The organism is Synechococcus sp. N26, from assembly GCF_900473975.1.
In the GTDB taxonomy this organism is placed as follows: Bacteria; Cyanobacteriota; Cyanobacteriia; order PCC-6307; family Cyanobiaceae; genus Parasynechococcus.
On record NZ_UCNM01000006.1, the window covers coordinates 109014 to 216696 of the forward strand.

At 63.6% G+C, this 107683-nt stretch carries 124 protein-coding genes, 3 tRNA genes and 1 pseudogene (1 of these 128 running past the window's edge); 70 read left to right on the forward strand and 58 right to left on the reverse strand.

The genetic code is table 11. The features are described 5' to 3' along the window. Positions 1–196: the 3' portion of a bifunctional pyr operon transcriptional regulator/uracil phosphoribosyltransferase PyrR gene (gene pyrR, locus DXY33_RS03820; RefSeq protein ID WP_115131912.1), read on the forward strand. It extends 356 nt beyond the left edge of the window; 196 of the gene's 552 nt are visible here — the last part of the coding sequence; the start codon falls outside the window, past its left edge; it ends in the stop codon at positions 194–196. On the opposite strand, the gene DXY33_RS03825 is transcribed toward pyrR, so the two are convergent. From DXY33_RS03825 to DXY33_RS03835, 3 genes are all read right to left on the reverse strand, one after another. Next, the gene (locus DXY33_RS03825; RefSeq protein ID WP_115010087.1) at positions 180–401 is read right to left on the reverse strand and encodes a ferredoxin-thioredoxin reductase variable chain; all 222 of its coding nucleotides are present in this window, start codon (positions 399–401) and stop codon (positions 180–182) included. The two genes, pyrR and DXY33_RS03825, sit on opposite strands and share 17 nt — an antisense overlap. A 30-nt stretch (positions 402–431) precedes the next feature. Beyond that, a complete protein-coding gene (locus tag DXY33_RS03830) occupies positions 432–1277 on the reverse strand; it encodes a hypothetical protein (RefSeq protein WP_115131813.1) in 846 nt (281 codons plus the stop codon). A 101-nt stretch (positions 1278–1378) separates the two neighbouring features. Then, a complete protein-coding gene (locus tag DXY33_RS03835) occupies positions 1379–2953 on the reverse strand; it encodes an Hsp70 family protein (protein WP_115131814.1) in 1575 nt (524 codons plus the stop codon). 62 nt (positions 2954–3015) lie between these two features. Here DXY33_RS03835 and DXY33_RS03840 point away from each other — a divergent pair, with 62 nt between their 5' ends. The 4 genes from DXY33_RS03840 (at position 3016) to DXY33_RS03855 (ending at position 4511) form a co-directional block, all read left to right on the forward strand. Beyond that, the gene (locus DXY33_RS03840) at positions 3016–3300 is read left to right on the forward strand and encodes a hypothetical protein (protein ID WP_114989486.1); all 285 of its coding nucleotides are present in this window, start codon (positions 3016–3018) and stop codon (positions 3298–3300) included. A gap of 42 nt (positions 3301–3342) precedes the next feature. Then, the gene (locus DXY33_RS03845) at positions 3343–3570 is read left to right on the forward strand and encodes a DNA-directed RNA polymerase subunit omega (RefSeq protein WP_025362489.1); all 228 of its coding nucleotides are present in this window, start codon (positions 3343–3345) and stop codon (positions 3568–3570) included. Positions 3571–3580: 10 nt separating this feature from the next. Next, positions 3581–3952 carry a DUF1818 family protein gene (locus tag DXY33_RS03850; RefSeq protein ID WP_115131815.1) on the forward strand — a complete coding sequence of 124 codons (372 nt, stop codon included), beginning with the start codon at positions 3581–3583 and terminating at the stop codon, positions 3950–3952. 313 nt (positions 3953–4265) lie between these two features. Next, positions 4266–4511, forward strand: a complete 246-nt coding sequence (locus DXY33_RS03855; protein ID WP_006851681.1) for a DUF2811 domain-containing protein — start codon at positions 4266–4268, stop codon at positions 4509–4511. On the opposite strand, the gene DXY33_RS03860 is transcribed toward DXY33_RS03855, so the two are convergent. The 6 genes from DXY33_RS03860 to DXY33_RS03885 form a co-directional block, all read right to left on the reverse strand. After that, positions 4463–5191: a hypothetical protein gene (locus DXY33_RS03860; protein WP_170950933.1), complete on the reverse strand. Its 729-nt coding sequence runs from the start codon at positions 5189–5191 to the stop codon at positions 4463–4465. The genes DXY33_RS03855 and DXY33_RS03860 overlap by 49 nt on opposite strands. Beyond that, positions 5175–5621: an EVE domain-containing protein gene (locus DXY33_RS03865; protein ID WP_115131913.1), complete on the reverse strand. Its 447-nt coding sequence runs from the start codon at positions 5619–5621 to the stop codon at positions 5175–5177. The genes DXY33_RS03860 and DXY33_RS03865 overlap by 17 nt, the downstream gene beginning before the upstream one ends. 85 nt (positions 5622–5706) lie before the next feature. After that, complete coding sequence (gene murD / locus DXY33_RS03870) at positions 5707–7092, reverse strand: UDP-N-acetylmuramoyl-L-alanine--D-glutamate ligase (protein ID WP_115131817.1); 1386 nt, start codon at positions 7090–7092, stop codon at positions 5707–5709. A gap of 42 nt (positions 7093–7134) precedes the next feature. Continuing rightward, a tRNA-Val gene (locus DXY33_RS03875) sits at positions 7135–7206 on the reverse strand. A 72-nt stretch (positions 7207–7278) separates the two neighbouring features. Beyond that, positions 7279–8055 (reverse strand): photosystem II S4 domain protein, encoded by a 777-nt coding sequence (locus tag DXY33_RS03880; RefSeq protein WP_170950934.1) that lies wholly within the window; start codon positions 8053–8055, stop codon positions 7279–7281. Beyond that, positions 8055–8555: a hypothetical protein gene (locus DXY33_RS03885; RefSeq protein WP_114989480.1), complete on the reverse strand. Its 501-nt coding sequence runs from the start codon at positions 8553–8555 to the stop codon at positions 8055–8057. Before DXY33_RS03885 ends, DXY33_RS03880 begins: the two co-directional genes overlap by 1 nt. A gap of 106 nt (positions 8556–8661) precedes the next feature. Here DXY33_RS03885 and serA point away from each other — a divergent pair, with 106 nt between their 5' ends. From serA to DXY33_RS03905, 4 genes are all read left to right on the forward strand, one after another. Further along, entirely contained in the window at positions 8662–10248 is a 1587-nt protein-coding gene (gene serA, locus DXY33_RS03890; protein ID WP_115131819.1) for a phosphoglycerate dehydrogenase, read from the forward strand. Beyond that, positions 10248–11135, forward strand: coding sequence for a 50S ribosomal protein L11 methyltransferase (gene prmA / locus DXY33_RS03895; protein WP_115131820.1), 888 nt, complete (start codon positions 10248–10250; stop codon positions 11133–11135). The genes serA and prmA overlap by 1 nt, the downstream gene beginning before the upstream one ends. 155 nt (positions 11136–11290) lie before the next feature. After that, a complete protein-coding gene (locus tag DXY33_RS03900; protein WP_006043345.1) occupies positions 11291–11590 on the forward strand; it encodes a ferredoxin in 300 nt (99 codons plus the stop codon). A gap of 99 nt (positions 11591–11689) precedes the next feature. Then, a complete protein-coding gene (locus tag DXY33_RS03905; protein ID WP_115131821.1) occupies positions 11690–12076 on the forward strand; it encodes a hypothetical protein in 387 nt (128 codons plus the stop codon). Between the two features lie 49 nt (positions 12077–12125). On the opposite strand, the gene psbV is transcribed toward DXY33_RS03905, so the two are convergent. Beyond that, positions 12126–12638, reverse strand: a complete 513-nt coding sequence (gene psbV, locus DXY33_RS03910) for a photosystem II cytochrome c-550 (RefSeq protein WP_222929014.1) — start codon at positions 12636–12638, stop codon at positions 12126–12128. A 73-nt stretch (positions 12639–12711) separates the two neighbouring features. After that, entirely contained in the window at positions 12712–13671 is a 960-nt protein-coding gene (gene rnz, locus DXY33_RS03915; RefSeq protein WP_115131822.1) for a ribonuclease Z, read from the reverse strand. A gap of 5 nt (positions 13672–13676) precedes the next feature. Between rnz and DXY33_RS03920 the strand changes: the two genes are divergently transcribed. Genes DXY33_RS03920 through DXY33_RS03930 form a run of 3 tightly spaced genes read left to right on the forward strand, consistent with a single transcriptional unit; the run spans position 13677 to position 16165 of the window. Further along, positions 13677–15164 carry a SpoIID/LytB domain-containing protein gene (locus tag DXY33_RS03920; RefSeq protein WP_115131823.1) on the forward strand — a complete coding sequence of 496 codons (1488 nt, stop codon included), beginning with the start codon at positions 13677–13679 and terminating at the stop codon, positions 15162–15164. Continuing rightward, positions 15124–15891, forward strand: a complete 768-nt coding sequence (locus DXY33_RS03925) for a glucosamine-6-phosphate deaminase (protein WP_256377189.1) — start codon at positions 15124–15126, stop codon at positions 15889–15891. Before DXY33_RS03920 ends, DXY33_RS03925 begins: the two co-directional genes overlap by 41 nt. Positions 15892–15910: 19 nt before the next feature. Further along, complete coding sequence (locus tag DXY33_RS03930; protein WP_115131825.1) at positions 15911–16165, forward strand: hypothetical protein; 255 nt, start codon at positions 15911–15913, stop codon at positions 16163–16165. Positions 16166–16203: 38 nt separating this feature from the next. On the opposite strand, the gene DXY33_RS03935 is transcribed toward DXY33_RS03930, so the two are convergent. From DXY33_RS03935 to truB, 3 genes are all read right to left on the reverse strand, one after another. Further along, positions 16204–16374, reverse strand: coding sequence for a Nif11 family protein (locus DXY33_RS03935; protein ID WP_071823080.1), 171 nt, complete (start codon positions 16372–16374; stop codon positions 16204–16206). A gap of 105 nt (positions 16375–16479) precedes the next feature. After that, positions 16480–17223, reverse strand: coding sequence for a YebC/PmpR family DNA-binding transcriptional regulator (locus tag DXY33_RS03940; protein ID WP_115131826.1), 744 nt, complete (start codon positions 17221–17223; stop codon positions 16480–16482). Between the two features lie 53 nt (positions 17224–17276). Then, positions 17277–18185 (reverse strand): tRNA pseudouridine(55) synthase TruB, encoded by a 909-nt coding sequence (gene truB / locus DXY33_RS03945; protein ID WP_115131914.1) that lies wholly within the window; start codon positions 18183–18185, stop codon positions 17277–17279. Between the two features lie 41 nt (positions 18186–18226). Between truB and DXY33_RS03950 the strand changes: the two genes are divergently transcribed. Next, the gene (locus DXY33_RS03950) at positions 18227–18979 is read left to right on the forward strand and encodes a bifunctional 2-polyprenyl-6-hydroxyphenol methylase/3-demethylubiquinol 3-O-methyltransferase UbiG (protein WP_115131827.1); all 753 of its coding nucleotides are present in this window, start codon (positions 18227–18229) and stop codon (positions 18977–18979) included. Between the two features lie 82 nt (positions 18980–19061). Here DXY33_RS03950 and rpmA read toward each other — a convergent pair whose 3' ends face one another. Together rpmA and rplU are read right to left on the reverse strand one after the other, a co-directional pair. Next, on the reverse strand, positions 19062–19328 hold the full coding sequence (gene rpmA, locus DXY33_RS03955) for a 50S ribosomal protein L27 (RefSeq protein ID WP_115131828.1): 267 nt from the start codon (positions 19326–19328) through the stop codon (positions 19062–19064). A 45-nt stretch (positions 19329–19373) separates the two neighbouring features. Beyond that, on the reverse strand, positions 19374–19739 hold the full coding sequence (gene rplU / locus DXY33_RS03960) for a 50S ribosomal protein L21 (RefSeq protein WP_011365073.1): 366 nt from the start codon (positions 19737–19739) through the stop codon (positions 19374–19376). Positions 19740–19871: 132 nt separating this feature from the next. Here rplU and DXY33_RS03965 point away from each other — a divergent pair, with 132 nt between their 5' ends. From DXY33_RS03965 to kaiC, 3 genes are all read left to right on the forward strand, one after another. Further along, a complete protein-coding gene (locus DXY33_RS03965; protein ID WP_115131829.1) occupies positions 19872–20756 on the forward strand; it encodes a circadian clock protein KaiA in 885 nt (294 codons plus the stop codon). Continuing rightward, positions 20753–21118, forward strand: a complete 366-nt coding sequence (gene kaiB / locus DXY33_RS03970; RefSeq protein ID WP_114989467.1) for a circadian clock protein KaiB — start codon at positions 20753–20755, stop codon at positions 21116–21118. The genes DXY33_RS03965 and kaiB overlap by 4 nt, the downstream gene beginning before the upstream one ends. Positions 21119–21183: 65 nt before the next feature. Further along, a complete protein-coding gene (gene kaiC / locus DXY33_RS03975; protein ID WP_115131915.1) occupies positions 21184–22722 on the forward strand; it encodes a circadian clock protein KaiC in 1539 nt (512 codons plus the stop codon). Position 22723: 1 nt separating this feature from the next. Here the strand turns inward: kaiC and DXY33_RS03980 are convergent, their stop codons facing one another. Both DXY33_RS03980 and purD read right to left on the reverse strand, forming a co-directional pair. Continuing rightward, positions 22724–24790: an ATP-binding protein gene (locus DXY33_RS03980; RefSeq protein WP_115131830.1), complete on the reverse strand. Its 2067-nt coding sequence runs from the start codon at positions 24788–24790 to the stop codon at positions 22724–22726. After that, complete coding sequence (gene purD / locus DXY33_RS03985) at positions 24787–26094, reverse strand: phosphoribosylamine--glycine ligase (protein WP_115131831.1); 1308 nt, start codon at positions 26092–26094, stop codon at positions 24787–24789. Before purD ends, DXY33_RS03980 begins: the two co-directional genes overlap by 4 nt. 58 nt (positions 26095–26152) lie before the next feature. On the opposite strand from purD, the gene DXY33_RS03990 reads away from it, so the two are divergent. From DXY33_RS03990 to msrA, 8 genes are read left to right on the forward strand one after another with little or no spacing between them, the layout of a single operon-like run. Continuing rightward, complete coding sequence (locus DXY33_RS03990) at positions 26153–27061, forward strand: hypothetical protein (RefSeq protein WP_115131832.1); 909 nt, start codon at positions 26153–26155, stop codon at positions 27059–27061. Continuing rightward, entirely contained in the window at positions 27058–27810 is a 753-nt protein-coding gene (gene purC, locus DXY33_RS03995; protein ID WP_115131833.1) for a phosphoribosylaminoimidazolesuccinocarboxamide synthase, read from the forward strand. Before DXY33_RS03990 ends, purC begins: the two co-directional genes overlap by 4 nt. Positions 27811–27843: 33 nt before the next feature. After that, complete coding sequence (locus DXY33_RS04000) at positions 27844–30018, forward strand: outer membrane protein assembly factor (protein ID WP_115131834.1); 2175 nt, start codon at positions 27844–27846, stop codon at positions 30016–30018. Then, on the forward strand, positions 30018–30845 hold the full coding sequence (gene lpxC / locus DXY33_RS04005) for a UDP-3-O-acyl-N-acetylglucosamine deacetylase (RefSeq protein ID WP_115131835.1): 828 nt from the start codon (positions 30018–30020) through the stop codon (positions 30843–30845). The genes DXY33_RS04000 and lpxC overlap by 1 nt, the downstream gene beginning before the upstream one ends. Then, the gene (gene fabZ, locus DXY33_RS04010) at positions 30842–31297 is read left to right on the forward strand and encodes a 3-hydroxyacyl-ACP dehydratase FabZ (RefSeq protein WP_115131836.1); all 456 of its coding nucleotides are present in this window, start codon (positions 30842–30844) and stop codon (positions 31295–31297) included. Before lpxC ends, fabZ begins: the two co-directional genes overlap by 4 nt. 5 nt (positions 31298–31302) lie before the next feature. Further along, the gene (gene lpxA, locus DXY33_RS04015; RefSeq protein WP_115131837.1) at positions 31303–32127 is read left to right on the forward strand and encodes an acyl-ACP--UDP-N-acetylglucosamine O-acyltransferase; all 825 of its coding nucleotides are present in this window, start codon (positions 31303–31305) and stop codon (positions 32125–32127) included. Continuing rightward, complete coding sequence (lpxB, locus tag DXY33_RS04020; protein WP_115131838.1) at positions 32127–33308, forward strand: lipid-A-disaccharide synthase; 1182 nt, start codon at positions 32127–32129, stop codon at positions 33306–33308. Before lpxA ends, lpxB begins: the two co-directional genes overlap by 1 nt. After that, positions 33305–33928: a peptide-methionine (S)-S-oxide reductase MsrA gene (msrA, locus tag DXY33_RS04025; RefSeq protein WP_115131839.1), complete on the forward strand. Its 624-nt coding sequence runs from the start codon at positions 33305–33307 to the stop codon at positions 33926–33928. Before lpxB ends, msrA begins: the two co-directional genes overlap by 4 nt. 211 nt (positions 33929–34139) lie before the next feature. Here the strand turns inward: msrA and DXY33_RS12205 are convergent, their stop codons facing one another. Then, positions 34140–34292, reverse strand: a complete 153-nt coding sequence (locus DXY33_RS12205) for a hypothetical protein (RefSeq protein WP_170950935.1) — start codon at positions 34290–34292, stop codon at positions 34140–34142. 231 nt (positions 34293–34523) lie between these two features. Between DXY33_RS12205 and DXY33_RS04030 the strand changes: the two genes are divergently transcribed. From DXY33_RS04030 to DXY33_RS04040, 5 genes are all read left to right on the forward strand, one after another. Beyond that, positions 34524–34814: a DUF3104 domain-containing protein gene (locus tag DXY33_RS04030; RefSeq protein ID WP_115131840.1), complete on the forward strand. Its 291-nt coding sequence runs from the start codon at positions 34524–34526 to the stop codon at positions 34812–34814. 172 nt (positions 34815–34986) lie between these two features. Next, the gene (locus DXY33_RS04035) at positions 34987–35154 is read left to right on the forward strand and encodes a DUF4278 domain-containing protein (RefSeq protein ID WP_244275849.1); all 168 of its coding nucleotides are present in this window, start codon (positions 34987–34989) and stop codon (positions 35152–35154) included. Positions 35155–35287: 133 nt separating this feature from the next. Beyond that, positions 35288–35440: a hypothetical protein gene (locus DXY33_RS12210; protein WP_170950490.1), complete on the forward strand. Its 153-nt coding sequence runs from the start codon at positions 35288–35290 to the stop codon at positions 35438–35440. Positions 35441–35635: 195 nt separating this feature from the next. Then, positions 35636–35803: a hypothetical protein gene (locus DXY33_RS12215; RefSeq protein WP_170950489.1), complete on the forward strand. Its 168-nt coding sequence runs from the start codon at positions 35636–35638 to the stop codon at positions 35801–35803. 223 nt (positions 35804–36026) lie between these two features. Further along, positions 36027–36209 carry a hypothetical protein gene (locus DXY33_RS04040; protein WP_114989454.1) on the forward strand — a complete coding sequence of 61 codons (183 nt, stop codon included), beginning with the start codon at positions 36027–36029 and terminating at the stop codon, positions 36207–36209. A gap of 49 nt (positions 36210–36258) precedes the next feature. Here DXY33_RS04040 and DXY33_RS04045 read toward each other — a convergent pair whose 3' ends face one another. The 5 genes from DXY33_RS04045 to DXY33_RS04065 form a co-directional block, all read right to left on the reverse strand. Next, positions 36259–36495 (reverse strand): hypothetical protein, encoded by a 237-nt coding sequence (locus DXY33_RS04045; RefSeq protein ID WP_011365057.1) that lies wholly within the window; start codon positions 36493–36495, stop codon positions 36259–36261. Further along, positions 36492–37961 (reverse strand): leucyl aminopeptidase, encoded by a 1470-nt coding sequence (locus tag DXY33_RS04050; protein ID WP_115131842.1) that lies wholly within the window; start codon positions 37959–37961, stop codon positions 36492–36494. Before DXY33_RS04050 ends, DXY33_RS04045 begins: the two co-directional genes overlap by 4 nt. 56 nt (positions 37962–38017) lie before the next feature. Next, positions 38018–38590: a GIY-YIG nuclease family protein gene (locus DXY33_RS04055; protein WP_115131843.1), complete on the reverse strand. Its 573-nt coding sequence runs from the start codon at positions 38588–38590 to the stop codon at positions 38018–38020. Beyond that, positions 38590–39159 carry a hypothetical protein gene (locus DXY33_RS04060; protein WP_115131844.1) on the reverse strand — a complete coding sequence of 190 codons (570 nt, stop codon included), beginning with the start codon at positions 39157–39159 and terminating at the stop codon, positions 38590–38592. The genes DXY33_RS04055 and DXY33_RS04060 overlap by 1 nt, the downstream gene beginning before the upstream one ends. A gap of 95 nt (positions 39160–39254) precedes the next feature. Further along, entirely contained in the window at positions 39255–39962 is a 708-nt protein-coding gene (locus tag DXY33_RS04065) for a response regulator transcription factor (RefSeq protein ID WP_115131916.1), read from the reverse strand. 202 nt (positions 39963–40164) lie between these two features. Between DXY33_RS04065 and DXY33_RS04070 the strand changes: the two genes are divergently transcribed. The 3 genes from DXY33_RS04070 (at position 40165) to pyrF (ending at position 42545) form a co-directional block, all read left to right on the forward strand. Then, the gene (locus tag DXY33_RS04070) at positions 40165–40494 is read left to right on the forward strand and encodes a DUF1825 family protein (RefSeq protein ID WP_115131845.1); all 330 of its coding nucleotides are present in this window, start codon (positions 40165–40167) and stop codon (positions 40492–40494) included. Positions 40495–40569: 75 nt separating this feature from the next. Then, complete coding sequence (gene tyrS, locus DXY33_RS04075; RefSeq protein WP_115131917.1) at positions 40570–41817, forward strand: tyrosine--tRNA ligase; 1248 nt, start codon at positions 40570–40572, stop codon at positions 41815–41817. After that, positions 41817–42545 carry an orotidine-5'-phosphate decarboxylase gene (pyrF, locus tag DXY33_RS04080; protein WP_115131846.1) on the forward strand — a complete coding sequence of 243 codons (729 nt, stop codon included), beginning with the start codon at positions 41817–41819 and terminating at the stop codon, positions 42543–42545. The genes tyrS and pyrF overlap by 1 nt, the downstream gene beginning before the upstream one ends. 19 nt (positions 42546–42564) lie before the next feature. Here the strand turns inward: pyrF and plsY are convergent, their stop codons facing one another. The 5 genes from plsY to DXY33_RS04105 all read right to left on the reverse strand — a co-directional run bounded on the left by plsY (position 42565) and on the right by DXY33_RS04105 (position 46770). Then, on the reverse strand, positions 42565–43161 hold the full coding sequence (gene plsY, locus DXY33_RS04085; RefSeq protein WP_115131847.1) for a glycerol-3-phosphate 1-O-acyltransferase PlsY: 597 nt from the start codon (positions 43159–43161) through the stop codon (positions 42565–42567). Then, the gene (locus tag DXY33_RS04090) at positions 43158–44177 is read right to left on the reverse strand and encodes a DUF3086 domain-containing protein (protein WP_115131848.1); all 1020 of its coding nucleotides are present in this window, start codon (positions 44175–44177) and stop codon (positions 43158–43160) included. The genes plsY and DXY33_RS04090 overlap by 4 nt, the downstream gene beginning before the upstream one ends. A 96-nt stretch (positions 44178–44273) precedes the next feature. Next, positions 44274–44699: a DUF3119 family protein gene (locus tag DXY33_RS04095; protein ID WP_115131849.1), complete on the reverse strand. Its 426-nt coding sequence runs from the start codon at positions 44697–44699 to the stop codon at positions 44274–44276. Continuing rightward, positions 44696–45445 (reverse strand): ABC transporter permease, encoded by a 750-nt coding sequence (locus DXY33_RS04100; protein WP_006850673.1) that lies wholly within the window; start codon positions 45443–45445, stop codon positions 44696–44698. Before DXY33_RS04100 ends, DXY33_RS04095 begins: the two co-directional genes overlap by 4 nt. Beyond that, entirely contained in the window at positions 45442–46770 is a 1329-nt protein-coding gene (locus DXY33_RS04105) for an MFS transporter (RefSeq protein WP_115131918.1), read from the reverse strand. Before DXY33_RS04105 ends, DXY33_RS04100 begins: the two co-directional genes overlap by 4 nt. Positions 46771–46901: 131 nt before the next feature. Between DXY33_RS04105 and DXY33_RS04110 the strand changes: the two genes are divergently transcribed. Then, a tRNA-Gly gene (locus tag DXY33_RS04110) sits at positions 46902–46972 on the forward strand. A gap of 4 nt (positions 46973–46976) precedes the next feature. Here DXY33_RS04110 and DXY33_RS04115 read toward each other — a convergent pair. Next, complete coding sequence (locus tag DXY33_RS04115) at positions 46977–49082, reverse strand: glycogen-debranching protein (protein WP_115131850.1); 2106 nt, start codon at positions 49080–49082, stop codon at positions 46977–46979. Between the two features lie 41 nt (positions 49083–49123). Here DXY33_RS04115 and DXY33_RS04120 point away from each other — a divergent pair, with 41 nt between their 5' ends. From DXY33_RS04120 to DXY33_RS04135, 5 genes are all read left to right on the forward strand, one after another. Then, positions 49124–49783, forward strand: a complete 660-nt coding sequence (locus DXY33_RS04120; RefSeq protein WP_115131851.1) for an MBL fold metallo-hydrolase — start codon at positions 49124–49126, stop codon at positions 49781–49783. 133 nt (positions 49784–49916) lie between these two features. Continuing rightward, positions 49917–50192 (forward strand): HU family DNA-binding protein, encoded by a 276-nt coding sequence (locus DXY33_RS04125; RefSeq protein WP_006850925.1) that lies wholly within the window; start codon positions 49917–49919, stop codon positions 50190–50192. Positions 50193–50254: 62 nt separating this feature from the next. Further along, complete coding sequence (gluQRS, locus tag DXY33_RS04130; RefSeq protein WP_115131919.1) at positions 50255–51139, forward strand: tRNA glutamyl-Q(34) synthetase GluQRS; 885 nt, start codon at positions 50255–50257, stop codon at positions 51137–51139. A 66-nt stretch (positions 51140–51205) separates the two neighbouring features. Further along, positions 51206–51394, forward strand: a complete 189-nt coding sequence (locus DXY33_RS11970) for a hypothetical protein (protein ID WP_115080922.1) — start codon at positions 51206–51208, stop codon at positions 51392–51394. Positions 51395–51612: 218 nt separating this feature from the next. Further along, complete coding sequence (locus DXY33_RS04135) at positions 51613–51885, forward strand: hypothetical protein (protein WP_244275850.1); 273 nt, start codon at positions 51613–51615, stop codon at positions 51883–51885. Positions 51886–51904: 19 nt separating this feature from the next. Here the strand turns inward: DXY33_RS04135 and DXY33_RS04140 are convergent, their stop codons facing one another. Together DXY33_RS04140 and DXY33_RS04145 are read right to left on the reverse strand one after the other, a co-directional pair. After that, entirely contained in the window at positions 51905–52684 is a 780-nt protein-coding gene (locus DXY33_RS04140) for a prohibitin family protein (protein WP_115131852.1), read from the reverse strand. Positions 52685–52797: 113 nt separating this feature from the next. Further along, complete coding sequence (locus tag DXY33_RS04145; protein WP_115131853.1) at positions 52798–53526, reverse strand: succinate dehydrogenase/fumarate reductase iron-sulfur subunit; 729 nt, start codon at positions 53524–53526, stop codon at positions 52798–52800. A 20-nt stretch (positions 53527–53546) separates the two neighbouring features. Between DXY33_RS04145 and DXY33_RS04150 the strand changes: the two genes are divergently transcribed. Continuing rightward, positions 53547–54029, forward strand: a complete 483-nt coding sequence (locus DXY33_RS04150) for a hypothetical protein (RefSeq protein ID WP_115131854.1) — start codon at positions 53547–53549, stop codon at positions 54027–54029. A gap of 41 nt (positions 54030–54070) precedes the next feature. Here DXY33_RS04150 and DXY33_RS04155 read toward each other — a convergent pair. After that, positions 54071–54143: transfer RNA gene (locus DXY33_RS04155), tRNA-Thr, on the reverse strand. A gap of 97 nt (positions 54144–54240) precedes the next feature. On the opposite strand from DXY33_RS04155, the gene DXY33_RS04160 reads away from it, so the two are divergent. Then, the gene (locus DXY33_RS04160; RefSeq protein WP_371634568.1) at positions 54241–54462 is read left to right on the forward strand and encodes a DUF3493 domain-containing protein; all 222 of its coding nucleotides are present in this window, start codon (positions 54241–54243) and stop codon (positions 54460–54462) included. Between the two features lie 606 nt (positions 54463–55068). On the opposite strand, the pseudogene DXY33_RS12655 reads toward DXY33_RS04160, so the two are convergent. The 8 genes and pseudogenes from DXY33_RS12655 to DXY33_RS04205 all read right to left on the reverse strand — a co-directional run. Then, positions 55069–55629, reverse strand: a pseudogene (locus DXY33_RS12655) (low-complexity tail membrane protein); the annotation flags it as partial. 14 nt (positions 55630–55643) lie between these two features. Continuing rightward, the gene (gene infB, locus DXY33_RS04175) at positions 55644–58964 is read right to left on the reverse strand and encodes a translation initiation factor IF-2 (protein ID WP_115131856.1); all 3321 of its coding nucleotides are present in this window, start codon (positions 58962–58964) and stop codon (positions 55644–55646) included. A gap of 69 nt (positions 58965–59033) precedes the next feature. Then, positions 59034–59312: a YlxR family protein gene (locus tag DXY33_RS04180; protein WP_115131857.1), complete on the reverse strand. Its 279-nt coding sequence runs from the start codon at positions 59310–59312 to the stop codon at positions 59034–59036. Further along, positions 59309–60760, reverse strand: coding sequence for a transcription termination factor NusA (nusA, locus tag DXY33_RS04185; protein WP_115131858.1), 1452 nt, complete (start codon positions 60758–60760; stop codon positions 59309–59311). Before nusA ends, DXY33_RS04180 begins: the two co-directional genes overlap by 4 nt. A gap of 54 nt (positions 60761–60814) precedes the next feature. Continuing rightward, the gene (gene rimP, locus DXY33_RS04190) at positions 60815–61282 is read right to left on the reverse strand and encodes a ribosome maturation factor RimP (RefSeq protein ID WP_115131859.1); all 468 of its coding nucleotides are present in this window, start codon (positions 61280–61282) and stop codon (positions 60815–60817) included. A 110-nt stretch (positions 61283–61392) separates the two neighbouring features. Beyond that, positions 61393–61650 (reverse strand): hypothetical protein, encoded by a 258-nt coding sequence (locus DXY33_RS04195; protein ID WP_115131921.1) that lies wholly within the window; start codon positions 61648–61650, stop codon positions 61393–61395. A gap of 58 nt (positions 61651–61708) precedes the next feature. After that, positions 61709–62167: a hypothetical protein gene (locus DXY33_RS04200; RefSeq protein WP_115131922.1), complete on the reverse strand. Its 459-nt coding sequence runs from the start codon at positions 62165–62167 to the stop codon at positions 61709–61711. Between the two features lie 11 nt (positions 62168–62178). After that, positions 62179–62640: a hypothetical protein gene (locus DXY33_RS04205; protein ID WP_371634553.1), complete on the reverse strand. Its 462-nt coding sequence runs from the start codon at positions 62638–62640 to the stop codon at positions 62179–62181. A gap of 390 nt (positions 62641–63030) precedes the next feature. Between DXY33_RS04205 and DXY33_RS04210 the strand changes: the two genes are divergently transcribed. Next, positions 63031–64095: a trypsin-like peptidase domain-containing protein gene (locus DXY33_RS04210; protein WP_115131923.1), complete on the forward strand. Its 1065-nt coding sequence runs from the start codon at positions 63031–63033 to the stop codon at positions 64093–64095. Positions 64096–64133: 38 nt separating this feature from the next. Continuing rightward, positions 64134–64853 (forward strand): ribose-5-phosphate isomerase RpiA, encoded by a 720-nt coding sequence (gene rpiA, locus DXY33_RS04215; RefSeq protein ID WP_115131861.1) that lies wholly within the window; start codon positions 64134–64136, stop codon positions 64851–64853. On the opposite strand, the gene hisD is transcribed toward rpiA, so the two are convergent. Further along, a complete protein-coding gene (hisD, locus tag DXY33_RS04220; RefSeq protein ID WP_115131862.1) occupies positions 64846–66153 on the reverse strand; it encodes a histidinol dehydrogenase in 1308 nt (435 codons plus the stop codon). The two genes, rpiA and hisD, sit on opposite strands and share 8 nt — an antisense overlap. Before the next feature lie 108 nt (positions 66154–66261). Here hisD and rpsT point away from each other — a divergent pair, with 108 nt between their 5' ends. From rpsT to DXY33_RS04285, 14 genes are all read left to right on the forward strand, one after another. Further along, positions 66262–66558, forward strand: a complete 297-nt coding sequence (gene rpsT / locus DXY33_RS04225) for a 30S ribosomal protein S20 (RefSeq protein ID WP_011365018.1) — start codon at positions 66262–66264, stop codon at positions 66556–66558. Between the two features lie 48 nt (positions 66559–66606). Further along, entirely contained in the window at positions 66607–67395 is a 789-nt protein-coding gene (locus DXY33_RS04230) for a TatD family hydrolase (protein WP_115131863.1), read from the forward strand. Positions 67396–67676: 281 nt separating this feature from the next. Further along, complete coding sequence (gene rpoB / locus DXY33_RS04235) at positions 67677–70970, forward strand: DNA-directed RNA polymerase subunit beta (RefSeq protein ID WP_038553495.1); 3294 nt, start codon at positions 67677–67679, stop codon at positions 70968–70970. A gap of 48 nt (positions 70971–71018) precedes the next feature. Further along, complete coding sequence (locus tag DXY33_RS04240) at positions 71019–72923, forward strand: DNA-directed RNA polymerase subunit gamma (RefSeq protein ID WP_115131864.1); 1905 nt, start codon at positions 71019–71021, stop codon at positions 72921–72923. A gap of 47 nt (positions 72924–72970) precedes the next feature. After that, on the forward strand, positions 72971–77059 hold the full coding sequence (locus DXY33_RS04245; protein WP_115131865.1) for a DNA-directed RNA polymerase subunit beta': 4089 nt from the start codon (positions 72971–72973) through the stop codon (positions 77057–77059). A gap of 35 nt (positions 77060–77094) precedes the next feature. Next, complete coding sequence (locus DXY33_RS04250; protein ID WP_006850847.1) at positions 77095–77247, forward strand: hypothetical protein; 153 nt, start codon at positions 77095–77097, stop codon at positions 77245–77247. Then, on the forward strand, positions 77244–78302 hold the full coding sequence (rlmN, locus tag DXY33_RS04255) for a 23S rRNA (adenine(2503)-C(2))-methyltransferase RlmN (RefSeq protein ID WP_115131866.1): 1059 nt from the start codon (positions 77244–77246) through the stop codon (positions 78300–78302). The genes DXY33_RS04250 and rlmN overlap by 4 nt, the downstream gene beginning before the upstream one ends. 54 nt (positions 78303–78356) lie before the next feature. Continuing rightward, the gene (locus DXY33_RS04260; protein ID WP_115131867.1) at positions 78357–80111 is read left to right on the forward strand and encodes a sodium:solute symporter family protein; all 1755 of its coding nucleotides are present in this window, start codon (positions 78357–78359) and stop codon (positions 80109–80111) included. A 30-nt stretch (positions 80112–80141) separates the two neighbouring features. Then, positions 80142–80267 (forward strand): hypothetical protein, encoded by a 126-nt coding sequence (locus DXY33_RS12815; protein WP_011365010.1) that lies wholly within the window; start codon positions 80142–80144, stop codon positions 80265–80267. A gap of 30 nt (positions 80268–80297) precedes the next feature. After that, on the forward strand, positions 80298–81110 hold the full coding sequence (locus DXY33_RS04265; protein ID WP_114989424.1) for a HEAT repeat domain-containing protein: 813 nt from the start codon (positions 80298–80300) through the stop codon (positions 81108–81110). A gap of 75 nt (positions 81111–81185) precedes the next feature. Next, entirely contained in the window at positions 81186–81389 is a 204-nt protein-coding gene (locus DXY33_RS04270) for a DUF2997 domain-containing protein (RefSeq protein ID WP_115131868.1), read from the forward strand. Then, entirely contained in the window at positions 81389–81781 is a 393-nt protein-coding gene (locus tag DXY33_RS04275) for a DUF1257 domain-containing protein (RefSeq protein ID WP_115131869.1), read from the forward strand. Before DXY33_RS04270 ends, DXY33_RS04275 begins: the two co-directional genes overlap by 1 nt. Positions 81782–81784: 3 nt before the next feature. After that, a complete protein-coding gene (locus tag DXY33_RS04280; RefSeq protein WP_244275861.1) occupies positions 81785–82135 on the forward strand; it encodes a ferredoxin in 351 nt (116 codons plus the stop codon). Beyond that, the gene (locus DXY33_RS04285) at positions 82135–83334 is read left to right on the forward strand and encodes an aldo/keto reductase (protein WP_115131870.1); all 1200 of its coding nucleotides are present in this window, start codon (positions 82135–82137) and stop codon (positions 83332–83334) included. Before DXY33_RS04280 ends, DXY33_RS04285 begins: the two co-directional genes overlap by 1 nt. 9 nt (positions 83335–83343) lie before the next feature. On the opposite strand, the gene rsmG is transcribed toward DXY33_RS04285, so the two are convergent. Beyond that, on the reverse strand, positions 83344–84075 hold the full coding sequence (gene rsmG / locus DXY33_RS04290; RefSeq protein WP_115131871.1) for a 16S rRNA (guanine(527)-N(7))-methyltransferase RsmG: 732 nt from the start codon (positions 84073–84075) through the stop codon (positions 83344–83346). 25 nt (positions 84076–84100) lie between these two features. On the opposite strand from rsmG, the gene DXY33_RS04295 reads away from it, so the two are divergent. Both DXY33_RS04295 and DXY33_RS04300 read left to right on the forward strand, forming a co-directional pair. Beyond that, positions 84101–84640, forward strand: coding sequence for a J domain-containing protein (locus DXY33_RS04295; RefSeq protein ID WP_115131872.1), 540 nt, complete (start codon positions 84101–84103; stop codon positions 84638–84640). Continuing rightward, complete coding sequence (locus tag DXY33_RS04300) at positions 84582–84854, forward strand: DUF3143 domain-containing protein (RefSeq protein ID WP_244275852.1); 273 nt, start codon at positions 84582–84584, stop codon at positions 84852–84854. Before DXY33_RS04295 ends, DXY33_RS04300 begins: the two co-directional genes overlap by 59 nt. 11 nt (positions 84855–84865) lie before the next feature. Here DXY33_RS04300 and bioA read toward each other — a convergent pair whose 3' ends face one another. Then, positions 84866–86164 carry an adenosylmethionine--8-amino-7-oxononanoate transaminase gene (gene bioA, locus DXY33_RS04305; RefSeq protein ID WP_115131873.1) on the reverse strand — a complete coding sequence of 433 codons (1299 nt, stop codon included), beginning with the start codon at positions 86162–86164 and terminating at the stop codon, positions 84866–84868. Between the two features lie 31 nt (positions 86165–86195). Between bioA and DXY33_RS04310 the strand changes: the two genes are divergently transcribed. Then, positions 86196–86456 carry a hypothetical protein gene (locus DXY33_RS04310; RefSeq protein WP_244275853.1) on the forward strand — a complete coding sequence of 87 codons (261 nt, stop codon included), beginning with the start codon at positions 86196–86198 and terminating at the stop codon, positions 86454–86456. Between the two features lie 4 nt (positions 86457–86460). Here DXY33_RS04310 and DXY33_RS12220 read toward each other — a convergent pair whose 3' ends face one another. Genes DXY33_RS12220 through DXY33_RS04330 form a run of 5 tightly spaced genes read right to left on the reverse strand, consistent with a single transcriptional unit; the run spans position 86461 to position 89840 of the window. Further along, positions 86461–86616 (reverse strand): hypothetical protein, encoded by a 156-nt coding sequence (locus tag DXY33_RS12220; protein WP_170950936.1) that lies wholly within the window; start codon positions 86614–86616, stop codon positions 86461–86463. Further along, entirely contained in the window at positions 86613–87272 is a 660-nt protein-coding gene (gene bioD, locus DXY33_RS04315; protein ID WP_115131924.1) for a dethiobiotin synthase, read from the reverse strand. The genes DXY33_RS12220 and bioD overlap by 4 nt, the downstream gene beginning before the upstream one ends. Then, entirely contained in the window at positions 87269–88033 is a 765-nt protein-coding gene (locus tag DXY33_RS04320; protein WP_115131874.1) for a methyltransferase, read from the reverse strand. Before DXY33_RS04320 ends, bioD begins: the two co-directional genes overlap by 4 nt. Further along, entirely contained in the window at positions 88015–88704 is a 690-nt protein-coding gene (locus DXY33_RS04325) for a S9 family peptidase (protein WP_115131875.1), read from the reverse strand. Before DXY33_RS04325 ends, DXY33_RS04320 begins: the two co-directional genes overlap by 19 nt. Continuing rightward, complete coding sequence (locus DXY33_RS04330) at positions 88701–89840, reverse strand: 8-amino-7-oxononanoate synthase (RefSeq protein WP_115131876.1); 1140 nt, start codon at positions 89838–89840, stop codon at positions 88701–88703. The genes DXY33_RS04325 and DXY33_RS04330 overlap by 4 nt, the downstream gene beginning before the upstream one ends. 54 nt (positions 89841–89894) lie before the next feature. Between DXY33_RS04330 and DXY33_RS04335 the strand changes: the two genes are divergently transcribed. Beyond that, complete coding sequence (locus DXY33_RS04335) at positions 89895–90815, forward strand: bile acid:sodium symporter family protein (RefSeq protein WP_115131925.1); 921 nt, start codon at positions 89895–89897, stop codon at positions 90813–90815. On the opposite strand, the gene DXY33_RS04340 is transcribed toward DXY33_RS04335, so the two are convergent. Next, entirely contained in the window at positions 90812–91042 is a 231-nt protein-coding gene (locus tag DXY33_RS04340) for a hypothetical protein (RefSeq protein WP_114989413.1), read from the reverse strand. The two genes, DXY33_RS04335 and DXY33_RS04340, sit on opposite strands and share 4 nt — an antisense overlap. Positions 91043–91293: 251 nt before the next feature. Between DXY33_RS04340 and DXY33_RS04345 the strand changes: the two genes are divergently transcribed. After that, entirely contained in the window at positions 91294–94068 is a 2775-nt protein-coding gene (locus tag DXY33_RS04345) for an RNA helicase (protein WP_115131877.1), read from the forward strand. A gap of 2 nt (positions 94069–94070) precedes the next feature. On the opposite strand, the gene DXY33_RS04350 is transcribed toward DXY33_RS04345, so the two are convergent. From DXY33_RS04350 to dusB, 6 genes are all read right to left on the reverse strand, one after another. Next, entirely contained in the window at positions 94071–95468 is a 1398-nt protein-coding gene (locus DXY33_RS04350) for a class II fumarate hydratase (protein ID WP_170950937.1), read from the reverse strand. Positions 95469–95542: 74 nt separating this feature from the next. Further along, positions 95543–96688 carry a dTDP-glucose 4,6-dehydratase gene (rfbB, locus tag DXY33_RS04355; RefSeq protein ID WP_115131879.1) on the reverse strand — a complete coding sequence of 382 codons (1146 nt, stop codon included), beginning with the start codon at positions 96686–96688 and terminating at the stop codon, positions 95543–95545. A 58-nt stretch (positions 96689–96746) separates the two neighbouring features. Continuing rightward, positions 96747–97631 carry a dTDP-4-dehydrorhamnose reductase gene (gene rfbD / locus DXY33_RS04360; RefSeq protein ID WP_115131880.1) on the reverse strand — a complete coding sequence of 295 codons (885 nt, stop codon included), beginning with the start codon at positions 97629–97631 and terminating at the stop codon, positions 96747–96749. Continuing rightward, positions 97628–98218 (reverse strand): dTDP-4-dehydrorhamnose 3,5-epimerase, encoded by a 591-nt coding sequence (gene rfbC / locus DXY33_RS04365; protein WP_115131881.1) that lies wholly within the window; start codon positions 98216–98218, stop codon positions 97628–97630. Before rfbC ends, rfbD begins: the two co-directional genes overlap by 4 nt. Next, on the reverse strand, positions 98208–99146 hold the full coding sequence (gene rfbA, locus DXY33_RS04370; protein ID WP_115131882.1) for a glucose-1-phosphate thymidylyltransferase RfbA: 939 nt from the start codon (positions 99144–99146) through the stop codon (positions 98208–98210). The genes rfbC and rfbA overlap by 11 nt, the downstream gene beginning before the upstream one ends. Positions 99147–99268: 122 nt before the next feature. Further along, positions 99269–100273 (reverse strand): tRNA dihydrouridine synthase DusB, encoded by a 1005-nt coding sequence (gene dusB / locus DXY33_RS04375; RefSeq protein WP_115131883.1) that lies wholly within the window; start codon positions 100271–100273, stop codon positions 99269–99271. A gap of 6 nt (positions 100274–100279) precedes the next feature. Between dusB and DXY33_RS04380 the strand changes: the two genes are divergently transcribed. Next, positions 100280–100747 carry a DUF1823 family protein gene (locus DXY33_RS04380; RefSeq protein WP_115131884.1) on the forward strand — a complete coding sequence of 156 codons (468 nt, stop codon included), beginning with the start codon at positions 100280–100282 and terminating at the stop codon, positions 100745–100747. Between the two features lie 14 nt (positions 100748–100761). On the opposite strand, the gene DXY33_RS04385 is transcribed toward DXY33_RS04380, so the two are convergent. Next, positions 100762–101145 (reverse strand): L,D-transpeptidase, encoded by a 384-nt coding sequence (locus DXY33_RS04385; RefSeq protein ID WP_115131885.1) that lies wholly within the window; start codon positions 101143–101145, stop codon positions 100762–100764. A gap of 129 nt (positions 101146–101274) precedes the next feature. On the opposite strand from DXY33_RS04385, the gene der reads away from it, so the two are divergent. The 6 genes from der (at position 101275) to proC (ending at position 105965) form a co-directional block, all read left to right on the forward strand. Next, positions 101275–102642 (forward strand): ribosome biogenesis GTPase Der, encoded by a 1368-nt coding sequence (gene der / locus DXY33_RS04390; protein WP_115131886.1) that lies wholly within the window; start codon positions 101275–101277, stop codon positions 102640–102642. Positions 102643–102645: 3 nt separating this feature from the next. Then, a complete protein-coding gene (locus DXY33_RS04395) occupies positions 102646–103554 on the forward strand; it encodes an energy-coupling factor transporter transmembrane protein EcfT (RefSeq protein WP_115131887.1) in 909 nt (302 codons plus the stop codon). Positions 103555–103568: 14 nt separating this feature from the next. Further along, a complete protein-coding gene (locus tag DXY33_RS04400) occupies positions 103569–103835 on the forward strand; it encodes a PipX family protein (protein ID WP_025362464.1) in 267 nt (88 codons plus the stop codon). Between the two features lie 4 nt (positions 103836–103839). Continuing rightward, on the forward strand, positions 103840–104502 hold the full coding sequence (locus tag DXY33_RS04405; RefSeq protein ID WP_115131888.1) for a YggS family pyridoxal phosphate-dependent enzyme: 663 nt from the start codon (positions 103840–103842) through the stop codon (positions 104500–104502). 75 nt (positions 104503–104577) lie between these two features. Continuing rightward, the gene (locus DXY33_RS04410) at positions 104578–105144 is read left to right on the forward strand and encodes a cell division protein SepF (protein WP_115131889.1); all 567 of its coding nucleotides are present in this window, start codon (positions 104578–104580) and stop codon (positions 105142–105144) included. Positions 105145–105188: 44 nt separating this feature from the next. Beyond that, entirely contained in the window at positions 105189–105965 is a 777-nt protein-coding gene (gene proC, locus DXY33_RS04415) for a pyrroline-5-carboxylate reductase (protein ID WP_371634571.1), read from the forward strand. Here the strand turns inward: proC and cobI are convergent. Continuing rightward, positions 105962–106693 (reverse strand): precorrin-2 C(20)-methyltransferase, encoded by a 732-nt coding sequence (gene cobI / locus DXY33_RS04420; RefSeq protein ID WP_244275854.1) that lies wholly within the window; start codon positions 106691–106693, stop codon positions 105962–105964. The genes proC and cobI overlap by 4 nt on opposite strands. A gap of 47 nt (positions 106694–106740) precedes the next feature. Here cobI and DXY33_RS04425 point away from each other — a divergent pair, with 47 nt between their 5' ends. Then, positions 106741–107301 (forward strand): acireductone dioxygenase, encoded by a 561-nt coding sequence (locus DXY33_RS04425; protein WP_115131891.1) that lies wholly within the window; start codon positions 106741–106743, stop codon positions 107299–107301. Between the two features lie 21 nt (positions 107302–107322). Further along, on the forward strand, positions 107323–107643 hold the full coding sequence (locus DXY33_RS04430; protein WP_244275855.1) for a hypothetical protein: 321 nt from the start codon (positions 107323–107325) through the stop codon (positions 107641–107643). Positions 107644–107683: the final 40 nt, after the last annotated feature.

Consider the following 107683-nt stretch of genomic DNA (forward strand, 5'->3'; position numbering starts at 1 on the left):
CATGCAGAGCTGGGGGCGGCCGCAGCGGGTGATGTTGCTGGCCATGGTGGATCGAGGCCATCGGGAGCTTCCGATTCAGCCTGATTTCTGTGGTCGCGTTGTGCCGACCCGACGCAGCGAAACCATCGAGCTCCGCCTCAGGGATGTTGATGGTGAGGAGGGGGTGTTCCTCGGCCGACTCAGCCGGCAGGCTTGAGTTCGTCGGCGCGGAAATGGGCTTTGTAGCGGCCGAAGGCAACGATCACAGGAAGCGTTGGGCTGATCACCCGACCCTTCCAATCATTGAGAACGTTCGCCACCTCTCCGGTCTGCCCTTTCATGTCAAAGGCTTTGCCCCGGTGTTCGGGATGGTTGAACACAACGACGGATGCCTCCACCGTCACCCTGTCGCCCGCCTGCATTGCACCTGAGTCATCCACGGGCTCATCTTGTCACGGGCTTGGGGACGAGCGTCGACAGAAACTTTCCGGTCCGTCCTCTTCGACGCGACCGCCAAGGTCGCTGCAGCCCATCGAAAAGGCCGTCCAGGGGTCTAGACCTTGGAGCAACTGATCCTCGACAGCGGCATCCAGCTGATCACCGCTGATGACGTCGGCACGCACCGCTGGGTGCTGTTGGTGTTGCTGAGCCTCATCGAGGGCCTGAATGGCACTCTCCACCTCTTGACGGGTGGCACTTGCCCGCTGCTGCCACCAGGGATGGTCGAGTTTGTTGAGGCTGTCCAAGGCCTCCCACCAGCGTCCTTGCTCCACCAGTTGAACCAGCCGACGCTGTTCCAATTGGTTGCGGTTCCAGATCTCCATCAGCGTTGCACTGAGTTGGCTGATGGAGCTGCGCGCGCTGCCTTTGAGGGGATCCAGCAACTCGAGTGCCTGCTGCAGGTCTCCCTCATGAAACAGAGCAATCGCCTGATCCATCAGAGCCTGGCGCCAGCGTTCGAGGGTCTTGCGATGGAGGGCAAGGTCGCCATGGCCCGAGGCGACCAGTTGCTGCTGCAGCGTGAGGGCAGCGATCGAATCGCCTTGGTCCCAGAGATGTTCGGCGTGCTTCTGGCGGCAGAGGGCCTGCTCCTCCGGTGCGTCCTCCCCCAACCAGCGCAGGGAGGCGAGTTGCTCACTGGTGCGGATGCAGGCCTCGTAGTCGTTGGCAGCGAGGGCGCTCTGCAGCCGCTTCGGCAGTTGTTGTTCCCACCAATAGGCACCTGTCGCAATCGTCAGCACCAGTCCCAGGGTTCCAACACCCCAGAGCCGCAGCAGCAGTTGACGCGGTGCCGCCACGAAGGGTGGAGCTGAACGTTGGTTCTGTTCTATGGAGTGTCGGCTCCCGTTCCAAGGGCCTGTGGACGGACGTCTTATCGGACGGTCTTTATGGGTCAGACTTATCGGACAGCCCCCAGCGTTGGCTGGGACCACGTCCGACCTGAACGCAGATCGTTGATCTCCAGCTGAAGCTGCGCTTCTTGATCAATGCTCCAGCGCAGCCGCAGGCAGTCTTCGCCCTGCTCTCCGGCGGGTTCTAGAGGCAGCACCAGCTCGGTGCCCGGCCAAGGCTGGTGGGAGACCTCCCCGGCGGTCTGCTCCTGCAGGGTCGGCAAACCATCAATGAAGACCACGCTGTGGCTCCCCTGGGGGATGGGCTCCCCCAGCACCAGCTCCAAGCTGCGTTGGCCGGTCCGGCTGGCGGCCAGCACCAGCTCGAGTGGGGCGGGGCTCGGCCAGGGTTGACCGGCCACGAAGAGGGGATGCCAGCGGTGGCTGTTGCTGCGCTGATCCCAGAAACGGAGGGAAACGCCGTGTTGCAGCACATCCCGAATGGCAACCCCTGGCGTGAGTTGAAGCGCACCCAGGGCCACGGCCTCCACTGGTGGCGGGGTGAGCAAGGGTGCTGGCGCCGTGTGCTCGGAGAGCCACTGGCGCAGGAGGGGCAGCTGGGCACCGCCGCCGACGGCCACTACGCCCTCCAGATCTTCAAGGCTGCAGTTGTTGCGGCGACCGCCGGCGAGACAGGTCTCCAGCAATTTTTCGAGGGCGTCTCCGAAGCCGCGCTCCAGCAGAAGCGCGTTGAGTTCGCTGCGCGACAGGCGGAGCACATGCTCCTGCTCATCCATCGCCAACTCCATCAGGGGCTCGCGTTCGGCCAGGGCGGTGTCGCTCAGCCGGCATTTGAGCCGTTCGGCGGCATTGAGCAGGGGGGTGCTGGCGGGTTGACCCGGGCAACAGCGGTCCACAATCCAGCGATCGATGTCACGGCCCCCGAGGCGCAGCCCGGCTTTGCCCAGAACCTTTGCTGTGCGCAGCATCTGGCGGCTGTTGTCCCCCAGGCTGCGCCCCCCTAGTCGCAGCAGTTGGGCGATCGGTGCGGCACGACCTTCTCCTCCCTCCAGAGCCACCAGGGCTAGATCCAGGGTGCTTCCGCCCAGGTCCACCACCAGCAGAGTGGAACCAGCGGGAAGCCCTGCACCCATGGCGGCTGCCGTGGGTTCATCCACCAGGGCGATCTCGGCCACCGGCAGCGTGGTGCAGGCCTGCAGCAACCAGCTGCGATACGTCCGATAGCACTCCACTGGGGCGGTCAGCACCAGCCGCTCCACCGGGAGATCGCTGGGGAGCCGGCCCCAGATCTGTTGAAGCAGCTGTTCTCCTGCCCAGCGGGCTGCGTCCTGTTCTGGGGCATCCGCTTGACCGATGTGGCCCTTGAAGTCGCGATGTAGACGGCTGTCCACGGAGTCATTGAGGCCTGACTCGAGCACCTGCCGGCCAATCAGAGGCCGTTGGGATGCCTCCCACACCAGGCTGGGAATTTCACCGGCCCGGCTGCAGATGGCCGGCAAGTTCAGCAGATCGGCCCTTGTGGAGGTCGGTCCCTGATAGGCCACCACCGTGGTGGTGCTGCCCAAATCGATGGCGAGTGTTCCGCCCCGTTGGTCTGAATGCTGAAGCTTTTCTTCGCCCACGCGATCTCTGACCGTGCTCAGGGCACGGTGAAGTCAGGATGAGACTAGGTGGACTGGCGGCGATGGATCGATTGCAACAGCTGATCTTCTCCTTCTACCGGGAAGATCCTGAACTGCAGGAGAGGTTGGAGCCGCTGCGGAGCTGTCGCATGCGTCGCAGCTGGGGCAGCATCCGCATCGAGTGCATCGATGATGCGCATCTCGAGGAATTGAGTGGTTTGGTCGCTGATCTGCGCTTGCCCCTGGCGGCTTTGGGGATGGGGCGCCAGATCGTGTTGCGGGTTCCAGGCTCCCGTCAGCGGGCTTACCCCATGCACGTGCCCTTTCACACCGATCAGCTGGCCTGAGACGGTCACCAATTAATGTGAACTTGTTTGATCAAGAAGCCTGTGCTTTCGGCCGGAGTGGATTCCAAGGATCTCGCCAAGCGTGGCGAAAGCTTGATTCGTCAATCAAGCAACCGCTATCTGACGACGGTGCGGATCGCCTTCCGGGCCAAGCAGCGCCGCTTTGACGACTTCGACGGTCTGCTGGAGGAGTCCAGCGTCAAGCCGGTGCAACGGGCCATCGTGGAATTGAGCGACGAGCAAGACCAGCCCGATCTGCTGCCGGGTTGATCCATCGGCTGTGATTCAGCAGGAGGGGGACGGATGGCGGGTGTCGCACGACCCCTCCCGCGGCGAATTTTGCGTTCTTGTGGGGGGAGAGCGCTGGGCGTTTGAGTTGACCGAGCCGGAGTGGCGGGATCTGGTGGATCTTGTGGCAACCCTGGAGCAGCAGCACAGGGGGCTGGTTGACCAACTGATGCCCGAGGAATCGATCGAGCTGGAGCTGGATCGTGGCGTGTGGTGGGGATGCTTGAGCGGTGATCGCAGCCAATGGGAGTTGCGCATCCTGCTCACCCCGCTGGAGGGACGTGCGGCGCAGGGGGAGTGGCCGGCCCCCGCGGCGGCGGCGGCCGTAGCGGCCTTGAGAACGTTGTGGGACTCGCAGCATTGATTAATCCAGCTAATCGTTTTTGAGTCATTGATTTCCCCCGCCCTTTCCCTGTTGCTCTGCACAGTTTTTCCACAGGTCATGGGCCGTTAACGCCGCCCTGGCAGGTTTCTGTGGAAATCCCCCGTTTGTCGTTGTTTTTGCTTGACGATGGCGGCGGGCTGCGCAGTTCCATCTATGCCGGCGCTTCGACCAGTGCAGGAGTGGCTTTCTGGCAGGGATCTCGCTTGGAGATTCGTGGGAATGGTCCCGTGTTGGGAGTTCTTGACGGCGGCGCCGTGGTGTGGAGAACTAGTGTTCGGTTCGAAAAGAAAAGATGCCGGAAGGCCTTGAGCAAGCCGCGGCTGAGACCAGTGTTGTGAGTTTCCAATCGGAAGTGCCGCAACCCCTCCAGCAGGCCATGACCCAGTTCATCGAAGGACATCCGAACTGGGATCAATACCGTTTGGTTCAGGCGGCGCTTGCCGGCTTCCTGGTGCAGAACGGCCAGGCATCGCGGGAGATCACCCGGGTTTACGTCGGAAACATGTTCCGCCGGGAATCGCTGATCAATGGCGTCTGAGGCCGGCAGCAGGCCATCAGCACCAGGGCGCTGAAGGGGAGGCTGAGCAGCAGCCCCAGGGTGGCCCCGATCAGCCCCAGAAGATTGAGGCCGAGCAGCATCCCCAGCAGCGCCAGCACCTTGAGCCCATTGCGGTGCACCAGCTGTCGGCTGTGGTCCATCGCCTGAAGTGCTCGGCAGCGCTCGTGCACGAGCAGGGGCAGGGCCAGGGTTTGGCTGAACAGCCAGCTCAGCAGCACCACTCCCCCCAGCAGCACGCTCAGACCTGCCAAGGCCGTGCTCCAGCGTCCGAGCGCCCAGCTCAACGACTGAATCAATCCGACGCCCCCCAGCACCAGCACCAGCTCAAGCAGCACCAGGGTGAAGGCCTGGCGCAGCAGCTGTCTCCAGCTCTGTTGGGGGCGGTCGTCGCGTCGGTCGGGGAGCAGGCCATCCGTCAGTTGCAGCAGGCCCAGGAGAGGCAGCAGCGGAAGCACCAGGCTGATCAACACCGAGAGGTCCCCCAGCCGATTCAGCCATGGGGATCCCGCCAGGCGCAGGTCGTGGCCGATCACCGCAGGGCCGCTGGCACTGATCAACACCAACGCCGCCAAGCCAACACAGCGCCAGGGCCCCCGGCTGAAGCCGATCCAGGCCCGTGGCAGCAGCGTGACCAGTGGGATCTCAGTGGAGCTGGCCAAGCCGTGAAAGGAGGTCGTTGGCGGTATCGGTGGGGACCGGAAGGATCGAGAGCCTGTTGCCGCGTTTGATCACGGGCAGCTGCTCTTCGCTGTAGAGCTCCCGCAGCTGGTCGAGGCTGAGTAGAGCGTCGAATTCGCCGAGGAATCGCAGGCGTGCACAGTCCCAGCGTGGTTTCTCGGGGCTTGATTTGGGGTCGTAGTACTTGGCCGTGGGATCAAATTGTGTCGGGTCCAACAGGCCGGTCTCCATCACTTCCATCAGCCCGATGATCCCGGGTGGTTTGCAATTGGAGTGATAGAAAAACGCTTGGTCTCCCACCTCCATGCTGCGCATGAAATTGCGGGCCTGGTAGTTGCGAATGCCGTCCCACAGCGTGGTGCCCTCGCGCCGCAGATCATCGATCCCGTAGGCGTCGGGTTCGCTTTTCATCAACCAGAAGGCCACGTCGCAAGGCTTGTTTCACACCATCATCGGACCGTTAGGCCCAGATGCATCCCATTGCGTTCGTTTGGTCTCAGGCGACGTCCAGCAGGGGGGTGATCAGGGTGCGGAAGTGGTCTCCTCTGGCCTCGAAATCCCTGTATTGATCAAAGCTGGCGCATGCCGGTGACAGCAGCAGCGATGAGGCTTTATGCCGCTGTACGGCCGTTTCCGCCAGGTTTACAGCGCTCTCGAGCTCCGGGCACTGCAACAGTTCGCCGGGGTATCCAGCCGTTTTGGCCAGGCTGGCCAGCTCATCGGCCCCCGCACCGAACAGGATCAGGCTGCAGGCCTTGGTGTGCAGCTGCTCGAGCCAGCCACTGGCATCGCCCTGTTTGGTCTGCCCCCCGGCCAGCACCACGACGGGCCCCTGCACGGCGCGCAAGCCAACCTCGGCTGCGTCGTAATTGGTGGCTTTGCTGTCGTTGAACACGCTGGCTCCTGCCAACGTGCCAAGTTGCTCAAGCCGGTGCGGTACGCCCGGAAATGTGCGCAAGGCGTTGGCGATTTGCTGGGGGGAGAGGCCGACCTCGAGGGCGGCAGCGGTCACCAGCAAAAGGTTTTGGCGGTTGTGGCAGCCCGGCATCGCCAGGGCATCAGCCGCAAACAAGCGGGTGGTGGTGTTGCGCACCATGCCCTCGTCATCAATCCAGAGGTCGGCGGGCTGGTTGTCCGGACGCGCGCCCTCACTGCTCACCCAGGTGCCGCGGTTCCAGCTGCTGCGCTGCTGGCGCAGGTCTGGATCATCGGCATTAAAGAGGGCGCACGCCGAGCGTTCAAGCAGCCCGCGTTTGATGGCCCGGTAGGCCTCCAGGCTGCCGTGGCGTTCGAGATGGTCTGGGGTCAGCGTGGTCCAGATGCCGATCTTGGGGGCCACGGCGGGCGCCGCCTCAATCTGGTAGCTGCTCAGTTCCATCACGAGCCAATCCGGCCGCGGTGTGGCCCCTGAGCTGATCTGGCAGGCCAGTTCAGCGGCGGAGAGGCCCATGTTTCCCCCCATGGGTGCCGTAAGGCCTGAGGCTTCCAGCACGTGGTTAAGCAGATGGGTGACCGTGGTTTTGCCGTTGGTTCCTGTGATGCCGATCCAGGGGATCTGTTGAAGGGCATCCCAGGCCAGATCCATCTCGCCGCGCACCTCGATGCCCTCGGATCGCAGCTCAACCAGGGTTGGATGATCCCAGGGGATGCCGGGGCCGATCACCACTGCGTCCAGGTTGTCGCGCCAGGCGTGAAAGCTCTCCAGGGTCAGGGGCTGCCCCAGCACCACCTGAATGCCCTCTTCGGCGAGGGTTTTCGAGGTGTTTTGGAGGGGTTCGTTATCGCCCCGTTCGAACACAACAACGTCGCAATTCTGCTGCTTGAGCAGACGCGCAGCTCCCAAACCTGAGCGACCCAAGCCAACGACAATCGTGCGTGTCATCGCGAGGCCTGAAGTTCGAAAACGCAGTCCCGACAGGGAAAGTGGGCGATACTGGATTTGAACCAGTGACTCCTACAATGTCAATGTAGTGCTCTACCCCTGAGCTAATCGCCCGACATCGATCATTTGAAATCTCGTGATTTCATCGACCGAGGCTGAACAGTAGCAGTTGGTGGGCAGCTCAACTCAACTGCGGCGCAGTTCAACGCGCCAGCGCTCCCGTTTTGTGCGCGTGAGCGAGAGCACCTCCACCGAGCCGCGATCCTGCAGCTGCAGCCGGTCGCCCACCACGAGTTCACGGCTCGCTTGATGCACGTTGCCCCAGTTGAGCCGTAGGCGCCCAGCTTTGACGTGGGTCACGATCTTGGCTCGGGACAGCCCGAATCCAGCCGATGCAATCGCATCCAGGCGACAGGAGGCCTCCACCGTCTGCAGGGTGCGGACGCTGCGTTGCACAGGCTGCTGCAACTGCTCCACAGGACGAGATTCGCAGCGAATCTCCACCTCGCGCACGGCCCCCAGGCGGGCATGCAGTGCTTCGGCAGCACTGGGGGTGCAGATCCCTTGCCCGCCGCGATCGCCGCGCACCCAGAGATCGCCGATGTGGTCTGCGTCGACGCCCATGGCCTTCAACGCTTCGCGCAGGTCCTCGGGGGAAAGGGGGTCGAAGAGGAAATTGCCTTCAATCAGCAGGCCTTGAACCGGGGCTGCTGGATCAGGGCTGTCGTCGCGACGGTGGCAGAGCAGCCGTTGGCGTTCGGCGCCTGGATAGCCGCCATCACTGATCCAGGTCAATTCACTGAGGCTGCCCAGGCGTGCCAAGGCTTCCTCCCGCAGCGGTGCGCTGAGAAAGGGACTCCAGGCCGGTTGCCAGGTGCGCAACACCTGCTCCGCGAGATCGACCAGCACCGTCAGCTCTTCCGGGTTCTGGGCCCCTGCCAGCAGCTCCTCCCGGGGCAGCATCACAGGTCGTCGAGGCGAACCACCTGCTGCGGCCGCGACTTTTGAATCACCTGCCAGGGGGCTTCGATGCCATTGGGTGTTTCCAGCAGCACCAGCCAGCGTCCTTCGTCGCGGCGGTTGCGCAGGATCCGCACGCCTGCATCGTTGTCTGAATCCACGCTGGCGGCTGCGGCGTAGCTCCCCATCAGGCCGGAGCCCATGCCCAGCAGGCCGCCGATCAGGGTTTCGCCCCAGGGGCCAAAGCTGGCGAAGGTGGTGAGGGTGGTGATCTTGGTGAAGGTGACCCCTGCCAGGAAACCGAAGGGCATCAGCCAGCGGGCCATGCCTCGCTGCCGCTGTTGGCGCGTGAGGTTGGGGTTCAGCAGGGCAACCTTGTCGATGGCATCCCCATCAGGGGGGATGGTCAGACACTTCAGCAGCGGCAGATCGGTGTCCCGGAGCCGCTGGGTCAGGCCTTCCGCCGCAGGGGCATCGGCCATCACCATCACACAGACGGGCATGGGGCATTCAGATCCAATGCGCTGAATTCTGAACCCTGTGCTTCGAACTGGAGGGGGTGGAGGATGTCGATCTCTACAGTTCACCGCGGCAGTTCTGCGCCTTTCGATGACGAAAGTTCTTGTCTCCGATCCGATCGACCAGGCCGGGATCGACATCCTTGGCCAAGTGGCGCAGGTGGATCAGCGCACCGGCCTCTCGGAGGAGGAGCTGATCGGGATCATCGGTGAGTACGACGGATTGATGATCCGTTCCGGCACCCAGGTGACCGCAGCGGTGATCGCGGCGGCGAGCCGGCTCAAGATCATCGGCCGCGCCGGCGTCGGCGTCGACAATGTTGATGTGCCTGCCGCCACCCAGCGGGGTGTGCTGGTGGTGAACTCGCCGGAGGGCAACACCATCGCTGCAGCGGAGCACGCTCTGGCGATGATGCTGACCCTCTCGCGGCACATCCCTCAGGCCCATGGCGGCATGCGGGCCGGCAAGTGGGACCGCAAGAAATACGTCGGCAACGAGCTCTACAAAAAGACTCTGGGGGTGGTCGGTCTCGGCAAGATCGGATCCCACGTCGCCCGGGTTGCCCAGGCCATGGGCATGGAGGTGATCGCCTACGACCCCTTCATTGCTGCTGACCGGGCTCAACGGATGCAGGTGAAGCTGCTGGAGCTTGATGAGCTGTTCCGCACCGCCGACTACGTCACCCTGCACATCCCGCGCACCAAGGACACCGAGAACCTGGTGAATGCGGAGCTGCTGCGCACAATGAAGCCCACGGCGCGGATCGTGAACTGTGCCCGCGGCGGCGTGGTGGATGAGGCGGCGATCGCTGAAGCCATCAACAACGGTGTGATCGCCGGTGCGGGCCTGGATGTTTACGCCAGTGAGCCCCTGGCGGAAGACTCCCCCCTGCGGGCGGTGGAGCGTGGTCTGGTGCTGACGCCCCACCTCGGTGCATCGACGGAAGAAGCCCAGGAGAATGTGGCGATCGATGTGGCGGAGCAGATCCGTGATGTGCTGCTGGGTCTGCCGGCCCGCAGTGCGGTCAACATTCCCGGCCTCAGCGCCGAGATCATGGAGCGGCTCAAGCCCCATCTCCAGCTCGCCGAGACGGTCGGTCTGCTCGTCAGTCAGCTGGCTGGCGGTCATGTGAAGGAGATGGAACTGCGCCTGCAGGGTGAATTCGCCAGCCATCCCTCCCAGCCTCTGGTGATTGCTGCTCTGAAGGGTCTGCTCAGCGCTGGCCTGGGTGACAGCATCAACTTCGTGAATGCCTCGCTCGAGGCCAAGGCCCGCGGCATTCAGGTGCTGGAGGTGAAGGATGAGAGCAGCCGCGACTTCGCCGGAGGCTCACTGCAAATCACCACCCGTGGTGATCAGGGCAGCCGCAGCGTCACCGGTGCCGTCTTTGCCGACGGCGATCTGCGCATCACCAGCATCGATGCCTTCCCGGTGAATGTGACCACCAGCAGCCACATGCTGTTCACCCGGCACCGGGACATGCCTGGAATCATTGGTCACCTGGGCTCTCTGCTGGGCGAACACAACGTCAACATCGCCTCCATGCAGGTGGGCCGCAAAATCGTGCGCGGCGATGCGGTGATGGTGCTCAGCATCGATGATCCGATCCCAGCAGATCTGCTGCAGACGATCACGGACATCGATGGCATCCAGGAAGCACACCCGGTCACGCTCTGATGTGGTGGCGTCTCACACTCCCGTGTCCTCCGGAGCTGGAGGAGTCGCTGGTGTGGAAACTGACGGATCTGGGGCTGCATCGCCATGCGGTGCAGCATGCGCCGGAAACGCCTGATCGCAAGACGCTGTTGGTCTGGCTCCCGAAGCCGGAGTGGCCGGAGCCTCAGCGGCGGGAGCTGGTCGCCAGCCTGCAGCCGCTGGCGGAGCCCTTTGGACTCAGCCTGCCCGATGGGCGCTGGGACGATGTGGCCGACGAGGATTGGAGCCTCAGCTGGAAACAACATTGGCAGGCCGATCCTGTCGGTACGGGGATGTTGATCCTGCCGGCCTGGCTGGAGGTGCCGCCGGAGCATGCCGATCGGCTGGTGATCAAGATGGACCCCGGAAGTGCCTTCGGCACCGGAAGTCACCCCACCACCCGGCTCTGCCTGGAGGCGTTGGAACAGTCGCCTCCGCTGGGGGCGCTTGTGGCTGATCTGGGCTGCGGCAGCGGGGTGCTGGGCCTCGCTGCGCTGGGTCTGGGGGCGGAGTCGGTGGTGGCCGCTGACACCGATTCCATGGCGGTGCGTGCCACAACAGACAACCGCGGCCTCAACGACCGATCGGAGGCTGAGCTTCAGGTGGCTCTCGGTTCTGTGGAGACCCTGAGCGATCTGCTCGCGCCCCGCCGCGCTGATCTGCTGCTCTGCAACATCCTGGCCCCGGTGATTGAAGCCCTCTCCCCGGGTTTCGAGGGGCTGCTTCAGCCCGATGGGCGCGCTCTGCTCAGTGGGCTCCTGGTGGATCAGGCACCGCGCCTGAAGGAGGTGCTGGGGGGCTTGGGCTGGTCGGTCACCGCCGAGGCGGCACAGGGTCGCTGGGGGCTGCTGGAGATCCGCCGCCGCTAGCCCTAGCCCTATAAGCCGGGCTTATCAGAGTGGGGTCTCCGATTGGTCCTCCTCCCCAGTGGCCCCGGAATCGTCAGGTTGAGCACCTATTTGAAGTAAAAATGTGGCGTTCTGCAGGACCGGGTTTTCCGGAACCCTGTACGCATTCATCAATCATGGCTTCTTACAAGGTCACCCTGGTCTCCGAGAGCGAAGGTCTGAACAAGACCATCGAAGTGCCCGACGACCAGTACATCCTCGACGCTGCTGAAGAGCAGGGCATCGACCTCCCCTACTCCTGCCGCGCTGGCGCTTGCTCCACCTGCGCCGGCAAGATCACCGCTGGCACCGTCGACCAGTCCGACCAGAGCTTCCTGGACGACGACCAGATCGAAGCTGGTTTCGTGCTGACCTGCGTCGCCTACCCCACCAGCGACTGCACCATCAAGACCCACGCCGAAGAAGAGCTCTATTGAGCCTCTTTCCCTCAACTGGACTTGTCCTCAACCGCCCCTTCGGGGGTGGTTTTTTTTGGTCTGGTCGTCTTCCATGCGTGTCCCTTGTCTTCTCCTGCCGTGAGCCGCCCCGAAGTCGACGATCTTCTGGAGCCCGGCAGCGTTCACACCAGCCCCGGCGGTCAGTACAGCTTCCGCGTCATCGGTCCCTGTTGCCGGTTGTTTGATCGCGAAGAACTGCCTTGGCCCTGCTGTCGTCTGGCCTGGCGCAGCAAGGAGCCGAGCTGGCGACGGATCGGACGGCGGTTTGTGCCCGACCTGGCGGCCCGGCGTTGCCCCTCCTACGCCGTGGAACTGCTGCAGCCGGGAGGACGACCCACACCCACCGTGCTGACCCTGTTCTCCGTTCGTTTCAGCCGGGATCTGCAGGAGTGGTGGTACAGCCGCCATCCCATCTCCATGGCCCCTGAGCAGGTGAGTCCCCAACAAAAAGCCCCGACGACCTGAGGCCGCCGGGGACAAACGATTTTGATTGGAGTTGATCGGCAGAAGCTGATCAGAAGTAGATCTTGCCGCCACCCCAGGCACTGCCCTGGACTTTGGGCGACACCAGGATGTAGCCAGCCATCAGGCGCAGATCCTCATCATCGAGATCGCGCATGGCGGGGTAGAGCTCAGCGTCGCGCATGCTCGGGTGCAGGTCAGCAATGCTGTACTCACCGTCGTAGGAGGTGGGGTCCTTCATGTAGTCGACCAGGGCCTCAACGTTGTCGCGGGCCGGGGTGGCCAGGGCCAGGGTCTCAGGATCCAAGCCCACGTTGTGGTTGGTCTTGGTGATGCCGCCGGCGTGGCAGGTGCCGCAGCTGGTGTTGAACACCTTGCGGCCAGCATCGATTTCACGATCGCTGAAGGTCACCTCTGTGCCGGAGGGATCTGCCGGAACCGTTAGGGTCTCAGCGTCCCACTGGGCCGCCTGAGCCGGAGAGATAACGGCCAAACCGATCAGCACCGGGATGAGGACCAGAAGGCCCTTCAGGGACCGTCGCAAGGAAGAGAACACAGAGGCCATGAAGGTAAGGGGGTGTGACGCATTCACCGCACCAAGCTCTTGTATCACGGGGAAGTGACCCTCTGTGGCCGGATCACGAACTGTTGCAGCGTGGTTTGACGTCAATGCTGAGGAAGTCCTTGGCCAGCAGCGTGTTGGGGAAGATTGCCTTGGCCTCGTTCAACAGGTCTTGAGGCGTGACCGGGTTGCCCGGCACGTAGCGGGGGCTGAGGTGGGTGAGCACCAGCTGCCCCACACCCGCTTCGGCGGCCGTCTGGGCAGCCATGGTGCTGGTGGAGTGCTGTTTCTGGAACGCCATCTCCGCATCGCCATGGGCAAAGGTGGATTCATGGATCAGCAGATCCGCGCCGCGCGCAAGCTCGACGGCCGCTTCGCAGAACACGGTGTCGGTGCAATAGACGACGCTCACACCGGGCCGCTCCTCACCGCAGAGGCTGGTGCCGTCGATGCTGCGACCGTCCTCCAGGGTCGCCGTTTCACCCCGCTTCAACTTGGCGTACACGGGGCCAGGTGGGATGTTCAGTTCCCGTGCTTTCTTAATGTCGAAGCGACCTGCCAGGGGCTTCTGTTCGATCCGGTAGGCGTAGGCCGGCACTCGGTGGGTGAGCGGGGTGCAGCGCACCGTGAAGTCGTCGTCCTCGAACAGCAGCGTGCCCTGCTCGGCTGCATTCCGGACCCTGTGGACAGCGAGGGGATAGCCGATCCGGGTGGAGCTGGTGCGCAACACACCATTGAGATAATTCTCCAGCGGGTCCGGCCCGTAGAGATCCACCCCTGCGGCGCTGCTGCCGGCGAGCCCGATGCTAGCGAGCAGACCAGGCAGGCCGAACACGTGGTCGCCATGCATGTGGGTGATGAACACCCGGCGCAGCTGCGAGAGCCGCAGATCACTGCGTAAAAACTGATGTTGGGTTCCCTCGCCGCAGTCGAACAGCCACATCTCCGAGCGCTGCGGCAAGCGCAGAGCCACGGCTGAAACGTTGCGGGCCCGGGTGGGTACCCCAGAACTTGTACCGAGAAATGTGACCTGCAAGGCCGGTGCTCCTCAGGACTCATGCTGCCATCTGGCTGAACCCAGGAACAGGCGGCACACTGGGGCGCCTGTTGATCTCCAGCGTGCGCCGCGCCTTCGTTGCCGTCGGTCTGGTGCTCGTCGCTGTGATCGCTCCATCACCGGTGGCGCTGGCCCGCGGCCGCGAGCCGCAGATGCGCGTGCTGCTGCAGGAGAGCAACCGGGTCAGCCTGCGCTCCGATGGCGCACTGCCGCTGCGGGTGCAGGGACTCCCCGGCGGCGAGCGACGGCCACAGCGGCTGCAGCTCAGCCTTCAAGGGGCCCGCCTGAGCGCCACTGTGGATGGCCGATCGATGCGGCTGGCCCCCAGCACCCTGGTGACGGTGCAGAACGACGATCCACGGGGCATCTGGTTTGGAGGGCGTCGCTACCGGGGTGTGCTGCGCGTCAGCGGCCGCGGCGGCACCTTGCGGGTGGTCAACAGCCTGGGCGTTGAGACCTATCTCGCCAGTGTTGTCGGCAGCGAAATGCCCCACCGCTGGCCCCTGGCTGCCCTGCAGGCCCAGGCCGTGGCCGCGCGCACCTATGCGTTGAAACAGCGCAGTCGCGGTGGTGCCTGGGATGTGAAGGCCACGGTGACGAGTCAGGTGTACCGCGGCGTGGAGTCGGAAACGCCGAGCACACGCAAGGCGGTGGCGAGCACCCGTTCGCTGGTGCTCGTGCACGGCGGTCGCCTGATCGATGCCGTCTTCCACAGCAGTTCTGGCGGGGTGACCGAGGCGAGTGGGATGGTCTGGCGCCGCCAGCATCCCTATCTGGTCAGCGTCCCCGATCAAGATCAGCACAGCCCGGTGCACCGCTGGGAACAATGGTTTGATTCGGCTGGGCTGCGTCAGCGGCTGCCCGAAACCGGTGGGCTCCAGGACGTTGAGGTGCTGAGTCGTTCCGCCAGCGGACGGGTGCGTGAGGCCCGCTTGCGCGGGCCCCGCGGATCGCTGGTGCTCAGCGGCGGCGAGCTGCGCAAGCGGTTGGGACTCAAAAGCACCCTGGTGAACTTTGAGATGGTGGCGGGGGGGCAGCGTTCACCCGTGGAGCTTCCGGTGCGGCGGGTGACTGCAACCGCTCGCCCGGGCTCCCGCATTGATCGGATCACCGCATCGGCGGCTCGCCAGCGGGGAGCAAGGCTGCCCCTATTGGTGGCCCCTCCTCCGGTGCTGGTCAGCAAGACGTCGGTGCGTCGTTGGTCCGCTGGCGGACTCCAGCTGCTGGTGAAGGGCCAGGGCTATGGCCATGGCGTTGGCATGAGTCAGTGGGGAGCCCATGGTCTGGCGGAGCAGGGGGCTCACTTCCGCTCGATTCTTCGGCACTACTACCGCGGGGCTGAGGTTGTTCCCTACCAGCCGCACCACGACCCATCGCTGGCGCTGAAGCCCCCAACGAAGCCACTCTGGAGAGACATGCCGGTTTCGCCCTTTGGCACGGTTTCCCTGTCGTCTGCAACGCCATTCCAGTGACACGGATCTCTGCGCTGTGCTGGCGGCCCATCTGGAGCGTCATCTGCGCAGTTGGCAGGGGCCTGATCCCCTGAAGCCCTTGGGCCTCGCCACGGGACGCACGATGGAGCCGCTCTATCGAACCCTGGTGGAACGGCTGCTGTCGTGGTCTGCCGATGAGCTGGAGGCCCTGCGGGCCCGATGGTGCAGCTTCAATCTGGACGAATACCTCGGACTTTCGGCGGACGATCCCCGTGGCTACAGGGCCTACATGACCCACCACCTCGCTGCACCCCTGGGTTTGCCCGCTTCAGCGGTGCACCTGCCCAACAGCACTGCCGCTGACGGAGCGGTTGCCGCGCGGCGCTACGGCGAGCAGCTCAGCGGCTGCGGGGGCATCGGCCTGCAGCTTCTGGGGCTCGGCAGCAATGGTCATGTGGGTTTCAACGAGCCGCCTTGTCCCCCTGATCAGCACTGCCATGAGGTCGAGCTGACCCCTGCAACCCGGCAGCAGAACGCGGTGCTCTTCGATGGTTGCGTTGAGGCTGTGCCGCAGCGGGCCATCACCCTGGGCCTGTGGGAGATCCTCGAGGCTGCTGAGATTCATCTGGTGGTGACCGGCGCCGCCAAGGCCGGCATCCTCAAGCGGTTGTTGGACTTAAGGGAGCCGGATCCTGCGCTGCCCGCCAGCTGGCTGCTGACCCATCCCAATGTCTGGCTCTGGTGCGATGCAGCGGCTTTAGCTTGAACAGCCGAGAGCAGCTGCGATGAGCATCGACCCCGTGGAACGGCGCCTTCAGCAGAGCTTTGAGGCAGAACGCTGGACGCGCTTCATTCAGGACTGTCAGGACCTTGAGCAGTTGCGCGAGACGGCCCTGGCGTTGGTGCAGCAGCTGGCCCAGCAGAAGGCGGCCAGTGCCTGGATGGCCACCCGGGCCTCGGAATCGGAAAACGCCAAGTTGGAGATGCTGGCGCGGATGATCCGTCAGCCACCCGATGGCGAGGAGGAGAAGGCGACTTAGTCCCCCTGAGGGCGCCCAGCCGCCGGCCTGGTCGGGTGTCAGTGTTCCTTTTGCCAGCGGCTCAGGTGTGCGGGCGAGAACTTGTGGCCGTGTTTGGCCCCGACCTTGACCACGCAGGAGTTGTCCTTGCCGCAGCGCTGCACCTCATCGCGGATCGAGTCGTTGCTCTGCACCCGCGACATGAACGTCTCCAGCTGTTTCATGGACATGGCGATCCTCCAGAAGGGATGTCTTCGGCCTAGCGCTGGGGTCGATCGGGGCTCAGGGTCTCAAGCTTTGGTGCGGATTTGCTGACGACAAACTTCAAGGAGGCGTCAGTCGAGCTCCAGTCCGTCGGCGAGATCGAGGTTGGCGCTGACGCTGCGCACATCGTCGAGCCCGTCGAGGGCATCCAGCAGCTTGAGGCAGCTGCGGGCGGTGTCGGGATCGTTCACAGAGACGCTGGTCTGGGCTGACCAGTGATGGCCCCATTCCCGCACATTCCAGTCGGCCCGTCGCAAGCCGTCCTGAAGGCTCTCCAAGGCCTCAAAGGGGCCGTGCACCATCACTGATTCGTCCAACAGCTCATAGCCATCGGCCTCCAGCTCCAGGAGGCTTTCCAATAACCGTTCCTCGTCGTTTGGGCCGGCGTTGAGGATCACTTCGCTGCGGTGTTCAAACAGGTAGGCCACGCAGCCGTTTTCCCCCAGATTTCCGCCGTTCTTGCTGAAGGCCAGCCGCAGATCCGCCGCGGTGCGGTTGCGGTTGTCCGTGAGCGCTTCCACCAGCACCGCCATGCCGCCGGGGCCGTAGCCCTCGTAGCGCACCTCCTCGAGTTGGGCTCCATCACCGGCCTGACCTGACCCCTTGGCGATGGCCCGCTCGATGTTGGAGGCGGGCACCCCAGCGGCCCGGGCTTTGCTGATGGCCGTCCGCAACTGAAAATTCCCGGCGGGATCGGCTCCGGCACGGGCTGCCACCATGATTTCCCGCCCCAGCCGGGTGAACACCGCACCACGCTTGGCGTCGACGACGGCCTTGGTGCGTTTGATCTGGGACCATTTGCTGTGGCCAGCCATCGCGTCAGGGCAGGGCGGGATGCGCTCGGAGAGTACTGAGCGACCGGTTGGTTTCAGCCTGCTGCATCGAAGACCACCTTGGGTCGCAGCAGACTTTCGCTCTCGCGGTGGCCGATGCCGGCCATGCTTCCATCCGCATTGCACACCACCACCGCCTCTCCAGGCCCTGGATCCATCGCGATGCGTCGGCCGCAGCGCCAGTCGATCTGCTCGGCTTCGCTGAGATCACGCCGGGGCAGGGCCCCCAGGGCCAGCAGCGGCGAGAGGGGATCGGGCGGCACAGCGTCTCGCTCCGGCAGGGGATGGGCCTGATGCGCATGGAACCCCAGGGCTTGGGTGCGACGCAGGGAGGCCAGACAACCTCCGCAGCCGATGCGGTCCCCCAGATCCCTGGCGATCGAGCGGATGTAGGTGCCGGCGGAACAGTTCACCTCGATGCTGAGCTCCCCCAGGGCCGCATTCCAATCCAACAGCTCCAGCCGGTGCACGGTGACGGCCCGTGGCGGCAGATCCATGGCTTCACCGCGCCGTGCCCTGGCGTGGGCCCGTTCGCCATCCACATGGACGGCGGAGACTTGCGGAGGACGCTGTTCAATCGCGCCCCGGAACGCCTCCAGGCTGCTGTTGAGCTCGGCTTCGCTAAGGGATGGCCAGGCCTGCTGCTCTAGCAGCTCTCCGTCCAGATCGTCGCTGCTGGTGCGCCGGCCCAGCTGAATCACCCCGGTGTAGGTCTTCTCTCCGGGGAGGTACGGCAGCAATCGGGTCGCCGGCCCTAGGGCAATGGGGAGAACCCCGGTGACGGCAGGATCAAGGGTGCCCCCATGGCCCACGCGCTTGAGGCCGTAGCTGCGGCGCAGGCGGCTGACGCAGGCATGGGAGGTGAGGCCTGCGGGCTTGTCGATCACCACGAAGCCGAAGGGGCCGTTCACCGGGGCTGGAGCGGGGTGCCCTGACTGTTGCATTCCGCCGGCTGCGTAGGTTGGCCGCTCCCTGATGCCCATCCATGCCCCAGCTCCGCAGCAGCACGGACGTGGACGTCTCCGCTTTCCTGGCGGACGGTTTGGGCATCAAGCAACACCTCAGTCGCTACCTCGACTTGACGCTGGATCAGCTTGAGCAGCGTCTGCCCAGCAGCACCGACGACCTGGCGGATCTCCATCCCGGTGCGTTCCGGCCGGAGGACGCCACCGCCTTCTATGAGGACACGGTGGGCACGGGACACCTGCTGGAGCTGGCGGCCTGGCACCTCTCCAGTGCGGACTACATCGCCGACACGCTGCGGCTGCAGGGCATGGCGGTGCAGGGCCAGGTGCTGGATTTCGGCGGTGGCATCGGCACCCACGCCCTATCAGCGGCGGCGCTGCCGGAGGTCGATCACGTCTGTTTTGTCGACCTCAATCCCCACAACCAGGCTTTTGTTCAGCAACGGGCGCAAAGCCTGGGGCTGGCGGACAAGCTCTCGGTGCATCGCGACCTCAGCAGCACAGGCGATGTTCGTTTCGATGCGGTGGTCTGCCTCGATGTGCTGGAACACCTGCCGGATCCCTCGGCGCAGTTGCTGGAGTTTCACCAGCGCATGTCCCCCGGGGCCATCGCGCTTCTGAACTGGTACTTCTTCAAAGGGCATCAGGGCGAGTACCCCTTCCATTTCGATGATCCGGCCCTGGTGGATGGGTTCTTCCGCACCCTGCATGCTCAGTTCCTGGAGGTGTTTCACCCCCTGTTGATCACGGCTCGGCTCTACCGGCGTTCCTGAGGCTGCGGCAACACAAGCTGCCAACAAAAAAGCCCCGGTGCCAGCTGGCATCGGGGCTTTGGATTGACGTTGGCCTTGAAACTCAGACCGCTGCAGTGATGTTGACGCGCTTGCGGTTACGCAGGCCGCGGCGGATCGATTCGAACTTCACGATGCCGTCGGTGAGGGCAAACAGGGTGTCGTCCTTGCCTTTGCCGACATTGACGCCGGGCAGAACGGAGGTGCCGCGCTGGCGGATCAGGATGGAACCGGCGGTGACGGTTTCGCCGCCGTAGGCCTTCACACCAAGGCGTTTGGCGTTCGAGTCGCGGCCGTTACGGGTTGAGCCTGTGCCTTTTTTATGTGCCATGAGAAGAGATGCTGGTGGGGCGGTTGATGGAGCGAGGGGGAGAGGTCAGCTGATGGCCTTGCCGCCCACGGAGATGGACTCAACCATCACCCGGGTGAGTTCCTGCCGGTGACCATTCTTGCGGCGGGTTTTCTTTTTGGGGCGCATCTTGTAAACGATCACCTTGGGACCGCGGCGGTGGGCCATCACCTTCAGGGACACGGTCGCGTCCTTTACGTAGGGCTGGCCGAGGGTGGTGCCCTTGCCGTCCTTCACCAGGAGAACGTTCTCAAGCTTGATGGTGTCATCCACCTCAGCTTGAAGCCGATCGATGTCGTAGTAGCGGTTGGGCTGCAGCCAGATCTGGGTGCCCGACGCCTCAACGATGGCGTAGGTCCCGCTCTGTTCCGCGGCTGGTTTGGTGTCGGCCATAAGGTGAAAAGACGCGTTCAGGCTCGGCGAACCGATTCAGGCCTGAGCCGCAATCGAAAGACAAACAAAGATCTTCGTCTCTGACGCGCCCCATCGTCAAGATTCAGATACCTCGACGCTGCGGATGCCCGGATGGCCAGGCCGGCCCTCACTGTTGCTCTCGTGCTGGCCAGCCCAGCCCTGGTGGAAGCCTGCCGCCCCTGGCTGCCGGCCAACCGTTACGAGTCTGTTGTTCTGACGATTGATTCTGGGGAGACCCTGGCGGCTGTTCTCGGACCCCGGCAGGACGACTTCGACGCTGTTGTGCTCGAGCAGAGCCTGCTCGATGCTTCAGCCAAGGAGCAACTGCTGGCGGCGGGTCTGCTTTTTCCCGCCGTGATCGTTGGGGAGGTGAAGGGGCAGGTGGATTACCACCCCGAGGAGCTGCATCTGCCCGACGACCAGCTGGCCCAGCTGGGATACAACGTGGATGCGGCCATTTCGCGTTTTCTGCGCCAGGGTCGTGCCGACGGACGCACGGACGACAGCAGCTCCTCCTCCCGCGCCGTCAGCAACCTTTCCGATCGCCTGCAGGAGCGACTCGGCTACCTAGGGGTCTTCTACAAGCGAGATCCATCGCGCTTCCTGGGCAGCCTGCCCCCCGAGGAGCGCAGGGATCTGCTGCTGTCGCTTCAACGCACCTATCGGGACCTGCTGGCGAGTTATTTCAGCGATCCGGCCGCGGCCAATCAGGCCCTGGAAAGCTTCGTCAACACCGCTTTCTTCAGTGATCTGCCGATCACCCGCACCGTTGAGATCCACGTGGATCTCATCGATGAATTCTGGAAACAACTGAGTCTGGAGGGCCACAAACATGACTTTCTTCAGGATTACCGCCTTGCGCTTCTTGATGTGATGGCGCATCTGTGTGAGATGTACCGGCGCTCCATTCCGCCGGACCTTCCTCTGTCGGGCACGGCTTCCAGCCGTGTACGTCGCCCGACGGATCAGCTCGATGCCTCGGAGGAGTCGTCATGAGTCCCCGCAAGACCTACATCCTCAAGCTCTACGTGGCGGGCAATACGCCCAATTCGATGCGGGCGTTGAAAACGCTGCGCAACATCCTCGAGACCGAATTCCGGGGGGTGTATGCCCTCAAGGTGATTGATGTGCTCAAAAATCCCCAACTGGCTGAGGAAGACAAGATCCTGGCAACGCCGACGTTGTCCAAGATTCTTCCTCCGCCGGTGCGCCGCATCATCGGTGACCTCTCCGATCGCGAGCGGGTGCTGATCGGTCTGGATCTGCTTTACGACGAGCTGTCAGATACGTCGCTCAGTTCGAGCTTGATCGATGCGGTCGATGAGGAGACCGACACGACGATTTCTTCAGATCCTTAAGCGACATGGTGCGCTCCAGCACGGTTCATCTCCTGCTCACTACGGTCAAGTCATAGGTGGTTGCCATGCAGTTCCCTCCGACCAGCGGTCAGCCTCAGATGCAGGTTCAAAAGCTCCCGACAGGGATCGAGGGCTTTGATGATGTGTGCCAGGGCGGTCTGCCGATCGGCCGCAGCACGCTGATCAGCGGCACGTCCGGCACCGGCAAGACGGTGTTTTCGCTGCACTTCCTCCACAACGGCATCAAGCAGTTCGACGAACCCGGCATCTTCGTCACCTTCGAGGAATCACCCCTCGACATCCTGCGCAACGCCGCCAGTTTCGGCTGGAACCTGCAGGAGATGGTTGAGCAGGACAAGCTCTTCATCCTCGATGCCTCACCGGATCCGGACGGCCAGGACGTGGCCGGCAGTTTTGATCTCTCCGGTTTGATCGAGCGGATCAACTACGCCATCTGCAAATACAAGGCCAAGCGCGTCGCCATCGACTCGATCACGGCGGTGTTCCAGCAGTACGACGCTGTGTTCGTGGTGCGCCGTGAGATCTTTCGGCTGATTGCAAGGCTCAAGGAAATCGGCGTCACCACGGTGATGACCACCGAACGAATTGACGAGTACGGCCCGATTGCCCGCTATGGCGTTGAGGAATTCGTCTCCGACAACGTGGTGATTCTGCGCAACGTGCTCGAAGGGGAGCGGCGTCGGCGCACCCTGGAGATTCTCAAGCTGCGGGGCACCACCCACATGAAGGGCGAGTTCCCCTTCACCATGGGAACCCACGGCATCAGCATCTTCCCGCTCGGGGCCATGCGCCTCACCCAGCGCTCATCCAACGTTCGGGTCAGTTCCGGCGTGCCGCGCCTGGACGACATGTGCGGCGGAGGTTTCTTCAAGGACTCGATCATCCTCGCCACCGGCGCCACCGGAACGGGCAAGACGATGCTCGTCTCCAAATTCATCGAAGACGCCTGCCGCAACAAGGAACGCGCGATCCTGTTTGCCTATGAGGAATCGCGGGCTCAGCTGCTGCGCAACGGCACCAGCTGGGGCATCGACTTCGAGCAGATGGAGCAAGACGGGCTGCTCAAGATCATTTGCGCCTACCCCGAATCCACGGGCCTTGAGGATCACCTGCAGATCATCAAGACGGAGATCAGCCAGTTCAAACCGTCGCGGATGGCGATCGATTCCCTCTCGGCCTTGGCGCGCGGTGTGAGCCACAACGCCTTCCGTCAGTTCGTGATCGGGGTGACCGGCTACGCCAAGCAGGAGGAGATCGCCGGCTTCTTCACGAACACCTCCGAGGAGTTCATGGGCAGCCATTCGATCACCGACTCCCACATCTCCACGATCACCGACACGATCCTGTTGCTGCAGTACGTGGAGATCCGCGGGGAGATGGCCCGCGCCCTGAACGTGTTCAAGATGCGCGGTTCATGGCACGACAAGGGCATCCGCGAATTTGTGATCACGGGCAATGGCCCTCAGATCAAGGATTCCTTCTCCAACTTTGAGCGGATCATTTCCGGTGTGCCCCATCGGGTCACCACCGATGAGCGCAGCGAGTTGTCGCGCATCGCCCGCGGCGTTTCCACCGAGGACTGATCTAAAGCTCCACGGCCTCGGCGATGGCGTTGCGGCTGCGCCGTTCCGCCTGCAGTTGCAGCTCATCCTTGTCGGCTTCCGCCAGGGGCAGATCGAACCAGAAGGTGGTGCCCACCTCGGGCTCACTCGCCATCTGAACCTGGGCGCCGTGTTTCTCGAGAATCCCGCGCACGATCGAAAGACCCAGTCCGGTGCCCACTTCCGTGTGAACGGCGTTCTCGACCCGGAAGAAGCGATCGAAGATGCGTTCCTGATCAGCGCTGCTGATGCCGCAGCCCGTGTCGGCAATCTCCACCCTCAGCTTGGGCAGCGGTGAGGTGAGGGCGCAGGTGGGTCCATCACTGTTGGTGATCGCCGTTCCCTCCACCGAACAGGCGTCGGGCCAGGGATAGGCCCGCAGCGCCAGGGGGCCGCCGGGCCGGCTGAACTTCAGAGCATTGCCCACCAGGTTGTCGAGCACCTGGAGCAGCAGGTCCCAGTTGCCCAGCACCTCGGGCAGTTCTTCGGGAACATCCAGCACCAGTTCCACCTGGCGATCCTCGGCATTCAGCCGGTAGGTGCGCAGGGTCTGCTCCATGGCCGGGCGCATGCTGATCGGTTCGAACTGCAGCGTCCGGCCCGACTCCAGCCGGGAGAGGTCCAGCACATCGTTCACCAGCCGGGTGAGTCGATCGGTTTCGTCGTTGGCGACCCCGAGAAACTCCTTCTGTTCATCGGGGCTGAGCTGATCGCCGAGGTCGTGCAGGGTTTCGACGTAGCTCTTGATGTTGAACAGCGGCGTCCGCAGTTCATGGGAGACATTGCTGATGAAGCGGCTCTGGGCCGCATTCAGTTCCACCTCGCGGGTTAGGTCTTGGATGGTGACGGCGATGCCCTTGAGGGTTTCACCGCTGGCATCACGCACCGCTTGCAAAACGATGCGCAGGGTGCGGGCCGGTTCCCCCACGCTGCAGCGCAGGTCTTCACTGTCGGCCGCGCCACCGAGCAGGGAATCGAGGGGACTGTGCAGTTCGATGGCCAGCAGTTCCGGCAGTTCTCCCACCAGCTCCTGGCCTTCCAGGCTGCGCCCTTCCCAGCGGAACAGACGCCGTGCCGTGGGATTGGCCAGCACGATGCGGCCGTCGGCATCCAGCAGCATGGCGCCGTCGGCCATGGTGGCGATCAACGACTGCTGCTTCACCTGGGCGGCGGTGAGCTCCTCGATGTTGGCCTCGTCATAGGCCTCGAGCTGGGAGGCCATGGCGTTGAAGCCGGTGAGCAGTTCCCCCAGTTCCCCACCAACTGGCAGGTCAACCCGGGCACCGAAGTTGCCGGAGGCGACGGAGCGCACCCCGCGTAGCAGCTCCTTCACCGGGCGGGTGATGGTGAGGGCGTTGAACACCGCGCCCAGGATCACCAGCACCCAGATCGAGATGAACACGGCCACGGTCACCTCCCGGGTGAGGGCTGCGCTGGCCAGGGCCGTCTCATTCGGGTTCACCCCAAGGCCGAGAACGCCGTAGTACTGACCCCCGCGGATCAGGGGGACGAACACATCGGTGACGGCACCCTGGGGCGTGAGGTGTTGTCGTACCAGGGGGTTCTGGGGGCGTCGACGCAGCTCCTCGGGTAGCTCCAGTCGTCGGTTGAGACGAAGCTCTCCATCGCCACTGCTGGGGGTTCCGCTGATCGGGATTCCCAGGTAGACGACGCCTTCGGGGTCGGCGAAGAAGATGTAGCGGACGCTGCGGCTGGAACGCCAGAACTTTTCGGCCACGTTGGCCAGCTCACGGTCCTGGCCCTGCGCCACCAGCTCAGTGACATTGCCGGCCAGCAGCAGGCCCAGATCCCGGGCGTAGCGGGTGTCGTTCATCACGGCATCGCGCTGAATTCCGTTCAGCGCGAAGAAGGTGATGCCCGTCATCATCAGGCTCACCACCAGGGTGGCAATCGCCAGCAGCTTGGTCTGGAGGGTGAATTCCGCCCACCAGGCGGTGATGCGGTCCCAGAGGTTCTGGTCGTCCCCCGGCGGCTTGCCATTGGGGGGAAGCGCCCAATCAGCGATTGCTGCTCCGCTGCCGCTGCTCATCCGCCCGAGCGCACCTGATGGCCGATGTCTCGACGGTAGGTGATTCCGGCGTAATCCAGCTGATTGAGGCCGTTGTAGGCCCCGGCAAAGGCGGCATCGAAGTCATCGCCCTGGGCGACGACGGCCAGCACCCGGCCCCCTGCGGTGAGCAGTTCGCCGGAGCTGTCGCGGCGGGTGCCGGCATGGAACAGCTGATGGTTGGGGCTGGGGGCGAGGTCGATGCGAATCGCATCGCCTTTGCGGGGGGCCTCCGGGTAGCCCTCGGCGGCCGCCACAACGCAGGCACTGCAGCGTTCGGCGATGCTCAGTTGCGGGGTCAGATCGAGGCGTCCCAGGGCACAGGCCTGCAGCACGGCGCCGAGCTCAGGGCCGAGCAGGGGCATCAAGGTCTGGCATTCGGGATCGCCGAAGCGACAGTTGAATTCGATCACCTGGGGCCCATCGGCCGTGATCATCAGACCGGCGTAGATCACACCGCGGTAATCGATGCCCCGTTGGCGCAGGGCCTTCAAGGTGGGCTCGAGCACGATGCGGCGCACTTCCTCGAGGCCCTCGGCATCCAGAAGCGGGGCGGGGGCATAGGCGCCCATGCCGCCGGTGTTGGGTCCGCGATCACCGTCCTTGAGCCGTTTGTGGTCCTGCGCTGGGGGTAACAGCACCATCCGCTCCCCATCGCAGAGGGCGAACACCGACACTTCAGGGCCCTCCATCCGCTCCTCCAGCACCAGCTGGGAGCCGGCGGCACCGAAACGCCCTTCAAAGGCTTCGCGGATGGCGGTTTCCGATTCCTCCACGCTGTCCGCCACCGTGACGCCCTTGCCGGCGGCCAAGCCATCGGCTTTGACCACCAGAGGCCGTCGCACCTCCTGCAACACCGCCAGGGCCTCGGCTTCACTGGTCACCGCCCAGTGGCCAGCGGTGGGGACCCCCGCCTCCTGCATCAGCTGCTTGGCCCAGGCTTTGCTTGCCTCCAGTTGGGCCCCCTCCGCTCCCGGGCCGAACACGGCAAAGCCCGCATCGCGCAGGGCATCGGCAACACCAGCGGCCAGCGGCGCTTCCGGACCCACCACCACCAGGTCGACGCTGTTCTGCTGGCACAGCGCGATCAACCCAGCGCTGTCGGTTTCGCCCACCGCCATGGCGCTGCCTTCCGTGCCGCCGTTGCCAGGGGTGATCCAGACCGTGTCCAGGCCCGGACAACGGCCCAGGGCCCAGGCCAGGGCCTGTTCCCTGCCGCCGCCACCGACGACGAGGGCACGTTGGAGGGCGGGCAGCGTGGTGGGACGGGTGGACGACATGGCCATGGTTGCAGGAGGAACGGTTTGGGCCTCGTAGGTTTTCCTTTGTAGACCGCAGCCCGCCATGGGGACTCCCCTTTTCCCCTTCGCCCTCACCCTTCTGGCTGCTGTCACGGCAGCCCCGGATCCGCAGGTGATGCGCGAGGAACGCTTTCAGAGCGTTCTCGCTGAGATGGATCTGGCCGCGGCGGAGCAGGCTTGTCTCAACCCCCGCATCGCCAACTCCGACGGCCGTCGCCAGGCCTTGCGCGATCGGTTGCTGGAGTTGCATCCGGTGATCGATTCCTTGGAGCTGGTGCTGGCGAACGCCGAAGCCCTGATGAGCTGCGGTGCCCCCGAAGCTGTGGCCGTGGTGCTCAACCGCTACACCCCCCGCGTTGGCGATGAACGGCGTCAGTGGTTGTTGTTGCGCTGGCGTGCTGCTGCAGCGGCCCTGGATCACCGCCAGGCGGCTTTGGCGCTGCGCCGTTTGGTGGATGGCAATCTGAAAGCCCTGGATGCGCCTCTGTTCCCTGGAAAGCCGTTGCCGGATCAGGGCAATGGGCTCGATCAGTTGGCTTTGCATGAAGCGGCTCTGGGCCACAACGCTGTGGCTGTGGAGCTGCAGCTGTTGTGCGATCTGACGGGCGTTCAGGGGGCGAAACGACTGGCGCAGGCGGCGCAATGGCTCGATGCCCATCAGTTCGAGCAGGCCGATCAGCTGCTGGAAACCGCCTTGGACCAAGCCGCGGCAGCGGAGGCCTGGGGACTGGCCATGGACCTGCTGCACCAACAGCTGCAACTGCAGTTGGCGGCTGGGGGCGATGGCGCGCGGCCGCGGCAGCGGATCCAACGGCTGGCCACTGTTCTCAATGACCGTTATGCGCTCCAGCAACTGCAGCCGGAGGCCGAACCCGATCCCCTGCTGCGTTCACCGCGGGATCCCGGAGGCCATGCTGATGTAAGACCATCAGCCGTTGCACCGTCGCCATGACGCCCGATCACGGAGAGCTGCTTTACGAAGGCAAGGCCAAGCGGGTGTTCGCCAGCACGGATCCCGACCGGGTGCTGGTGGAGTTCAAGAACGACGCCACCGCCTTCAATGCCCAGAAGAAAGCCCAGCTGGACGACAAAGGTCGGCTGAACTGCCAGATCTCAGCACGCCTGTTCGAGCTGCTGGAGCGTGAGGGGGTGCCGACCCATTACTGCGGTCTGGCCGGGGAGACCTGGATGCTGGTGCGTCGGGTGGAGATCATTCCCCTTGAGGTGGTGCTGCGCAACATCGCCACCGGATCGCTGTGCCGTCAGACGCCGATCGCGGAGGGCACAGCCATCGAACCTGCCCTGCTGGATCTCTATTACAAGGATGATTCCCTGGGCGATCCCTTGCTCACTGAGGCGCGCGTGCAGCTGCTCGGTGTGGCGGACCTAGCACGATTGTCAGCGATTGAACAACTGGCCCGCCGGGTGAATGCCGTGCTCCTGCCGTTCTTTGAAGGGCTCGATCTGCAACTGGTGGATTTCAAGCTGGAGTTGGGTCTGGCCTCGGATGGAACACTCCTGCTCGCCGACGAGATCAGCCCTGATACCTGCAGGCTCTGGGATCGCCGCAACAGCAATGCCGAAGAACGGATTTTGGACAAGGACCGCTTCCGCAAGGATCTCGGTGGGGTGATGGAGGCCTACGGGGAGGTCCTTAAACGGGTCCAAAGCAGCTGCCCCAACCCCCGCAACTGCCTGTAAGGTCAGCGCAACTTCGGCCCAGCCTGCGTCTTGATGATCCGCCGTTCGTCCCGCCGCTCCGCGGTTGCTGTTCGTGCCACGGTTTTGGGTCTGATGCTGGGGATCCCCTTGGTCGCTCCACCTGTGATGGCTCAGGTGGCCATACCTGGAAATCAAGCTGCTGAGGGTGAAGACACCCTGGTGGAAGAGCCCCGGGTGCTGATCTCCGAGGTGCTGATTGAGGGCATCGAGGGTCACCCGGAAGAGGAACGTCTTCAGATCTCCACCTACGACGCCATGCAGGTGCGTCCTGGGATGCGTGTGACCCGTAAGGAGCTGCAGAACGATCTGAATGGCATTCAAGCCACAGGTTGGTTCTCGGATGTGCGGATCGTTCCGCAGAACGGACCGCTCGGGGTTCAAGTGGTTGTTCAGGTGCAGCCCTTTCCTCCGCTGAGTGCTGTGGAGATCAACGGTGACGAGGAGAATCTCCTCTCGGATGAGCTGATTGAGCAGACGTTTGCCTCCGATTACGGCCGTACGCTCAATCTCAACGATCTGCAGCAGCGGATGAAGACCCTGCAGGCTTCAGTGGCCGGTCAGGGCTATTCCCTGGCGCGGGTGTCCGGTCCGCAACGGGTCAGCCCTGAAGGTGTGGTTACGTTGAGGCTGCTCCAGGGGAGTGTTGCTGGAGTCGATGTCAAATTCCTCACCCAAGATGGTGATGACACCGATGAGAACGGCAATCCCATCCGCGGCAAAACCAGGGAGTGGGTGATCAACCGAGAGGTTTCTATTCAGCCTGGTGATCCCTTCAATCGCAACCAGCTGGAGCGAGACATCAAACGGTTGTACGGAACCCAGCTTTTCAGTGATGTCAAGGTGACGTTGCGGCCAGTGCCCGCGCAGCCTGGAGATGTTGTGATTGTTCTTGGCATCGTTGAGCAGTCCACCGGACAGCTCTCCGGTGGTCTTGGCTACAGCCAAGGCCAGGGTGTGTTTGGGCAGGTGCAGTTGCAGGAAACCAATTTCCTTGGCAGAGCTTGGAATTTGGGCACCAACATCACCTACGGGCAATACGGCGGACTCGCCAACCTCAACTTCTCGGACCCCTGGATCTACGGCGATAAGCACCGCACGAGCTTCCGCACGTCTGTCTTCTTGAGTCAGCAGGTGCCTCAGGTCTTCCAGAGCGAAGATAATGGCAACATCCGTGCGGCAAAGGAATATGCCAATAACGGCTCTAATTCAGCTTATGAAATAGGCAATATTTATAATTTTACGGGAGGTGTTGCAGCTCCTGATGATGTGAATTTGGCGCAAGCCGCTTATCCGAATCGCAGTTGGTTCGACTACGAGGGCGACACAGTGGTCCTGCGCAAGACTGGCGGCAGCTTCTCCTTCGCCCGGCCTTTGAACGGTGGTGATCCGTACAAAGATGCCAAATGGAATGTTGTGGCCGGCATGTCTTTTGCTGAAGTGCGGCCAATTAATTTTGCAGGTGATTCAAGGCCTTACGCCGTCTCCTCCAAAAAGCGGAGTGAAGGGAATGGTGAGGTCGGCAAAGATGAAATTATTTGCGTTTCGTATAACTGCGCAGATAGCAACACCCTCATTGGGGCTCGTTTTGCTACTACCTACAACACGCTCAACAATCCTCGCAATCCCACCGTCGGGCGGTTTTTCTCAGCCGGAACTGAGCAATTCGTGGGAATCAATAACGACTCTCCCACCTTCAACCGGTTGCGGGCCAGCTACACGCAGTTCTTCCCAGTGGACTGGCTCAAGCTCCATAAGAGCTGTCGACCCAAGCCCGGTGAGCAGGCGGATTGCCCGCAGGCCATTGGTTTTCAGGTTAAGGGTGGCCTCCTCATGGGTGAAGCACCCCCTTACGAGGCGTTCTGCATGGGTGGCTCCAACTCGATTCGTGGTTGGTACGACTGCGATCTAGCTGTTTCCAAGGCCTTCAGTGAATTGACGATCGAGTACCGCTTCCCCTTGATCAGTATTTTCTCTGGTGAATTGTTCATGGATGCTGGTACTGATTTCGGCACTCAGGAGGATGTGCCTGGCAAACCCGGTCTGCTTCTAGATAAGGACGGTTCTGGTGTCTCTGTTGGTACTGGAGTGATCGTGACCACCCCAGTCGGCCCAATCCGCTTGGAGGTGGCCACCAAAGACTTTTTATCCGACTATCGCTTCAATCTGGGCGTGGGCTGGAAGTTCTAGTGACCAGCTGGCCCAAGGACTACTCCGCTGGTTGGACACTGGCGGAGCAAACATCACGCTCTGGTATTGGCCTCCACAGTGGAGCTGAGGCCACGGTGGAGCTTCGGCCGACGGATCAGCCGGGCTTCCACATGCGTTTGCCGGGGATGGAGCAGCCGATCCTGCTGCGGCCGGATCAGGTGCGCGACAGCCAGTTGTGCACAACCTTGGATTTGGGATCCAGCAAGGTGGCCACCGTCGAACATCTGCTGGCCGCTTTGGCCGGTTGTGGGCTCAGCCATGTGGAGATTGGCCTCAACGGCCATGAAGTACCCCTTCTGGATGGCTCAGCGCTTGGTTGGGTGGAGGCCATTGCCACCGCTGGGTTGGTGCCGGCGGCCACCCCGCGGCCGGCTGCACCGCGTCTGAAGCAACCACTGCTGCGCACCCGCGGCAACAGTGTGATCACCGCCACTCCGTCCGATTGCTTTGGTGTTGTTGGCATCATCGATTTCCCGCAGGCGGCCATCGGGCGACAGCAATTCGCCTTGGAGCTCACGCCCCAACGCTTCGTCGATGAGATCGCTCCTGCACGCACCTTTGGGTTTAGGGAGCAGGTGGAGCAGCTGCGCGCTGCGGGATTGATCCAGGGTGGAGCTCTGGACAATGCCCTGGTCTGTGACGGTGATCAGTGGATGAATCCACCGCTGCGGTTCGAGGATGAACCAGTGCGCCATAAGCTCTTGGACCTAATCGGCGACTTGGCCCTCGTCGGTTTTCCCCAGGCACAGGTTCTTGTGTACAAGGGATCCCATGGTCTTCACACCGATCTCGCAGCCGCTTTGTGACTGAATCCACCACCCCAAAAGTCGTGCTCACCAGCGAGCAGATCGCCGGTTTGCTCCCGCACCGTTATCCCTTCGCGCTGGTAGATCGGGTCATCGCCCATGAGCCCGGGGTTTCCGCCACGGCGATCAAGAACGTGACGATGAACGAGCCCCAGTTTCAGGGGCATTTCCCTGAGCGTCCCCTGATGCCAGGGGTGCTGATTGTCGAGGCGATGGCGCAGGTGGGTGGTCTGATCGTGACCCAGATGCCCGATCTGCCGAAGGGACTGTTCGTTTTTGCCGGTATTGACGGGGTACGCTTCCGGCGCCCCGTGGTTCCTGGAGATCAGCTGGTGATCCGCTGTGAACTGCTCAGCCTCAAGCGCAACCGTTTCGGCAAGGTGAAGGCGGAGGCCACGGTGGATGGCGATCTGGCCTGCTCTGGGGAATTGATGTTCTCCCTCGTGGACTGAGAGGGATGTTGCAGCACACGGCGTCACAGCAGATCCATCCCACGGCGGTGGTGGACCCGAAGTCTGAGCTGGCCTCCGGCGTGGTCATCGGCCCGGGTGCGGTGGTCGGCCCTGAGGTGGTGATCGGTGAGAACACCTGGATCGGTCCCCATGCCGTCTTGGATGGCCGGCTGACCCTGGGCCGTGACAACAAGGTCTACCCGGGTGCCTGCCTTGGGCTTCCGCCGCAGGATCTCAAGTACCGCGGAGCCAATACCGAAGTGTTGATCGGTGATGGAAACACCCTGCGGGAATGCGTGACGATCAACCGCGCTACCGAAGAGGGTGAGGTGACCCGCATCGGCAACGGCAACCTGCTGATGGCTTATTGCCATCTCGGCCACAACTGCGATCTTGGCAACAACATCGTGATGTCCAACGCCATTCAGGTGGCGGGCCACGTGGTGATCGAAGACCGTGCAGTAATCGGTGGCTGTCTGGGCATTCACCAGTTTGTTCACATCGGTGGGATGGCGATGGTGGGCGGGATGACCCGCGTCGACCGAGATGTTCCCCCCTATTGCCTGGTCGAAGGCCATCCGGGCCGCGTGCGGGGTTTAAACCGTGTGGGCCTTCGGCGCCGTGGCCTAGCTGCCAACCATGACGGCGCTGAACTCAAGCAGCTTCAGGAGATCTGGACCCTGATGTATCGCTCTGACCTTGTGATTGCCGATGCGCTTCAGCAGGCCAGAAGCCAGCCCTTGCTGCCGGCGGCTGAGCACTTCTGCCGGTTCCTGGAAGCCTCCACGGGTCAGGGTCGACGGGGGCCGATGCCGGTGCAGGGCCGCTGATGGTTCGGCTGCTGATCAGCACCGGGGAGGTCTCCGGTGATCTGCAGGGCAGCCTGTTGATTCGCGCCTTGTGGTTGGAGGCGGAACGACGGGGACTTGAGCTGGAGGTGCTGGCTCTGGGTGGTCCGCGCATGGAGGCAGCGGGTGCCATGTTGATCGCCGACACCGCGCCGATGGGGGCGATCGGCCTGTGGGAGGCCCTTCCCTTGATTCTTCCCACGCTGCGGCAACAGGCCCGGGTGGATGCGCTGTTGGAGGACCGGCCCCTTGATGGGGTGGTGCTGATCGACTATGTCGGAGCCAATGTGCGCTTGGGCACGCGGCTGCGGCGCCAGCAACCCGAGCTGCCGATCACCTATTACATCGCCCCCCAGGAATGGGCCTGGCGCTTTGGCGATGGCAGCAGCACTCGGTTGATTGAATTCACCGACAAGGTACTGGCGGTTTTCCCTGCTGAGGCCGAGTTCTACGGCGCCCGCGGTGCGGATGTGAGCTGGGTGGGCCATCCGTTGCTGGACAACTTTCAGAACCTGCCCGATCGCGCCAGCGCCCGCCGCCAAATGGGTCTGGACCCTGACTCCCCAGTGCTGTTGTTGCTACCGGCTTCGCGGACCCAAGAGTTGCGCTATTTGATGCCATCGTTGGCCCAGGCGGCGGCCCTGTTGCAGCAAAGCCATCCTGATCTTCAGGTGCTGCTGCCCGCTGGGCTTGCGCAGTTCGAAGCTCCCCTGGCGGCAGCGCTGCAGGATGCCGGTGTGCGCCACGCCCGGTTGATTCCCGCTGCTAAAGCGGATGAGTTGAAGACCACCTTCTGTGCGGCGGCGGATCTTGCCTTGGGCAAATCCGGCACGGTGAACCTGGAGCTGGCCCTGCAGGGGGTTCCCCAGGTGGTGGGGTACCGCGTGAGCCGACTGACGGCCTGGGTTGCCCGCCACGTTCTGCGCTTCCAGGTGGATCACATCTCACCGGTGAATCTGTTGCTCAAGCAGCGGTTGGTGCCGGAACTGCTGCAGGACGAACTTACGGCCGAAGCTTTGGTGGAGAGGGCGCTTCCTCTGCTGACTGACACCCCAGAGCGCCAGGCCATGCTGGAGGGGTACGCACGGCTTCGGACCACCCTGGGTGCTCCTGGGGTCACCGAGCGGGCGGCCAAGGCCATCTTTGATCAGGTGATCGGATGAAACGAACCCTGCTGTTGTTGTTCACCTGCCTGATGCTGCTCAGCTGGCCCCAGCGCGCCATGGCTGAGCTGCAGACGGCAGTCTTTGCCGGTGGCTGTTTCTGGTGCATGGAGCACGACCTGGAACATCTTCCCGGGGTGCGTGATGCCGTGAGCGGCTACAGCGGCGGGCAGCTGGAGCGCCCCACCTACCGGCAGGTGAGCAGTGAGACGACGGGGCATCAGGAAGCGGTGCAGGTGCGCTTTGATCCGGATCAGATCAGCTACGCGGAGCTGCTGCGCAGCTACTGGCGCAATGTGGATCCCCTCGATGGCGGCGGCCAGTTCTGCGACCGCGGCGATTCCTACCGGCCGGTGATCTTCACGGCTGATGAGGCCCAGGCTCAGGCGGCCGAAGCCAGTGCGGCGGCGGCGGCCCGTGAGCTCGGACAACCCCGGTCTGCTTTGAAGGTGGAGCTCCGGCAGGCGACTCGCTTCTGGCCCGCCGAGGGATACCACCAGAACTACGCGGAGAACAACTCCGTCAAATACAACTTCTACCGGTTCAGCTGCGGTCGTGACCGCAGACTCGACAGCGTCTGGGGCAACAACGCTCGCTCCGGTAACGCCTGGGGGAAGTAGGGCTGCTGCAGCCTCATTCCTCGGCAGAGCGCCCCCGGATGCGGGCACGGTCGCTCAGCCAGATGATCACCCGCGTGATCGCCCACGCGAGGGCGACGCCCAACAGGATCGAGAGCAGCGACTCCACAGCACAGCACTTGAGGACACCGGCAACTGCCGGATGCTCCTCAATATGCCGATCTGATCAAGGAATGCGTGGGGACTGTTGCGATCAGTCGTTTGCTTTGGCGTCCTTGTCTTTCTCTTTTGCTGGCTGTGTCGTGGCCTGAGGCTTGGATGCCGCCTTGCAGGCCAGGGAGGCTTCCAGGCGCTGCAGCTGCGCTTCGCGCAGGGCATCGGAAATGCTGAGAGTGCGGTCAGTCATCGATTGGCGTTCTCGACGGCGGCAGGCTCAGGGCCTTGTGCGATCGAAAGGGGGCCTACGGGTCTGAAGACTGTCGAAACCTAGACGCCCACGGGTCAACGTCCAGGGAGCAAAAGTGCTTACGTCAGTGTCTGGCAACACGTCTGCGCTTCAACGCCAGCGCGATTGACGGCTTGCCAAACATGTATCGCCATGGCTATTAGTACAGGTGTACTGATTTTTGGGTGGCTCATGTCGGTTGATCACGGTGATCTCGCGGTGAAGGCGGAGGCTCTCTTTCTCCACGTCCGCCCAGGGCACTTTGTGATCGTTGCTGGAGACCAGCTCGATCAAGGGGATTGGTGGATGGGACAGGTGCTCTTCTGCGAGGGAAGTGCGCGCCACCCCAGGCTTCCGTCGCTGTTTCAGGTGGCTGACGTGGATACGGGCGTCATCAAATGGATCAATGCCGACGCGGTCTCGGATGTGATCTGGTCGATGGATGGATGGCCCGCCAGTGCACCTGTCTCTTCGGGCTGTTGATCGAGTGGGGCCTTGGTCAAGGGGCGATATGTATTCGCGCGAACGGCACGGGCTCGGCGGCTGCCTTATAAATAGTTTGTAGCGGTTGCTACAAAACGTTCACCCCCTCTTGAGGGGGCGCAGATGCTCCAAGCCATGGAACGGGGACTTGGATTTCTTCGAGGAACATCCAATGACTGCACTTCTCTATCGAGGCCACACCTACGCAGCAGCTCCAGTCACGCCCAAAGCCTGCGTTGAATTGACCTACCGCCGCGAGCACTACAACACCTGCCGCCAGGAACTTATTGGCGAAAGCCGCCGCACCCTCACCTACCGGGGCGTCACCTACACCAAGTAGCCCGAAGCACCCGTTGGTTCCTGCCCCTGCCCCCTTTCAAGGGCAGGGGCTTTTGTTGGGCAGTCGGATGGAGGCAAGCCACGGTCCAAGGGAGATCCCGGCATCCTGTGGGCGAGCCAGTCAGCATTCGCCGATGGGATCGGATCTCACCGCCATCGTGATCTCCTCGGTGTTTCTTGGGGTGGGTTTTGTGATCGCCAAGTTCTTCCCTGAAGCCGCGTTGCTGGCGGCGGTGTTCCTGGTGGGGTTGGCGATTCTCAACGTCGCCCTTGTTCTTGTGGCCTGATGCCCAAAAGAAGAGGGGGTGTTCCCTAAGCACCCCCGCTCGACGCGTTGCCCCTTCACCGAGAGAGGCCCCGCAGGATGGCCTGGGCTCCCGTGGCTGTTCGTCGCCATTACGACAAAAAGGCCGGGCTCTCCGGGCGCCCTCGCTGCGTTGACAGGGGCCGCACTATGAACATGTTCACTATGAACTTTTTTCATGGCAAACGTCCGCGAGATGGTCAACACCCATCTGCCCGTCGCGCTCAAGCTGATCAACAGCGCCGCCCTGGTTGCGATCGCGCTTTCAACCCTCTGCGCTGCTGGCTCTCTGCGTGAGATGTCTGGCAGGTCTGCTGCTCCAGCGGCTGTCACTGAAGCCAACTGAGCCCGATGAAATGGAGCGATACCCCGTATCGCTCCAGGGGATTGCGCCGGCCGTTACTTGATCAAATTTGGTCGAATTCCTTAAGAAATCAACATCCAACCTGTTGAAAAGATTAAGCGCGGCAACCTGATTGATTCAGCAAGTTCTCAGTGAACAGACGGGTTTCCGGCCATCGACGATGCTTCAGCAAATGCTTACGATCAAGCGGTGAGAGGAGGGTTGTATGTATCTGCTGACCATTAAGGATGGTCTTGGCACCCGTCATATCGGTCCCTACGCGTCGCCGAAGCACGCATCGGATGATCTTGATCGGGTGTTGGAAACCTGCTCCGAGCGAGCACGGTGGCAGATTCATGCATTGGAAACCCCAGACCGCACACTCGAATTGCAGGCTGTTGCCTCCTGACGGGTTGTTTCGTCCTTATTGGCTGTTTTGATCTGACCCTGCGACCTGATCAGCTCTGACGTCGCCCTGGAAAGCCTCTGGTCAGCCCGCTATCGATCATCAGGCCGATGCCGGCGTTGATGCAGATCAGGCTGAGGGTTCCATACCAGAACCAGGGGCCTGCGTCCTTGCCCAGCATCTGAACCACCTTGCGGCTCACCGCCTCGCCGAACAGGCAGAGGCCCACCGGGAGCAGCAGCACCCCCAGCTGGGCCTTGATGTACCAGCGCACCGGGGAGCGGCTCATGACTGGGCCAGCACCCAGTTCACCAGGGTGCGCACGCCGTAGCCGGTGGCACCAGCGGGATTGACCCCTTTGCCCTTGTCACTCCACACCGGGCCGGCGATGTCGATGTGGGCCCAGGCGGTGTCTTTGGCCACGAACTCCTTGAGGAACAGGGCCGCTGTGATCGAACCACCGGGCCGCGGGCCGGTGTTCTTCATGTCGGCCAGCAATGACTTCAATCCATCCCTGTAGGACTGCCGCAGTGGCATGCGCCAGAGCCCTTCACCGCTCGTCTCAGCGGCGGCATCGAGGGCCTCCGCCAGATCGTCATTGTTGGACCAGAGCCCGGCCACCTCATCCCCCAGAGCAATCACGCAGGCTCCGGTGAGGGTGGCCAGATCCACCACGGCATCGGGCTTCTGCTCACAGGCGTAGAGCAGGGCATCGGCCAGGGTGAGGCGGCCTTCGGCGTCGGTGTTGTTGATCTCAATCGTCATGCCGTTGGCGGCCGTGACGATGTCGCCGGGGTGGACGGCGGAGCCGTTCACCATGTTTTCGCAGGAGGCCACCACCATGTGCACCTCAACGCCGGCCGGCTTGAGTTCGGCGATGCTGCGCATGGCACCGATCACAGCGGCACTGCCGCCCATGTCGAACTTCATCATGTCGATCTGGGCGGCCCCCACCTTGAGGTTGTAACCGCCGGAATCGAAGGTGAGGCCTTTGCCCACCAGGGCAACGCGGCGTTTTACCTCGCCCTCAGGGCGATAGATCAGGTGGATGAACTTGGGGGGCAGGTCGGAGCCCTGGCTCACCGCCAGGAAGGCCCCCATGCCCTTGGCTTCGCAGTCGCTGCGCTCGAGAACCTTGAGTTCAAGGCCGTGGTCCTTGGCGATGCCAGCGGCCGTGTCGGCGAGGGCTGCTGGGGTGACCACGTTCGGAGGGGCCGCCACCAGCTCCCGGGCCAGTTCCACACCGGCGCAGGTGGCATTGACGGCCGCAAAGCCGCTTTCGGCGGCGGGGTCGAGGTCGATCAGCTCCAGGGCCTCGGGGATCCGGCGTGGGTCCGGCTCCTTGCGGAAGCGCTGGTCTTTGTAGAGGCAGAGCCGCACCGCTTCAGCACAGATGCGGGCGGCTTCTGTGGCATCGGTTCCCGCCCAGGGCAGGTGCAGGCCGAGGCTGCCTTCACAACCGATGGCGGCCTTGGCGGCCCGGGCGGCGGCGCCGCGCAGGCGCTCGGCGTCGATCCCATCGCTCTCGCCCAGGCCCAGCACCACCAGGCGCTGCGGGCCCCCGCCCAGGGGCGTGATCACCAGTTGATCCCCGGGCTTGCCTTTGAACTCCTGCTGCTTGAGGGCCTCGGTAATGCCGGCAAAGCGTTGTTCAAGGGCCGTTGGCGTGGCATCGACATCGCCCTGGGGCAGCCCCACCGCCAGCACATCGCCGTTCCACTCCTGCAAACCGGCGGAGGACAGGGAGAAGCGCATGGGTGGACGCGTCAACAAAAGATGAGCGTAGCGATCCTGTGCGACGCCCTCGGCCCTCAGAGCTCTGCGGTGAAGGGGGTGGCCCAGCGCTGGCGGGTTTCCTTGTTGAACGGCGGCCACCAGCGTTGGATCAGCTGTTGTTCCAGGGCCCGCCGGGCGCGGGTGGCCCGGGGCACATCGCAGCTGAAGCGGATGCTCAGCTGGGCGCTCAGCTCACAGCGCTGTAGGGCTTCGCCGTAGGCGGCGAGGTAGGCCTTGCAGTCGTGATCACCTTTCCAGCGGCGCTCGGCCGCCAGGGTTTCGCCCACATAAAGCAGAATCGGCTGCTCCAGCTGGGCTGGCCTGTCCATCACCAGATAAATCGCTGCTCCGCGGTGGGACGGTTCCGGCCAGCGCCAGAAACTCATCGCCAGGGGGGTCAGGGCCAGTGGATCGATGGTTGCCGCAGCGTCATCGGGGCTGGCACCGAACAGATCCCCCTGGGCCGTGCTGGCGCTTTCGCCGCGGAACAGCGGCGCCTGATGGGCATGAAGCCGCGCTTGCCAGGCGAGCAGCTGTTCCAGTTGCAGGGGCAGGTCGGGCCTGTTGTTGAAGGCCAGCGCACCGGTGGAGAACAGATCTCCCTGCATCAGGGCAGCGGCAGGCTGGGCCCGGCGGGGCGGCTGCCGAAACTCACCCGGCCGATCAGGGCTTCCACGCTGCTGGCGGGCAGGGAGAGCCGCTCCTGCAGATCGGCCAGATCCTTGAAACCGGCGCGGCGGCGTTCGCGCATCAGGTTGGCCAGCCGTTGTTCGGACCAGCCCAGCAGCGCCAGCTGATCGACGCTGGCGTTGTTGAGGTCGAGGGGAGCGGCCTGGGGCTGCGGTGGGGCATCGCCGTGCCACTGGAAGAGCAGATGGGGGGTCCAGAGCCTGACCAGATCACTCGGCAGCTCCAGCAGCCGGAACAGATCATCGGCACTGGCGAATTGCACCCCACCCCGCTGCAGCCGCACCAGCAGATCGGCTGTGTCCTGGCTGCAGCCGGGCAGTTGCAGCCACTGATCGCGGCTGGCCCGGTTCACATCCATCACCCAAGCCGGCGGCTCGGGCACGGTTGGTAAAGGTTGCGCTGGGGCCGGCCGGGTTGGTGCTGGCAGCTGTCCGGTGGCCTGCAGTACCTGCCTGGCCAGGGGATCCAACCAGTGGCTGCGGGGCATGCTGCTCAGCAGAGATGGGTTGACCTTAACGAGGGTGCAGGGGCTGCGTCAGCGCAATTGGCGCATCTGGTTGTTCTGGCACCGAGCTGGTTCTTTCAGGTCGAGGGGTTCCAGCGGGGAATCGGCAGCGGTGGATCCACCAGGTTGCGCTGAAAGGCGATCAGCACCGCCTGGGTGCGGCTTTTGGCATCGAGTTTGCGCAGCAGTCCGGTGACGCAGTGCTTGGTGGTTTCGATCGAGAGGTGCAGCTGATCGGCAATTTCCTGATTGCTGAGGCCCTTGCAGAGCCCGCGCAGTACGTCTTCCTCCCGCAGGCTCAGCACGTCGCTGAGGGGATGGACGACGCCTCTGGCGCCGCGGTCGTGGTTGGCCACGCCGGCAATCACCGGATCCATGTGGCTGCCATCGCTTTCCATGGCGCGCAGAACGCTGAGCAGACCGCCGTTGCCGATGCGTTCATGGCTGCAGAGCCCTTCGCATTGCGCCTTGGCCGCGGCGTGAATCGTGCTGAGCAACGGACGCTGAATCAACATCAGGCAGCGCAGGGAGGGCTGCTGTGCCTTGGCGGCTGCCACCAGGGTGGGGCCGGTGCCGCGCTCGAGCTGGTCGCTGCAGATCAGTAGATCAGCGGCTGTGTTGCGAAGGCAGGCGAGGGCTTCCGCTTCGGTGCTGGCTGCTCCCACCAGGGAGCCAATGCCATCAAGGCTGTGCAACAGGCCGCTGATCAAGACGCGATCGGCTGAGGCCACCACGATGCGGCGCCCCTCCATCAGGTGCCGGTGGCGCTGGGGAAGCTCACGCATCGCGCCGAGCTGAGCAGTGAAGTCCACATCCTGAAGGCGGCCCGAAACTCACCATGAATTCGGATGCTCCCGAAGGGTGGTGCGGATCAGCAAGACCGTACAAAACCTTTGCGTGAACGGCCGTCAAAGGTGCGGCGATCCCCCCCCGTTGCCCCTGGCGAATCCTTGGCAGACTTTGCCGAAGCAGTGCGCAACGCCGACGATGGCCTTCTTCGATTCCGACATCGTTCAGGACGAAGCCAAGCGTCTGTTCAGCGATTACCAGCAGCTGATGCAGCTGGGCAGTGAGTACGGCAAGTTCGACCGGGAGGGCAAGAAGAAGTTCATCGAGACGATGGAAGAGCTGATGGGCCGCTACCGGGTTTTCATGAAGCGCTTTGAACTCTCGGAGGATTTCCAGGCCAAGCTCACGGTGGAGCAGCTGCGCACCCAGCTCAGCCAGTTCGGCATCACCCCCGAGCAGATGTTTGAGCAGATGAACTCCACCCTGGAGCGGATGAAGGCGCAGATCGAGCAGCCGCCCTCTAGCTGAAACAGCCCCAGCTGAACCAGCTCGAGCTGAGCCAGGACTCGTACGATCGCCAGCGCTTGCTCGTTGCGCCTCCCCATGCCGGACTCCATCCCGTCGTTGCCGGATTGGTTGGCCCGGGGCATGGCCGACCTGTTCCCGGCCGGGGATCCCAGTGATGCGGATCAGGCCCTGGCGGCCCGGTTGGCGCAGGCCGACAAGGAAGGCCGGCCGCTGCGGGTGAAGCTGGGCATCGACCCCACTGGCAGCAACATCCACCTGGGTCACAGCATCCTGTTCCGCAAATTGCGGGCCTTCCAGGACGCGGGCCACACGGCGGTGCTGATCATCGGCGATTTCACGGCGCGGATCGGAGATCCCACCGGCAAGAGCGCCACGAGGGTGCAGCTCACCAAGGAGCAGGTGGCCGCCAACGCCTCCACTTATTTGCGCCAGTTGGGGCAAGACCAGCCGAAGGAAACGGCGCTGCTCGATTTCGAAACCCCCGGCCGTCTGGAGGTGCGATACAACTCCGAGTGGCTGGAGGGCATGGACCTGCCGGCGGTGATCGGCCTGCTCGGCACAGGCACCGTGGGCCAGATGCTGGCCAAGGACGACTTCTCCAAGCGCTACGGCAGCGGCACGCCGATTGCGCTGCATGAGTTCCTCTACCCGCTGCTGCAGGGCTACGACTCGGTGGCGGTGAATGCGGATGTGGAGCTGGGCGGCACCGATCAGAAGTTCAACGTGGCCATGGGCCGCGACCTGCAGCGTCACTTCAACAAGGGCACCCAGTTCGGGCTGTTGCTGCCGATCCTGGTGGGTCTGGACGGGGTGCAGAAGATGAGCAAGAGCCTCGGCAACGTGGTGGGCCTGGAGGAGGATCCGCTCTCGATGTACTCCAAGCTGGAGAAGGTCGGTGATGCGGCAATCGACGACTACGTCACGTTGTTGACTGATCTGGACCTGGCTTCGTTGCCGGTGAACCCGCGCGAGAAGCAGAAGGCGATGGCCCTGGCGGTGACCGCCAGCCGCCACGGCATCGAAGCCGCCCAGAAGGCCCAGAGCGATGCCGCCACCCTCGTGGGCGGCAGCGGTGACGCCGGCGCTGATGTGCCCGAGGCCTCCCTGGCGGAGGTGAACTTCCCGGCCAAGGCCTTTTATCTGTTCAGTGCCGTGGGCATCTGCGCCAGCAGCAGCGAAGCCCGCCGCCAGATCAAAGGCGGCGCGGCGCGGCTGGAGGGGGAGAAGATCAGCGACCCCAACCAGGAGTTCGCCTCAGCGGCGGAACTGGAGGGCAAGGTGCTGCAATTGGGCAAGAAGACCTTCCGACGTTTGGTGGGCTGATGACCTTGCATCCCGCAGACCCCGCCGATCGAATCATCGTGGCCCTCGATGGCATGGCGCCCGAACAGGCGCTGCGCTTTGCCGGCCAGGTGGAGGGGCTGCGCTGGGTGAAGGTGGGCCTGGAGCTGTTTGTGCAGGCAGGCCCGGAGGTGGTGGCGCAGCTGCGTGAACAGGGGTTGCGGGTGTTTCTCGATCTCAAATTTCACGACATCCCGGCCACGATGGCTGGTGCCTGCCGGCGGGCGGCGGCGCTGGGGGCCGAACTGATCACGGTGCATGCCTGCGCAGGCAGCGAAGCACTCAAGGCGGCTCAGGCTGCGGCAGTGGAAGGGGCCCAAGGGGCTGGCCAGCCCGTACCAACGTTGCTGGCGGTGACGGTTCTCACCAGTTGGGAGGAGCAGCGACTGCAACGGGAACTCGCCATTGCCCAGGACATCACCGAACGGGTGCCGGCGTTGGCGCAGCTGTCGGCGACTTCCGGCATCGGCGGGTGTGTGTGTTCACCCCTGGAGGCAACGGCATTGCGGGCGCAGCACTCCGAACCGTTTGCCTTGGTCACCCCAGGCATTCGCCCCAAAGGGGCAGCGGTAGGTGATCAGGCCCGGGTGATGGGGCCGGCAGAGGCAATTGTCGCCGGTGCCAGCCAGCTGGTGATTGGCCGGCCGATCACCAAGGCCGAGGATCCCAGTGCGGCATTTGCTGCTTGTTGCGGAGAGCTCCTGGGCTGATCGCTGTTGGCGGCAGGGCTCAAGACTTCTGCCCGATCTTGGGTTCGGTGCCCGCAAGCAGCCGCTCGATGTTGCTGCGATGGCGCCAGAGCACCATCAGGCTGGCCACAAGTGACACCACCACGTAGGCGCTGCTGCCGCCGGAGATCAGCATCAGCAAAGGCAAACCGATGGCGGCCACCACGCTGGAGAGCGACACGATCCGGAAGATTGAGATCACGGCCATGAACAGGCCAAAGCAGGCCAGTCCCACCGGCCAGGCCAGGCCGAGAAACAGGCCCAGGCCGGTGGCCACCGCCTTGCCGCCCTTCCAGCCCAGCCACACAGGCCAAATGTGCCCAGCCAAGGCCGCCAGGCCCGCCAGCACCTGCAGCCAGTCACTGAGGCCAACGCTCTTCGCCAACAGCACCGCCAGGGCGCCTTTGCCCACATCAATCATGAACACCACCAAGGCTGGGCCCTTGCCCACGTTGCGCAGCACGTTGGTGGCGCCTGTGCTGCCGGAGCCGCACTCGCGCAGGTCGATGCCCTTGAGCCAGCGGCCGGCGAGGTAACCGCTGGGGATGGCTCCCAGCAGGTAGCCGATGGTCAGGAGCAGCAGGGCAGTAAGGATCACAGCAGGTCGTCGTCGTCGAGGCGTTCACCCGGTCCGGCCGCGAAGGCCAGCCAGAGGGGGAACTGAAGCACAGGGATGTCGACGCTGCGCTCGGCCGCATCGATCAGGATCAAGGGCACTTCCCCACGCTCCTCCAGCCGGTCGGCCCGCTCCACCAGGGCTTCCGGCCGTTCGAACAGCACGATGCCGCTGCTGGGCCCGAAGTCTTCCCGGCCCAGGCCCAGGGCATCCTGCAGGCCGCGCCGCCATTCGCCGAGCCGTTCGGGGCCGCCGGCCAGCACCAGGCACTGGAACTGATCGCCATACAGCTCACCGATCACCGCGATCAGGGCCGCGCTCACCAGGATGTTGCGCGGCCGGGTGCCGCGGCTGGGCTGGGCGCCACGTCCGCCTTGATTGAAGAACCAGTCCTCCAGCAGTGCCGTGTCGCGCGCGTCGATGCTGCGCCGCAGGTTCCAGGGGTCGGCGTAGACGTCGGGTTGTTTGAAGAAGCGCTCCAGGGTCTGGCGGATCAGCTCTTCATCGGGGCGGAAGGTGTCGGCCACTGCGAGCGGCGGAGTGCTCTCACCGGCCTTCTCCGGCGCCGCTGCGTTGTCTGCCGCCTGATCGAGGGGGGAGGGCTGCACCACCATCGGCTGCACCACCAGCTCCAGGTTTTCCACGCTCTGCACCAGGTCCTGCAGGGCACCGCCCAGGTACTCCTGGAAGCCCTTCACGCGGCGGGCGATGGCGTCCGATTGGCCGGCGAAGTTGGCCTTCAGCTCGGTCTCGAGTTGCTGCTTGCGGGAGCTGAGGGCGTTGATCTCCGCTTCCAGGGCATCGCGGCGGTCCTGCAGATCCTTGAGGGCCAGCTCCATCACGAGATTGGCTTCTGCAGCGGCGGGCTCGGTGCTGGTGGTGCTGGCGGGTTCTGCGCTGGTGTCGCCGCTGGTTTCCGCCGGGGGCTGCTCCGGTTCAGGTGCCTGGGGGGTCAGGTCGGTGTCGTCGGGCATTGCGTCAGCTGCCGTGCTCTCCATCCCTCCATTCCAGCCGAACAGGCCGCAGAAAAACAGGTGGCATCACAACTGCGACAGGTATGCACGAAATTGCATGGATATCGTCTCGAAATCGTGCTACTGCTCGCTATTGCTCGTTTTGTCTTCGGGGTCATCTTTCGGTACTTCAAGCGCTCCCACCCGTAGTTCCAGCTGTTCCCGCAGCTCCTTGGGGCTGAACAGGATCGGCAGGAAGTGAATGCTCTGGGTTTCGCGGAAATAAAACAGGCCCGGAAGCCAGGGGGCGAACAGCTGCCAGCTCAGCCATTGGTCGTAGGGGAAACGCCGCAGCTCGCGGCTGTTCTGCCACACGATCAGAGCGTCTTCCTTGAATTCCAAGCGCAGGCTGGCGCTCTGGATCAGCAAAAACAGGCCGAACAGCACCACCACCAAGGTGGGCCAGGGCGAAAGCGGCAGAGGCAGCAGTGCCGGGCCAAGGGCCACCACCAGCAGCGGTAGCCGCACGTCTGGCTTGAGGGTGACGGGGGAGGGGGTTGAACTCATGCTCCGAACAGCACCTGGGTGAGAACGACATCCATCAAGGCCACCAGGATCAGGATCATCACCACAGCGCCGGTGGTGCTGGTGCCCACTTCCTTGGGACCGCCGCGGGTGGTCAGGCCCCAACCGCAGGCCACCGTGGCGATGATCAGCCCGAACACCAGGGCTTTCACCAGCATGAACGGCAGGTCCAGCGGGTTCATCCAGGTCTGCACCGAGGTCCAGAACACCGCCGGCGGGATGTTGTAGAGGGCCGTGCTGGTGAGTTGGCCCGACCACACCGCCACGAAGAAGAAGAAGAAGCACTGCACCGGTGCCATCACCACCATGGCGATCATCCGGGGCACCACCAGGTACTCCACCGGGTCGGTGCGCAGCATGGTGATCGCATCAATCTGTTCGGTCACCTTCATCGTGCCCAGCTGGGCCGCGTAGGCGGTGGCCACCTTGCCGGCCAGCAGGCAGGAGGTGAGCAGGGGTGCGATCTCCCGTGCCAGGCCGATCGCCAGGATGCCGCCTACCGTTGATCCCGCTCCCTGGCGGGTGAGTTCTGCGGCCACCTGAATGTTGAACACCGAGCCGGCGGCCACCGAGATGATCAGCACGATCAGCAGGCTGCCGGGGCCGGCCTCCAGCATTTGCTCAAACAGCTCTCCCCGATTGATGCGGCCGCGCAGGGTGGCGGCCACGGCCTGGCCTCCGATCAGCAGGCTGGTGCCCAGGCGTTTGATGGAACGGGGCGTGTTCATCCGGCGGCCTTCTGCAGGTGGGCTCCACGGTCGGGCCAGCCTCGCATCACCACAAGGCCAAGCAGCACAAGGATGGCGGGAATCAGACCCATGCAGAGGCGGATCGCCAGCAGGGCTGAATCCGGCTGTTCGATGAAACTCAGTGCTCCGCTGCAGTTGCCCCCCTTGGCGGAGATGTAGCCGGTGATCGAGAGCAGGCTGCCGAACACCGACATGGTCAGGCCGATGATCAGCTTCTGGCCGAACACCATCCAGGCGGTGTAAAGCCCGGCGGGTTTGCTCGGATCAGCGTCGATCGCATCGGGCAGCAGCGACCAGGGGATCAGATAGGCCGTCGCTGCTCCCACCCCCACCAGGGCGATCAGCCCTACCAGTGGCAGCAGCTGCAGCGGGCCGGGATCCGCCGCCAGGGGCGGGAACAGCATTGAGATCAGGCAGGCGCTGATCCACAGCCCCGCGCCCCAGCGCAGGGTGGCGACGCGGCCGATGCGGTTGCTGAGGTTGCTCCAGAGCTGAAGCCCCAGCAGGGCGGCGATCTGGAAAGGCAACAGGATCCAGGTGGAGAGGTTGGCGGGCACATGCACCACCTGCACCAGCCAGATCAGGGCCACCACCTGCATCAGTTGCAAGCCAAACCAGAGCAGCAGATACAGCCCCAGCACCTGGCGGAAACGGGGGTTGGCCATCACCCGCTTCAGCTGCTGCATCGGCGGTTCGTTGTTGGGCACCGGCCGTTGGGCCCGCTTGGCGTAGGGGGCCAGCCCCCAGCAGCAGAGCAGCGTGGTGGTGGCGGCGATGCTGCCGGTGATCCGGCCCATGGCCAGGTAGCCCCCACCTCCGTCGGTGAGCACCACCGAAGCCACGATCAGTCCGCTCAGGCCCGCCAGGATTGATCCGGTGAACCGCGCCGCATTCAGGCGGGTGCGAATGGCGGTGTCCGGCGTGAGTTCGGTGCTGAGGGCCGCGTAGGGCAGGTTGACGCTGGTGTAGGCGGTCATCAGCAACACCGCCATCACCGCGTAATACATGGTGCGCTGCAGTCTGTCGCCCGGGGGCACCCACCACATCGCCGTCAGGCTGATGCCCAGCGGCAGGGCTGCGGTCAGCATCCAGGGCAGGCGCGGGCCCCAGCGGCTGTGGGTGTGATCGCTGAGCCAGCCGATCAACGGATCATTCAGCGCGTCCCACACCTTGCTCACCGTGAGCAGAGAGCCGGCGATGAAGGCCGGCAGGCCAGCGGCGCAGATGAAAAACGGAAAGAGGTAGAAGCCCAGCTGAGTGGCGGCAAGTCCGGTGCCGGCGTCGCCCAGGCCGTAGGCCAGCATCAGCCTGCGGCGGGATCCCTGCAGGGATGCGTCGGTCGGTGTCACGCGGAGGCTTCGGGCAGGCGGATTGCCATAATGAATGCGTGCTCACGACACCACCAGCTATTGGGGCAGTGGTTCGTTTGTACTACGCGGGTGTTGTGTAATGGTAAGACCTCAGCCTTCCAAGCTGATGACACGGGTTCGATTCCCGTCACCCGCTCTGATCACAACCGCAGGCCTGAGGTTTCCTCCTCGGCGAGCAGCAGCACGAAGCTCCGGCTCTGCAAGGGAATCTCAACGCCGCTGAAGCTGGCTGGCTCGGCTGGGAAATCCTTGGGGCTTGGCAATGAGGTGTCGATCACCCGTTTCCAGGGGGAGGCCGGAACCGGCAACTCAAAGCTGAGGCTTTCCTTGTAGGCGTTGAAGCCCATCCACAGCAGCGCCCCGCGGCTGCCGCGGTGGAGGCTGGTGGCCGTCGTGCGGCTCCAGGCGGCCCAGTCGGGTTTGGCCAGGTTCACCCCGTGCCATTGACGCCAGAGATCGCTGCGCTGCTCCGATGGTTGTTCCGCTGATTTGCGGTTGCTTTCCCGTGGCGGCACCAAGGGATTGAACAGTTGCGGCAAGCACTGGCGCAGCCGCAGCAGCCGCTGCAGAAATTGCTTCAGCTCCAGGTCGCACTGGTCTTCATTCCAGACCATCCAGCCCAGGGGGCTGTTCTGGCACCAGCTGTTGTTGTTACCCCCTTGGCTGCGGCCCACTTCATCGCCCATCAGCAGCATCGGCACGCCACGGGCCAGCAGCAGCGAGCTGAGCAGGTTGCGTTGCTGACGCCGCCGCAGGCTTTGCACTAGGGGGTTGCTGCTGGGGCCTTCGATGCCGTGGTTCCAGCTGTTGTTGTGGTTCTCGCCGTCGCGGTTGTCTTCGCCGTTGGCCAGGTTGTGCTTGCGGTTGTAGCTCACCAGATCCGCCAGGGTGAAGCCGTCGTGGGCGGTGATGAAGTTCACCGAACGCCCCAGGGCCACGGGCTTGCCGTCATAGAGATCGGGACTGCCCTTGAACCGCTGGGCCAGGCTCCAGGTGCTGTGGTCGTCCCCTTTCCAGAAGCGCCGCACCCCGTCGCGGAAATGGCCGTTCCAGGTGCCGATCCGCTTGCCGGGGAAGTCGTCCAGCCGATAAAGACCGCCGCAGTCCCAAGGTTCGCTCACCAATTTGAGATCACTCAGCTGCGGGTCGGCCTCCATTGCCGCGAACAGGGGCGGCTCATTCAGGGGTTTGAGCTGGTCGCCGCGGCTGAGGGCAATGCCCAGATCGAAGCGGAAGCCATCCACCCCCAGTTCCAGGGCCCAGCAGCGCATCGATTCGAGGATCAGCTGGGTGCTGATCGGCGCATTGGCGGCGATCGAGTTGCCGCAGCCGCTCACATCCTGATAGTCGCCGTCCTCGTTTTGGTGGTAGTAGACGTTGTCGGCACAACCCCGCCAGCTCAGGGTGGGGCCATGTCGATTGCCCTCGGTGGTGTGGTTGTAGACCACATCCAGCAGCACTTCGATGCCGGCGTCATGGCAGGCGGCCACCAGCTGGCGCACCTCATGGCGGGCCTGCAACGGATCGCTACTGCTGCAGTAGCCGTGGTGGGGTGTGAACCAGCTCAGGGGGCTGTACCCCCATACGTTGTCGCGGCCCGGGGGGGCATCGGCCGGGTCAAAGCAGAACACCGGCAGCAGCTCCACCGCCGTGATGCCCAGCTCCTTGAGATAGGGCAACTTCTCGATCAAGCCCAGGTAGGTGCCTCGGTGTTCCAAGGCGACCCCGGCATCCTCACGGCGGGTGAAGCCCCCCACGTGCAGCTCGTAGATCACCGTGCGTTGCCAGCTGTGGCGCGGGCGCGGATGGGCCTGAAAGTCGAACAGATCCCGTTCGCACACCACCGCCTTGAGGCAGGCATGGGCGTTGGGTGAGGGGCCGGTGGCCAGCACCCGGTCGTAGACGTCCCAGCCACTGATGGCACGGGCGGCGGGGTCCAGCAGCACCTTGGAGGGCTGGAAGCCATGGCCCCCCGGCGCCAGCGGCCCGAAGACCCGGTAGCCGTAACACCAGCCTTCGCCGACCCCCTCCACTTCCACGTGCCAGTAGTCGCCCGAGCGGTGACGTCGACCGTCAAGTTCGATCACCCGCTCCGGGCTGCGATCGTTGCCGTTGCTGTAGAGCAGCAATTCAATGCGGTCGGCCCCGGGGGCCGCCAGCACAAAGTTCACACCTCGTCGGGTGAGGCTGCTGCCCAGGGGCCAGGGAGAACCGGGGTGAATGCCACTCAAGGCCCGTTGGGGCATCTCGACTTCAAACTAGTGGTTTGGTCCGTTGTTTTGAGCCAATGGCGATGACCACCACACTTGAGGCCGGCCGGCCGCCGCAGCAGCTGCGTGACGACCTCTGGTTGTTTCCGCCCAACCGCGACAGCCAGGGCGGCAGCTCCTGGTGGCTGGATCTGGATCCCGAGCCCGTGCTGGTGGACTGCCCGCCGTTGACGGAGGCCAGCCTCACGGCTCTGCGCCAGCTGGCGGGAACCCGCAGCCCGAGGATCCTGCTCACCAGCCGAGAAGGCCATGGGCGCTTGCGTCGCGTTCAGGAGCGCCTGGGATGGCCGGTGCAGGTGCAGGAACAGGAGGCCTATCTCCTGCCCAATGTGGAGCCGTTGGACACCTTTGCCGAGGAACACACCACGGTGAGTGGTTTGCGGCTGTTGTGGACGCCGGGGCCGACGCCGGGGAGCTGTGTGGTGTTCGCCCCGGCACCAAATGAACTGTTGTTCTGCGGGCGTTTGCTGACGCCATGGGCTCCGGGTCAGCTCGCGCCGATGCGCCATGCCCGCACATTCCACTGGCCCAGACAGCTGAACAGCTTGGCCAGGCTCAGGGATTGGATTCCTTCAGATGCCAGTCCCCAACTGCTTTCTGGGGCTGCGCTTGGTGCCTTGCGTGGGGAGCGGCTCGTGCCCTTCAGCGGTTGGAGCGATGCGGCGGACAACAGCTAAAGCGTTGCGGCACAACACGTTTCGCTTGCAGCAACCGGTTGCTCTCCATACGATTGGGCCGCTTGGGGAAGGCAGCGGCGAGCCCACGACGCCGTATCTGAGCCGTCTCCCGCCCCCCGACTCTCTCTAACCAATGAACAAAGCTGATCTGGTGAATCTGGTGGCTGCTCGCACCGAGCTCACCAAGACCGACGTTTCCATGGTTGTCGACGCCGCCATCGACACGATCATCGACTCCGTGGTGGAAGGCAAGAAGGTGTCCATCCTCGGTTTCGGTTCCTTTGAGCCCCGTGAGCGTTCCGCCCGTCAGGGTCTGAACCCCAAGACCGGCGAGAAGATCGCGATTCCCGCCAAGCGCGTTCCCGCCTTCACCGCCGGCAAGATGTTCAAGGACCGCGTTCAGGGCTGATCAGCGCCTCAACCTCGTTCTCCGGGCGGCCCAGTGGGTCGCCTTTTTTGATGGCTGTTCAGATGAAGGAACTTCCGGAGCATCTGCAACAGCATCTGGAGCGGGGGCGAGCCTTGGCAGCCGCCGGTGTCTACCGCGGCCGTTTCGCCCCATCTCCCACGGGGGTGCTCCACCTCGGCAACCTGCAAACGGCTCTGCTCTCGTGGTTGGCGGCCCGTCAGGCCGGTGGTGCTTGGTTGCTGCGCATCGATGACCTCGATACGCCGCGCAACCGCGCCGGTGCCATCGAGGCGATCCAAAGCGATTTGCGCTGGCTGGGCCTGGAATGGGATGGGCCGGTGCTTCTCCAGAGCGAACGGCGTGGCATCTACCACTCCTGGTTGTCGTGGTTGCGCCGATCCGGATGGTTGTTCGCCTGTCGCTGCTCCCGAAGGCAGCTTGCCGGTCAGCCGATCTATCCCGGCGTCTGCCGGACGGCTGGGCACCACTGGGGCTGGCAGCAGCAGCGGCTCCCCAGTTGGCGCCTGCGGGTGACTGATGACGATCCCCACGGCAGTGGCGATGTGGTGGTGCGGCGAGCCGATGGCTTCATCGCCTACCAGCTCGCCACCGTGATCGACGAACTCAGCTTCGGCATCACCGATGTGGTGCGTGGTGCTGATCTGCGCGAGGCCCTGCCAGCCCAGCGAAGTGTTTTTGCGGCCCTAGGTGAATCACCGCCCCAGTTCCGGCATGGGCCGCTGCTTTGTGATGCCAGCGGCCAAAAACTGTCCAAGCGTGAGGCCAGTTCCGGCCTGGAACCGCTCCGTGCCGCGGGGCTCGATGCGGCTGCGGTGATTGGTCGCTTGGTCTCAGGGCTTCAGCTGCTGGATCCTGGTGCGCGCCTGAGTGCAACAGAGTTGCTCGAACACTTGACGCAGCAAGAGATCAATGCAGTGATTTCTTAAGGAACACTTCGGGATCAGCGGCGGGTTTTCCACCCACACTGAATCCATCGTCTGATCCTTGGGATCATGTGCACGTGCACCGTCTGTGGAGGCAGTGGGATGCAGCGGGTGTCGGGGGACCGCTTCCGCACCTGCATCGTCTGTCTGGGGACCGGTCAGATCAGTTCAGCGGTGCAGTCGGCACCGTTGAACCACCAGCCCATCAACACCCCAGGTCTGGCCAAACTCAGCTGTCCTACCCGGCCCCTGGCTTGATCCTCAGCCCAGGGGAGTCTTCTGATCGTTCTGGATCACGAAGTAGGTGGCCGTCGCCACAACGATCAACAGCGGCACCGCGGTGAACAGCAGCAGGGCAATGGCGGTCCAGTCGGTGTACACGGCGGGGCGATGGGTCGAAGTTGAGGCATCATCTCAGCAAATCGCCCCCCTGAGCCCTGCTCGCGCGCACCGTCACAGTCCTGCTGCTCCTCGCCATGGCGGCCCCTGTGGTGCGTGCGTCGCCCTTGGCAGCCTTTCAGGCCCGAGCCAGGCGCTGCTTGGAGGGCCATCAGCCTCAGCTCTGTGAACAGGCTTTGGTCGAGGCGGAGGCCCTGCAGCAACAGGCGTCAGCCAGCAGTGCCTATCCCTGCCAGACCCTGCTGTTGGGAGTTCAGGCGGATCTGGTGATGCAGCAGCTGCGGGCGGGCCGTGGCGCCGAGGCCATTGCTGACCTGCAGGCGGCGACCCGCGGCTGCGCTGGGCTCTGACGCATCCAGTTGCATCCCGTTATCGGCCAACAATCACCGGTGGCGTGCTGCCCCCACGAATGGGCGGAACAACCTTTGTTTTTCCGTCCCACTTGTCGAGGAACAGCTTGTAGAGAACGCTGTCATTGAGCGAGCGGGTCAAGGTCTGAAACTTCAGGGCCTCCTGCTCGGCGATCTGAACCTCGGTTTTGGCGCGTAGAAGCTGCTGTTGCGCGATCTGCTTCTGCTCGATGGCCGCTCGGTATTCCTCAGCAATCTTGAGGCCCGTGATGTCCAGGCCTTTAACGGCCACATAGTCGAATTTGCTCAGCTCATTGGAGACGCTTTCTTGCACAAGGGTGGAAATGTTGTTCCAGTCGGTGGCGATGGTGTCGAGTTCATACTTCGAGAACACCGATTTCAGTGATTTCAGCAGGGATGGCTGGATCACCCTGGCGTAAATCGCAGAGTTATCGGTGGCAATCGTGCTGTAGATCCTGGGGGCTTCTCCGGGCTTGACCGCATATTTCACTGTTGCTGTGGCTTCGATCACCTGCAGGTCTTTGGTGAGTGTTGAAAATTTTTCGGGGATGACCTGCGTTCTGACGCTGAAATTATGGGTCGACTGAATGAACGGAAGTTTGAGGTTCAATCCCGGCTCTCTTGGCGTGTTGGAGACTTTGCCAAGGGTGGTGACCACGCCAACTTCACCAGCGGGAACAACAAACACGCTTGAGAGCAGAGCAATGCCTCCAATGAAAACCGTGGTCACGCCCACCACTGTTTTGGTGATCTGCTCCGGCTGGGGGTTGGATTGCATGCTTTTGGCTTGCGTCGATCCTTAAAACAGTAGTGATTTGTTGTGGGTTATTGGCAAAAAGTTTCTGATGATCTCTGGGCTGGCGCAGCAGCGATTGTGGTGTTTTGGCTCAGTCAGCTTTTGCATTCTCGGTGCATCCAGCTGATCCAGTCTGCGGAAATCTCCTGGGGACAGACCGCCTCGCATTCGAGGTTGCTGCTGCAGCTGCCGAAGCCCTCGGCCTCCATCTGGCGTTGCATGGCGTCGGCGCGGCTGGCCCGTTCCGGTTGCCCCTGCGGCAGTTGCCCCAAGTTCGCCAGCTTGGCGGCCACGAACAGGCTTGCCGAGGCATTGCGGCAACTGGCGACGCAGGCGCCACAACCGATGCAGGTTGCCGTGCTGAAGGCGCTGGTGGCTTGCTCCCGGCCCACGGGCAGGGCGTTGCCATCGGGAGCCTGGCCAGTGCCCGTTGAGCAGTAGCCGCCGGCGGCGATCATCCGGTCAAAGGCGGAGCGGTCCACCATCAGATCCTGGATCGGAGGGAAGGCCTTGGCGCGCCAGGGATCCAGGGTCAGCACCGCACCATCGTTGAACTCCCGCAGGTAGAGCTGGCATACGGAGGTGGCGGCCCGAGGGCCATGGGCCTGGCTGTTCACCAGGAAGCCGCAGCTGCCGCAGATGCCTTCGCGGCAGTCGTGCTCGAAGCTCACCGGCCGTTCTCCGGCGCTGATCAGTTGTTCGTTGAGCTGATCGAGGGCCTCCAGCAGGGAGAGGTTGGGGGAGACGTTCTCCATCTGATGGCTCTGGTAACCACCGGGTTGATCGGCGCTGCGTTGCCGCCAGATGCGCAGGATGAGTTTCATTTGTAGCTCCGGGTGCTGGGTTGCGCGCCTACACCGCCCGGTCGGAAAAATTGCTGCGCTTGGTGAATGACAACCGGGTGCAGTTGTTTCCCCGCGGTGTGGCGGAACTTGAAGCGGAGGCTTCCGTGGTGAGGTCGTTGTACCCGCAGATGCTGCTGGATCCCCATCTGTTGATTGTTTATCCCTTTGCGGGTTTCTTCTATGTGGCTCCAGAGAACACGGAGCTGGCAGCCGCGATTCAGACCGGTTTTGAACGGGTGATCGCCGATGGCTCGTACCAGCGCCTTGTTGAAGAAGCGATCATGACGCCCTGGTTAAGGCGCCAGCTCAAACTGCGGTCGCGAAGGATCCTGGTGCTTCAGAATCCTGAGGTGGCTGAAGTGTTGGCTGATGTGAATCCAGCTCACTGGATTGTTCCCTGGAATGATCTTCTCAGTGGAAGGATCACCAGTGGAAATGATCTCTGCTCGTCTTCGGGATTGAAGAGGATATGTGTTAAATAGATATGCATTGAATTCGGCTGATTCAATGCGTCACTGCAAAAAGCCGATGACCTGACTTGAACAGGCGACCCACGCTTTACGAAAGCGTTGCTCTACCGGCTGAGCTACATCGGCGTCACATGCAATTTAACATTTGCTCTGAATCCAACTTGGACGTTTGCCCGATAATCCCCGCCCCAAATCTGGCCTGGATCCCGCCCTGCGGGAACGGTTGCTCAAGGAATCACAGACCCCCTGGCGTGGGCTCAGACGGCTCGTCTGGTTCGCTCTCTTTGCTTCCGCTGGACTCGGCCTGTTCACGATGGCTTTCCGTGCTTCCGCTGGCGACACCGTCGATCTGGCTGACTTCGGCATCCAGGGGGGTGCTCTCCTGCTCTTCTCCGGTCTGCTCTGGTTCGACCGCAACAGAGGCAGCAGCAGCAGCGACGCTTGATTGGTTGGCGTCAACCGCACGGATGTCGTCAGCGTCGTCGTCTTCCGACATGCCGTCTTGATCCTCTGCATCGACCGGTTCCAGCGCTTCGGACTCGACGACATCAGACTCTTCAGCCATCGCGGTGTTGATGGCTGAACTTTCGCAGTCTGGCTCTTGGTTGTCCGGTGCCTCCTCGTCTGGCTCTTGGTTGTCCGGTGCCTCCTCGTCTGGCTCTTCGTTGTCAGGGCTGATGTCGGAGGCGCTGATGTCTTCCGTGCTGTCGCTCTGTTCCGGCGTGGTGTCTTCCACGTCTTCCACGTCCATGCCCTTATCGGCGTCCTGATCGCTTGTTGGAGCAGCCTCTTCAGCTTGAGCCTCGGCAACGACGGGCTCAGGAGCGGTTTCGGGATCAGCTTCGTCAGACACTGCAGCCGTAACAGGATGGACGGCTGAACTCTCCCCATCGGGTGCCTCGTTGTCAGTGCTGGCTTGATCAGTAGTGGCTTGATCAGTGCTGTCGTCTGTCTCCGACGCGGTGTCGTCCACCCCGATGGCCTTGTCGGGCTCTTGCTTGATCGGCTCCACTGCAGGCTCCGGCCACTCCAGGCCAGGGAGGTTGAGCAACTGCAGGCCCAGGCTGGTGCGTTGCGTTGCCAGAGCATCAGCACGAAAAGCCGAATCGGCAGGGGCGACGGTTGCTGGTGATCCAAGCAACAGCGCTGCGGCTTGAATCAGCTGCTGCCCCTGCCAGACCATCAAGGCCAGCAATGGGCTGACCAGCAACAGGGTGACCAGACGGGATTGTCCCGACACCGGGGAAAATTCACTCGCCAGCACCGCTGAATCGTCCATCCACCAGAGCACGGGCAACAGGATGACTGCGGCGATTACCACAGCGGCGCGGCTGCTCAAGCCGCCTTGGGATGCACTGATGCGGAGTTGATCGCTGTTGCGGCTGGCCAACGGCTGACGCACGAACAGCAGAGATCCCCAGTCGGCGGGCCGTCGCCACAACGCGACAGCTGGGGCCAGGACCCCCACCCCCCAGATCAGGAATCGCTCTACACCGGGAACAGGACCCGGATCCGCGCCGGCCAGAACCAGGCGGATCAGCAGCAGCTCCAGGGGAATGGCTCCAAGGGCCAGGCACTGAAGCCAGAGCAGGGGCTCGCTGCGGGGCTGCACGATCGCTTGCGGGGTCAGGTGGTGAGTTTGCGGCGTTGGGTGACCATCTTGAAGGCTTCAATGCGATCGCCCTCTTCCCAGTTGGCGAACCGATCGGTGCCGACACCGCATTCGAAGCCCGTGGCCACTTCCTTGACGTCGTCCTTGTTGCGACGCAGGGAGTCGAGGTCGCCCTCGTAGACCACCTGTTTTCCGCGGTGCACCCGCACCCGGCAGTTGCGATGCAGCTTGCCGGTGGTGACATAACAGCCAGCAACGGCGCTCTTGCCGATGGTGAAGACGGCGCGCACCTCGGCTTCGCCCAGGGCTTCTTCCACCAGTTCCGGCTCCAGCAGACCTTCCATCGCCAACTGGATGTCTTCCAGCAGCTTGTAGATCACGTCGTAGTCGCGCACATCCACCCCGGTGGCATCCGCCGCTTTCTTGGCGCCGGAGGCCATGGAAGTGTTGAAGCCCACGATCACCGCGCCGGAGGCGGCGGCAAGGTCGACGTCAGTTTCGGTGATCTCGCCAGGTGCCGACAGCAGCACCCGCACCTGAACCTCATCCTTGGGCAGCTGCTCGAGCGATCCGAGGATGGCTTCCACGGAGCCTTGAACGTCGGCCTTGAGAATCAGGTTGAGTTCCTTCAGCTCACCGTCATTGGCCTGGCCGGACATGGCCGTGAGCGAGACGCGTCGTGACGCCATCTGCTGAGCAAGACGGGTGGCGCGGGCATCGGAGGCGCGATCGCCCACCACGGCCCGGGCCGATTTCTCGTCGGGGTACACCTCGAACTCGTCACCGGCGGTGGGCACCTCGCTGAAGCCCAGGGCCTCCACAGCAAAGGAGGGGCCCGCTTCCTTGAGGCGTTGACGGTTGTCGTCCACCATGGCGCGGACCTTGCCCAGCACCGGACCAGCGGCGACGACGTCGCCGGTCTTGAGGGTGCCGTTCTGCACCAGCAGGGTGGCCACAGGGCCTTTGGCCTTGTCGAGGTGGGCCTCGATCACGGTGCCGCGGGCCAGACGATCCGGGTTGGCCTGGAGGTCTTCGACTTCGGTGACCAGCAGCAGCATCTCCAGCAGCTTGTCGATGTTTTCGCCCTTGATGGCGCTCACCGGCACCATCACCACATCGCCGCCCCAGTCTTCCGCCAGCAGGTTCTGCTCAGACAGCTCCTGCTTTACCCGCTCGGGCGATGAGCCTTCCTTGTCGATCTTGTTGATCGCCACCACGATCGGCACTTCAGCGGCCCGGGCGTGGCTGATGGCTTCCAGGGTCTGGGGGCGGACGCCGTCATCAGCAGCCACCACCAGTACAGCCACGTCGGTCACCTTGGTGCCGCGGGCTCGCATGGCCGTGAAGGCTTCGTGGCCCGGAGTGTCCAGGAAGGTGAGCTTGCGCTGCTCGTTGTTGTGCTCGATCTCAACCTGATACGCACCGATGTGCTGGGTGATGCCGCCGGCCTCACCCGCAGCGACGCGGGCCTGACGGATGGCATCCAGCAGGCTGGTTTTGCCGTGGTCGACGTGGCCCATGACGGTGACCACGGGCGGACGTCGGATCAGGTGAGCCTTGTCGGCCTCTTCAATCATTTCGACGGTCTTCTTGGCCGCCTCCTCCACGTCGTCCTGCAGCACCGGCACGCCGAATTCGTCGGCAACGGCCTCGATCGTGGGCATGTCCAGGGTCTGGGTGACCGTGGCGATGATCCCTTTGAAGAACAGGGATTTGATGATCTCTGAGCTTTCGACGCTCAGCATGTCCGCCAGTTCTTGCACCGTGAGGTTGTCCTCCGGCACCACGATCATTTCGGGACGCACCTGCTTGGCTTCCCGAGCTGCCCGCAGCTCCATGGCACGCCGGCGCTGACGCTGGCGGGCGGTTTCCTTCTTGCGCTTGCGCATCGCCGCCACCGGCTTGGGTGCGGTGCGCTGCTGCGACTTGGGCTTGGCGGGACGAGCCAGGCTCGCCGAGAGAACCATGTTCTCCTGTTCGCCGGCGAAGCCGCCGGTCTGTGCCGCCAGGGAATCATCGTTTTCACCGATGATATGCACCTTCTGGCGCTGCTTCTGCGGCGAGCGGCTGCGCAGAGCATCGAGCCGTGCGCTGTCATCCCAGTCGGGACGGCCAGGCCGCCGCTGGCCACCAGGGCCACCCGGACGGAAGCTGGGACGGCGGGGCGCTGAGGGGGCATTCGGACGAGCCACGGGCTGGGTGGCCGTTCCTGCACCTGCACCGGCTTTGGTGGGTGCATCCGGACGGCGGGGTGCCGGCGCTGCTGGCCTGCCGCCAGGCTTCTGCAGCTGCATGAGCTCACCGGGAGCCACCGGTTTGCGCATTCCAGCAGGCATGCCGGGACGTCCAGGAGCTCCCGGGCGGGTGGGTGCACCAGGACGGCCGCTACCTGTACTACTGCCGTCGCGACGAATCGGCTTGCCGACCAGTTCCAGGGTGTTGCCGCTGCGGGGAGGCATCCCGGGGCGACCCTGTCGGGTGGGGGCTCCTGGGCGGCTTGGACTGCCCTGGCGTTGAGGCACGCCAGTGCCTGCCGGACGGCGGGGCACGGGTTTGCCCACCAGTTCAGGCCTCGGAGTGGGCCGTGAGGGTGCACCAGGCTTTGTGGGGGCACCGGCCCGGGTGGGTGCGCCGGGCCTAGATGGAGCGCCTGCGCGGATGATCTGTGGCTTGGGCTGCCCCTGGCCAGGGGTGGGTCGTGCTGGACTTCCAGCCCCTGCAGGTCGCGGCGTCGGGCGAGCCGGTGTGGGTCGCGGCGTGGGTGCCGTGGGTTTGGCAGCAGCCTTGGGCTTGCTCACCAGTTCCGGTTTTCCTGCAGCCGGCTTGCTGACAACCTGCGGCTTAGCCGCGGCAGGTCGTGGAACGGGTTTTGCCGCCGTCGGCCGCGCCGGGGCTGCGGGGGGTTTCTGAGGAGCGGCGGGCCGCGCCGGTGCTGCTGAGGCTTTCACCGGTGCAGCCGCTGGCTTGCTGATGACCGGTTTGGGCGTGGCCGCTGCGGGAGGCTTCGGGGCCGCCTGCGGTTTGGCGACCACGGGCTTGGCGACCGGTTTGCTCACCGTTGGGGCGGGCTTGCTTGGCGCGGCGGGGGCCGCTTTCTTCACCGAGAGGATGGCCTTGCCAGATGCGGGCTTGGCAGGGGCCGCGCCAGCGGGTTTCGCACCATTCCCGCCTTTGCCGAGGAGCGAACGGATCTTTCCGGCTTCAGCGTCACTGATCGAGCTGCTGTGGCTCTTCGCAGCGATCGACAGCTTTTCAGCCGCATCCAGCACGTCCTTGTTCTCAAGGCCGAGGTCCTTGGAAAGCTCGTAAATTCTGACTTTGCCGCTGCTGGTCATTCAGTTCGGGTCTCCGATCGGTCCGGGCATGGAATGCCGCGGTGGCCTCGCACAAGGTGGGGCCAATGTTCAGTCTGCCTCAGCGGATTCACCAACGCTTTGGTTAAGCCGCTGTTTCAACACCGCAAGCACTGTTTCGGGCACCTGACAACGCAGGGCTTTCTGCAGACGCTTGTGACGGGTCGCCTCCTCAAGGCAGTTCTCCTCGCGGCAGAGATAGGCCGAACGGCCCATCCCCTTATCGAGGAGAACTCCGTCCTGATGGTCGCGGATCACCCTCCAGAGTTGGCGGCGATCCAAGAGCTGGCGGCAGGCCACGCAGCGACGCAGGACGGGGCGGTCACTCACCGGACCTGCTCCTGATCGGGCTCGGCATCGGCCTCAGCCGCTGCGCCCGTTGTTTCAGCCTCGGCCTCGAACTCGGGTTCGCTGCCTGCTTCCACCTCAGCGGGCTCCTCCTCAGAGAACTCCTGCTCGGCCTGCTCCTCGCCGTACTCCTCTTCGTCTTCGGGCAGCGGATACAGCTCACGTAGGCGTGCATCCTCTTCCGCCCGAGCGGCCTGTTCGGCGGCCAGTCGTTCTTCGGCTTGCTGCTGGAGGGCTTCCTCCTCCTCCCGCTGGGAGATCAGCTCTGCCACCACGGCATCCTCTGCCTCTTGGTCGTATTCGGTGGAGTTCTTGATGTCGATCTTCCAGCCGGTGAGTCGGGCGGCCAAACGAACGTTTTGGCCTTCGCGGCCGATGGCCAGGCTCAGCTGATCGGGGGGCACCAGCACATGGGCGTGCTGGCCCACGGGATCCACCAGGCGCACCATTTCCACCCGAGCGGGGCTGAGGGAGTTGGCGATGTACTGGCCCGGATCCTGCGACCAGCGGATCACGTCGATTTTTTCTCCACGCAGTTCGTTCACCACCTGCTGAATGCGGGAGCCGCGGGCGCCGATGCAGGCGCCGACGGGATCCACCTCGCGTTCGTTGCTGTCGACGGCCACCTTGGTGCGGGGGCCCACGGAACGGGAGGGGGGATTGGCCTCACGGGCAACGGCCACGATCCGAACGGACCCTTCCTGAATTTCGGGAACTTCGTTCTCGAACAGGTAGACCACCAAACCGGCATTGGAGCGGCTGACAAACAGCTGTGGTCCCCGGCGGGGCACTTCGCTCACCTCTTTCAGGAACACCTTGAAGGTGGCGTTGGCGCGGTAGTTGTCGTTGGGCAGTTGATCGCGCCGGGGGAGTTCGGCCTCCACTTCCGGACGGCCCAGGCCTGAGCTGACCGCCATGATCACCGACTGGCGCTCGAAGCGGATCACCCGGGCCGTCAGCACCGGATCCTCCAGATCAGCGAATTCCTCCTGGATCATGCGGCGCTGCTGATCCCGTAGCTTCTGGGCCAGCACCTGCTTGGTGGTGGCGGCGGCCATCCGGCCGAAGTCCTCTTTCTCTGGGGTGACATCCAGCACCACCGTGTCGCCCACCTGGGCGTCATCGGCCACCTGCATCACCTCGGCGATCGCGATCTGGTGATCTTCGCTCTCCACCTCATCAACAATGATCTTGCTGGCGAGAACTCGGTAGCCCTCCTCCTCAAGGTCGAGGCCAACGTCAAAGTTGCTGAAGTACTCCTCATCAAAGGGGTCTTCGCTGATGCCGATGTACAGGGTGCGCCGGTAGCGCTCATAGCCCTTCAGCAGGGCCTCCCGCAGGGCCGCCTCCACCACCTGGGGCGGCAGCTTCTTCTCTTCGCTGATGTCGTCGATCAGGTTGCTGAGACCGGGAAGCAGGACGAGAGCCATCGCGTTGGGTTAGGGGAAAAGAAAGAAGCGGTTGCAGGGGTGTGAACGCTGGGTTCAGCTGCCTGGACTCGTGAGGCGGACACCGATCACGCAATCCCGGGGAATCCGTTTGATTCGTCCGCGAATGTTGATCTGCAGCGTGTCGGCGTCGCGTTCGAGCAAGAGGCCCTCCAGGCGTTGCTCGCTGTCGTCCTTGTCGCGGTGATGAATCTCCACGGGGAACCCACGGAAGGTTTCAAAGTCGCGATCGCTGGACAGCTGGTCGCCGATGCCGGGACTGCTGATCTCCAGAACATACGCGTCAGTGAGCAGGGTGGAGGCCTCAAGAGCATCCCCCAGCACGCCACTGAAACCGGCGCAGTCATCAAGGCTCACATCCGCTCCACTGCTGTGGCGGATCTGCACTTCCAGGGTCATCGGGCTCATGTGGGTGAGCAGCTGAATGCCGCAAAGGGCAAAGCCTTTGCTGGCGGCCAGATCGGTGACCAGCGTTTCGAGATCCGGAAGCAGAGGATGAGGCAACGCGAACTGAGGGCGGACGTCGGCCCGACGTGCATTTCAGTTGTGACCGATCTCCCGCAGGGAGATGCCCGTCGGACACACCTTCAATGTACGGGACCGTCTGCCCGCCGTCAGCTGTTGCCCAGATCGATGGCCGGTGCATCGGGAAAGGCGTCGCCCGGCTGTTCAGCGCCGCGCCCGTCGGAATCCTGATTGATGCAGAGGCGTCGACGCTCCGGATCTGTCACGTACTGGCAGACGCGGCTCCAGAGTTTGCTGCGGCTGCCCTGGGGGCCATTGCTGAACGTCACCACATCGGAAAGGCCAGGGCGGTCTTCGATCACGACCTGGCAGAGCTCACAGCGTTGTGAAGCGGCGGATTCGCTCAAGAGTGAAGCCCACAAAACGGGCTGACCTTAAGCAGTGGATTCAAGAGCCGTTGTGCGATCAGTGGCAGCCCTGAACGGAAATGCGGTAACTGAATCCAGTGGCCTGTGGATCCTTATTGGCGCCGATCCTGAAATTCACCTGGCTGATGCTCTTGCCCAGCTCCTGCTGGAAGGGGCCGAACATCCGGCCGGTGCCCACGGGCGGCTGCAGTTGTTCATCGGCCACCTTGCGGTTGCTGCCGTCGCTGAATTTGAGGAAAGCTTGAATGGGGTAGCTGCTGGGATCGCTGGAGTCAGCGGTGAAAAACAGCTTGAAACTGCGGTAGGGCTGATCCACAACGAAATCCGTGTTCCAGTTGGTGCGGCCGATGGCTTTGCCGATCAATCCCTTGGGACGCTCCACCTTTTTCACAATCGGGTCGCCGCCGCCCACTGGCGTGAGGAATCTGCAGGCGCCCTGGGCCTGAATAGGAAGCAGCAGCAGGCCCAGGGCCGGCAGAACAGCAATGGAGCGCATCGGGGATTTGATCAATTGGATGTGAAAGACGTCAGGGGAGGACCTTCTTCAAAGCGCTCCAACAGCACTTGCGTCGGGATCTGAGTGCCGAAGTGGCAGGCGTTGGTTTCGCTGGAGGCGAGGGTGCCGTGTTCCCAGAATTTGTTGCTGCCGTTGCCCCCGCCGCAGAGGCCGAAGTACTCGCAGCTCTTGTGGCAGGTATCCACGCCGCTGGTCCTGTCAGTCATGAGCCGACGGAACTGCTTGGTGTGGGTGGATTCCACCAGCGACAGATCCTTGAGATTGCCGAGGTTGAAGCTGCCGTAGCGGTCGCTGGCCATCAGCAGACGGGTGCCACCGATGTCGAAGGGAAGGCTGTAAGTGACCTGTGTGGAGCGGCCCCAGGTGAAGGCCACGCCGCAGGCGATGTCGGCTTTGCCGGTGATCACGGCGCCGCGGTCGTCGTTCACCGACTTGGCCACCCGGTAGTCCACCTTGCGGCGCTTGGCCTGGATCCGGATCTGTTCAAGAACGTCAACCCCGAGGCCTTCGTAGCCGGCATCTGTTTTTTGATACAGCGGCTTGACCTCCTAAAAGATCACCGCCTTGAGCGTTGTGCTCTCCGCGGAGGCTTGAGGGGTGAGGGCAACCGGGCCAGCCAGGGCAAGCAGAGCTGCCGCTGAAGCCAGAAGTGCACGCATGCGAAAACTGCGTTTGCTGGTTTGTTCGCTGGAATGTCCAAGCTCGACCGCGCATCGCAATGGAGGTTCTGAGATTGCAATCGATTTGGACCAGGGCCCGTTTCTCCGGCTGGATCCGATAAAAAGAAGGCAATGAGAGGTCTTGTGTTGCGGTACGCCCTGCGTCAACTCCTGGCCGTTCTGATGGCCGTAGCGGTTCTGGTCGGTGAAGGCGACTCAGCGCAGGCCCTGGAGCACAGCTTTGTGGCCGATGCCGTTCAGCGGGTGGCGCCGGCGGTTGTTCGGATCGACACCGAGCGCACTGTGGAACGTCAGCCGTTTGACCCCACGCTGCTTGATCCCCTGCTGCGGGACCTGCTGGGGAACCCTCCGGCAGGTCCGGAGCGGGAACGGGGGCAAGGTTCTGGTGTGGTGATCGATGCCAAGGGCCTTGTGCTCACCAATGCCCATGTGGTGGATCGGGTGGAGTCCGTCAGCGTCACCCTGGCCGACGGGGAACAGCGGGATGGACGGGTGGTGGGCACCGATGCGGTGACAGACCTGGCCCTGGTGCGTCTCGAGGGCGATCAACTGCCGCCACGGGCTCCCCTTGGTGATTCGGAAGCCATGCAGGTGGGCGATTGGGCGATCGCCCTCGGCACCCCGTTCGGATTGGAACGCACGGTGACCCTGGGCATCGTCAGCAGCCTGCACCGCAACATCAACAGCCTTGGCTTCGCCGACAAACGGCTGGAACTGATTCAGACCGACGCCGCCATCAACCCGGGCAATTCCGGTGGGCCGTTGGTGAACGGCCATGGCCAGGTGATTGGCATCAACACCTTGGTGCGGTCGGGCCCTGGGGCCGGCCTCGGTTTTGCCATCCCGATCAACCTGGCCCGCCGGGTGGCTGATCAGCTCCAGAAGCAGGGTGAAGTGGTGCACCCCTACATCGGTCTGCAACTGGTGGCCCTCACACCGCGCATCGCGCGCGAGCACAACAAGGACCCCAATGCCCTTGTGCAGCTGCCGGAACGCAGCGGTGCCCTGGTGCAAGCCGTGCTGCCCGATGGCCCGGCTGAAAAAGCAGGACTGCGCCGCGGCGATCTGTTGATCACGGTGGATGAGCGCGACATTGCCGATCCTCAGGCGCTGCTCGAGGTGGTGGATGCCGCCGCCATTGATGTTCCTCTGCCTCTGAAAGTGCTGCGGGCCGGCCGCGAGCTCACCCTGTCCGTCAAACCGGAGCCCCTGCCTGGGATGGCCTGAAACCCCTTGCTACGGTCGCGCCCAAAGTACGTGACCCGATGGCTGATTTACAGACCCAGATGAAGCAGGCGGTGGCTGATGCCGCCGTGGAACAGATCAAGGACGGCATGGTGCTGGGCCTGGGTTCAGGCTCCACCGCCGCCCTGATGATTCAGGGCCTGGGGGCCAAGCTCGCCAGCGGAGAACTCAAAGACATCGTCGGTGTCACCACGTCCTTCCAAGGAGAGGTGCTGGCCGCTGAGCTCAACATTCCCCTGCTCAGCCTCAACGCCGTCAGCCGGATTGATCTGGCCATCGATGGTGCCGACGAAGTCGACCCTGGCTTCCAATTGATCAAGGGTGGTGGCGCCTGCCACGTGCAGGAGAAACTCGTGGCGGCACGGGCGGATCGGTTTGTGGTGGTGGTGGACTCCACCAAACTGGTGGACCGTCTCAACCTCGGCTTTCTGCTGCCGGTGGAAGTGCTTCCCTGGGCCTGGCGCCAGGTGAAGCAGCAGCTGGAAGCCCTCGGGGGCAGCGCTGAGCTGCGCATGGCCCAGCGCAAGGCCGGCCCTGTGGTTACCGATCAGGGCAACCTGATTCTGGACGCCAAGCTCAACGGTGGCATTAGCGATCCAGTGGCCCTGGAGCAGACGATCAACAACATTCCCGGTGTGCTGGAGAACGGCCTGTTCGTCAACATCACCGATGAGGTGCTGGTCGGCGAGATCACCGATGGTGTTGCCGGTGTCCGCAGCCTGGAAAAGCGCCTCAGCTGAGGCGCCGCCGCACCGATTCAGCGTGGCTGTGCAGGCCTTCACTGGTGGCCAGCTCCTGCACAGCTGAACCCGTTGCTTCCAGGGCAGCCCGGTTGAAACCGATCAGCGAGGTGTGGCGCATGAAGGTCTCAACACTCAGGGCCCCGCTGAAGCGTGCGGCTCCACAGGTGGGCAATGTGTGGTTCGGGCCTGCCAGGTAATCCCCCACTGCTTCTGGAGACCAGGGGCCCAGGAAAATGGCGCCGGCGTTCTGAATGCGATCCGCCAGGGGTTCGGGCCGCTCCACTAGCAGCTCCAGGTGTTCTGGGGCGAAGCTGTCGCTCAGGCGGGCACAGCTCTCGAGGTCGCCGCAGACCACCACCAGCCCCCAGTCCCGCAGAGCGGCTTCGCAGATCTCCTGGCGGGGGTGATCGGCCAGCTGTTCGGCCACTGCGGCGTTGATCCCGTCGGCCAGTGCAGGGTCGGTGGTAATCAGCACCGCCGCCGCCAGGGGGTCGTGCTCCGCCTGCGCCAACAGATCCGCTGCCACCTGATCGGGCTTGGCGGAGTGGTCTGCGATCACCAGCACTTCGCTTGGTCCCGCCAGGGAATCGATGGCCACCTGGCCGTACACCGCCTGTTTCGCAAGGGTGACGTAGAGGTTTCCGGGGCCACTGATCACGTCCACCTTGGGCACGCTCTCGCTGCCGTAGGCCATGGCGGCAACAGCCTGAGCACCTCCGAGGCGGAACACCGTTTTCACGCCGGCCAGGTGGGCCGCTGCCAGCACCACGGGGTTCACCGCACCATCACGTCCGGCGGGGGAACAGATCACCACGTCTTTGACGCCGGCGACCCGGGCTGGCACCGCATTCATCAGCACGGTGCTGGGGTAAGCCGCCCGTCCTCCGGGCACGTAGAGACCTGCCCGCTCCACCGGCCGCCAGCGCCGCCCAAGCTGTTCGCCGTGGGGGCCCGTCACCGCCAGATCGGCGGGACGTTGGCGTTGGTGGAAGTCGGTGATGCGGCGATGGGCCAGCTCCAGGGCATCCCGCAGGTTGGTCGGCAGCGACGTCCAGGCCTGTTCGAGGGCTTCGGGGGACACCGCCATTGGTTCGGGCCGGAAGCCATCGAACCGTTCGGTGAAGTCGGCAATGGCGGCATCACCGCGGTCGCGCACCGCTTTGAGAATGGCTTCAACCCGCTCACGGGCTTCACCCTGCTGGGTTTGTGTGGTGCGGCTCGACAACCGTTTCAGCTCCGTCTGGGCCCGGTCCAGATCCCGCACGATGCGAAGGGGAGCAACGGCCGGCTGGCTCACAGACAAAGGAACAGTGGGAGAGTTCGGTCAAGTTAGGACTCCACAACCCAGGGAAGGGGGTCCTGTCAAGGAGTAAGGTGCTGGATTGTTCGCAACGTTGAAGCCTCAGTGGCCAATAACAAGTCAGCCAAGAAGCGGATTGAGATTGCTGAGCGCAACCGTCTGCGCAACCGCACCTACAAGTCGTCGATGCGCACCCTGATGAAGCGCTGCTTCGCCGCTTGTGACGCCTACAGCGCCACCCCTGGTGATGAAGCCAAGGCCAGCGTGCAGACCTCCATGCGTGCCGCCTTCAGCAAGATCGACAAGGCCGTGAAGGTGGGTGTGCTGCACCGCAACAACGGTGCCAACCAGAAGTCCCGCCTCAGTGCGGCCGTGCGCAAGGTGCTCGAGCCCGCCAGCTGATTCGGTTTCAACCGGCAGAATGGGCCGAAAGCGCGTTTCGGCCCAGCTGTGTCCCCCACCCCGACGTTGATTGACAGCCACTGTCACATCGTCTTCCGCAACTTTGACGACGACCTCGATGAGGTGGCCTCACGCTGGCGTGAGGCTGGGGTTGGTGCACTGCTGCATGCCTGCGTCGAACCCTCCGAAATCCCGGCGATCCGCGCCCTGGCGGATCGATTCCCGGAAATGCGCTATTCCGTCGGCGTCCATCCATTGGACACCGAGCATTGGCGGGATGACACGGTGGTGGTACTGCGCCGGTCAGCCCTGGAAGACGATCGGGTGGTCGCCATCGGCGAACTCGGCCTCGATCTCTTCCGAGACAAGAATCTCGAGGAGCAGCTTGCTGTGCTGCGCCCTCAATTGGACCTGGCGGTGGAGTTGAACCTGCCGGTGATCATTCACTGCCGGGATGCCGCCGAGCCGATGCTGGAGGAACTGCGGGCCCGCAAGGCGCAGGGCCGTTGCCCCGGAGGGGTGATGCATTGCTGGGGCGGCACCCCCGATGAAATGCACCAGTTCCTGGAGCTCGGTTTCTACATCAGCTTCAGCGGCACCGTCACCTTCCCCAAGGCAGAGCCCACCCACGACTGCGCCCGTCAGGTGCCGGAGGATCGTTTCCTGGTGGAAACCGATTGCCCTTTCCTTGCCCCTGTGCCCCGCCGCGGCAAGCGCAATGAGCCGGCCTTCGTGGCGTCCGTTGCCACGCGGGTTGCTGAGCTGCGCGGCGTGGATCTCGACAGCGTGGCCTGCAGCAGCACCGCCAACGCCCGGCGTTTGTTCGGACTCCCTTAACCGGAGTTTCAAGGGTGTCGAGTCCATATGTAAGATGTTGTATTGGCCTGGCCATGCGCAGGATTCCGTCTTGTGTGTGGTGCCTGAAGCGTCCATTTCCTTCCGGTGCACTTGTCGTCGTCAGCTGATCTGACCCGCGATTTCTGAACAGCAGCAGCGGCGCTGTCGGTTCCTTCCTGGAAACCGTCGGTGCCGCTGTTGTGTCTAATCGTCCTGTCAGGTGAGCTTCTGCCGCCAATCCAGTCCTCCCCAGTCCCTTCGTCCTCTCTGCCGGTCCCCGCATGAGCAGCAGCGCGATTCAGGTCGCCAAGACCGCCACCTACCTCCCTGATCTGGTGGAGGTGCAGCGGGCCAGCTTTAAGTGGTTTTTGGATCAAGGTCTGATCGAGGAGCTGGAAAGCTTCTCTCCGATCACGGATTACACCGGCAAGCTGGAGCTGCACTTCATCGGTAGCGAGTACCGCCTGAAGCGCCCCCGCCACGATGTGGAAGAGGCCAAGCGCCGTGATGCGACCTTCGCGTCACAGATGTATGTGACCTGCCGCCTGGTCAACAAGGAGACCGGTGAGATCAAGGAGCAGGAGGTCTTCATCGGCGAACTGCCGCTGATGACCGAGCGCGGCACCTTCATCATCAACGGCGCTGAGCGCGTGATCGTGAACCAGATCGTGCGCAGCCCCGGTGTCTATTTCAAGGATGAAATGGACAAGAACGGCCGGCGCACCTACAACGCCAGCGTCATCCCCAACCGGGGTGCCTGGCTGAAGTTTGAGACAGATAAGAACGACCTGCTCCACGTTCGTGTGGACAAGACCCGCAAGATCAACGCGCACGTGCTCATGCGTGCCATGGGTCTGTCTGACAACGACGTGCTCGACAAGCTGCGTCACCCCGAGTTCTACAAGAAGTCGATTGATGCCGCCAACGACGAGGGCATCAGTTCGGAAGACCAAGCGCTGCTTGAGCTCTACAAGAAACTCCGTCCGGGTGAACCCCCCTCAGTGAGTGGCGGTCAGCAGCTGCTGCAGACCCGTTTCTTCGATCCCAAGCGCTACGACCTCGGTCGGGTCGGCCGCTACAAGATCAACAAGAAGCTGCGCCTCACCATCCCCGACACGGTGCGCACCCTCACCCATGAGGACGTGCTCTCCACCCTCGATTACCTGATCAACCTGGAACTGGATGTCGGCGGCGCCAGCCTCGACGACATCGATCACCTCGGCAACCGCCGAGTGCGTTCCGTGGGCGAACTCCTGCAGAACCAGGTTCGGGTCGGTCTGAACCGTCTTGAGCGGATCATCAAGGAACGGATGACCGTCGGCGAAACCGATTCGCTGACCCCGGCCCAGTTGGTGAACCCCAAGCCCCTGGTGGCGGCGATCAAGGAGTTCTTCGGCTCCAGCCAGCTGAGCCAGTTCATGGACCAGACCAACCCTCTGGCTGAGCTCACCCACAAGCGCCGCATCTCGGCCCTTGGACCCGGCGGTCTCACCCGTGAGCGTGCCGGCTTCGCCGTCCGCGACATTCATCCCTCCCACTACGGCCGTCTCTGCCCGATTGAGACGCCGGAAGGCCCCAACGCCGGTCTGATCAACTCCCTGGCCACCCACGCCCGGGTCAACGAATACGGCTTCATCGAAACGCCTTTCTGGAAGGTGGAGAACGGTGTCGTTCTGAAGGACGGCGATCCGATCTACCTGTCTGCCGACCGGGAAGACGAAGTGCGCGTCGCCCCTGGTGACGTGGCCACCGAGGACGACGGCCGGATCTCGGCGGATCTGATTCCTGTGCGTTACCGCCAGGACTTCGAGAAAGTCCCCCCTGAGCAGGTCGACTACGTCGCTCTGTCACCGGTGCAGGTGATCTCCGTGGCAACGTCCCTGATCCCCTTCCTGGAGCACGACGACGCCAACCGCGCCCTGATGGGCTCCAACATGCAGCGTCAGGCTGTGCCGTTGCTGCGTCCTGAGCGTGCCCTGGTGGGCACCGGCCTGGAAACCCAGGTGGCCCGCGACTCCGGCATGGTCCCGATCTCCCGGGTGAATGGCACCGTGACCTATGTGGATGCCAACGCCATCGTTGTTCAGGACGAGGACGGCAACGACCACACCCACTTCCTGCAGAAGTATCAGCGCTCCAACCAGGACACCTGCCTGAACCAGCGCCCGATCGTCCGCTGCGGCGATCCGGTGATCGTCGGCCAGGTGATGGCGGATGGTTCCGCCTGTGAAGGCGGTGAGATCGCTCTGGGTCAGAACGTTCTGATCGCTTACATGCCCTGGGAGGGTTACAACTACGAGGACGCGCTGCTGGTCAGCGAGCGTCTGGTTACCGACGACCTCTACACCTCGGTTCACATCGAGAAGTACGAGATCGAAGCACGTCAGACCAAGCTCGGACCTGAAGAGATCACCCGCGAAATTCCCAACGTCGCGGAGGAAAGCCTTGGCAACCTCGACGAGATGGGCATCATCCGCGTGGGCGCTTTCGTTGAAAGCGGCGACATCCTTGTGGGCAAGGTGACGCCCAAGGGCGAATCCGATCAGCCGCCGGAAGAGAAGCTGCTGCGCGCGATCTTCGGTGAGAAGGCGCGCGACGTGCGCGACAACTCCCTGCGGGTGCCCGGCACCGAGCGTGGCCGCGTTGTGGATGTGCGCATCTACACCCGTGAACAGGGTGATGAGCTGCCCCCCGGCGCCAACATGGTGGTGCGGGTGTATGTGGCCCAGCGCCGCAAGATCCAGGTCGGCGACAAGATGGCTGGCCGCCACGGCAACAAGGGCATCATCAGCCGCATCCTTCCTCGGGAGGACATGCCCTATCTGCCCGACGGCACCCCGGTCGACATCGTGCTCAACCCCCTGGGTGTGCCGAGCCGGATGAATGTGGGTCAGGTGTTCGAGCTGCTGATGGGTTGGGCCGCGTCCAACCTGGATTGCCGCGTGCGCATCGTTCCCTTCGATGAGATGCACGGTGCTGAGAAGTCCCAGCAGACCGTCGAGACCTTCCTCAAGGAAGCCGCCAAGCAGCCCGGCAAGGGTTGGGTGTACGACCCTGAGGATCCCGGCAAGCTGCAGCTGAGGGATGGCCGCACCGGTCTGCCCTTCGATCAGCCCGTGGCCGTGGGTTACTCCCACTTCCTCAAGCTGGTTCACCTGGTGGACGACAAGATTCACGCCCGTTCCACCGGCCCCTACTCCCTGGTCACCCAGCAGCCCCTGGGCGGTAAGGCACAGCAAGGTGGTCAGCGCCTGGGTGAGATGGAGGTGTGGGCCCTCGAGGCCTATGGCGCCGCATACACCCTGCAGGAACTTCTCACGGTCAAGTCCGACGACATGCAGGGCCGCAACGAGGCCCTCAACGCCATCGTCAAGGGCAAGCCGATTCCCCGCCCGGGTACACCGGAATCCTTCAAGGTGCTGATGCGCGAGCTTCAGTCCCTGGGTCTGGACATCGCCGTCTACACCGACGAAGGCAAGGAAGTGGATCTGATGCAGGACGTGAACCCACGTCGCAGCACCCCCAGCAGGCCCACCTACGAATCCCTCGGCGTCGCGGATTACGACGAGGACTGACGGATCAACGAACGAACCGATTCCCCGCTCCTTCTTCCTTAACCGTCAATGACCAACAGCAACCTCCGCACCGAGAACCACTTCGATTACGTCAAGATCACCCTCGCCTCACCCGATCGGGTGATGGAGTGGGGACAGCGCACCCTGCCCAACGGCCAGGTGGTCGGTGAGGTCACTAAGCCGGAGACCATCAACTACCGCACCCTCAAGCCCGAGATGGACGGGCTGTTCTGCGAAAAGATCTTTGGCCCGTCCAAAGACTGGGAATGCCACTGCGGCAAGTACAAGCGGGTGCGTCACCGGGGCATCGTTTGTGAACGCTGCGGTGTGGAGGTCACCGAGAGCCGCGTGCGTCGTCACCGCATGGGTTTCATCAAGCTGGCGGCCCCCGTCTCCCACGTCTGGTACCTGAAGGGGATCCCCAGCTACGTCGCCATCCTGCTGGACATGCCCCTGCGGGATGTGGAGCAGATCGTCTACTTCAACTGCTACGTGGTGCTGGATCCCGGCGACCACAAGGACCTGAAGTACAAGCAGCTGCTCACCGAAGACGAGTGGCTGGAAATTGAAGACGAGATCTACGCCGAAGATTCCGAGATCGAGAACGAGCCCGTGGTGGGAATCGGTGCCGAGGCCCTCAAGCAACTGCTGGAAGACCTCACCCTCGATGAAGTGGCTGAGCAGCTGCGTGAGGAGATCAACGGCAGCAAGGGTCAGAAGCGCGCCAAGTTGATCAAGCGTCTGCGCGTGATCGACAACTTCATCGCCACCAACGCTCGTCCAGAGTGGATGGTGCTGGATGTGATCCCGGTGATTCCGCCCGACCTGCGCCCGATGGTGCAGCTCGATGGTGGTCGCTTCGCCACCAGCGATCTCAACGATCTCTACCGGCGGGTGATCAATCGCAACAACCGTCTGGCGAGGCTCCAGGAAATCCTGGCCCCTGAAATCATCGTCCGCAACGAGAAGCGGATGCTGCAGGAGGCCGTCGACGCCCTGATCGACAACGGCCGTCGCGGTCGCACCGTCGTGGGTGCCAACAACCGTCCGCTCAAATCACTGAGCGACATCATTGAAGGCAAGCAGGGCCGCTTCCGTCAGAACCTCCTTGGTAAGCGGGTCGACTACTCCGGTCGTTCAGTGATCGTGGTGGGTCCGAAGCTGAAGATGCACCAGTGCGGTCTGCCCAAGGAGATGGCGATCGAGCTGTTTCAGCCCTTCGTGATCCACCGCCTGATCCGCCAGAACATCGTTAACAACATCAAGGCGGCCAAGAAGCTGATTCAGCGGGCCGACGATGAAGTGATGCAGGTGCTGCAAGAGGTGATCGACGGTCACCCGATCCTGCTGAACCGTGCTCCAACCCTGCACCGTCTCGGCATTCAGGCCTTCGAACCCAAGCTGGTGGATGGCCGTGCCATTCAGCTGCACCCCCTCGTCTGCCCAGCCTTCAACGCTGACTTTGACGGTGACCAGATGGCCGTTCACGTGCCCCTGGCCATCGAGGCGCAGACCGAGGCCCGCATGCTGATGCTGGCCAGCAACAACATCCTGTCGCCTGCGACCGGTGAGCCGATCATCACCCCGTCTCAGGACATGGTGCTCGGCTCCTACTACCTGACGGCGCTGCAACCCGGTGTCTCCAAGCCCGGCTTCGGCGATCGCAGCTGCACGTTCGCGGGTCTGGAGGATGTCATCCACGCCTTTGAAGACAACCGGATCGGTCTGCACGACTGGGTGTGGGTCCGCTTCAACGGTGAAGTTCAGGACGATGAAGAGCTGGATGCGCCCAGCAAGAGCGAATCCCTCAGCGATGGGACACGCATCGAAGAGTGGAGCTACCGCCGCGACCGTTTCGATGAAGACGGTGCCCTGATTAGCCGCTACATCCTCACCACTGTGGGCCGCGTGGTGATGAATCACACGATCATCGACGCGGTGGCCGCCGCCTGAATCAAGCCAGACGTCCTTCCTCCTTAACTCCTGATCCGCGCGCAGTCATGACCTCGTCCTCGAAATCTCGCAAGTCCAAATCCAGTAAGGCCTCCAAGGCCGCCAAAGAGGCTCCCGTGAGCGCATCGCGTCCGCTCTCGAAGACCCCACCGCCGTTCCGCAACCAGGTCATCGACAAGCGGGCCCTCAAGCAGCTCGTTGCCTGGTCCTACAAGAACCACGGCACTGCGGTGACGTCGGCCATGGCCGACAACCTCAAGGATCTCGGCTTCAAGTACGCCACCCAGGCGGCTGTGTCGATCTCCGTCGACGACCTCAAGGTGCCCGAGGCGAAGAAGGATCTGCTGGGCCAGGCCGAGGAACAGATCATGGCCACCGAAGAACGCTATCGCCTCGGTGAAATCACCGAGGTGGAGCGTCACACCAAGGTGATCGACACCTGGACCGAGACCAACGAGCGTCTGGTGGATGCTGTCAAAAAGAACTTTGACGAGAACGCACCGCTGAACTCGGTGTGGATGATGGCCAATTCCGGCGCCCGGGGAAACATGTCCCAGGTGCGTCAGCTGGTGGGCATGCGCGGCCTGATGGCCAACCCGCAGGGTGAAATCATCGACCTTCCGATCCGCACCAACTTCCGTGAGGGTCTGACGGTCACCGAGTACGTCATCTCCTCCTATGGCGCCCGGAAGGGTCTGGTGGATACGGCGCTGCGCACCGCCGACTCCGGTTACCTCACCCGTCGTCTGGTGGACGTTGCCCAGGATGTGATCGTCCGTGAGGACGACTGCGGCACGACCCGCCACATCGTGGTGGACGCCGAGGACGGCAAATTCGGCAGCCGGCTTGTGGGTCGCCTGACCGCCGCCCAGGTGGTGAATGCCGATGGCGAGGTGCTGGCTGAGCGCGACACTGAAATCGATCCGCCGCTGTCTAAGTCCTTCGAGGCCGCTGGTGTCAAGGCCGTGAGTGTGCGTTCGCCGCTCACCTGTGAAGCCAACCGTTCCGTTTGCCGCAAGTGCTACGGCTGGGCACTGGCCCACAACGAACTGGTCGACCTGGGTGAAGCCGTCGGCATCATTGCAGCCCAGTCGATCGGTGAGCCTGGAACCCAGCTCACCATGCGGACCTTCCACACCGGTGGTGTGTCCACCGCTGAAACAGGTGTGGTTCGCTCCAAGGTGGCGGGCACCGTCGAGTTCGGCAGCAAGGCGCGGGTGCGTCCCTACCGCACCCCCCACGGTGTGAATGCCCAACAGGCTGAGGTTGATTTCAACCTCACGATCAAGCCGTCCGGCAAGGGCAAGGCCCAGAAGATCGAGATCACTAACGGCTCCCTGTTGTTCGTCGACAACGGTGCTGAGATCGATGCCGACGTCACCGTGGCGCAGATCGCCGCTGGTGCGGTCAAGAAGAGTGTGGAGAAGGCCACCAAGGACGTGATCTGCGACCTGGCCGGCCAGGTGCGTTACGAGGAGGCGATCCAGCCCCGTGAGGTCACCGACCGCCAGGGCAACATCACCCTGAAGGCCCAGCGTCTTGGCCGCATGTGGGTGCTTTCCGGCGACGTCTACAACCTGCCGCCCAATGCTCAGCCCGTGGTCACCAGTGAGACCCAGGTCACTGAGGGTCAGGTGCTGGCCGAAGCCAGCCAGCGGAGTGAGTACGGCGGTGAAGTGCGCTTGCGCGACTCCATCGGTGATTCCCGTGAGGTGCAGATCGTCACCACGGCGATGACCCTCAAAGACTTCAAGCTGCTGGAGGAGTCCACCCACTCCGGTGAGATCTGGAACCTCGAGGCCAAAGACGGCACCCGTTACCGCCTCAACACCATCCCCGGCAGCAAGATCGGTTCCGGTGAGGTCATCGCTGAACTGGCGGATGACCGCTTCCGCACCGGCACCGGTGGTTTGGTGAAGTTCGCCCCTGGTCTGGCGATCAAGAAGGCCCGTTCCGCCAAGAACGGTTACGAGGTCAACAAGGGCGGCACCCTGCTTTGGATCCCCCAGGAGACCCACGAAATCAACAAGGACATCTCCCTGTTGATGATCACCGACGGTCAGTGGATCGAGGCCGGCACCGAGGTTGTCAAAGACATCTTCAGCCAGACCGCGGGCATCGTCACCGTCACCCAGAAGAACGACATTCTGCGCGAAATCATCGTCCGCAGTGGTGAGTTCCACCTCTGCACCGATGCCAAGGCACTGGAGCGTTTCGAGGGTGATGGCCAGATGGTCAACCCCGGCGAAGACATCGCCAAGGGGCTGTCCGTTGACACGATGAAGTACGTGCAGACGGTGGAGACCCCCGAAGGCAAGGGTCTGCTGCTGCGTCCGGTTGAGGAGTACACCATTCCCAACGAGGCCCAGCTGCCTGAGCTGTCCCATGTGAAGCAGGCCAATGGCCCTCACCTCGGCATCAAGGCCACCCAGCGTCTGGCGTTCAAGGACAACGAACTGATCAAGTCCGTTGAAGGTGTGGAGCTGCTCAAGACCCAGCTGCTGCTCGAGACCTTCGACACCACCCCGCAGATGACGGTGGATGTCGAGAAGGCTCCCGACAAGCGGGCCAAGACTATTTCTCGTCTGCGCCTTGTGATCCTCGAGTCGATCCTGGTGCGTCGCGACACCATGTCCGACTCCAGCCACGGCTCAACCCACACCGAGCTGCAGGTCGAAGATGGCGTGTCTGTGAAGGCTGGCGATGTCGTCGCCACCACCCAGATCCTCTGCAAGCAGGCCGGTCTGGCGCAGTTGCCTGAAGCCACGGAAGCCGACCCGGTGCGTCGGATGATCGTGGAACGCCCCGAAGACACCACCACCCTGAGCACCTCCGGCAAGCCGGTGGTGAGCGTCGGTCAGCGGATTGTCGATGGCGATGCCCTTGCCGACGGCGAAACCGCCACCTGCTGTGGTGAGATCGAGGCCGTCAGCGGCAACAGCGTCACACTCCGTCTGGGACGTCCCTACATGGTGTCGCCCGACTCCGTCCTGCACGTGCGTGATGGAGATCTGGTGCAGCGCGGTGATGGCCTGGCCCTGCTGGTGTTCGAACGCCAGAAGACCGGTGACATCGTTCAGGGTCTGCCCCGAATCGAGGAATTGCTGGAGGCCCGTCGCCCCCGTGAATCCGCGATTCTCTGCAAGAAGCCCGGCACCGTTGAGATCAAGCAGGGTGAAGACGACGAGTCCCTTGCCGTCAACGTGATCGAATCCGATGACGCCATCGGTGAATATCCGATCCTGCTCGGCCGCAACATCATGGTGAGCGATGGCCAACAGGTCACCGCTGGTGAACTGCTGACCGATGGCCCGATCAACCCCCACGAGTTGCTCGAGTGCTACTTCGAAGATCTGCGCAGCCGCAAGCCTCTGATGGAGGCCGCCCAGGAGGCGATCGCCAACCTGCAGCACCGTCTGGTGACTGAGGTTCAGAACGTCTACAAGTCCCAAGGCGTCTCGATTGACGACAAGCACATCGAGGTGATCGTCCGTCAGATGACCAGCAAGGTGCGGGTCGAAGATGCCGGCGACACCACCCTGTTGCCAGGTGAGCTGATCGAACTGCGTCAGGTGGAAGACACCAACCAGGCCATGGCGATCACCGGTGGCGCTCCCGCCGAGTTCACCCCGGTGCTGCTGGGTATCACCAAGGCGTCGCTCAACACCGACAGCTTCATCTCCGCCGCCTCCTTCCAGGAGACGACCCGGGTGCTCACCGAAGCCGCCATCGAGGGCAAGAGCGACTGGCTGCGTGGTCTCAAGGAGAACGTGATCATCGGTCGCCTGATTCCCGCAGGTACCGGCTTCAGCGGCTTCGAAGAAGAGCTGCAGAAGGAGGCTGGCCCCCACCCCGACATCCTTTCGGAGGACCCGGCCGGCTACCGCCGCATGCAGAACCTGCGTCCCGACTACACCGTCGACATGCCCCCTGCGGCCAGCGCCAGTGCGGTGCTGGATGACCCTAGTGACGCCGATCTCGAGGCCACCCGCACCCGCCACAACATCGACCCCTCGGCGAGCAATTTCGCCGCGTTCACCCGTCCGGACGCCGACAATGAGCTGAAGGAAGAGCAGGTGGTCGATGCTGAAGCCGTTGAGGGTCTTCAGGAAGAGGGCCTGCTCTCTGACGAATGAGCTCCGCTCAATCGTTCACCATTGCAGCCCCTTCCATGCTTGAGCCCACTGAGATCCCCAAGAGACGCCTGCCCAAATATGGGTTCCACACCCATACCGAGCGGCTGAATGGACGTCTGGCCATGCTTGGCTTCATCGCCCTGATGGCGGTGGAGATCAAGCTTGGCCATGGTCTGCTGATCTGGTGACCCAGGCTCTGCTGGGTCGCAGCGCGGCCGAGCTGCAGGACTGGGCCGTCGCCCAGGGACAGAAGCCGTTCCGCGGCCGTCAGCTGCATGACTGGATCTATGCCAAGGGGGCTCGATCCCTGGCCGACATCACGGTCTTCCCCAAGACCTGGCGTGCCACCTTGTTGGAGAGCGGCATTGATGTGGGCCGGCTGAAGGAAGTGCATCGTTCGGTGGCCACGGATGCCACCACCAAATTGCTGCTCTCCACCGAGGACGGCGAAACCATCGAAACGGTCGGGATTCCCACCGACCAACGCCTCACCGTCTGTGTGTCCAGCCAGGTGGGTTGTCCCATGGCCTGCCGCTTCTGTGCCACCGGCAAAGGGGGGTTGCAGCGTTCACTTCAGACCCACGAAATCGTGGATCAGGTGCTGAGTGTGCGTGAGGCGATGGACCGTCGTCCTTCCCACATCGTGTTCATGGGCATGGGCGAGCCCCTGCTCAACAGCAGCGCTGTGCTGGAGGCGATCCGCTGCCTCAATGATGATCTCGGCATCGGCCAACGGCGCATCACCGTCAGCACGGTGGGTGTTCCGAAAACCTTGCCGCAACTCGCGGAACTGGCCATGCAGCGGCTGGGCCGCGCCCAGTTCACCCTGGCGGTGAGCCTCCATGCCCCCAACCAGCGGCTGCGCGAGGAGCTCATTCCCACAGCCCATGCCTACCCCTATGAGGCTTTGCTCGAGGATTGCCGTCACTATCTGGAATTGACCGGTCGGCGGGTGAGTTTTGAGTACATCCTGCTCGGTGAAATCAACGATCAGCCCGAGCATGCCGCAGAGCTGGCGGATCGCGTTGGTGGTTTCCAGAGCCACGTGAACCTGATCGCCTACAACCCGATTGAGGAGGAAGAGTTCAAACGACCAACGCCGCAGCGGATCGAGGCGTTTCGTCGTGTGTTGGAGCGGCGCGGTGTTGCCGTGAGCCTCAGGGCCAGCCGGGGGCTCGATCAAAATGCGGCCTGCGGTCAGCTCCGGCGTCAGCAGATGGCCCCCAATTCATCCGGCAGCTGACGGGTGGGCTGATGCCCTGTTCCTCAGCAGACTGCTGAGGAACAGGGTCTGCGCATGACAGCGATCGATTGGCTGCTTCTCGCTGCTTACCTCGTTCTCACCCTGGTGTTGGGGTTGTGGCTGGCCCGCCGCAACAGCGGCGAGGCGGATTATTTCGTGGCTGGCCGTCGTCTGAACGGTTGGTTGGCCGGCGCCTCGATGGCGGCCACCACCTTCTCCATCGATACGCCGCTTTACGTTGCCGGCCTGGTTGGTACCCGCGGCCTGGCGGGCAACTGGGAGTGGTGGAGCTTTGGTTTGGCCCACGTGGCCATGGCTGTTGTCTTCGCACCCCTCTGGCGCCGCAGCGGTGTGCTCACCGACGCCGCCTTCACCGAGCTGCGCTATGGCGGAGCGGCGGCGGCTTGGTTGCGCGGCATCAAGGCTTTCCTGCTGGCCGTGCCGGTGAACTGCATCGGCATCGGCTATGCCTTCCTCGCCCTCCGCAAGGTGGTGGAAGCGCTGGGGCTGGTGTCGGGTCAACCCGCAGCACTGGGACTGACGGACACGGTCTGGCTCCTGATGGTCGTGGCTCTGCTTGTGATGAGTTACACCGTGGCCGGTGGGCTCTGGGCCGTCGTGGTCACCGATCTGGTCCAGCTTGTGCTGGCGTTGGCGGGTGCCCTGGCCGTGGCCGCGGCTGCCCTCCATGCCGCAGGAGGGATGACAGCGCTGTTGGAACAACTGCAGGCACTGCAGCGGCCGGAGATGCTGTCCCTGGTGCCCTGGACCTGGGATGACGCGGGCTTCCACTGGTTGCAGGGCAGTGGCATCAGCATCCCGATGTTCACGGCCTACATCGCTGTGCAGTGGTGGAGTTTCCGCCGCAGCGATGGGGGTGGCGAGTTCATCCAGCGCATGCTGGCCACCCGCGATGAGCAGCAGGCGCGGCTGGCGGGTTGGGTGTTTCTGGTGGTGAATTACCTCGTGCGCAGCTGGCTCTGGATCGTGGTCGCGTTGGCGGCCCTGGTGCTGTTGCCGGCTGGCGCTGATCTTGAGCTCGGCTATCCCGCCCTGGCCGTGCAACTGCTGCCCCCGGTGGCGCTCGGCTTGGTGGTGATCTCTTTGGTGGCGGCGTTCATGAGCACCGTGAGCACCTCGGTGAACTGGGGAGCCAGCTACCTCACCCACGACCTCTATCAGCGCTTTGTTCGCCCCTCTGCCGGTTCGCGGGAGCTGTTGCTGGTGGGACAACTCACCACGGTTCTGCTGCTCGTTCTTGGGGTGATCACCGCTTTGATCAGCGACAGCATCGGCACGGTGTTTCGGCTGGTGATCGCGATCGGGTCCGGCCCCGGTGTGGTTCTGGTGCTGCGCTGGTTCTGGTGGCGCGTGAATGCAGCCGCGGAGCTGTCGGCGATGCTCTGCGGCTTTTTCGTTGGGGTGTTCACTTCGGTGGTGCCCCTGGTTCGGATCGAGGATTACGGGGTTCGCATTGCGGTGATCACCGGCCTCTCCGCTGTCCTCTGGTTGACGGTGATGCTGAGCACACCGCCGGAATCGGATGCTGTTTTGGAGCGGTTTGTGCGGACGGTGCGTCCTCCGGGCCCCGGGTGGTCACGCCTGCGCCAGCGCTTCGGCGTCATGCCGATGGAGTCGTTGCCGGCCATGCTGCGGCGCTTCATGCTGGCCTGTGGTGTGTTGTTTGGTGGCCTGCTCGGCACCGGAGGCTTCCTGTTGCATCAACAGTGGAGTGGCTGGATCGGTCTGTCGGTGCTGATCCTCTCGATGTGGCAGCTGCGGCGGCGAGTCGATGCCGTGCCCTCTTGAGCAGAATGACGCCTTGATTGGCCTGTTCCGGTGTCGTTTTTTCGTTCCACGCTTCTGCCGGCTCTGATTGTTCTTCTGTTTGCCCTGGCGTTGTTCGCTGTGAGTGCCCGCATCTGGCTTCCCGGTGACATGCTGGCTCCAGCCCCGATGGGTTGAGTCCTGGAATGGCTCCCGTAGCATCCCCGCATGACTGACGACCGCAGCCAACAGAAGGACCAGGGGCTGTCCAGCCTCTCTGTGGATCCTGATCTGCTGGCGCGTGAGCTGGCGGCGGAAGACGACGTTGATCCGCTTGATGCAATCCAGCTCGATGACGCCGAGCAGGATTCCTCCCTGGAGATTGCCCGGGCCTGTGACCAGGGCCTGGTCTTGTTGCGTGGCAACCACGGAGAACGGCTGCAGGGCCTGCAGGTGTTCTGTGAACACCGTGATCCCCGTTCGATTGCCCTGCTGCTGCCCTTGCTCCAGAACTCCTGTCCGGTGGAGCGGATGAGTGCCGTCTACGCCTTGGGCCGCAATCCATCACCGCCGGCTGTTGAGCCGCTGTTGCAGCTGCTTCAGCTCGATGCCAATGCCTACGTCCGCAAGGCTGCGGCCTGGAGCCTGGGCAATTTCCCCGATGCTCCGGTGCTCAATCCGTTGATCCGGGCGTTGCAGACGGATGTCGCAGCGGTGCGCCTCTGGTGTCCGGGATCCCTGGCGGAAGCCGGCAGCCGTTCCCCGGTCAAGGCCGACCCCGCGGCGGGGCAATTGCTGGTGAGTCTGCGCATCGACAGTGAAGCGGTGGTGCGCAGCAACTGCATCTGGGCTTTGGGCCGTTTGATGGATCAGCTGGTGCAGCCGCGGCAAGCCGAGATCGTTGAAGCCCTGGTGAGTGCCCTCCTCCATGACGGGGAGATCTCCGTGCGCGATGAGGCCAGAACGGCCCTCGAGCAGCTGGAGGATCCGCTGGTGCTGGAACGCCTCCAGGCTCTGATCAACGACGGTTTCATCCTGTAGCGCCGCTCTTGTAACGGCAAACGCAACATTCAGGGGTGACCCCCACTAGATTGCTGCGCAAATCACGCTTCTTCGATGCCCCAGAAGACCATTCGTTTCACCATTCGGTCTGACGGCCGTGTGGAAGAACGGGTCGAGGGTGTTGATGGTGAAGCGTGCCAGCAGCTCACTGAAGAAGTGGAAGCTGCTCTTGGAACGGTTGAACGTCAGGAGTCCACATCCGAAGCGTTTCTGCAGCCTGAGGTCCAGTCCCAGTCTCTTCCCGCTCATTTGAACTGATGTCGCATTTCAGCACCGTCAAAACCGAACTGCGTCAGCTGGAGCCTCTGGTGAAAGCCCTGGAAGACATGGGCTATGCCCCTTATCAGGGTGAACGTCCCGTGCGCGGCTACCGCGGCCAGACCGTCACCGCTGATCTGGCCATCGCGGTGCAGGACGGTGGTGACATCGGCTTCCGCTGGAACAGCGCATCGGAGTCCTATGAGCTGGTCACCGACCTTGATCTGTGGAAGCAGCAGATTCCTGTGGAACGTTTTCTCTCCAAGCTCACCCAGCGCTACGCCCTGAACACGGTTCTGGCTGCCACCACCAAGGAAGGATTCCAGGTTGCCGAGCAGACCCAATCCGAGGATGGTTCGATCGAACTCGTGGTGACCCGCTGGGACGCCTGAATCCTGGCTGATCCTTCGTCTCACGCCTTTTCCGCCCCCGCTCGCCCGCAGGAGCAGGTCACAGGGAGGGAACCCCTGCTCGGGGGAGACATGCGTGATCAGGCTGTCTGGGTGGATGAAGCCGTCTGCATCGGCTGTCGCTACTGCGCCCACGTGGCTGCGAACACCTTTGTTGTTGAGCCGCATCTGGGACGCTCAAGGGCCATCCGACAGGACGGTGACTCCACCGAATGCATTCAGGAGGCCATCGACACCTGTCCTGTGGATTGCATTCACTGGGTTCCCTTTGAATCGTTGGAAACGTTGCGGCAAAACCTGATTCGCCAGAATCTGCAACCGCGTCCCCAGGGTTGATGGCGCTTCCCACCCGCCGATTCGGCCGCACGGAGCTTGAGATCCCCCTGTTGTCTCTTGGGGGAATGCGCTTTCAGCAGAGCTGGACCGACCTTCCTGCTGATCAGATCACGTCTGCATCGCAAACCCAGCTCGAGGCGACTCTGAAGCGCGCGGTGGATCTGGGCTTTCACCATGTGGAAACGGCGCGGCACTACGGCAGCTCCGAACGTCAGCTGGGCTGGGCCCTGCCGCGTACACCCGATCCCTCCCGTCTGCTGCAAAGCAAGGTGCCTCCCCGGCCCGATGCCGATGCCTTCGAGGCGGAACTGGAGCTCAGTTTTGACCGGTTGGGCTGTGATCGCCTTGATTTACTGGCCATCCACGGCATCAACCTGCCGGAGCATCTCGAGCAGGCCCTTCAACCCGGGGGCTGTATGGAGGTGGTGCGCCGCTGGCAGGCGGAGGGCCGTATTGGTCACGTGGGTTTCTCCACCCATGGCCCCACCGCCTTGATCGCACAGGCCTGCGACTCCGGTGCCTTCGATTACGTGAATCTGCACTGGTACTACATCCGCCAGGACAACGGCCCTGCCTTGGATGCGGCCCGCCGTCAGGACATGGGGGTGTTCATCATCAGTCCCACTGACAAGGGCGGCCATCTGCACACGCCATCCCAACGGCTGTTGGAGCTGTGTGCACCGCTGCATCCCATCGTCTTCAACGACCTGTTCTGTCTCCAGGACCCGCGGGTGCACACCATCAGTGTGGGAGCGGCCCGGCCGGAGGATCTCGAGCTTCACCTGGAGGCGTTGCACCTGCTACCGGAGGCAGCGTCCTTGGTTGCTCCAGTGGATCAGCGGCTTCGGCAGGCGGCCGATGAAGCATTGGGTCGTGACTGGATGGCCACCTGGTCCGTCGGGCTGCCGCCTTGGCATGCGACGCCTGGGGAAATCAACCTGCCGGTGTTGCTTTGGCTGTACAACCTGCTGGAGGCCTGGGATCTGGAGAGTTATGCCAAGGCCCGCTATGGGTTGCTGGGCTCCGGCGGCCACTGGTTTGCCGGGGCCAATGCCGATGGCTTTGATGCGGAGGTCAGTGCCGAAGAGCTGCAGAGCGTCCTGCAGGAGAGCCCGTGGCGTGAGCGCATCCCAGAGATTCTGCGCAGCCTCAAGCAGCGGCTCAAGGGCGAATCCCAGATGCGCTTGTCGAGCGTCTGAGCGTTCCTTTTAGCTCCCCAGAGGATCCCGGCTGGGTGTTCCCACGGCCCTTGGGTAGCTGCGGGGGCAGGGGCCGTTCGGTTGCACCCGCAGCAGGTGCCGCGTGCCGCGATCACCGGGCAGTTGCCGGTGCTGCACCTCGATCAGATGGCCCTTAAGCAGGCGCAGGGCCCTGTTGAACGGCACGGCATCGCTGTCCGTCCACTGGCCCCGATACAGCAGGGCCTGGCCGTCGCTCTTCAGCAAGGGCAAAAGGTATTCGGCCACCACGGGAGCTGCTGCCACAGCCCGGGCCACGGCGCGATCGAAGCTGCCGCGGAAGTGGCGATCGCGCCCGGTGGTTTCGATCCGCTCGGTGCGGACCCGCACCCGATCGGCAAGGCCCAGGCTTCCGGCCATGGCCTCCACGGCGGCGGTCTTGCGTCCGACGGAATCCAGCAGGGTCACCTGTGCCTGGGGCAGGGCAATGGCGATGGCGAGGCCGGGGAAGCCTCCCCCGGTTCCCACATCAATCCAGTGCTGCGGCTCGTCCGCTGACTGGAGTTCCGCCGCCAGCGGCCAGAGGCTGTCGAAGACCTGACCAATCCAGAAATCGTCGCCGTTCACCAGGCGCGTCAGGTTGACCCGTTCATTCCAGCTCTGCAGCAGGCCCTGAAGCTCCACCAGCTGGTCGCGCTGCGCCTGCGATGGCTGCCATCCCAGGGCGTCCCAGAACGCCGGTTCAGGCGCGGTGGCGGCCATGGCTGCAGCAACAACTCTTCTTAGGATGAAGGACCGGCCGTCCCCTGTGTCCGAAGCCCGCCCCAGCCATCACGAACGGCTTGGCGTGCGTCCCGGGGTTGACGCTGAAACCTTGCGCCAGGCCTTTCGACGCCAGTCCAAGGCCCTGCATCCCGACACCACGCAACTGCCGCCCGAGCAGGCCAGCATTGCGTTTCAGCAGCTCAAGGAGTCCTATGACGTTCTGCTGCGTCAGAGCCAGGCAACCCTCAGTCTTGGCGCCCAGTCGCCGTCATCGCCCCCGCCACTGCAGCGTGAATCCCGCCCGGATGCCTGGCAGGGCATTGGTCAACGCAGGCCCCTCTCTGGTGGGGAATGGTTCTCGCTGGTGCTGTTGAGCATCGCGCTGTTGCTCAGCCTGGTGCTGGGGTTGGGGGTGGCGCTTGCCCAGGGCCGCGATTGGCAGGTGTCGCCGAGTTGGCTGGCGGATGAGCAGACTCAGAACACATCCGTGCGTTCGCAACCTGATGGCCGCCCTGCCCCCGGAGAGCATCCCGCTGAATCAGCACTCTCTCCCGGCGCTTGAGGCTTGGCTCCAGCAGCTGGGTGCCGTCCGCATGGACGACAACCCCTGCCAGTGGATGCTTGAGCGTTCTGAGTGGCGAGCGTTGTTGCTGCTGGAACGGGAGGACCTCAAAGTGATCTGGCACCCGGGTTCCCTGGAGGCCATGGTGCAGTGTTCGCTGCCCTATGGCCTCTCCAGGGCCGATGTCGAGGCGGCGATTCAGGCGGGGCCCTGAGGCCAGCAGCTTCAGAGCTGATCGAGGGCCTGTTCCAGCACCGAATAGCAGCGTTCCAGCTGGGCATCGCTGATGCAGAGCGGTGGCAGCAGATAGACCACCTGGCCCAGGGGGCGGAGGAAGACGCCTTTCTCCATCGCCAGCCGTTTCAGCTTCGGCCCCGCCGGGTTGAGGTAGCCCGAGCTCCCCTCCACAACGAGGTCGAAGCCGGCCACCGTCCCCGTCAGCCGGGGATGTTGCACCTTCCGATGACGCGCCAACCGCTCCAGATGAGGACGATGCCGTTGTTCGAACTGTTGAAAGGCAGCGGGGTTGCGCTCAAGCAGGTCGAGGCTGGCGTTGGCCGCGGCGCAGCCCAGCGGATTGGCCGTGAAGCTGTGGCCGTGCCAGAGGGTCAGGCAGGGGTCGTCACCGACGAAGGCTTCGAACACCGCTTCGCTGGCCATGGTCACGCCCATCGGCAGACATCCCCCCGTCAAGCCTTTGGACAGGGCCATCAGATCCGGCCGGATGCCCGCTCGCCGGCTGGCGAACCAGTCGCCACAGCGTCCGAAGCCGGTGAGCACTTCATCGGCGATCAGCAGGGCTCCCGCCTGGCGGGTGCGTGCCTCCACTTGCCTCAGAAACTCGGGCCGCACCATGGCCATGCCGCCGGCCCCCTGCAGCAGCGGTTCGAGGATCACCGCCGCTGTCGGTGTCTCCAGCACGCGCTCGAGCACCTCGAGTGCCGCCGATTCCTTGGCCTCCACGGCATCGTCGTCCCACCAGGTGGCCGGCCAGGGAACCCGGGCGACGGGAAAGAGCTTGTCTTCGAAGGGGGCGCTGAACAGGTTGCGTTCGCCGACGGCCATCGCTCCGAAGGTGTCACCGTGGTACGCCCCGTCGAAGGCGACGATCTGAGAGCGCGGTTGGCCCCGGTTTGCCCACCACTGGCAGGCGATCTTGAGCGCCACTTCCACCGCAGTGGAGCCGTTGTCGGAGAAGAACAGCCGTTGCAGGCCGCAGAGGCCGCTCAGACGTACGGCCAGCTGTTCAGCAGGCTCATGGGTGAAGTCGGCAAAAATCACCTGCTCGAGGCGGGCGGCCTGATCGGCGATGGCCTTGGCCAGCACCGGATGGGCATGGCCGTGCAGGGTGACCCACCAGCTGCTGATGGCATCGATCAGGGGCTCGCCTTGCTCACGGATCAGCAGGGCACCGTCTCCAGACACCACCCGTTGGGAGTTAGCTGCGCTGGCCATCTGGGTGAAGGGGGGCCACAGATTCGGATGGCGGATCGACCCCATGGCAGCAGCGGCAGCTTTTGCCATATTGAATCTGGAGCTATTGGAGATGCCCCGGATGGCTGCCCCACGCACCCGTCGTCAATCCAAGCGTTTTGTTCCCACCACGCGGCCTGAGCCGTCGGCCAAGCGACGTCTTGTTGTCCCTGAGGGCGACTGGCAAGCGATTCGCAGTGATCTCGAGCTGCGGGGTTGGTCGTCCTCCCAGCTGGAGGTGATCCAGGCTGAACTCAGTCACGGATGGCCGCTGCGGGTCGCCGTGCGCCATGCCGCGATGCGTCTGGGCACCTGCCCTACCGGGTCAAAGGCCCTGGGCTGAGGGGTCAGCGGCAGACGTCACTGTTCTTTTCCGCCTCTGTGGCGATGGCGCTGCAGTTCACCCAGCGCACCAGCTGCACCTCGATGTCGGTGAACAGCGCCAGAATCCCAACGCAGAGTGCTGAAACAGCCAGGGTCGCGAGGGTTTGACGTGAAGTCACGGGGACGAGCGCTTCAACACTTCTCGGAATGTAGTGGTGAGATTTTGCTCGTGCCAAAGCCGCTCCAGAACCGTTGCTGAGAGCGAGGCCTGGGGCGGGAGCTGCGCCAGAACGGGGACGTCACCGAATTGCTTGAGGGTCCCCGGGTTGTCGGCATGGAGGGGGCCGTTGAGGATCAGTCCCAACACCGTGAGATTCCGCCGTCTCAACGCTTCCAAGCTGAGCAGGGTGTGGTTGAGGGTGCCCAGTCCACTGCGGGCCACCAGAACGATGGGCAACTGCCACTCCACCAGTTGATCGATCTGGAGCCAGTTGCGGGTGAGGGGCACCATCAACCCTCCAGCCGTCTCCACCACCAGGGATCCCTGATGCTGGGGAATGGCGAGTTGGGCAGGGTCGAGTGGCGTGTCGTCCAGTTCGGCGGCCCAGTGGGGGGAGACCGGCTCTCGGAAGGCATAGGCCTCGGGCAGCATCCGTTCCGGCGGGAGGTTCAACAGCTGCCGCACCCGTTCGCGGTCACCGCCGCCCTCCAGTCCGCTCTGCACCGGTTTCCAGTAGCTGGCCTGAAGCCCCTGTACGAGCCACGCACTCACCACGGTTTTGCCGACGTCCGTGTCGGTTCCGCACACCACCAGGCGACTGACGCTGCCGTTCATCGCTTCACCATCAGGACCCACATCCTCCAGGTCAGGGCGAACCCGGCTGATGCATCGGCTTGGGGCCAAGCTCGGAAGACGGCCTTCCATTGGCCTGGGGAGAGCTGGCCACCGTTGGTGACGGAGGCGCCGATGTTGCTCATCGGTCGCAGCAGCCGCAGTGGATTGGCGGCGCGTTGGGTGAAGCTCAGGCACTCGTCCCGTTGCACCACCCCATCCGGCAGGGCTGCCATCAGTTGCTCCCGCACCGGCATGGACAAGGCCGTGCAGGTTTGATTCGCTGCCCGGGCGGCGTGCTGCCATTGCGGAAAACTTCCAGCCACCGGCACTGCCAGGGCCAGCCAGCCCCCCTTTGGCAGGGCATCCACCCAACGCCGAAGCTGCTGGGCTGGATCCGGTAACCAATGCAAAACAAAGCTGGAGGCCAGCAGTTGCGGAGGCTCACTCCAGTTCGGTAACCCGCGGCTCAAGTCATGCCGCAGGGTGTGTGTTCCATGGGGGTGGCTGTTCAACATGGCGGCACTTCCGTCAAGACGGATCACCTGCTGGCCTGGATGAGCGACTTCCAGGGCTGCGGCCAGATGACCGGTGCCGCTGCCGAGGTCAGCCCACAGGCCCCGCCGGATGGAGCAGCGACGGCTCAGTTGGGCCAGGCGCCAGGCCATGGCCCGTTGCAGCAACGCCTCGCCTGCATAGGTCGGTGCTGCGCGACTGAAGCGCTCCAGCACCTGGTCGGGGCGAATCACAGGGCCCACAGCCATTGCTGCACCACCGAGAGCACCGTTGGTGTGATCAGTGCGTGGCCCCAATTCGGATCCCGATGCAGGGTCAGCGGCTGCGCTCCGAGGTCATCGATCAGCTGCTGTGCTGATGCGGCGTGCACCACAGCGTCCTGTTCGCCCTGCACCACCAGCACAGGCACCGCTTCAGGCCAGCCCGTTGGCAGGCTGTGGCAGCGCGCCAGAAGCTCCAGATCCTGCTGCAGCCGCTGGCGCCCCAGGCTCGTCAAACCCTGCAGCAGGGGGGCTGGGGGCAGGGCGCTGCGGGCATGGGGTGAAGCGGCTTTGTCGAGGAAACGCTCCAGCATCATCAGTTCCTCGTCGGTGCCCAGGGCCGCTTGCATCCCCTTCAGAGCCATCGCCACCGCGCGCCCTGCACGCCCGTGGGGCACGAAGGCGCTGAAGCTCCCCAGCAGCACCACCGCATCGGCCTGCGCCAGCAAAGCTGCCGGCAGCAGGTGCAGCCCCAGGGAGTGGGCGATCAACAGGTTGCGTCCTGGGCCGGGGGGCCATGCCGGAGCAACGGTCTCACCGCCGCTGTAGCCCCGGTCCGCGCTGGACCATTTCGCTCCCCCGTCTTCAAAGCGTTGACGCCAGTGGGACCAGGTGCCGGCCTGGCCAGCCCAACCATGCATCGCCAGGACCTGCATCATCGAGAGCCGAGGGCTGCGAGCAGTTGCTCCAATGTGCCCTCGGGCAGGTCCCGCCGAAGCACCAGGCGCAAACGGGCGGTCCCCTCCGGCACCGTGGGCGGCCGGATCGCCACCGACAGCAGCCCCGCCTGCTCCAGCTGTTGCTGGAGGTCGAGCGCGTCCTGGTCGTCCCCGACCAACAGCGGGAGAACGGGGCCGTGTCCTGCCGGTTTTGCCCAGCCCTGGTGCGCCAGTGCTGTCCTCCAGCGTTGCGAGCGCTGGCTCAGCTCGCTTCCCCAGTTGGGATGGGCTTGGATCAGGCGCAGGGCAGCCTGGGCTCCCGCCACCAGCGGTGGGGCCAGGGCCGTGGTGTAGCGGAAGGCCCCACTGGTTTGCAGCAGCAGCTCCATCGTGGTGTGGTCCCCAGCCAAAAACGCACCTCCGCTGCCGAAGGCCTTGCCGAAGGTGCCGCACACCAAGGCCACAGACCGTTGGAGTCCATGGCAAAGCCCACGGCCGCCGGGCCCCAGCACCCCCAGGCCATGGGCTTCGTCCACCAGCAGCTGTGCACCGTGGTGGGCACAAAGGTCGGCGATGCCCTGCAGATCAGGGCTGGTGCCTTCCATGCTGAACAGGCTTTCCGTCACAACCAGTGGTGGCCGTGTTGTCGGCTTGAGCCGCTGCAGCCGTTGGTCGAGATCTTCAAGATCGTTGTGGGCAAAGCGTTGAAGCCGCGCCCCACTGGTGCGGACTCCGGCCAGCAGCGAGTGGTGGATCAGCCGGTCCACCAACACGATGGTGTGCCTGTCACTCAGGGCCGTTAGGGCGGCGATGTTGGCTTGAAATCCGCTGGGGAACAGCAGCACCCGGTCACGGTTCAGCCAGGTGGCGAGAGTTGCTTCCAGCTCCAGATGGCGTGGTCGGGTGCCGGTGATCAGGCGAGATCCACCGGCACCAACGCCATCGGAGGCCATGGCCTCCGATGCCGCTGCGAGCACATCGGGATGACGGCTGAGCCCGAGGTAGTCGTTGCTCGCTAGATCAACCAGCTGACCAGCTCCGGCGGGATCCTGCAGCTGCCAGGGCTCCTGGCCGGAGTTCAAGCTCCGCAGGCGTCGGCGGCGGGCTGGGGGGATGGGAGAAGCGTGGTCCCTCATCACAACAGTCTGGAATCCGCCCTGAACAAGGATGGCCGCAGTCCTCTGATCGTCATGACCTGGGAGCGTTTCACTCTGCTCTTTCCGCTTTGGACGTTGCTGGGAGCTCTGCTGGCCTTGCTGCATCCCCCGCTGTTCATTTGGTTCAAGGGGCCACTGATCGCCCTTGGACTCGGCGTGATCATGCTCGGCATGGGCGTCGGGTTGACACCCGCTGATTTCGTGCGGGTGGGTCGACGCCCCCGCGCCATGCTACTGGGGGTGCTGGTGCAGTTCCTGGTGATGCCGGCCCTTGCCGCTGGGATCGCGGCGGCTCTTCATCTGCCTGCCCCGCTTGCGGTGGGCTTGATTCTGGTCGGCTGCTGCCCGGGGGGGACCGCCAGCAATGTGGTGGCTCTGATCGGCCGTGGCGATGTGGCGCTGTCGGTGGTCATGACCACGATCAGCACCCTGGCGGCGGTGGTGTTGACCCCGCGTCTCACGCAAGTGTTGGCCAGCCAGTACGTGCCGGTGGACGGTTGGGCCCTGTTCCTGGCCGTGCTTGAGGTGGTGTTGCTGCCGGTCACCGTTGGGGTTGTGCTCAAGCGTGGTCTGCCCGGTGTGGCCCAGCGGATTGAGCCGGTGATGCCTCCCCTGGCGGTGATGGCCATCGTGATGATCGTCTCCAGCATCGTGGGCAGCCAGACGGCTGTGCTGCGTCAGCAGGGGCCCGTGCTGATCCTGGCTTGCCTGCTGCTGCATGGCGGCGGCTTCCTGCTCGGCTGGCTGATTCCCCGGCTGGCGGGGCAGAGCGTGCAGGCCCAGCGCACCATCAGCATCGAGGTGGGCATGCAGAACTCGGGACTGGCCGTGGTGCTGGCCCGCAGTGGCGGGTTCGCCAGTCCCCTCACGGCGTTGCCGGGTGCCATCTCTGCAGTGATTCACTGCCTGATCGGCAGCGCCCTTGCTGCCGTGTGGAGGCGCCGCTCGCCCTAGGTCGAGTCCCCGTTGTGGAGTTCAAACAGCAGGCGGGCGGCGAGGCCACGGGAGATGCGCCGTGCCACGAGCAGATCGCAGATCCAGGTGAACAGCGGCGGCGCATCGGTTGTGGATGCCAGGCGTTGTTCGAGGGCCTTCAGCTCCTTCACGTCGCGGCAGCCCCTCAGGGCATCGATCAGGGTGTCTTCAGCCGGCCGCGGCTTGGTGAGCTGAGTGCTGGTCACAGGCGTGGGGCTCAATCCCCTCCGTCATGGCACTGGCGCAGTGCCTCTGTCACCCTTCGCCGCAGCGGAGGCAGGCACAAAAAAAGCTCCGGTGATTTCACCAGAGCTCGAACCATTCTCCTCATTATTTTCATTTTTCATGATCTGGCTTGGTTCCGTCTAAAGGAGGTCGGCACATCTGATTGATTGCATTGGCGCGGCTTATTGCTTGTTTGAAAAGAGAGCTCAGCCAGGCTCCTTAAGATCATCCGATGAACCAATCGACACCGGCCACGCCCCGATCCGAGCCCGATGTCGATCGCAGTGCCCCACTGAATCCCTCAGAAATCTTTCCCTTCCCGCTGGATGATTTTCAGCTGGAGGCCATGGATGCCCTCAACCAGGGACATTCGGTCGTGGTCAGTGCCCCCACAGGATCCGGCAAAACCCTGATCGGTGAATACGCCATTCATCGTGCCCTGGCCCATGGCCAGAAGGTCTTCTACACCACACCTCTGAAGGCTCTCTCCAATCAGAAACTGCGCGATTTCCGCGATCAGTTCGGTGCGGAGAACGTGGGTTTGATGACCGGTGACCTCAGCGTGAATCGCGAGGCCTCCATCGTGGTGATGACCACGGAGATCTTCCGCAACATGCTCTACGCCGAGGCGGATGAGCATGACGATCCCCTGGCTGATGTGGAAGCGGTGGTGCTCGATGAGTGCCACTACATGAACGATTCCCAGCGCGGCACGGTGTGGGAGGAGTCGATCATTCACTGCCCACCCACGGTGCAGCTGGTGGCGCTCTCCGCGACCGTGGCCAATGCCGGGCAGCTGACCGACTGGATCGAGAAGGTGCATGGTCCGACCACATTGGTGATGAGTGATCACCGGCCGGTGCCGCTGCAGTTCAGCTTCTGCAGTGCCAAGGGGTTGCATCCACTGCTCAACGAAGCCGGTACGGGTCTTCATCCCAACTGCAAGGTTTGGCGCGCGCCCAAGGGGCACAAGCGCAAAGGGCGTTCCCAGAGGCCGCCGCAACCCGAGCCACCACCGATCAGCTTTGTTGTGGCTCAGATGGCGGAGCGGCAGATGCTCCCGGCCATCTATTTCATCTTCAGCCGGCGCGGTTGTGACAAGGCGGTTCGTGATCTGGGGGTGCAGTGCCTGGTGACCCAGGAGGAGCAGGCGCGGATCAAGGAACGCCTAACCGCCTACAGCCACGACAACCCCGAGGCCGTTCGGGATGGAATCCACGCTGATGCGCTGCTGCGGGGCATCGCGGCCCACCACGCCGGTGTTCTACCCGCCTGGAAGGAGTTGATCGAAGAGCTCTTCCAGCAGGGGTTGGTGAAGGTGGTCTTCGCCACGGAGACCCTGGCTGCAGGCATCAACATGCCGGCCCGCAGCACGGTGATTTCGGCCCTCTCCAAGCGCACCGAGCGGGGGCATCGCCCGCTGATGGGTAGTGAGTTCCTCCAGATGGCCGGCCGGGCCGGACGGCGGGGCCTCGATTCTCAGGGCTACGTCGTGACGGTGCAAAGCCGGTTCGAAGGTGTCCGTGAGGCAGGTCAGCTGGCGACAAGTCCCGCCGACCCCCTGGTGAGCCAGTTCACCCCCAGCTACGGCATGGTTCTTAACCTGCTGCAGCGCCACGATCTGGCCAAGGCCAGGGAGCTGGTGGAGCGCAGTTTTGGCCGCTACCTGGCGGGGCTTGACCTCGTGGAGGACGAGGAGAACCTGTCCCAGCTGCGGTTGCAACTCAGCCAGCTGGAGGGAGTCGCCGGCGACATCCCCTGGGAAGACTTTGAGGACTACGAAAAAATGCGTGGGCGGCTCCGCGAAGAGCGGCGCTTGCTCCGCATTCTTCAGCAGCAGGCCGAGGAGACGCTGGCCAATGAGCTGACGATGGCCCTGCAGTTCGCCAGCACCGGCACCCTGGTCAGCCTCAAATCGCCGCAGCTGCGGGGGCGCGTCGCGCCCGCGGTGATCGTGGAGAAGGTGAAGGGGCCCGGTCAGTTCCCGCTGCTGCTCTGCCTGACCGATGAAAACGTTTGGATCCTGTTGCCCTGTCAGGCGGTGGTGAGCATCCATGCGGAGCTCAGTTGCCTGCAGGTGGATGGGCTTGATGTCCCGGAGCTGTCCCGCTCCGGTGAGTTGCGCCATGGCGATCAGGCCAGCGGTGGTTTGGCGTTAGCCGTGGCCCACATGGCCCGGCGCCACGACATGACCACCCCGCAATACGACCTGGCTGGGGAGGTGATGACCCAGGCCCGGTTGGTGCGGGATCTCGAGCAGGAGCAGGAGCAGCATCCGGCCCATCGCTGGGGAGATCGCAAACAGCTGAAGAAGCACCGCCGACGCATGGAAGATCTTGAGCTGGAGATCGCTGAACGGCAGCAGCTGCTGCATCAGCGGGCCAACCGTCACTGGGAGACCTTCCTGGCCTTGATGGAGATCCTGCAGCACTTCGGATGTCTCGATGAGCTGGATCCCACGGAGATCGGCCGCACCGTTGCTGCCTTGCGGGGCGACAACGAACTCTGGCTCGGACTGGCGCTGATGAGTGGCCATCTCGATGACCTCTCGCCCCCCGACCTTGCGGCGGTGTTCGAGGCGATCAGCACTGAGGTCAACCGCCCCGACCTGTGGAGTGGCTTCCCGCCACCTGCTGCAGCTGAGGAAGCCCTGCAGGATCTTTCAGGTCTGCGTCGCGAGCTGCTGCGGGCCCAGGAACGCGCCGGTGTGGTGGTGCCGGCCTGGTGGGAACCAGAGCTCATGGGCCTTGTGGATGCCTGGGCGCGGGGAACGTCCTGGAGCGATCTGATCGCCAACACGTCCCTGGATGAGGGTGATGTGGTGCGGATCATGCGCCGCACTGTGGATCTTCTGGCCCAGGTTCCCTACTGCGAGGCGATCAGTGAGCAACTGCGCAGCCATGCCCGTCAGGCTCTGAAAGCGATCAACCGCTTCCCCGTGGCCGAGGCCGAGGATCTGGTGCCGGCCTCCGCTGCGCTCAACCCGGCAACGGAGCGGGCCGCCTGAGTTCAGGCCTCCGGAGCGGCCATGGCACCGAGATTCACCTGCTGATCAAAGTCGGCTTCGCTGATGTGGCCGAGTTCCAGGGCCGCCTGCTTCAGCGTCAACCCCTGATGGTGGGCATGCTGAGCGATGGCACTGGCCTTCTCGTAACCAATGCTCGGGGTCAAGGCGGTGACCAGCATCAAGGAGCGATCCACGAACCGCTGAATCTGCTCACGATCAGGCTCCAAACCCTCCACCAGGTTCTGGCGGAAGCTGGTCATGGCGTCCTTGAGCATGCGGATCGACTGCAGCAGGTTGAAGCCGATCAAGGGCTTGTAGACATTCATCTGCAGATGGCCGCCTGCGCCAGCGGCTGCCACGGCGCCATCGAGACCGATTACCTGGGTGCAGACCATGGCCATGGCTTCGCACTGGGTGGGATTGATTTTTCCCGGCATGATCGAGCTGCCGGGTTCGTTGGCGGGCAGCCGTAACTCGCCCAGACCTGCCCGGGGGCCACACCCAAGCAGCCGCACGTCGTTGGCGATCCGGAGTAGGGCCACCGCCAGCAGGCGAAGTTGGCCCATCGCTTGAACGAGGGCGTCATGGCCGGCCATCACGGCGAAGAGGTTGTCAGCGGGACGAACCTTGACGCCGGCGACCCGGCTCAGCTCGTCCGCAACGGCATGGCGGAAGCCCGGCGGCGTGTTCAACCCCGTGCCCACGGCGGTGCCTCCCAGGGGAAGATCGCCGAGGCTGACCAGACAGTCTTCCAGCCATGCCTGGGCTTGTTTGAGTTGATCCCGCCATGCGCCCACTTCATCGCCCAACCGCAGGGGCACCGCATCCTGCAAATGGGTGCGGCCAATCTTGACGATGGGCATCCAGGCCTGAGCTTTGGCATCAAAGGCCTGTACCAGGGCATCGAGTGCCGGCAGCAGCCCGTCCTTTAGGTGCTTGGACGCGGCGACGTGGATCGCTGCGGGAAATACATCATTCGTGGATTGCGACCGATTGACATGGTCATTCGGGTGTACTGGGGTGTGGCTGCCGAGGGCGGTGCCTGAGGCCTGAGACGCCAGATTGCTGATCACCTCGTTGATGTTCATGTTGGTCTGGGTACCGCTTCCGGTCTGCCAGACCCGCAGTGGGAACTGATCGTTGTGCTGGCCAGCGGCAATGGCATCGGCCGCCGTGCAGATCAGCTCAACCTGTTGTGGGCTCAGAAGCGCATGCTCGCCGTTCACCGTGGCGCAGGAGCGCTTGATCCAGGCCAGGGCCTGAATGATCTCGAGCGGGATCCGTTCGTCGCTGATGGCGAAGTTCTGAAGCGACCGCTGGGTCTGGGCTCCCCAGAGCGCTTCGGATGCCACCTCAATGCCACCCAGGCTGTCGGTTTCAATCCTGAATGGCTGCGTCATCGGATCCTCAGCGTGATCGAGCGTTGCTTCGATCATCCGTGATCACTGTCCGGTGGTCGTGGCGTCGATCCGTATCAACGCTCAGGTGTTGTGCCTTGATGCTTCACCGTTTCAATGCCCAATCTGCTCCCGTCATATCCCGCCCGCTCTCGCACCTTGCTGCACCATTCCTGATGAGTCAGGTACCAGTTCACAGTCTCCGCCAAGCCCTGTTCCACATTGTGGCGAGGGCTCCAGCCCAGCTCGGAACTGATGCGGCCCGGGTCAATCGCGTAGCGGCGGTCGTGGCCAGGACGGTCGGTCACCGGGGTGATCAAGTCGGCGTGGGGAGCTGATCCAGGTCGGCTCTGGTCCAACTGCTCGCAAATGGCGTGAACAACCTCTTTGTTGGTGCACTCACCGTGACCACCAACGCAGTAGCTGCGGCCGGATTCACCCTTGCAGGCGGTCAGGAGCAGGGCATCAACGTGGTCCTCCACGTACAACCAATCCCGCACATTCAGCCCATCGCCGTAGAGGGGGATCGACTCACCTCCAGCGGCCTTCAGGGTGACCACGGGGATGAGTTTTTCAGGGAACTGCCATGGGCCGTAGTTGTTGGAGCAGTTGGTGAGCACCACAGGTAGCCCAAAGGTGTGGTGCCAGGCCTGAACGAGGTGATCGCTGGCCGCCTTGCTGGCGGAGTAGGGGCTACGGGGGTCGTAGGGCGTTGTTTCTGAGAAGCGCCCTTCGGCGCCCAGGGACCCAAAGACTTCGTCGGTGCTGATGTGGTGCATCCGGAAGGCATCACGGCGTTCACCGCTCAAGCCCTCGTAATGGCCCCGCACCGCCTGCAGGAGGTTGTAGGTGCCGTTGACGTTGCTCTCGATGAACACACCAGGGCCGGAGATGGATCGGTCCACGTGGCTTTCCGCTGCCAGGTGCATCACCAGGTCGGGGTCGGCCTCCCGGACCGCAGCCTCAACCGCTGCTGCATCGGTCAGATCCACCTGCTGAAGCCTGTGCCGATCCTTTGCCGCTTCGCCCAGCTCGCTCAGCACCTCCTCAATCGAGGACAGGTCGCTGGCATAGCCCATCTTGTCGAGATTGAAGACGGTGACTGTGGTCTCCCGCAACAGCCTGCGCACGACGGCGCCGCCAATGAAGCCGGCACCTCCGGTGACCAGAACTCTGCGGCGATCTCCCAGCAGGTCGGAGGCGGAAGGCATGGACGGAACCATTGGTGAGAGCGGGTGGTGGGGCGTTGTTTGGGGTTGGAGTGTTGGACTCAGTCGCCCTTCATGGCGTTTTGGCTTGCTGCAACACGGTTTTCAGCGCTTGCTGCCAATGCTCGCCGTTGAGGTCCAGGGCGGCTCGGGTGGCGGTGCAGTCAAGAAGCGAATAGGCCGGCCGTTCAGCAGGTGTCGGGTAGTCCGCTGTGGTGATCGGTTCAACGGCTGCGGGTGTGTCGATGAGCCCCAACTCAGCACCGATTTGGCCCACGGCCACCGCCACGTCGTACCAGCTGGCGGCGCCGGCATCACTCCAGTGCATAACCGCTGGCAAGTTGCGGTCACCAGCGCTCTGAAGGGTTTGCCAGCAGGCTTGAGCGAGGTTGAGGGTGCTCGTGGTACAGCCCACTTGATCGGCGACAACACCCAGTTGATCCCGTTCCCGGTGGAGGCGGAGCATGGTGAGCGCAAAGTTTTTGTCCACGGGCCCGATCACCCAGCTGGTGCGCAGGATCAGGCCCCGGCCTCCTGCTCCAAAAATCGATTGGACCGCCGCTTCTCCAGCAGCTTTGCTTGCTCCGTAAACACCGAGAGGGTCGCGGGCCTGCTCGGGTTGATACGGCGTTCCCTGGGTTCCGTTGAAGACGAAGTCGGTGCTGATCTGGAGCAGGCGTCCCCCTTGTTGATCAAGAGCGCGGGCGAAGGCCTCCGGTGCCCCGGCATTCACAGCGTGGGCCAGTTCGGGCTCCGATTCGGCCTTGTCCACCGCCGTGTAGGCACCGGCGTTGAGCACCCAGTCGGGCTGGTGCTGTTTCACAGCGCCGCGGCAGGCTTCAGGGTCTGCCAGGTCAAGCTGCTGACGGCTGGTGGCCACCAGCTCGATTCCCTCAGGGGCGGAAGCGATCAGAGCCTGGCCCAGCTGACCGCCAGCTCCGGTGAGCAGCACCTTCATGGGAAAACGTCTCCGGCTAGCTCAGCGGCTTTGAACCCTGCTGCTTCGGCATCTTTGCCCGAGAGGCTCACCGCGGCGCCTTGCAGCCGCTCGATCGGCCAGGCAATGGCCAGATCTGGATCGTTCCAGACAATGGCCCGCTCACAGGATTTGTTCCAGAACCCTCGCGCCTTGTATTGCACTTCAGCAACATCGCTGAGGGTGAGAAAGCCGTGGGCGAAGCCCTCAGGAATCCAAAGCTGGCGTTTGTTCTCGGCACTTAGTTCAGCGCCGACCCAGGCGCCAAAGGTTGGTGAGTTGCGTCGGATGTCGACGGCGACGTCGTAGATCGCTCCGACCGTGGCACGCACCAGCTTGGCCTGGGGTTCCGGCGCGAGCTGGTAATGCAGTCCCCGCAGCACGCCTTGGATCGAGCGGGAGTGGTTGTCTTGCGCGAACAGCACCGATTCGCCGACGCCTTCATCGAATTTGTGTTGGTTCCAGCTTTCGTAAAACCAGCCACGGTCATCGCCGAAGGCCTGGGGCGTGATCAGCAGGGGACCCTGCATCACCTCGCCGGACGGTGTTTTGAGTTGTTCAAGCTGCATGGCGCATCTTCAGGCTGGATTGCAGAGCCGCGTGATCGCTCACGCTCTCCTCGAGCATTTGCAGGAGATAGGAGCCGTAGCCACTCTTCTTGAGGGGCTCCGCCAGCTGATTCAGCTGTTCTGCTGTGATCCAGCCCTGGCGCCAGGCCACCTCCTCTGGGCAGCCCACCTTCAGCCCCTGGCGATGTTCGAGCGTGCGGATGTAGCTGCCGGCATCGTTGAGGGAATCGCAGGTGCCGGTGTCGAGCCAGGCCATGCCGCGACCCATCAATTCCACCCTCAGCAGCCCTTCACTTAAGTACAGCTGGTTGAGATCGGTGATCTCCAGCTCGCCACGCGCTGAAGGTCTCACCTGGCGGGCCCGTTCCACGACGCTGTCGTCGTAGAAGTACAGGCCGGTGACGGCGTAGCGGCTCTTGGGTTTCTGAGGTTTTTCCTCCAGGCTCAGCACGCGGCCATCGGCATCGAATTCGGCCACGCCATAACGCTCGGGATCACTGACGGGGTAGGCAAACACCGTTGCCCCATGGGCTTGAGCGTTGCTGTTCACCAGCTGGGGCACCAGATCGTGCCCATGGAAGAGGTTGTCTCCCAGCACCAGCGCGGCGGGGTGGCCCGCCAGGAAGTCGGCACCAATCAGAAATGCTTGGGCCAAACCGTCCGGGCTCGGTTGCACGGCGTATTCAATCGTCATTCCCCACCGGCGGCCGTCGCCGAGCAAGCGCTGGAATGCCTCCTTGTCGTGGGGGGTTGTGATGATCAGCACCTCGCGGATCTCCGCCAGCATCAGCGTGCTGAGCGGGTAATAAATCATCGGCTTGTCGTAAACCGGCAGCAGCTGTTTGCTGACGGCCTGGGTGATCGGATGCAGCCGTGTGCCGCTTCCGCCAGCCAGGATGATTCCCCGTCGCTTGGATGCGGTGCTCATCGGCTGGCTCACCGTCGTGAAGTCGGCGCTATTTCAGCACGAGAACCCTTGCGATCACTCCATTTGAGGCGATGGCAAAGCCGTTGCAACAGATCCTTCCTCTGTGGGGTTGCCTGCCGGTGTCATGCGGCGGACATGGCAAGGGCGTCGATCTGCTGCGTCAGCAGCTCCCTGGCCTGGGCGGGCGTGGGGGCTCGCATCAGCTCATGACGCAGTCGCGAGGCACCAGTGAAGCCCGTGCAGGTCCAGCCCATGTGTTTGCGTGCGATCAGCAGCCCATGGTCGCCGCGATCCTGCACCAGACCGTCCAGTTGATCGCGGGCCAGTGCAAGCCGTGCTGACGGGTTGGGTGTGGCGGGGATCGCACGACCGGCCAAGGCGGCGTCGATCTGTCCCACCAGCCATGGGGCTCCCATCGTGCCTCGGCCCACCATCACTCCCGCTGCACCGGTTTGCTTCAGGCAGCGCAGGGCATCGTCGGGGCTGCTGATGTCGCCGTTCGCGATCAGGGGGATCGTGAGGGCTTGTCTTACTTCGGTAATCGCGCTCCAGTCCGCAGCGCCCTTGAAGCCCTGTTCGCGGGTGCGTCCATGCAGTGTGAGCAGTTGTGCGCCGGCTTGTTCCAGCTGTTGGCACCAGTGCACGGGATCGGCATCACTGCCACACCAACCCAGGCGTGTCTTCACCGTGACGGGCACGGCCACGGCATCTGCCACCGCTTCCACGATCTTGATGGCGAGCTCTGGATCACGGATCAAGCCGGAACCACCCCCTTTGCGGGCAATCTTGCGCACAGGGCAGCCCATGTTGATGTCGATCAGAAAGGCCCCACTGGCTTCAGCCCGTCGTGCCGCATCAGCCATGGCCTGGGGGCGATGGTCGAACAGCTGCACGCCGATGGGCCCGGATTCCTCGGCGAGCGACTCCACCTTGCAGAGCCCATGCCCCATCTCGAGGCTGGTGGCATTCACCATTTCGGTGAACAGCAGCGCGTCGGACGCCCAGCGCCGCACCAGACCGCGAAAGATCCGATCGCTCACCCCTGCCAGCGGCGACTGCAGCACGCGGCAGCGCAGCTGACGCGCGGTTCCATTGCCGGGAAGCTGCAGAGGGGATGAAGCAATCATGGGTCCATGCTGCACAACGCAACCGACATGCCCTGGCCGCTCAGTCATTCGTTGCTGTTGCAAATCCTCGAGGACCGCTGCAGTGATCGCTTTGTCTGCGAAAGGATCTGGGAACGCCTGGGCTATCAGCCTGCTGAACCGCAGTGGTCCGCCGGTCCCGACACACCCTCCGAATGGGCTGACGCCTTCCCTGAGGCTCCCGAGCTGATCGCAGAGCGTCCGGCGTCGGTTCGTTTGACCCGCTCGGTTCCCAAGGAACACAAACAGCTGCTCAAACAACAGCTCAATTTCGCGGGGTACTGCATCGGTGAGTTGTACCCCCGCCGCACCCGACGGGCCACCGCCGTGAACTGGCTGTTGGCCTGGCTGGCCCAGCGGGGCGAGCCCCTGCCGGAGCAGGGGCCCCTGGGCCCTGAGCTTCCCCCTCCTGCCGATCCGGTGCAGGGGCACCCCGGCGATCTGCCGGTGAAGTGATCCGGTGGCCTAACTCAGGCCTGAATCGTGATAGGTGTGCCTTTCGGGGTGTTGTGGAACAGCCAACGGGCGTGGTTCAGCGGCATGCGCACACAGCCATGGCTGCGGGGCACGCCGAAGGGTTTCCCGGCGTTCTCCTGCCAGGGGGCGGCGTGGAGGCAGATGGCCTCGTTCGGGCTCACACACATTGTGAACGGCACCCCGGGAACGGTGTAAGTGCGTCCATACATCGTGGTGGATCGGTACTTCGTATAAACCTTGCTGTTGAAGGTCGGTGTTGGCGTTGAGGCTTTGCCGGTGCTGACCGGGATCACGCGAACAACCTCCTGATCGCTGTTGTAGACGGTCAGGCGTTGGTCGGAGAGGTCGACCACAAGGCTGGCGACGAGCTCGAGCATGGCGAGGGAACAGCTGAACTCGCCCTAGTCGTCTCAGTTAAGACTCATTGGTCTCGCTCCGAAAGAATTTCGGTTCTTCAGGGGCTTTATGGCGTCTCTGTAGGGTGAAAGATTGGCCTGAGCAGACCCTTGGCGCGTCCTGTCGTCGCAATTATCGGACGCCCCAATGTCGGTAAGTCGACCTTGGTGAATCGGCTGTGCCGCAGCCGGGAAGCCATCGTTCACGATCAGCCTGGCGTGACGCGTGATCGCACCTACCAGGACGGCTACTGGGGCGATCGGGAGTTCAAGGTCGTCGACACCGGTGGACTGGTGTTCGACGACGACAGTGAGTTCCTGCCGGAGATCCGGGAGCAGGCGGCTCTGGCGCTCGAGGAAGCCAGTGTGGCCCTGGTGATCGTGGACGGTCAGCAGGGGCTTACAGCCGCTGACGAGTCCATCGCGGAATTTCTACGCAGTCACCGCTGTCCCACGCTGTTGGCGGTGAACAAGTGCGAGTCGCCGGAACAGGGCCTGGCGATGGCCGGCGAATTCTGGAGCCTCGGCCTGGGTGAACCCCATCCGATCTCGGCCATCCACGGCGCCGGCACCGGAGAACTGCTGGATCAGGTGCTCACCTTTTTCCCTCCGAAGGATCAGGAGGGTGACGAGGAGGAGCCGATTCAGATGGCCATCATCGGACGGCCGAATGTCGGGAAATCCAGTCTGTTGAATGCCATCTGCGGAGAGCAGCGGGCGATTGTCAGCCCGATCCGCGGCACCACCCGCGACACGATTGACACCGGCATCATTCGTGAGAATCGTCCCTGGCGCCTGGTGGACACGGCGGGCATTCGCCGGCGGCGCAGCGTCAACTACGGCCCGGAATTCTTCGGTATCAACAGGAGTTTCAAGGCCATTGAACGCAGTGATGTGTGTGTTCTGGTGATCGATGCCCTCGATGGGGTGACCGAGCAGGATCAGCGCCTGGCGGGCCGCATTGAAGAGGACGGCCGTGCCTGTGTGGTGGTCGTCAACAAGTGGGACGCGGTGGAAAAAGACAGCCACACCATGACGGCGATGGAAAAAGAGCTTCGCTCCAAGCTCTATTTCCTCGATTGGGCTCCGATGCTGTTCACCTCTGCGCTCACCGGCCAGCGGGTGGAGAGCATCTTTGCCTTGGCCGCCCTGGCGGTTGAGCAGCACCGTCGCCGGGTCAGTACGTCCGTTGTGAACGAGGTGCTGAAGGAAGCGCTGAGCTGGCGCAGTCCCCCCACCACCCGCGGTGGACGCCAAGGAAAGCTGTATTACGGCACCCAGGTGGCCAGCCGGCCGCCAAGCTTCACCCTGTTCGTCAACGAGCCCAAATTGTTCGGAGAGACCTACCGGCGCTATGTGGAGCGTCAGATCCGCGAGGGCCTCGGTTTCGATGGCAGCCCGCTGCGTCTGTTCTGGCGCGGCAAGCAACAGCGTGATGCCGAACGCGACCTGGCCCGTCAGCAGAGTCGTAAAGGCTGAGCCATGGACTGGTTGCGCCAGGTCCCGATGGGTCAATACGTCGATGGGTCCACGGGTTGGCTCCGGCGCTTGGACCCTCGCCTGAAGCTGGCCTGGTCCCTTGTTTTTCTGCTTACTCCTGTTCTGGCGGGGCCCCTCTGGCGCGTTGGCCTGGTGTTGGCTCTGGTGCTGATCACCCTCGGTAGTGGACTGGCTCGCTCGCTGTGGTGGAGGTCTGTTCTGCTGCTGACGGCCTTGGCCGTAGTGGTGGGCCTCCTGTCGATGTTCTTGCCGGCTGTGGATCCCCCTGCGGCCTTCCCGCTGCGCAATCCGGCCGAGCTTCCGGGGCTCGAGACGGAAGGCCCCCCCTGGGATCTGTTGCGCCTCGGCCCCCTGCAGTTGGGCGGTCTCCAGCTGGGGCCGCTGGTGGTGGATCGGGCTTCGGCGCTGCTGGGGCTGCGAACGTCCACCTTGATCTTCACCGTGATTCACAGCGTCAACCTGATGCTGATCACGACCCCGCCTGAGGATCTGGTCTGGGCCCTCAGCTGGTGCCTGGCTCCCTTGAAGTGGCTGGGATGTCCTGTGGAGCGGCTGGGGTTTCAACTGCTGCTGGCACTTCGCTTTCTGCCTCTGGTGCAGGAGGAGCTTCAGAATCTGCTGCGCTCTCTCGCCAGCCGTGCGGTCAACCTGCGCCAACTGGGCTTCAAGGCCGGTTTCGGCCTGGTGCTGGCCGTCGGAGAGCGGCTGCTCGCCAACATCCTTCTCAGGGCTGAGCAGGGCGCCGATGCTCTGGTTGCCCGTGGGGGTCGAATTCTCGGTCCGTCGTACATCCGCATGCCGCCTGATCGGGCTGCTCCCCTGCTGAACGGCCTGGCGACGGTCGTTCTTGTCTTGGTGATTGGGCTCCGTGGTCAGTACGGTGCTCTATGAGCTCCGATCACGGCATGGCGTCCGAGCGATATCTGAATCACCCCACCTTCGGGATGCTCTATCGGGTGGCTCCGGCAGGTGAGGGCCGTGACGTCTACGCCACGTTGTATGCCCAGCGCATGTTCTTCCTGGTCACCCTGCAGCCCCGTGGTGCTCAGTTCGAAGTGATTCCCTACGGGGATGCGCGTCACCACGCTGAGGTGCATCTGGGCCGTTGCCGTCGTGATGGCTCGGATGACCTGGAGTCCTGGAGTCAGCTGTTCGATCAAACGTTCATCTGAACCCTTGACCGATTCCTTCGCGGCGCGTTGGCAGGTGCTCCAGGCAGCCCGCCCCACTTCATCCAGGCTTCTGGCCGTCAGCAAAGGGCATCCAGCCGCGTCCGTGCGTTGCGTGGCGGAGCTTGGTCAGTGTGATTTCGGGGAAAGCCGCGTTCAGGAGGCTCTACCGAAGCAGGAGGAGCTGATCGATCTGAACCTGCGCTGGCATTTCATCGGCCGCCTGCAAAGCAACAAGGTGCGGCCGGTGGTGAAGGCCTTCGACGTCATTCACTCGGTGGATTCCCTGGCGCTGGCCGAACGGGTGTCGCGCATCGCCGTGGAGGAGGGCCGTCAACCTGAAGTGCTGCTGCAGGTGAAACTGCGGCCCGATCCCAGCAAAGGGGGCTTGTCGGCCGATGAACTCGGTGCCATTTGGGCTGATCTGCAGGCTCTGCCGGGGTTGCGGATCTCGGGTCTAATGACCATGGCGCCGCTCGAGATGGCTGCAGATCAGCGCAAGGGGTTGTTCTGCGACTGCCGTGCCCTGGCGGATCGGCTGGCCTTGGCGGAGTGCTCGATGGGGATGAGCACGGACTGGAAAGAGGCTGCTGAGGCGGGCAGCACCTGGCTCAGGATCGGTTCGGCCCTGTTCGGTCCGAGATTGGTGTCAACAGACGCTGCGAATTGACTTGCCCCGCCGCAGCGAAAACGGTATCCAGGGACATGGTTTTCGAACCACATTCAGACCGAGAGGAATCCCAAGGTGTCGCTGATCTCCCGTCTCCGTGCCGTCGTCGCTGGCGATGACTATCTCGATGGCGAATTGGATGATTTCGCCTACGACGACGAGCAAGATGACCAGGACCAGCGCGCCCTGCAGGCTGACGGTGGTGCACTGGCCACCATTGGAGACTCCAACCCGTTTGACCTGGGTGGTGATCTGCCTGGATCCAACGTGATCGGCATGCCCGGCATCAGTAATGCTGTGTCCGAGGTGAATGTGATGGAACCCCGCAGCTTCGATGAAATGCCTCGGGCCATTCAGGCGCTGCGGGAGCGCAAGACGGTGATCCTCAACCTCACGATGATGGAGCCCGACCAGGCCCAGCGTGCTGTTGATTTCGTTGCTGGTGGCACCTTCGCGATCGATGGACACCAGGAGCGCGTCGGCGAGAGCATCTTCCTGTTCGCCCCCAGCTGCGTCAACGTGACCAACACCGGTCAAGACGAAGCCTCGGCTCCAACGGTGGTGAGCCGTGAGGCCGATGTGGCGGATGTCGACGAATCCGCCAGCGCACCTTCGCCCGCCTGGGGGGCAGCCGCTCTCTGAAGCCCGCAGTGCAGCCCGCTTTCGGTGTGATCGGCCTGGGTCGCATGGCTCAGGCCCTTGTGGTTCCTCTCCTGGAGCGTGGACGGATTCCTGCCGACCAGCTGTTGGCAGTGGTCGGAGGATCTGGCTCCCTTGAGCAACGACGTGGGGGCTTTCCGGCTGGCATCGGTTTGGTTGCGGCTGATGATCCTTCCGCTCAGCAGGTCTGGACGGCTCCGATCCAGCTGCTTGCGGTGAAGCCGCAGCAACTCGATGCTGTTGCGGTAGCTGCAGGACCTGTCGTGGGTCAACCGCTGCTGATCTCTGTGTTGGCGGGGGTGTCTCTGGCGCGGTTGCAGCAGTTGTTTCCCGGTCATCGCTGTGTGCGGGCGGTGCCCAACACCCCTGCGCTGGTGGGAGCTGGGTTGACAGCTCTGGCCTGGGGGGAGGGGGTCGACCAAGGGCAACGGGATGAGGTGCGGCAGCTGTTCGCCGATGTGGGCGAAGTTCTGGAATTGGCGGAAGCCAAGCTCGATGCATTCCTTGCTCTCACCTCGTCGGGCCCTGCCTTTGTGGCCCTGGTGGCGGAAGCCATGGCCGATGGGGCTGTTGCAGCCGGTCTTCCCAGGGACCTGGCCCTGCGGCTGAGCCACCGCACCCTGGCTGGAACGGCTGAGCTGCTGGACCGTCGCGATCTGCACCCTGCCCAGCTCAAGGACATGGTCACCTCCCCGGGGGGCACCACCATCGCCGGCGTCCGCGCGCTGGAACGCATCGGCCTGCGCTCCGCCTTGATCGAAGCGGTGGTCGCTGCTGCGGAACGCAGCCGAGAGCTGGCCTAGGGCAAAACCTCCGGCCATCCCTGCCGGATCAGCAGTAGCGAGAAGTAGGGGCGGGGGTCGGCTGCCACTGCATCCGCGCAACAGATTTGCTGGTCGGGCCAGCCGACCCGCTCGGCAAACAGTGCTTGTTGCAGCAGGCCTCGCTGCTTCAGCAGGGGTTGAACCCAACTCCAGCGCCGACCCAGCTTCAGCAGGGCCAGAACTTGTCCCGTTGCCGCGGCGGTGTCCAGCACCCGCTCCAGCTCCTCGGGTGTGTCGGGGCAAGGGCGCAACAGCAGTTGGTCCTGCTGCAGAGCGAGGGGCCAGAGGCCCGCAGCCGCGGCTGCCGAGCAGGAGGTGATTCCGGGAATCACGCTGATGGGACAGTCGGGCCACGCCTGACGCAGGGCCAGCAGCACGTAGCTGCAACTCGCAAACAGCGAGGCATCTCCCTCACACAGCAGTGCCACCTGCTGGCCGGAACGGACTGCTTGCTGCAGCTCTTGCGCCGCCGCTCCCCAGGCGGTGCGCCGCGGTTCGGCGGCTTCCACCATCGGGAACAACAGGGGCAGACGCTGATGGTCGCTGCGGATCCAGGCCGCGGCGATTTTGGCGGTCATACTGTCGGCCCCCGGTCGTCCGACCGGGTAGGCCACCACCTCCGCTTGGCGGATGGCTTCAACGGCGGCCAGGGTGAGCAGGGAAGGATCGCCGGGGCCGACTCCCACCAGTGTGAGACCCCCAGTCATGGCCGGATCGATGATGGTCAGTTGTCGATGCGCCCGGGGTCCAGACGATGAGTCGTCTCAGCATCTTTCCAGACGAAAGCTCAGCCCATGCTGCGAATGGGCCCATGCCTGCGCTGCAGAGCAACGATCCGGCCGTGATTCAGTCGGAGCTCAGCCGCCGGGGCATCGGCTTTGAGCAATGGCCGGCGGAGCAGGGTCTGCCGGAGGGGGCCGACCAGGCCACCATCCTCCAGGCCTATGCCGATGCCATTGCCCGGGTTCAACGCGATGGCGGTTACGCCACGGTCGACGCGATTCGGATGACGCCGGATCACCCCGATCGCGAGCCCCTGCGCCGCAAGTTCCTTGAGGAGCACACCCATGCCGAAGACGAAGTGCGCTTTTTTGTGGAAGGGTGCGGTTTGTTTGTGCTGCACATCGGTTCCGAGGTGCTCAGCGTGCTGTGCGAACGGGGCGACCTGATGCGGGTCCCTGCCGGGACCCGTCATTGGTTTGACATGGGCTCTCAGCCTCAGTTCTGTGCTGTGCGTTGGTTCAACAACCCCGAGGGATGGGTGGCGCAGTACACCGGCAGCAGCATCGCCCAGCGATTTCCCAGGCTTGACTGAGGGGGCGTTCCAGACACCTTGATGCGTCTCCACCGCTTCCTTGCTGCGCTGTTGCTGGGTCTGCCCATGGCAACACCCATCCCTGTTGCTGCCGAGGATGCTCCTTTGGCACCCGAGGTTCAGCGCCGGGTTGCCGTGGTGGTGCTGGCCCGCCGCATTCGCGGCTATGCCGCCATGGCCAAGGCCAGCAGCGACTGTCAGGTGAAGAAGGGGGCGTCTGCCGCGCCGCCAGGCCGGCCAAGCCCTGGCGATTTCGCTCGAGGAGTTGGGCATCAGCCGGCGCGTGCTGACCAATCCGCTGGTGGTCGCCGTCAGCCCGCGCCTGCAGCGCCTGCTCGATAACAGCTGCGCCCTGGATCCAACCAAGGAGGCTGAAGCGCTG

Coding starts and splice junctions, on each gene's coding strand:
- DXY33_RS04140 (WP_115131852.1), bottom strand. CDS start 52,684: ATGCAATCCAACCCCCAGCCGGAGCAGATCACCAAAACAGTGGTGGGC.
- DXY33_RS03880 (WP_170950934.1), bottom strand. CDS start 8,055: ATGCTGCCCCGGGAGGAGCTGCTGGCAGGGGCCCAGAACCCGGAAGAG.
- DXY33_RS04250 (WP_006850847.1), top strand. CDS start 77,095: ATGCTTGAGCCCACTGAGATCCCCAAGAGACGCCTGCCCAAATATGGG.
- DXY33_RS04060 (WP_115131844.1), bottom strand. CDS start 39,159: ATGCCCCGCAGCCACTGGTTGGATCCCCTGGCCAGGCAGGTACTGCAG.
- pyrF (WP_115131846.1), top strand. CDS start 41,817: ATGACCTTGCATCCCGCAGACCCCGCCGATCGAATCATCGTGGCCCTC.
- serA (WP_115131819.1), top strand. CDS start 8,662: ATGACGAAAGTTCTTGTCTCCGATCCGATCGACCAGGCCGGGATCGAC.
- DXY33_RS04400 (WP_025362464.1), top strand. CDS start 103,569: ATGGCGTCCGAGCGATATCTGAATCACCCCACCTTCGGGATGCTCTAT.
- cobI (WP_244275854.1), bottom strand. CDS start 106,693: ATGACTGGGGGTCTCACACTGGTGGGAGTCGGCCCCGGCGATCCTTCC.
- DXY33_RS03965 (WP_115131829.1), top strand. CDS start 19,872: ATGGCCAGGCCGGCCCTCACTGTTGCTCTCGTGCTGGCCAGCCCAGCC.
- DXY33_RS04040 (WP_114989454.1), top strand. CDS start 36,027: ATGTATCTGCTGACCATTAAGGATGGTCTTGGCACCCGTCATATCGGT.
- DXY33_RS04210 (WP_115131923.1), top strand. CDS start 63,031: ATGGCCGTAGCGGTTCTGGTCGGTGAAGGCGACTCAGCGCAGGCCCTG.
- DXY33_RS04260 (WP_115131867.1), top strand. CDS start 78,357: ATGACAGCGATCGATTGGCTGCTTCTCGCTGCTTACCTCGTTCTCACC.
- rplU (WP_011365073.1), bottom strand. CDS start 19,739: ATGGCCGACACCAAACCAGCCGCGGAACAGAGCGGGACCTACGCCATC.
- DXY33_RS03855 (WP_006851681.1), top strand. CDS start 4,266: ATGCCGGAAGGCCTTGAGCAAGCCGCGGCTGAGACCAGTGTTGTGAGT.
- DXY33_RS04000 (WP_115131834.1), top strand. CDS start 27,844: ATGATCCGCCGTTCGTCCCGCCGCTCCGCGGTTGCTGTTCGTGCCACG.
- DXY33_RS03980 (WP_115131830.1), bottom strand. CDS start 24,790: ATGAGCAGCGGCAGCGGAGCAGCAATCGCTGATTGGGCGCTTCCCCCC.
- DXY33_RS04055 (WP_115131843.1), bottom strand. CDS start 38,590: ATGCAGGGAGATCTGTTCTCCACCGGTGCGCTGGCCTTCAACAACAGG.
- purD (WP_115131831.1), bottom strand. CDS start 26,094: ATGGCCATGTCGTCCACCCGTCCCACCACGCTGCCCGCCCTCCAACGT.
- rsmG (WP_115131871.1), bottom strand. CDS start 84,075: ATGGCCGCCACCGCGCCTGAACCGGCGTTCTGGGACGCCCTGGGATGG.
- tyrS (WP_115131917.1), top strand. CDS start 40,570: ATGCCGGACTCCATCCCGTCGTTGCCGGATTGGTTGGCCCGGGGCATG.
- DXY33_RS04285 (WP_115131870.1), top strand. CDS start 82,135: ATGGCGCTTCCCACCCGCCGATTCGGCCGCACGGAGCTTGAGATCCCC.
- murD (WP_115131817.1), bottom strand. CDS start 7,092: ATGACACGCACGATTGTCGTTGGCTTGGGTCGCTCAGGTTTGGGAGCT.
- DXY33_RS04240 (WP_115131864.1), top strand. CDS start 71,019: ATGACCAACAGCAACCTCCGCACCGAGAACCACTTCGATTACGTCAAG.
- DXY33_RS04330 (WP_115131876.1), bottom strand. CDS start 89,840: ATGAGGGACCACGCTTCTCCCATCCCCCCAGCCCGCCGCCGACGCCTG.
- DXY33_RS04200 (WP_115131922.1), bottom strand. CDS start 62,167: ATGCGCTCCATTGCTGTTCTGCCGGCCCTGGGCCTGCTGCTGCTTCCT.
- DXY33_RS03885 (WP_114989480.1), bottom strand. CDS start 8,555: ATGCCCGTCTGTGTGATGGTGATGGCCGATGCCCCTGCGGCGGAAGGC.
- DXY33_RS04125 (WP_006850925.1), top strand. CDS start 49,917: ATGAACAAAGCTGATCTGGTGAATCTGGTGGCTGCTCGCACCGAGCTC.
- DXY33_RS04245 (WP_115131865.1), top strand. CDS start 72,971: ATGACCTCGTCCTCGAAATCTCGCAAGTCCAAATCCAGTAAGGCCTCC.
- DXY33_RS04295 (WP_115131872.1), top strand. CDS start 84,101: ATGAAGGACCGGCCGTCCCCTGTGTCCGAAGCCCGCCCCAGCCATCAC.
- lpxB (WP_115131838.1), top strand. CDS start 32,127: ATGGTTCGGCTGCTGATCAGCACCGGGGAGGTCTCCGGTGATCTGCAG.
- DXY33_RS03900 (WP_006043345.1), top strand. CDS start 11,291: ATGGCTTCTTACAAGGTCACCCTGGTCTCCGAGAGCGAAGGTCTGAAC.
- DXY33_RS04325 (WP_115131875.1), bottom strand. CDS start 88,704: ATGATGCAGGTCCTGGCGATGCATGGTTGGGCTGGCCAGGCCGGCACC.
- proC (WP_371634571.1), top strand. CDS start 105,189: ATGGCTCAGGCCCTTGTGGTTCCTCTCCTGGAGCGTGGACGGATTCCT.
- rpmA (WP_115131828.1), bottom strand. CDS start 19,328: ATGGCACATAAAAAAGGCACAGGCTCAACCCGTAACGGCCGCGACTCG.
- kaiC (WP_115131915.1), top strand. CDS start 21,184: ATGCAGTTCCCTCCGACCAGCGGTCAGCCTCAGATGCAGGTTCAAAAG.
- DXY33_RS03950 (WP_115131827.1), top strand. CDS start 18,227: ATGCCCCAGCTCCGCAGCAGCACGGACGTGGACGTCTCCGCTTTCCTG.
- rpiA (WP_115131861.1), top strand. CDS start 64,134: ATGGCTGATTTACAGACCCAGATGAAGCAGGCGGTGGCTGATGCCGCC.
- nusA (WP_115131858.1), bottom strand. CDS start 60,760: ATGGCTCTCGTCCTGCTTCCCGGTCTCAGCAACCTGATCGACGACATC.
- DXY33_RS04275 (WP_115131869.1), top strand. CDS start 81,389: ATGTCGCATTTCAGCACCGTCAAAACCGAACTGCGTCAGCTGGAGCCT.
- DXY33_RS04380 (WP_115131884.1), top strand. CDS start 100,280: ATGCTGCACAACGCAACCGACATGCCCTGGCCGCTCAGTCATTCGTTG.
- DXY33_RS04300 (WP_244275852.1), top strand. CDS start 84,582: ATGGCCGCCCTGCCCCCGGAGAGCATCCCGCTGAATCAGCACTCTCTC.
- rfbB (WP_115131879.1), bottom strand. CDS start 96,688: ATGGTTCCGTCCATGCCTTCCGCCTCCGACCTGCTGGGAGATCGCCGC.
- DXY33_RS04395 (WP_115131887.1), top strand. CDS start 102,646: ATGGACTGGTTGCGCCAGGTCCCGATGGGTCAATACGTCGATGGGTCC.
- prmA (WP_115131820.1), top strand. CDS start 10,248: ATGTGGTGGCGTCTCACACTCCCGTGTCCTCCGGAGCTGGAGGAGTCG.
- DXY33_RS12205 (WP_170950935.1), bottom strand. CDS start 34,292: ATGACTGACCGCACTCTCAGCATTTCCGATGCCCTGCGCGAAGCGCAG.
- gluQRS (WP_115131919.1), top strand. CDS start 50,255: ATGAAGGAACTTCCGGAGCATCTGCAACAGCATCTGGAGCGGGGGCGA.
- DXY33_RS04050 (WP_115131842.1), bottom strand. CDS start 37,961: ATGCGCTTCTCCCTGTCCTCCGCCGGTTTGCAGGAGTGGAACGGCGAT.
- DXY33_RS04385 (WP_115131885.1), bottom strand. CDS start 101,145: ATGCTCGAGCTCGTCGCCAGCCTTGTGGTCGACCTCTCCGACCAACGC.
- DXY33_RS03940 (WP_115131826.1), bottom strand. CDS start 17,223: ATGGCTGGCCACAGCAAATGGTCCCAGATCAAACGCACCAAGGCCGTC.
- DXY33_RS04090 (WP_115131848.1), bottom strand. CDS start 44,177: ATGGAGAGCACGGCAGCTGACGCAATGCCCGACGACACCGACCTGACC.
- DXY33_RS04105 (WP_115131918.1), bottom strand. CDS start 46,770: ATGCTGGCCTACGGCCTGGGCGACGCCGGCACCGGACTTGCCGCCACT.
- DXY33_RS04065 (WP_115131916.1), bottom strand. CDS start 39,962: ATGCGTGAGCTTCCCCAGCGCCACCGGCACCTGATGGAGGGGCGCCGC.
- DXY33_RS04135 (WP_244275850.1), top strand. CDS start 51,613: ATGGCGGCCCCTGTGGTGCGTGCGTCGCCCTTGGCAGCCTTTCAGGCC.
- psbV (WP_222929014.1), bottom strand. CDS start 12,638: ATGGCCTCTGTGTTCTCTTCCTTGCGACGGTCCCTGAAGGGCCTTCTG.
- DXY33_RS03990 (WP_115131832.1), top strand. CDS start 26,153: ATGGGGACTCCCCTTTTCCCCTTCGCCCTCACCCTTCTGGCTGCTGTC.
- DXY33_RS04430 (WP_244275855.1), top strand. CDS start 107,323: ATGCGTCTCCACCGCTTCCTTGCTGCGCTGTTGCTGGGTCTGCCCATG.
- msrA (WP_115131839.1), top strand. CDS start 33,305: ATGAAACGAACCCTGCTGTTGTTGTTCACCTGCCTGATGCTGCTCAGC.
- truB (WP_115131914.1), bottom strand. CDS start 18,185: ATGCAACAGTCAGGGCACCCCGCTCCAGCCCCGGTGAACGGCCCCTTC.
- DXY33_RS03935 (WP_071823080.1), bottom strand. CDS start 16,374: ATGTCCATGAAACAGCTGGAGACGTTCATGTCGCGGGTGCAGAGCAAC.
- DXY33_RS03825 (WP_115010087.1), bottom strand. CDS start 401: ATGCAGGCGGGCGACAGGGTGACGGTGGAGGCATCCGTCGTTGTGTTC.
- bioA (WP_115131873.1), bottom strand. CDS start 86,164: ATGGCAAAAGCTGCCGCTGCTGCCATGGGGTCGATCCGCCATCCGAAT.
- DXY33_RS04070 (WP_115131845.1), top strand. CDS start 40,165: ATGGCCTTCTTCGATTCCGACATCGTTCAGGACGAAGCCAAGCGTCTG.
- bioD (WP_115131924.1), bottom strand. CDS start 87,272: ATGAACGGCAGCGTCAGTCGCCTGGTGGTGTGCGGAACCGACACGGAC.
- DXY33_RS04345 (WP_115131877.1), top strand. CDS start 91,294: ATGAACCAATCGACACCGGCCACGCCCCGATCCGAGCCCGATGTCGAT.
- rfbD (WP_115131880.1), bottom strand. CDS start 97,631: ATGAAGGTGCTGCTCACCGGAGCTGGCGGTCAGCTGGGCCAGGCTCTG.
- lpxA (WP_115131837.1), top strand. CDS start 31,303: ATGTTGCAGCACACGGCGTCACAGCAGATCCATCCCACGGCGGTGGTG.
- DXY33_RS04320 (WP_115131874.1), bottom strand. CDS start 88,033: ATGGCTGTGGGCCCTGTGATTCGCCCCGACCAGGTGCTGGAGCGCTTC.
- DXY33_RS04120 (WP_115131851.1), top strand. CDS start 49,124: ATGGCGATGACCACCACACTTGAGGCCGGCCGGCCGCCGCAGCAGCTG.
- DXY33_RS03930 (WP_115131825.1), top strand. CDS start 15,911: ATGAGCATCGACCCCGTGGAACGGCGCCTTCAGCAGAGCTTTGAGGCA.
- DXY33_RS04425 (WP_115131891.1), top strand. CDS start 106,741: ATGAGTCGTCTCAGCATCTTTCCAGACGAAAGCTCAGCCCATGCTGCG.
- DXY33_RS04335 (WP_115131925.1), top strand. CDS start 89,895: ATGACCTGGGAGCGTTTCACTCTGCTCTTTCCGCTTTGGACGTTGCTG.
- DXY33_RS04270 (WP_115131868.1), top strand. CDS start 81,186: ATGCCCCAGAAGACCATTCGTTTCACCATTCGGTCTGACGGCCGTGTG.
- rpoB (WP_038553495.1), top strand. CDS start 67,677: ATGAGCAGCAGCGCGATTCAGGTCGCCAAGACCGCCACCTACCTCCCT.
- DXY33_RS04045 (WP_011365057.1), bottom strand. CDS start 36,495: ATGAGCCGCTCCCCGGTGCGCTGGTACATCAAGGCCCAGCTGGGGGTG.
- DXY33_RS04265 (WP_114989424.1), top strand. CDS start 80,298: ATGACTGACGACCGCAGCCAACAGAAGGACCAGGGGCTGTCCAGCCTC.
- DXY33_RS04100 (WP_006850673.1), bottom strand. CDS start 45,445: ATGAACACGCCCCGTTCCATCAAACGCCTGGGCACCAGCCTGCTGATC.
- dusB (WP_115131883.1), bottom strand. CDS start 100,273: ATGATTGCTTCATCCCCTCTGCAGCTTCCCGGCAATGGAACCGCGCGT.
- rfbA (WP_115131882.1), bottom strand. CDS start 99,146: ATGAGCACCGCATCCAAGCGACGGGGAATCATCCTGGCTGGCGGAAGC.
- DXY33_RS12210 (WP_170950490.1), top strand. CDS start 35,288: ATGGGATCGGATCTCACCGCCATCGTGATCTCCTCGGTGTTTCTTGGG.
- DXY33_RS04310 (WP_244275853.1), top strand. CDS start 86,196: ATGGCTGCCCCACGCACCCGTCGTCAATCCAAGCGTTTTGTTCCCACC.
- DXY33_RS03865 (WP_115131913.1), bottom strand. CDS start 5,621: ATGAAAAGCGAACCCGACGCCTACGGGATCGATGATCTGCGGCGCGAG.
- DXY33_RS12215 (WP_170950489.1), top strand. CDS start 35,636: ATGGCAAACGTCCGCGAGATGGTCAACACCCATCTGCCCGTCGCGCTC.
- DXY33_RS04095 (WP_115131849.1), bottom strand. CDS start 44,699: ATGAGTTCAACCCCCTCCCCCGTCACCCTCAAGCCAGACGTGCGGCTA.
- kaiB (WP_114989467.1), top strand. CDS start 20,753: ATGAGTCCCCGCAAGACCTACATCCTCAAGCTCTACGTGGCGGGCAAT.
- DXY33_RS04030 (WP_115131840.1), top strand. CDS start 34,524: ATGTCGGTTGATCACGGTGATCTCGCGGTGAAGGCGGAGGCTCTCTTT.
- infB (WP_115131856.1), bottom strand. CDS start 58,964: ATGACCAGCAGCGGCAAAGTCAGAATTTACGAGCTTTCCAAGGACCTC.
- DXY33_RS11970 (WP_115080922.1), top strand. CDS start 51,206: ATGTGCACGTGCACCGTCTGTGGAGGCAGTGGGATGCAGCGGGTGTCG.
- rfbC (WP_115131881.1), bottom strand. CDS start 98,218: ATGCAGCTTGAACAACTCAAAACACCGTCCGGCGAGGTGATGCAGGGT.
- DXY33_RS03840 (WP_114989486.1), top strand. CDS start 3,016: ATGGATCGATTGCAACAGCTGATCTTCTCCTTCTACCGGGAAGATCCT.
- DXY33_RS04350 (WP_170950937.1), bottom strand. CDS start 95,468: ATGACGCAGCCATTCAGGATTGAAACCGACAGCCTGGGTGGCATTGAG.
- DXY33_RS04035 (WP_244275849.1), top strand. CDS start 34,987: ATGACTGCACTTCTCTATCGAGGCCACACCTACGCAGCAGCTCCAGTC.
- purC (WP_115131833.1), top strand. CDS start 27,058: ATGACGCCCGATCACGGAGAGCTGCTTTACGAAGGCAAGGCCAAGCGG.
- DXY33_RS04145 (WP_115131853.1), bottom strand. CDS start 53,526: ATGAAACTCATCCTGCGCATCTGGCGGCAACGCAGCGCCGATCAACCC.
- DXY33_RS04115 (WP_115131850.1), bottom strand. CDS start 49,082: ATGCCCCAACGGGCCTTGAGTGGCATTCACCCCGGTTCTCCCTGGCCC.